Source organism: Streptomyces sp. NPDC055962 (genome assembly GCF_042270185.1).
Classification (GTDB): Bacteria; Actinomycetota; Actinomycetes; order Streptomycetales; family Streptomycetaceae; genus Streptomyces.
The window spans coordinates 784,032-880,930 of record NZ_JBHJYN010000001.1 but is presented as its reverse complement, the minus strand read 5'-3'; the positions used below and the strand labels follow the sequence as shown (position 1 = coordinate 880,930).

General features: G+C 71.6%; 91 protein-coding genes. 45 read left to right on the top strand and 46 right to left on the bottom strand.

Going from position 1 to position 96,899, the window contains the following annotated elements; translation table 11 throughout:
* Nucleotides 1-143: 143 nt before the first annotated feature.
* From ACFC51_RS03915 to ACFC51_RS03820, 20 genes are all read right to left on the bottom strand, one after another.
* Nucleotides 144-620 carry a flavin reductase family protein gene (locus tag ACFC51_RS03915; RefSeq protein ID WP_376378839.1) on the bottom strand — a complete coding sequence of 159 codons (477 nt, stop codon included), beginning with the start codon at nucleotides 618-620 and terminating at the stop codon, nucleotides 144-146.
* Between the two features lie 134 nt (nucleotides 621-754).
* A complete protein-coding gene (locus tag ACFC51_RS03910) occupies nucleotides 755-1,864 on the bottom strand; it encodes an LLM class flavin-dependent oxidoreductase (protein ID WP_376378836.1) in 1,110 nt (369 codons plus the stop codon).
* A gap of 64 nt (nucleotides 1,865-1,928) precedes the next feature.
* The gene (locus ACFC51_RS03905; RefSeq protein WP_376378833.1) at nucleotides 1,929-3,200 is read right to left on the bottom strand and encodes an ATP-grasp domain-containing protein; all 1,272 of its coding nucleotides are present in this window, start codon (nucleotides 3,198-3,200) and stop codon (nucleotides 1,929-1,931) included.
* Nucleotides 3,197-4,525, bottom strand: a complete 1,329-nt coding sequence (locus tag ACFC51_RS03900) for a PLP-dependent aminotransferase family protein (protein WP_376378830.1) — start codon at nucleotides 4,523-4,525, stop codon at nucleotides 3,197-3,199. The genes ACFC51_RS03905 and ACFC51_RS03900 overlap by 4 nt, the downstream gene beginning before the upstream one ends.
* Before the next feature lie 54 nt (nucleotides 4,526-4,579).
* Nucleotides 4,580-4,879, bottom strand: a complete 300-nt coding sequence (locus ACFC51_RS03895) for a YciI family protein (protein ID WP_376378827.1) — start codon at nucleotides 4,877-4,879, stop codon at nucleotides 4,580-4,582.
* Between the two features lie 44 nt (nucleotides 4,880-4,923).
* Nucleotides 4,924-5,679, bottom strand: coding sequence for an SDR family NAD(P)-dependent oxidoreductase (locus tag ACFC51_RS03890; RefSeq protein WP_376378823.1), 756 nt, complete (start codon nucleotides 5,677-5,679; stop codon nucleotides 4,924-4,926).
* 6 nt (nucleotides 5,680-5,685) lie between these two features.
* A complete protein-coding gene (locus ACFC51_RS03885; protein WP_376526898.1) occupies nucleotides 5,686-6,936 on the bottom strand; it encodes an MFS transporter in 1,251 nt (416 codons plus the stop codon).
* Entirely contained in the window at nucleotides 6,936-8,372 is a 1,437-nt protein-coding gene (locus ACFC51_RS03880) for a transposase (protein WP_376378817.1), read from the bottom strand. Before ACFC51_RS03880 ends, ACFC51_RS03885 begins: the two co-directional genes overlap by 1 nt.
* Before the next feature lie 161 nt (nucleotides 8,373-8,533).
* Entirely contained in the window at nucleotides 8,534-9,802 is a 1,269-nt protein-coding gene (locus ACFC51_RS03875) for a hypothetical protein (protein ID WP_376526896.1), read from the bottom strand.
* Nucleotides 9,803-9,837: 35 nt separating this feature from the next.
* On the bottom strand, nucleotides 9,838-10,725 hold the full coding sequence (locus ACFC51_RS03870) for an FAH family protein (protein ID WP_376378811.1): 888 nt from the start codon (nucleotides 10,723-10,725) through the stop codon (nucleotides 9,838-9,840).
* Nucleotides 10,726-10,914: 189 nt separating this feature from the next.
* Nucleotides 10,915-12,051: a mandelate racemase/muconate lactonizing enzyme family protein gene (locus ACFC51_RS03865; protein ID WP_376526894.1), complete on the bottom strand. Its 1,137-nt coding sequence runs from the start codon at nucleotides 12,049-12,051 to the stop codon at nucleotides 10,915-10,917.
* Nucleotides 12,041-12,922, bottom strand: a complete 882-nt coding sequence (locus ACFC51_RS03860; protein ID WP_376378806.1) for an alpha/beta hydrolase — start codon at nucleotides 12,920-12,922, stop codon at nucleotides 12,041-12,043. Before ACFC51_RS03860 ends, ACFC51_RS03865 begins: the two co-directional genes overlap by 11 nt.
* An 86-nt stretch (nucleotides 12,923-13,008) precedes the next feature.
* Nucleotides 13,009-14,691 (bottom strand): GH3 auxin-responsive promoter family protein, encoded by a 1,683-nt coding sequence (locus tag ACFC51_RS03855; protein ID WP_376378804.1) that lies wholly within the window; start codon nucleotides 14,689-14,691, stop codon nucleotides 13,009-13,011.
* A gap of 106 nt (nucleotides 14,692-14,797) precedes the next feature.
* A complete protein-coding gene (locus ACFC51_RS03850; RefSeq protein ID WP_376378801.1) occupies nucleotides 14,798-15,019 on the bottom strand; it encodes a MerR family transcriptional regulator in 222 nt (73 codons plus the stop codon).
* The gene (locus tag ACFC51_RS03845; RefSeq protein ID WP_376378798.1) at nucleotides 15,016-15,699 is read right to left on the bottom strand and encodes a hypothetical protein; all 684 of its coding nucleotides are present in this window, start codon (nucleotides 15,697-15,699) and stop codon (nucleotides 15,016-15,018) included. The genes ACFC51_RS03850 and ACFC51_RS03845 overlap by 4 nt, the downstream gene beginning before the upstream one ends.
* A gap of 298 nt (nucleotides 15,700-15,997) precedes the next feature.
* Complete coding sequence (locus ACFC51_RS03840) at nucleotides 15,998-16,795, bottom strand: carbon-nitrogen family hydrolase (protein WP_376526892.1); 798 nt, start codon at nucleotides 16,793-16,795, stop codon at nucleotides 15,998-16,000.
* A gap of 36 nt (nucleotides 16,796-16,831) precedes the next feature.
* Complete coding sequence (locus ACFC51_RS03835; RefSeq protein ID WP_376378792.1) at nucleotides 16,832-17,593, bottom strand: SDR family NAD(P)-dependent oxidoreductase; 762 nt, start codon at nucleotides 17,591-17,593, stop codon at nucleotides 16,832-16,834.
* Nucleotides 17,594-17,658: 65 nt separating this feature from the next.
* Nucleotides 17,659-18,282, bottom strand: a complete 624-nt coding sequence (locus tag ACFC51_RS03830) for a TetR family transcriptional regulator (protein WP_376378789.1) — start codon at nucleotides 18,280-18,282, stop codon at nucleotides 17,659-17,661.
* Nucleotides 18,283-18,581: 299 nt separating this feature from the next.
* Entirely contained in the window at nucleotides 18,582-19,538 is a 957-nt protein-coding gene (locus ACFC51_RS03825) for an NAD-dependent epimerase/dehydratase family protein (RefSeq protein WP_376526890.1), read from the bottom strand.
* Nucleotides 19,535-20,212 carry a ScbR family autoregulator-binding transcription factor gene (locus ACFC51_RS03820; protein WP_376378783.1) on the bottom strand — a complete coding sequence of 226 codons (678 nt, stop codon included), beginning with the start codon at nucleotides 20,210-20,212 and terminating at the stop codon, nucleotides 19,535-19,537. Before ACFC51_RS03820 ends, ACFC51_RS03825 begins: the two co-directional genes overlap by 4 nt.
* 200 nt (nucleotides 20,213-20,412) lie before the next feature.
* On the opposite strand from ACFC51_RS03820, the gene ACFC51_RS03815 reads away from it, so the two are divergent.
* Entirely contained in the window at nucleotides 20,413-21,294 is an 882-nt protein-coding gene (locus ACFC51_RS03815; protein WP_376378780.1) for a ScbA/BarX family gamma-butyrolactone biosynthesis protein, read from the top strand.
* Nucleotides 21,295-21,388: 94 nt separating this feature from the next.
* On the opposite strand, the gene ACFC51_RS03810 is transcribed toward ACFC51_RS03815, so the two are convergent.
* The gene (locus ACFC51_RS03810; RefSeq protein WP_376378777.1) at nucleotides 21,389-22,300 is read right to left on the bottom strand and encodes a LysR family transcriptional regulator; all 912 of its coding nucleotides are present in this window, start codon (nucleotides 22,298-22,300) and stop codon (nucleotides 21,389-21,391) included.
* Between the two features lie 148 nt (nucleotides 22,301-22,448).
* Here ACFC51_RS03810 and ACFC51_RS03805 point away from each other — a divergent pair, with 148 nt between their 5' ends.
* On the top strand, nucleotides 22,449-23,513 hold the full coding sequence (locus ACFC51_RS03805) for a DMT family transporter (protein ID WP_376526888.1): 1,065 nt from the start codon (nucleotides 22,449-22,451) through the stop codon (nucleotides 23,511-23,513).
* Nucleotides 23,510-24,268 (top strand): cyclase family protein, encoded by a 759-nt coding sequence (locus tag ACFC51_RS03800; RefSeq protein ID WP_376526886.1) that lies wholly within the window; start codon nucleotides 23,510-23,512, stop codon nucleotides 24,266-24,268. The genes ACFC51_RS03805 and ACFC51_RS03800 overlap by 4 nt, the downstream gene beginning before the upstream one ends.
* A 221-nt stretch (nucleotides 24,269-24,489) precedes the next feature.
* Here the strand turns inward: ACFC51_RS03800 and ACFC51_RS03795 are convergent, their stop codons facing one another.
* Nucleotides 24,490-25,026, bottom strand: a complete 537-nt coding sequence (locus tag ACFC51_RS03795) for a Uma2 family endonuclease (protein ID WP_376526884.1) — start codon at nucleotides 25,024-25,026, stop codon at nucleotides 24,490-24,492.
* 202 nt (nucleotides 25,027-25,228) lie between these two features.
* On the opposite strand from ACFC51_RS03795, the gene ACFC51_RS03790 reads away from it, so the two are divergent.
* Complete coding sequence (locus ACFC51_RS03790; RefSeq protein ID WP_376526882.1) at nucleotides 25,229-27,256, top strand: thioredoxin domain-containing protein; 2,028 nt, start codon at nucleotides 25,229-25,231, stop codon at nucleotides 27,254-27,256.
* Between the two features lie 57 nt (nucleotides 27,257-27,313).
* On the opposite strand, the gene ACFC51_RS03785 is transcribed toward ACFC51_RS03790, so the two are convergent.
* Nucleotides 27,314-27,994, bottom strand: a complete 681-nt coding sequence (locus tag ACFC51_RS03785) for a hemolysin III family protein (RefSeq protein WP_376380444.1) — start codon at nucleotides 27,992-27,994, stop codon at nucleotides 27,314-27,316.
* Between the two features lie 207 nt (nucleotides 27,995-28,201).
* On the opposite strand from ACFC51_RS03785, the gene ACFC51_RS03780 reads away from it, so the two are divergent.
* Nucleotides 28,202-30,028 (top strand): phosphoenolpyruvate carboxykinase (GTP), encoded by a 1,827-nt coding sequence (locus ACFC51_RS03780; RefSeq protein WP_376380441.1) that lies wholly within the window; start codon nucleotides 28,202-28,204, stop codon nucleotides 30,026-30,028.
* Nucleotides 30,029-30,358: 330 nt separating this feature from the next.
* Here the strand turns inward: ACFC51_RS03780 and ACFC51_RS03775 are convergent, their stop codons facing one another.
* The 3 genes from ACFC51_RS03775 to ACFC51_RS03765 form a co-directional block, all read right to left on the bottom strand.
* Nucleotides 30,359-30,757, bottom strand: a complete 399-nt coding sequence (locus ACFC51_RS03775) for a hypothetical protein (protein ID WP_376380438.1) — start codon at nucleotides 30,755-30,757, stop codon at nucleotides 30,359-30,361.
* A gap of 100 nt (nucleotides 30,758-30,857) precedes the next feature.
* Nucleotides 30,858-32,069 carry a pyridoxal phosphate-dependent aminotransferase gene (locus ACFC51_RS03770; RefSeq protein WP_376380435.1) on the bottom strand — a complete coding sequence of 404 codons (1,212 nt, stop codon included), beginning with the start codon at nucleotides 32,067-32,069 and terminating at the stop codon, nucleotides 30,858-30,860.
* Nucleotides 32,070-32,337: 268 nt separating this feature from the next.
* Complete coding sequence (locus ACFC51_RS03765; protein ID WP_376526880.1) at nucleotides 32,338-33,156, bottom strand: arylamine N-acetyltransferase; 819 nt, start codon at nucleotides 33,154-33,156, stop codon at nucleotides 32,338-32,340.
* 217 nt (nucleotides 33,157-33,373) lie between these two features.
* Here ACFC51_RS03765 and ACFC51_RS03760 point away from each other — a divergent pair, with 217 nt between their 5' ends.
* A complete protein-coding gene (locus tag ACFC51_RS03760; RefSeq protein WP_376380429.1) occupies nucleotides 33,374-34,249 on the top strand; it encodes a serine protease in 876 nt (291 codons plus the stop codon).
* A 9-nt stretch (nucleotides 34,250-34,258) separates the two neighbouring features.
* On the opposite strand, the gene ACFC51_RS03755 is transcribed toward ACFC51_RS03760, so the two are convergent.
* Both ACFC51_RS03755 and ACFC51_RS03750 read right to left on the bottom strand, forming a co-directional pair.
* A complete protein-coding gene (locus ACFC51_RS03755; protein ID WP_376380426.1) occupies nucleotides 34,259-35,881 on the bottom strand; it encodes an amidohydrolase family protein in 1,623 nt (540 codons plus the stop codon).
* A 39-nt stretch (nucleotides 35,882-35,920) separates the two neighbouring features.
* Complete coding sequence (locus ACFC51_RS03750) at nucleotides 35,921-37,222, bottom strand: alanine racemase (RefSeq protein WP_376380423.1); 1,302 nt, start codon at nucleotides 37,220-37,222, stop codon at nucleotides 35,921-35,923.
* 138 nt (nucleotides 37,223-37,360) lie between these two features.
* On the opposite strand from ACFC51_RS03750, the gene ACFC51_RS03745 reads away from it, so the two are divergent.
* The 4 genes from ACFC51_RS03745 (at nucleotide 37,361) to ACFC51_RS03730 (ending at nucleotide 41,248) form a co-directional block, all read left to right on the top strand.
* Nucleotides 37,361-38,416, top strand: coding sequence for a sugar kinase (locus ACFC51_RS03745; protein ID WP_376380420.1), 1,056 nt, complete (start codon nucleotides 37,361-37,363; stop codon nucleotides 38,414-38,416).
* Nucleotides 38,413-39,171, top strand: coding sequence for an IclR family transcriptional regulator (locus ACFC51_RS03740; RefSeq protein WP_329232308.1), 759 nt, complete (start codon nucleotides 38,413-38,415; stop codon nucleotides 39,169-39,171). Before ACFC51_RS03745 ends, ACFC51_RS03740 begins: the two co-directional genes overlap by 4 nt.
* Before the next feature lie 6 nt (nucleotides 39,172-39,177).
* Nucleotides 39,178-39,588, top strand: coding sequence for a RidA family protein (locus tag ACFC51_RS03735; protein ID WP_033297919.1), 411 nt, complete (start codon nucleotides 39,178-39,180; stop codon nucleotides 39,586-39,588).
* 187 nt (nucleotides 39,589-39,775) lie between these two features.
* Nucleotides 39,776-41,248 (top strand): GntP family permease, encoded by a 1,473-nt coding sequence (locus ACFC51_RS03730; protein ID WP_376380416.1) that lies wholly within the window; start codon nucleotides 39,776-39,778, stop codon nucleotides 41,246-41,248.
* A 138-nt stretch (nucleotides 41,249-41,386) separates the two neighbouring features.
* On the opposite strand, the gene ACFC51_RS03725 is transcribed toward ACFC51_RS03730, so the two are convergent.
* On the bottom strand, nucleotides 41,387-42,835 hold the full coding sequence (locus tag ACFC51_RS03725) for a protein kinase (RefSeq protein ID WP_376376016.1): 1,449 nt from the start codon (nucleotides 42,833-42,835) through the stop codon (nucleotides 41,387-41,389).
* A 177-nt stretch (nucleotides 42,836-43,012) separates the two neighbouring features.
* Here ACFC51_RS03725 and ACFC51_RS03720 point away from each other — a divergent pair, with 177 nt between their 5' ends.
* The gene (locus tag ACFC51_RS03720) at nucleotides 43,013-44,347 is read left to right on the top strand and encodes an Nramp family divalent metal transporter (RefSeq protein WP_376376014.1); all 1,335 of its coding nucleotides are present in this window, start codon (nucleotides 43,013-43,015) and stop codon (nucleotides 44,345-44,347) included.
* A gap of 202 nt (nucleotides 44,348-44,549) precedes the next feature.
* Here ACFC51_RS03720 and ACFC51_RS03715 read toward each other — a convergent pair whose 3' ends face one another.
* Nucleotides 44,550-46,280, bottom strand: coding sequence for a chitinase (locus ACFC51_RS03715; protein WP_376526878.1), 1,731 nt, complete (start codon nucleotides 46,278-46,280; stop codon nucleotides 44,550-44,552).
* Between the two features lie 559 nt (nucleotides 46,281-46,839).
* Here ACFC51_RS03715 and ACFC51_RS03710 point away from each other — a divergent pair.
* The 18 genes from ACFC51_RS03710 to ACFC51_RS03625 all read left to right on the top strand — a co-directional run bounded on the left by ACFC51_RS03710 (nucleotide 46,840) and on the right by ACFC51_RS03625 (nucleotide 62,714).
* Nucleotides 46,840-47,706 (top strand): hypothetical protein, encoded by an 867-nt coding sequence (locus ACFC51_RS03710; RefSeq protein WP_376376010.1) that lies wholly within the window; start codon nucleotides 46,840-46,842, stop codon nucleotides 47,704-47,706.
* An 83-nt stretch (nucleotides 47,707-47,789) separates the two neighbouring features.
* Nucleotides 47,790-48,494, top strand: a complete 705-nt coding sequence (gene cpaB, locus ACFC51_RS03705; RefSeq protein ID WP_376376008.1) for a Flp pilus assembly protein CpaB — start codon at nucleotides 47,790-47,792, stop codon at nucleotides 48,492-48,494.
* 7 nt (nucleotides 48,495-48,501) lie between these two features.
* Entirely contained in the window at nucleotides 48,502-49,746 is a 1,245-nt protein-coding gene (locus ACFC51_RS03700) for a CpaE family protein (RefSeq protein ID WP_376526877.1), read from the top strand.
* A gap of 52 nt (nucleotides 49,747-49,798) precedes the next feature.
* Nucleotides 49,799-50,227, top strand: a complete 429-nt coding sequence (locus ACFC51_RS03695; RefSeq protein WP_376376005.1) for a TadE family protein — start codon at nucleotides 49,799-49,801, stop codon at nucleotides 50,225-50,227.
* Nucleotides 50,228-50,230: 3 nt separating this feature from the next.
* Nucleotides 50,231-50,602 carry a TadE/TadG family type IV pilus assembly protein gene (locus ACFC51_RS03690; RefSeq protein WP_376376003.1) on the top strand — a complete coding sequence of 124 codons (372 nt, stop codon included), beginning with the start codon at nucleotides 50,231-50,233 and terminating at the stop codon, nucleotides 50,600-50,602.
* Between the two features lie 59 nt (nucleotides 50,603-50,661).
* Nucleotides 50,662-51,999: a CpaF family protein gene (locus ACFC51_RS03685; protein ID WP_376376001.1), complete on the top strand. Its 1,338-nt coding sequence runs from the start codon at nucleotides 50,662-50,664 to the stop codon at nucleotides 51,997-51,999.
* Nucleotides 52,000-52,009: 10 nt separating this feature from the next.
* Nucleotides 52,010-52,948, top strand: coding sequence for a type II secretion system F family protein (locus ACFC51_RS03680; protein WP_376526875.1), 939 nt, complete (start codon nucleotides 52,010-52,012; stop codon nucleotides 52,946-52,948).
* Nucleotides 52,949-52,961: 13 nt separating this feature from the next.
* Nucleotides 52,962-53,849, top strand: a complete 888-nt coding sequence (locus ACFC51_RS03675) for a DUF5936 domain-containing protein (protein ID WP_376526873.1) — start codon at nucleotides 52,962-52,964, stop codon at nucleotides 53,847-53,849.
* A 41-nt stretch (nucleotides 53,850-53,890) separates the two neighbouring features.
* Entirely contained in the window at nucleotides 53,891-55,249 is a 1,359-nt protein-coding gene (locus ACFC51_RS03670) for a sensor histidine kinase (protein WP_376526870.1), read from the top strand.
* 79 nt (nucleotides 55,250-55,328) lie between these two features.
* Complete coding sequence (locus ACFC51_RS03665; RefSeq protein WP_376526867.1) at nucleotides 55,329-56,411, top strand: response regulator; 1,083 nt, start codon at nucleotides 55,329-55,331, stop codon at nucleotides 56,409-56,411.
* A gap of 221 nt (nucleotides 56,412-56,632) precedes the next feature.
* A complete protein-coding gene (locus ACFC51_RS03660; RefSeq protein WP_376526864.1) occupies nucleotides 56,633-56,869 on the top strand; it encodes a hypothetical protein in 237 nt (78 codons plus the stop codon).
* Complete coding sequence (locus ACFC51_RS03655) at nucleotides 56,869-57,471, top strand: pilus assembly protein TadG-related protein (RefSeq protein WP_376526861.1); 603 nt, start codon at nucleotides 56,869-56,871, stop codon at nucleotides 57,469-57,471. Before ACFC51_RS03660 ends, ACFC51_RS03655 begins: the two co-directional genes overlap by 1 nt.
* Nucleotides 57,472-57,564: 93 nt before the next feature.
* The gene (locus ACFC51_RS03650; RefSeq protein ID WP_376526859.1) at nucleotides 57,565-58,119 is read left to right on the top strand and encodes a hypothetical protein; all 555 of its coding nucleotides are present in this window, start codon (nucleotides 57,565-57,567) and stop codon (nucleotides 58,117-58,119) included.
* A 68-nt stretch (nucleotides 58,120-58,187) separates the two neighbouring features.
* Nucleotides 58,188-58,766 carry an OmpA family protein gene (locus ACFC51_RS03645; RefSeq protein ID WP_376526856.1) on the top strand — a complete coding sequence of 193 codons (579 nt, stop codon included), beginning with the start codon at nucleotides 58,188-58,190 and terminating at the stop codon, nucleotides 58,764-58,766.
* Nucleotides 58,767-59,041: 275 nt separating this feature from the next.
* The gene (locus ACFC51_RS03640) at nucleotides 59,042-59,572 is read left to right on the top strand and encodes a hypothetical protein (protein ID WP_376526853.1); all 531 of its coding nucleotides are present in this window, start codon (nucleotides 59,042-59,044) and stop codon (nucleotides 59,570-59,572) included.
* 46 nt (nucleotides 59,573-59,618) lie between these two features.
* Nucleotides 59,619-61,415 (top strand): Tox-REase-5 domain-containing protein, encoded by a 1,797-nt coding sequence (locus tag ACFC51_RS03635; RefSeq protein WP_376526851.1) that lies wholly within the window; start codon nucleotides 59,619-59,621, stop codon nucleotides 61,413-61,415.
* Between the two features lie 31 nt (nucleotides 61,416-61,446).
* Nucleotides 61,447-62,166 (top strand): hypothetical protein, encoded by a 720-nt coding sequence (locus ACFC51_RS03630; RefSeq protein ID WP_376375985.1) that lies wholly within the window; start codon nucleotides 61,447-61,449, stop codon nucleotides 62,164-62,166.
* Nucleotides 62,163-62,714: a hypothetical protein gene (locus ACFC51_RS03625; RefSeq protein WP_376526848.1), complete on the top strand. Its 552-nt coding sequence runs from the start codon at nucleotides 62,163-62,165 to the stop codon at nucleotides 62,712-62,714. Before ACFC51_RS03630 ends, ACFC51_RS03625 begins: the two co-directional genes overlap by 4 nt.
* Nucleotides 62,715-62,745: 31 nt before the next feature.
* Here ACFC51_RS03625 and ACFC51_RS03620 read toward each other — a convergent pair whose 3' ends face one another.
* From ACFC51_RS03620 to ACFC51_RS03610, 3 genes are read right to left on the bottom strand one after another with little or no spacing between them, the layout of a single operon-like run.
* Nucleotides 62,746-63,195: a DUF3592 domain-containing protein gene (locus ACFC51_RS03620; RefSeq protein ID WP_376375981.1), complete on the bottom strand. Its 450-nt coding sequence runs from the start codon at nucleotides 63,193-63,195 to the stop codon at nucleotides 62,746-62,748.
* A 20-nt stretch (nucleotides 63,196-63,215) separates the two neighbouring features.
* On the bottom strand, nucleotides 63,216-63,797 hold the full coding sequence (locus ACFC51_RS03615; RefSeq protein WP_376527061.1) for a hypothetical protein: 582 nt from the start codon (nucleotides 63,795-63,797) through the stop codon (nucleotides 63,216-63,218).
* Nucleotides 63,798-63,817: 20 nt separating this feature from the next.
* Nucleotides 63,818-65,815 (bottom strand): hypothetical protein, encoded by a 1,998-nt coding sequence (locus ACFC51_RS03610; protein ID WP_376526845.1) that lies wholly within the window; start codon nucleotides 65,813-65,815, stop codon nucleotides 63,818-63,820.
* A 254-nt stretch (nucleotides 65,816-66,069) separates the two neighbouring features.
* On the opposite strand from ACFC51_RS03610, the gene ACFC51_RS03605 reads away from it, so the two are divergent.
* Nucleotides 66,070-66,564: a hypothetical protein gene (locus ACFC51_RS03605; RefSeq protein ID WP_376375977.1), complete on the top strand. Its 495-nt coding sequence runs from the start codon at nucleotides 66,070-66,072 to the stop codon at nucleotides 66,562-66,564.
* 162 nt (nucleotides 66,565-66,726) lie between these two features.
* Here ACFC51_RS03605 and ACFC51_RS03600 read toward each other — a convergent pair whose 3' ends face one another.
* A complete protein-coding gene (locus tag ACFC51_RS03600; protein ID WP_376526842.1) occupies nucleotides 66,727-67,980 on the bottom strand; it encodes a benzoate/H(+) symporter BenE family transporter in 1,254 nt (417 codons plus the stop codon).
* 275 nt (nucleotides 67,981-68,255) lie between these two features.
* Here ACFC51_RS03600 and ACFC51_RS03595 point away from each other — a divergent pair, with 275 nt between their 5' ends.
* The 6 genes from ACFC51_RS03595 (at nucleotide 68,256) to ACFC51_RS03570 (ending at nucleotide 73,349) form a co-directional block, all read left to right on the top strand.
* Nucleotides 68,256-69,668 carry a Hint domain-containing protein gene (locus ACFC51_RS03595; RefSeq protein ID WP_376526840.1) on the top strand — a complete coding sequence of 471 codons (1,413 nt, stop codon included), beginning with the start codon at nucleotides 68,256-68,258 and terminating at the stop codon, nucleotides 69,666-69,668.
* The gene (locus ACFC51_RS03590) at nucleotides 69,658-70,191 is read left to right on the top strand and encodes a hypothetical protein (RefSeq protein WP_376375971.1); all 534 of its coding nucleotides are present in this window, start codon (nucleotides 69,658-69,660) and stop codon (nucleotides 70,189-70,191) included. Before ACFC51_RS03595 ends, ACFC51_RS03590 begins: the two co-directional genes overlap by 11 nt.
* 23 nt (nucleotides 70,192-70,214) lie before the next feature.
* A complete protein-coding gene (locus ACFC51_RS03585; RefSeq protein WP_376375969.1) occupies nucleotides 70,215-70,706 on the top strand; it encodes a hypothetical protein in 492 nt (163 codons plus the stop codon).
* A gap of 132 nt (nucleotides 70,707-70,838) precedes the next feature.
* Nucleotides 70,839-71,282, top strand: a complete 444-nt coding sequence (locus ACFC51_RS03580) for a hypothetical protein (RefSeq protein ID WP_376375968.1) — start codon at nucleotides 70,839-70,841, stop codon at nucleotides 71,280-71,282.
* A gap of 31 nt (nucleotides 71,283-71,313) precedes the next feature.
* On the top strand, nucleotides 71,314-72,501 hold the full coding sequence (locus tag ACFC51_RS03575; protein ID WP_376526837.1) for a hypothetical protein: 1,188 nt from the start codon (nucleotides 71,314-71,316) through the stop codon (nucleotides 72,499-72,501).
* Nucleotides 72,502-72,584: 83 nt separating this feature from the next.
* The gene (locus ACFC51_RS03570; protein ID WP_376526834.1) at nucleotides 72,585-73,349 is read left to right on the top strand and encodes a hypothetical protein; all 765 of its coding nucleotides are present in this window, start codon (nucleotides 72,585-72,587) and stop codon (nucleotides 73,347-73,349) included.
* Here the strand turns inward: ACFC51_RS03570 and ACFC51_RS03565 are convergent.
* On the bottom strand, nucleotides 73,321-73,710 hold the full coding sequence (locus ACFC51_RS03565; RefSeq protein WP_376375963.1) for a DUF192 domain-containing protein: 390 nt from the start codon (nucleotides 73,708-73,710) through the stop codon (nucleotides 73,321-73,323). The genes ACFC51_RS03570 and ACFC51_RS03565 overlap by 29 nt on opposite strands.
* Before the next feature lie 105 nt (nucleotides 73,711-73,815).
* Here ACFC51_RS03565 and ACFC51_RS03560 point away from each other — a divergent pair, with 105 nt between their 5' ends.
* The 3 genes from ACFC51_RS03560 to ACFC51_RS03550 all read left to right on the top strand — a co-directional run bounded on the left by ACFC51_RS03560 (nucleotide 73,816) and on the right by ACFC51_RS03550 (nucleotide 76,053).
* Nucleotides 73,816-74,604 (top strand): prepilin peptidase, encoded by a 789-nt coding sequence (locus tag ACFC51_RS03560; protein ID WP_376375961.1) that lies wholly within the window; start codon nucleotides 73,816-73,818, stop codon nucleotides 74,602-74,604.
* Nucleotides 74,605-74,675: 71 nt separating this feature from the next.
* The gene (locus ACFC51_RS03555) at nucleotides 74,676-75,494 is read left to right on the top strand and encodes a class I SAM-dependent methyltransferase (RefSeq protein ID WP_376375959.1); all 819 of its coding nucleotides are present in this window, start codon (nucleotides 74,676-74,678) and stop codon (nucleotides 75,492-75,494) included.
* A gap of 103 nt (nucleotides 75,495-75,597) precedes the next feature.
* Nucleotides 75,598-76,053, top strand: coding sequence for a hypothetical protein (locus tag ACFC51_RS03550; protein ID WP_376375957.1), 456 nt, complete (start codon nucleotides 75,598-75,600; stop codon nucleotides 76,051-76,053).
* A 91-nt stretch (nucleotides 76,054-76,144) separates the two neighbouring features.
* Here the strand turns inward: ACFC51_RS03550 and ACFC51_RS03545 are convergent, their stop codons facing one another.
* Nucleotides 76,145-77,323: a winged helix DNA-binding domain-containing protein gene (locus ACFC51_RS03545; RefSeq protein WP_376526831.1), complete on the bottom strand. Its 1,179-nt coding sequence runs from the start codon at nucleotides 77,321-77,323 to the stop codon at nucleotides 76,145-76,147.
* A gap of 310 nt (nucleotides 77,324-77,633) precedes the next feature.
* A complete protein-coding gene (gene mgrA / locus ACFC51_RS03540) occupies nucleotides 77,634-78,671 on the bottom strand; it encodes an L-glyceraldehyde 3-phosphate reductase (protein ID WP_376375953.1) in 1,038 nt (345 codons plus the stop codon).
* Between the two features lie 200 nt (nucleotides 78,672-78,871).
* Here mgrA and ACFC51_RS03535 point away from each other — a divergent pair, with 200 nt between their 5' ends.
* The 4 genes from ACFC51_RS03535 (at nucleotide 78,872) to ACFC51_RS03520 (ending at nucleotide 83,947) form a co-directional block, all read left to right on the top strand.
* Nucleotides 78,872-79,633, top strand: coding sequence for an isoprenyl transferase (locus ACFC51_RS03535; protein WP_376376018.1), 762 nt, complete (start codon nucleotides 78,872-78,874; stop codon nucleotides 79,631-79,633).
* Nucleotides 79,634-79,957: 324 nt separating this feature from the next.
* Complete coding sequence (locus ACFC51_RS03530; protein WP_376375951.1) at nucleotides 79,958-81,280, top strand: PhoH family protein; 1,323 nt, start codon at nucleotides 79,958-79,960, stop codon at nucleotides 81,278-81,280.
* A 388-nt stretch (nucleotides 81,281-81,668) separates the two neighbouring features.
* Nucleotides 81,669-82,376 (top strand): lytic transglycosylase domain-containing protein, encoded by a 708-nt coding sequence (locus ACFC51_RS03525; RefSeq protein WP_376375949.1) that lies wholly within the window; start codon nucleotides 81,669-81,671, stop codon nucleotides 82,374-82,376.
* Between the two features lie 131 nt (nucleotides 82,377-82,507).
* Entirely contained in the window at nucleotides 82,508-83,947 is a 1,440-nt protein-coding gene (locus tag ACFC51_RS03520) for an AI-2E family transporter (protein ID WP_376375947.1), read from the top strand.
* Nucleotides 83,948-84,024: 77 nt separating this feature from the next.
* Here ACFC51_RS03520 and ACFC51_RS03515 read toward each other — a convergent pair whose 3' ends face one another.
* Nucleotides 84,025-84,561, bottom strand: a complete 537-nt coding sequence (locus ACFC51_RS03515) for an alkyl hydroperoxide reductase (protein WP_329232388.1) — start codon at nucleotides 84,559-84,561, stop codon at nucleotides 84,025-84,027.
* 11 nt (nucleotides 84,562-84,572) lie between these two features.
* Nucleotides 84,573-85,127: a peroxiredoxin gene (locus ACFC51_RS03510; RefSeq protein WP_014154322.1), complete on the bottom strand. Its 555-nt coding sequence runs from the start codon at nucleotides 85,125-85,127 to the stop codon at nucleotides 84,573-84,575.
* A 153-nt stretch (nucleotides 85,128-85,280) separates the two neighbouring features.
* On the opposite strand from ACFC51_RS03510, the gene ACFC51_RS03505 reads away from it, so the two are divergent.
* A complete protein-coding gene (locus tag ACFC51_RS03505) occupies nucleotides 85,281-86,219 on the top strand; it encodes a LysR substrate-binding domain-containing protein (protein WP_376375945.1) in 939 nt (312 codons plus the stop codon).
* A gap of 33 nt (nucleotides 86,220-86,252) precedes the next feature.
* Here ACFC51_RS03505 and ACFC51_RS03500 read toward each other — a convergent pair whose 3' ends face one another.
* The 5 genes from ACFC51_RS03500 to ACFC51_RS03480 all read right to left on the bottom strand — a co-directional run bounded on the left by ACFC51_RS03500 (nucleotide 86,253) and on the right by ACFC51_RS03480 (nucleotide 91,160).
* Nucleotides 86,253-88,589 carry an ABC transporter permease gene (locus ACFC51_RS03500; protein ID WP_376526828.1) on the bottom strand — a complete coding sequence of 779 codons (2,337 nt, stop codon included), beginning with the start codon at nucleotides 88,587-88,589 and terminating at the stop codon, nucleotides 86,253-86,255.
* Nucleotides 88,586-89,272: an ABC transporter ATP-binding protein gene (locus ACFC51_RS03495; RefSeq protein WP_376375941.1), complete on the bottom strand. Its 687-nt coding sequence runs from the start codon at nucleotides 89,270-89,272 to the stop codon at nucleotides 88,586-88,588. The genes ACFC51_RS03500 and ACFC51_RS03495 overlap by 4 nt, the downstream gene beginning before the upstream one ends.
* On the bottom strand, nucleotides 89,269-89,793 hold the full coding sequence (locus ACFC51_RS03490; RefSeq protein ID WP_376375939.1) for a PadR family transcriptional regulator: 525 nt from the start codon (nucleotides 89,791-89,793) through the stop codon (nucleotides 89,269-89,271). The genes ACFC51_RS03495 and ACFC51_RS03490 overlap by 4 nt, the downstream gene beginning before the upstream one ends.
* 111 nt (nucleotides 89,794-89,904) lie before the next feature.
* Nucleotides 89,905-90,192 carry a hypothetical protein gene (locus tag ACFC51_RS03485; RefSeq protein ID WP_376526825.1) on the bottom strand — a complete coding sequence of 96 codons (288 nt, stop codon included), beginning with the start codon at nucleotides 90,190-90,192 and terminating at the stop codon, nucleotides 89,905-89,907.
* Entirely contained in the window at nucleotides 90,189-91,160 is a 972-nt protein-coding gene (locus tag ACFC51_RS03480) for an SPFH domain-containing protein (RefSeq protein ID WP_376375935.1), read from the bottom strand. Before ACFC51_RS03480 ends, ACFC51_RS03485 begins: the two co-directional genes overlap by 4 nt.
* A gap of 221 nt (nucleotides 91,161-91,381) precedes the next feature.
* On the opposite strand from ACFC51_RS03480, the gene ACFC51_RS03475 reads away from it, so the two are divergent.
* The gene (locus ACFC51_RS03475; RefSeq protein WP_376375933.1) at nucleotides 91,382-93,613 is read left to right on the top strand and encodes a transglycosylase domain-containing protein; all 2,232 of its coding nucleotides are present in this window, start codon (nucleotides 91,382-91,384) and stop codon (nucleotides 93,611-93,613) included.
* A gap of 211 nt (nucleotides 93,614-93,824) precedes the next feature.
* On the opposite strand, the gene ACFC51_RS03470 is transcribed toward ACFC51_RS03475, so the two are convergent.
* Complete coding sequence (locus ACFC51_RS03470; RefSeq protein ID WP_376380741.1) at nucleotides 93,825-95,771, bottom strand: SpoIIE family protein phosphatase; 1,947 nt, start codon at nucleotides 95,769-95,771, stop codon at nucleotides 93,825-93,827.
* 387 nt (nucleotides 95,772-96,158) lie between these two features.
* Nucleotides 96,159-96,875, bottom strand: coding sequence for a DUF402 domain-containing protein (locus ACFC51_RS03465; RefSeq protein WP_376526823.1), 717 nt, complete (start codon nucleotides 96,873-96,875; stop codon nucleotides 96,159-96,161).
* Between the last annotated feature and the right edge of the window lie 24 nt (nucleotides 96,876-96,899).

Below are 96,899 nucleotides of genomic sequence, written 5' to 3'. Positions count from 1 at the left end.
GGGGGGGGGGGGGGGCGCGCGGGGGGGGGGGGGGGGGGGGTGTTCGGGGGGGGGGGGGCCGGGGCCGCGGGCGGGGGGGGGGGGGGGGGGGGGGGGGGGGCCCCCCGGGGGGGGGCCCCCCCCCACCCCCGGCCCGACCGGTGTCAGGCAGCGGCCAGTGCGGTGAAGCGGCCCGCGTGGAAGACCAGGGGGCCCGCCTGGTCCGTCAGGGAGCCGTCCAGGGCCTCGGCGATGACCAGTTCGTGGTCACCGGCCGGGTGGAGCGTGCTGATGCGGCAGTCAAGCCAGCCGAGACCGTCGGCGGGAATCGGGTGTCCGGCGCGGGTCGTCGACCACTCGCCGCCGGCGAACCGGTCGACGCCCTTGGCGCTGAACAGGCGGCACAGCTCCGCGTGCCGGTCGCCGAGGATCGTCACGGCGAAGGACCCGGCGCCGCGGATGGCCGGCCAGGTGGCGGAGGTGTCCGCGGCGCACAGGGCGACCAGCGGCGGGTCCAGGGAGACGGAGGTGAAGGAGTTGACCGCCATGCCCTTGGGGCCCTCGGCCGTGTCGGCGGTGACCAGGACCACTCCTGTGGTGAAGCGGCCGAGTATGTCGCGGAACGAGCGTTGCTCCAGCATGAGTTCTTTCCGATCGAAGAGGACGGCCGCCGGGCCGGCACGGCCCGGGCGTGGCGGACTGCTTCCGGGAACGCCTCCCGGAAACCCTCCTGGAACGCTTCCCGGAGGGTTTCCCGGAGCCGTGCGCGCGGGACCTACCGGTTGCGGGCGGCGATCGCGAAGTCGACGGCCTCCTGGGGGCGCTTCGCGGAACCCGTGATGCGGGGCGCGACATGACGGGCGAGCAGCTCCATGCTGCGGTTCGTCTTCTCCCACGAGCACCAGTCGGCGACGTAGACGAGCAGCGAGCCGAAGCCGCCGGTGATCTCGTGCAGCCGCTCGATCCCCGCGACCACGTCGTCCACCGAGCCGACGAGCGCGCCACCGGCCTCCACCCGGGCCTCCAAAGCCCTCTCGCGCGGCACGTCGGGGCTGAGCACCTCGCGGCCGGCCGCCTTCCCGAAGTACTCGAACAGCCAGCGGTCGTAGCCCTCGCGCACGTCCGCGTACGCCTCCTCGCGGGTCTCGGCCACGTGCACCGGCAGGGCGATGCGCCACTTGTCGCGGTCGAGGGTCTGCCCGTGCTCCTCGGCGGCCTCCGTGGCGTACTTCCACTGGTGGGCGAGGTTGATGTGCGCGGGGGCGCCCGGCGTCAGCAGGGCGAAGGGAAGCGCGAACGAGGTCATGCTCAGCCCGTACTGCCCGATCAGCCGCGGGCTGGACTGCGAGGTGCCGGAGGTGGCGACGGCGACCTCGATGCCCTGCGGACTGAACCGCGGCAGCTGGATCTTGGCGTCGCGCAGGTCGAACCAGTCCGTCTGCTGGGTGATCCGCTCATCGCCGTTGACGAGCTCCAGGACGGTCGGCAGGGCCTCCTCCAGACGGCGCCGCTGCACCGGCTGCTCCAGGCCGAACATCTTCGCGTCGAACGGCACGCCCGGGCCGACCCCCAGGATGTAGCGGCCCCGGGTGAGGTGGTCGAGGTGGACCGCCCGGCTGGCGACGTGGAAGGGGTGGTGCCCGGACAGGGGTACGACGCCGTGGGCCAGCTTGATCTGGCTGGTGCGCTGCGAGGCGGCGGCGATCATCGCCTCGGGCGCCCCGACGAGGCCCCAGCCCAGCGTGTGGTGCTCGCCGAACCACGCCTCGTCGAAGTTCAGGTCGTCGACGTACTCGACGAGGTCCAGGTTCCGGCGTATCGCCAGGTGCGGGTCCTGGCCGGTCTCGTGGACGGGGGAGAGGAAGATACCGATACGGCTGTGCACAGCGAGCCTCCGAAAAAGGGAAAGGTGTGGTGACGGGCGGTGGTGGGGGGTGGCCGGCGCAGGGTCAGACGACCCGGTACACCGCGTCCTTCAGCGAGCGGACCTTCTCGTAGTCGGCCGTCAGCGTCGCCTCGGCGGGCGCGGTGAGGAACACACGCATCGAACTGGTCAGCAGGTCGACCGTCGGCCTGATGCGGGAGCCGGGCGCGAACTTGACCGTCGCCAGGAAGACGCTCTCCCGGGCGCGGATCTCCTCCACGGCCGTCCCGTCGACGGACTCCACCACGCCGTCCAGCTCGGTCGGCGTGTTGTAGACGACGGCGGGCTGCCTGCGGGAGTAGGTCCTTCCGGCGTACCGTGCGCGGAACTCGTCGGGCCGCGTGTACGCCTGCGCGGTGAGCGCCGCCTGGTTGTGGCCGAGGCACACGTCGTGGAAGGGGGCGTTGAGGTTGCCGTTGAGGCGGGTGCCGATCTCGACCAGGACGGGGCCCTCGTCGGTGACGATGACCTCGGCGTGGGACGGTCCCCAGGCGATGCCGAGCGCGGCGAGCACCTCGTCGACGTACGAGGTGAGGCCGGCGACCACGGGGTTGTCGTGCGGGTCGGCGAGGAGATCGCGGTTGTAGATGTTCTTGCCGGACGGCAGCAGCGTCTTCTCGTACTCCCAGACGCCGCACACGTAGCGCTCGCCGTCGCAGCTGACGGTGTCGACGATGTACTCGGTGCCCTTGAGGTAGGACTGCACGAGGACCTCGGTGTTGGCGAGGCCGAACATGTTCGGGGCGTCGAGCACCGTCCGGGCCGCCGTGCGTACGGCGTCGGGACCGTCGCAGACGAAGACTCCGTCGGAGGCCGCCGAGCTGAGCGGCTTGACGACCACGGGGTACTGCCCCTGGCCCTCGGCCCAGGCCACCGCCGCGTCCGGGGCGTCGGTCTTGAACTGCTGTGCGCAGCGCACCCCCGCCCGGCGCAGCGCCTCGATCATCTCGTACTTGTCGCGGCGGGCCGGGGACAGCGCCGAGCCGTTGGAGGGGACCCCGACCGCTTCGCTCAGCCGGTCGGCGAGCGGCACCGACGACTCCTGGCCGGCGATCACGCAGACCGGGCCGAGGTCGTGCAACAGGCCGACGAGGGCGGACTCGTCCTCGCCCACGATGTTCCTCGTGTACGCGGAGAGGTCCGGCGGTGCCATCGCGGGGATGAGCTCGGGCGTGCTCTGGACGTGGACGACGTCCGTGCCGTGGGCCGCGAACGCGGCGGGGTAGAAGTTGCCGGCGGAGTAGCCGTCGACGATCACGGCGACGGGGCGGGATCCGGTGCTGGTGGTGCTGCTCATGAGTGGGCCTCCGACTCGGAGTCGATGAAGCGGGCCAGACGGGCGACGCCCTCACGGATCGCGGCGGGGGCCAGGTTGCTGAAGCCCAGGCGCAGGGCCCGTTCGCCGCTGCCGTCGAGGTGGAACATGGTCATCGGCGCCCAGCTCACCGCGTGGTCGCGTGCGGACCGTTCCATGGCGGCGAGGTCGGCCTCGAAGGGCACCTCGACGACCAGGAAGAAGCCGCCGCGCGGCCGGTTCCAGCGCACCCCGTGCTCGGCGTACCGCTCGGGCGGGAAGTGTGCGGCGAGGGCGTCGAGGGTGGCGGCGAGCCGCTCCTGGTAGACGGCGGCCAGGTCGCGGGTGACGGAACGCAGGTCGTGGCCGGCGTCCACGAGGATGCCGCCGATCGCCGCCTGGGAGAGCGAGGACGAACCGACCGTGAACATCGCCTTGGCCTTGGAGAGTTCCTGGGCGAGGGTGCGCCGGACGCCGTCCTCGCCGACGACCGTGCGGTCGCCGACCAGGTAGCCGAGGCGGGCTCCGGGGAACGCGGACTTGGCGAAGGAGCCGAGGTAGACGACGTCACCGCGGGTGTCCAGCGACTTCAGCGTCGGCAGCCGCTCCTCGTCGCTCGCGAACAGCCCGTACGGGTTGTCCTCCAGGATGGTGAACCCCTCCTCGGCGGCCAGTTCCAGCAGCCGGCGGCGGGCGTCGAGCGGGACGACCGTGCCCGAGGGGTTGGAGAAGTCGGGGACCAGGTACAGCGCGGCGGGACGCCTGCCCTCGGCGCGTACGGCGCGCACGGCGGCGGCCACTGCCTCCGGTTCGAGGCCGAGGGGCCCCTCCGTGATGCCCTTCACCGGGATGTCCAGCATGCGGGCGGCGCCCCGGATGCCGACGTACGCCGGGGAGACGGACAGCAGCACGTCGTCGGGCGAGCGGAACAGGCCACGCAGGGCGACGAGTGCCGCCTCCTGGAAGCCGTGCGTGATCATGATCGCCTCGGGGGTGACATCGATGTCCTCGTCCCGGGCGAGCATGAGGGCGACCTCCTCCTGGATGAACCCGTTGACGGGTCCGTACTGGAAGAGCAGCCGGGTGATGCGCTGTTCGGGCACCCCCTTCTCCCGCAGGTGCGCGATGTACCGGTCGATGTGGAGCGAGAGCTTCGACAGGTCGTGCGTACCGTCGTGGGGGGCGCCCGACGAGAAGGACAGGGCGTCGGGGAACCTCATCGCCGTCTCGCTGAGCAGGCGCATCGAGTCCATGTCCGGGTCGACGATGCCGGCGTGCAGCGCTTCCCGGCGCAGGGCGGTGTCTGGCTGAGCGGTCGTTACGGGCACGTCAGGTGGTCCTTTCGGGAACCTGTGCGGATCGGGGGTCGAAGGGCCTCTGGATCAGGCGGCTGACGGCTGGGGCGCGATCCCCGTGCCCTTCCCGGGCGCCCACCGGCGGACGCGGACGTCCCCGACGATGCCGCCGTCGACGTAGGGCTCGGCGTCCAGGATGTCCTGGAGGTGGTCGCGGTCCTCGGCCTCGTAGACGAGGAGACCGGCGTTGGCGTCCTGGAGCGGACCGGCCAGGAGCAGGACGCCCCGGTCGGTGAGGGAGCGCAGGTACTCGGTGTGGGCGCGGTGCAGGTGGTCCCGGCCCGCGCGGTCGACGGTGTACTCGAACTCGACGACGAACGTCGCCATGGGATGCCTCCTGGGCAGGTCGTGAAGTGGGGGGCGGGCGGGGCTCACATGTAGAGGCCGCCGTTGATGTCGATGACCGAACCGGTCGAGTAGCCGGCGCTCTCGGAGCAGAGGTGGAGCACGCTGCCGACCGCCTCCGCCACGGTGCCCATGCGCCCCATCGGCAGCCTGGAGAGCACGGCCTCCTTCTGCGCCGGGTCGCGCCGCTCCCAGGCACCGGCGACCCGCTCGGTCGCGATCGGGCCGTGGGCGACGACGTTGAGGACGACGCCGTCGGCCGCGAGCTCGTACGCCATCTGCTTGGTCATGCCGATCACGGCTGCCTTGGACGCGACGTACGCGGCGTTGTTGAAGTGGCTGTACGTACGGCCGCCCGCCGAGGCGAAGTTGACGATGCGGCCGTAGCCGTCGGCGGCCATGCGCGGGGCGCACACCTTGACCGCTATCCAGCTGCTGACCACGTTCTCCAGGAACGACTGGTCGAAGTGGGCCGGGGTCAGTTCGGCGTAGTTGATCACCCGGGTGTCGCCGCCGACGCCGTTGACGAGGATCGACGGGGCGAACCGGTCGACGATGTCGGTCAATTGGGCCTCCGCGGCGGGGATGTCGGTGATGTCACCGACGACCGCCTCGACCTTGGTGACCTGGGACAGCTCCTCGGCGAGCCGGCCCAGGGCCTCGGGGTCCCGGTCGAACAGGACGAGCGTGTGGCCTTCCTCGGCGAGCTGGCGGGAGACCTCCGTGAGGATGCCTCCGGCCGCGCCGATCAGCAGTGCGGTGCGGGGGGTGGGTGCGGACATGACTGGTCACCTGGTTTCCGGTGTGAGAGTGGTGGTGTCGGTGGGTGTGCGGGGGGCGGCTCCGGAGCCGGACCCGGCTGCGAAGCCCGTCAGCCGCGGCAGCAGCGCGAAGCCGAGGGCCACGGCGAGGCCGAGGGCGAGGACGGACATCCACAGAGCCCCGTAGCCACGGGCGTGGGCGAGTGCGAGCCCTGCGGGGCCGCCGATGACGAACGCGGCGTTCCAGGCGAAGAAGTACGAGCCCTGGTAGGTGCCGGCACGTCCGGCGGGGGCCCGGTCCGCGATGAAGGTCGCGGACATCGGGGCCCACAGGACCTCTCCGAGCGTCCACACGACGGTGGCGAGCGTGAAGGAGATCATGCTGTGGGCGAAGAAGTTGCCGCCGAAGCCGAGCGCCATGAACCCGGCGGCCAGGATCAGCGGGACGTGGGCCCGCATCCCGCCGACGAGGCGGGGCACGAGGGGCAGCAGCAGGATCGAGAGCACCGCGTTGACCGCGAGGACGAACCCGATGTTCCCGCTGGTCAGTCCGCTGCCCCGCATGTCCAGCGGAAGCGCGGAGTTGACCTGGAGATAGACGCAGGCCAGCAGGAAGGTCAGCAGGAGGAAGGCGACCAGGACGGGGGTGCGGAAGGGTTCGGCGATGTCACGCGCGGCCGACCTGAGGGCGGCCGGGACCCCTGCGGGCCGGTCGGAGTCCCGTACCGGCGGCGGATCGGCGGGTACCGCGAAGACCAGGGCCGCGTAGACCAGGCTGGACGCCGCCCAGACGACGAAGAGGGCGGTGGGGCTGACCTCGAGCAGGAACCCGGAGAGGACCGGACTCAGCGACATCCCGATGTTGAAGCCCACCAGGAAGAGGCTGTACGCCTTCGAGAACTGCTCCTTGGGGACGATCGAGGAGATCAGCCCGGCTCCGGCCGGCCGGTCGACCGACGAGAGGAACCCGGTGATCAGCGACAGCGCACACAGCACGGCCACGTGGTCGGCGACGGCGAACAGCAGGGCCATCGCGGCGGCGACCGGCTGGGCGGCGATGATGGTGCGGCGCGGCCCGATGAGATCGGCGACCGCCCCTCCCACCAGCCCGGACAGGACCACACCGGCTCCGAAGAGGCCGACGACGAGCGGGGTGGTGCCGGGGGCCACGAGCCCGTTGTCCTCCAGGTAGAGGACGAGGAAGGCGGGGGCGAGCGTCCCGAGCCGGCTGGCGGTCTGCCCGCACCACAGCAGCCAGAACGCTTTGGGGAGGTTCATCAGGAGCAGTCCGTTCGTGTCGGGGGCGTGAGGGTCCGCGACGGTGCCGCCGCGGACCGCGTCGGAGCCGACGGAGCCCGCGTCGACGTCTCCGGGGACGAACCCGCCGATCCCCGGGCCGAGCCCGCGGAACCGCGTGCGGGACCCGCTGCGGTCCGCGCCCCACGGGGCGGCCGTCCGGCCCGCGGTCCGTGTGCGGACCGGGCGGGGGAGGCCGGCGGTGCGGCGGAGCCGAGTGCGCCGTAGGCGAAGGCGGCGGAGACCAGGGTCATGTGGTGGTGCCAGCCGGGGTAGGACCGCCCCTCGAAGTCACGCAGGCCGAAGTCGTCGGCCAGCCGCTCCGTCGTGTCGGCGGCGCGTGCGGCCAGTCCGGCCGTCGCCCACACCTCGCGGGGCGGCCGTTCCACGAGGTCGGTGAGCCAGATCCGGCCGTCACCGGAACCGTCCGGTGCCCGCCCGCCGACGAGCCGGAGGGGGACGGGGACACCGGGGAGGCGTACCACCCCCGTCGCCCCTCCGGGCGCCCCGTCCGCCGCCGACGGGGGGCGCGGCGCCGGACGGGACGGGTGTGCCGCAAGGAGGTCCCGCGCGCGGACGGGCCCCGAGCCGCCCCGCGAGCCGGACGTGCCGGGGCCGGCGCGGTCCGGGAGGACGACGAGGCCACCGGGTACCGACACGACGAACCGGCGCCGCCTCGCGGCGAGTCCCGAGACCAGTGCGGTGGTGTCCGCGAAGCCGGCCAGGTCGGCGACGACGGGCAGACCGTCCGCCGCCGGATCCGTCGTGTTCCGGCCGGTCCCGTCGACCAGGTCGAGCACCTGGGCGTCGGCCGGTCCCCGGGTGCCGGGAGCACCGTCGGGGACGCGGGCCCTGTCGCGCAGTTCCCGGTCCTCGGACCACGGGCCGGGCAGGAGAAGCCGCCAGCCGACGGGGACGGTTGCGTCGTCGGTGGCGAGGAAAGCGCCGATGCCGACCTGGCAGTTGACGGTGCGTCCGCCCTGCGGGACGAAGCGCCGGTGCACTCCGCAGGAGCGGTCCCCCCGCTTCGGCAGCACCGCCGTGCCGATGACCAGGGCGCGGGGCCGGGAGCGCCGTACGACCCAGTCGGCCAGACGGCCGCGGACCGGCTCCCAGCTCCAGGGGCTGGCGTTGACGAACTGGTGCAGCGCCTGGGCCGCCGTGGCCGAGTCCGACACGGAGGCCGCGAGCCGCCGTACGGTCTTGCGGCCCGGAGTCACCAGCAGGCCGCGTGTGTGGACATGGGCCCACCTGCGCTGGTCCGCGCGGGGCAGGGCTTCGAAGACCTCCGCGACGAAGGCGTCGAACGCCGGGCGGTTCACCGCGGATCCCGTCCGGCTGCGCGGAGAGCGTACGGCGGTGATCGTGGCCGCCGCCACGGTGGAACCGGGAGCCGTCGTGGACAAGGTCCTCGCCATGGCGCCTTCCCTTCCTGTGGACTGGTCGCGTTCCGCGGGTCCGCCTGTCCGAAGCCCGCCCTAAAAAAATAGAGAACGACTTCTTTGTTTTCAAGGCCGGGAGGCAGCCCGGCTACGACTTCGAGGAGTACGCGCTTCCGCATGGCCGCCCACCTGCGGTTCTATGCGGGCAGGAGTGCGGGCCTCAGAAGCGCCGCCTCGGCGAGCTCCCGCTCCGCGACCGCCGGCCACCCCGTCCCGAGCCCCCGGGAGGTGAGTGCGAGGGTCAACGCGCCCTTGAACGACGACAGGTGGAGCGTGCCTCCGGGCTGCCCGGCGCCGGGGGCCGCGGCGGCCCGGAACCCCGTCATCCGCCCGGTGTGCGGGCCGAGCGCGGTGTCCACCGAACCGGCGTCGGTGACCCGCAGCTCCGGGATGCCCGTGCCCGCCGCCTCCCGCTCGACGGACCGGCGGATCACGGCGTGCGCCCGCCGGTCCGGACACCAGGCACGCGCCGCCGCACACAGCGCCGCCGCGTGCGCCCCGGCCCGGCTCACGGGATCGCCGCCCGCCCCGGAGCGCAGCGGCACCCTCACCGTCCCCGTCACGCACCCGGGTTCGGCGATCAGCGTCCGCTCCGCGTACCGCCGCCGCAGGGACACCGACGTCGCCACGGTGACCTCCTCGAAGCCGGTCTCCCGTGCGAGCGCGTCGGCCAGCACGGTCGAGAGGAACCCGCTCACCGTCAACTGCCGGGCCTCGCACCAGTCGCGCAGCCGGCGGCTCTCGTACGAGGTCAGCGCCAGGGTCACGGCGTCGCCCGCCCGCCCCGGTCCCGGCCCGTCGCGCAGCTCCCGGCGCCCGCCGCCGTACGGGCCGTGCCCCGCGTACGGGGTCGTGGTCCGCCGGACCCGCCGCGGCGACCCGGAAGGCATGCAGACGCCGCACGTACACGCGCCCCCGCCCTCGTAGGTGAGGGCGTCGGTGCCGGGCGGGAGCGCCTGCCCGCGGACCTGGCCGGCGTCGTGGCCGGGGGGCGCGAACAGGGCGTCCAGCAGGGGCCGTACGTAGCGAGCCGTGGAGTAGCCGTCGCAGATCGCGGGGTGGAGGGTCAGCCGGAAGCGGGTCGAACCCCCGCGGTCGTGCCCGGCCCGCAGCCGCCACAGCCGCCCGCCCTCGGCCAGCGTGTCCTCCCCCTCGTCCACGGCCGGGTACGCCTGGACGGGGCACGGCCCCGGCGCCCCGCGCCGGAACCGCAGCCCGTCGCCCCCGGTGTCCTCGATCCGCAGCGACAGGGGAGCGAGCCACCGGATCCACGGCTCCACGGCCCGCCCCACCTGCTCCAGCGGGACGACACCGTCCACGTCGAAGGAAGCGGTGAGCCGGCCGCTTCCGCCCAGGAGCGCGTGGGAGTAGGCGGACGCGGCCTCGGTGTCGCTGAGCCCGCGCACGTCCCTCCCGCGTTCACGCGCCCCCTCGCCCCTGCTCACGAGCGTCCGGACGCGCCGGCCGCGAGAGCCGGGGACGCGCAGCGCACGGTGTTGGACAGGGTGACGCCGTGGCTCGTGAAGTCCAGCGTGACGCGATCGCGGTCGGCCATGCGGAATCCGTCGTGGAAGCTGCTGCGGTCGGCGCCGATGTAGACGTAGTGGACGCGACCGGGGGCGAGCAGGGCGTCGTGGGAGAAGAGTTCGGACATGATGGCGTCGAGCCCGTAGTGCAGGGCCTTGACGCCGGTGGTGAACTCGCCCCGCCAGCAGGGATCGCCGTCCCGTTCGATCGTGACGTGCCCGGTGACGTGGCGCGGCGGTTCGTCCAGGAACAGCCAGGGTGCCACGGCCGCGTCGCACAGCTTGGCGTACGAGAGGTGTCCCCGGTGGCGGCGGAAGCGGCCGATGTCGGTGAGGTCGTTGCCGAAGGTGTGGCCGACGTACCGGGGCCGGTGGTCGTCGTCCGTGACGTACACCAGGACGATCTCCGCCTCCTCGGTCAGCGCGACCGCGCCGGCCGGTGCGCGCAGTTCCTCCCCGGAGGTCCTCAGCACGTCACCGAGCCCCTTGAGGAACCAGTTGGGCTGGGACGGGGTGTCCGCGTCCACCTTCACGTTGTGGGTCTGCATGAAGCCGCCGACCATGGCGTCCCCGAGGTGATCGGGCAGCAGGGGCGGACGGAAGGACACCGCGTCGCGTTCGCCCACGGGGACGGTCACCGTCCCGGAGGCGGCACGCAGGACGGCGACGTCCCCCCGCGCGAGCAGCAGCTTCCTCAGGTCGACACCGCCGAGCGGGGTGAGGAGCAGCGGCTCGTCGGCCTCGGGGAGGCCGAGGCCGAAGTAACGCTCGTTCCGGTAGGTGCATTCGAACAGTACGGTCATGTGAGTTCCCGCCTTTCGGGCATGGGTGTGCACGGATGGTGTGGGGGAGGGGAGAGGCGGAGCCACCTGCGGCGGGCGGCCCGCCCGGTGGTGCCGGACCGCGGAGAGTCCGGTACGCAGGCGGCTGTGTGCCGCGGAGAGTCCGGTACGCGGGCGGCTGTGTGCCGCGGGCCCGGTACGGAGGACCCGTCAGAAGTCGCGCACGGCCCAGCGCTCCGCGCTGCCGGCGAGGGCCATGCCCCATCCGGTGCCGCGCGCGGGCGACAGGGTGTTGGTGCCGCGGTCGACCGCGGGGGGCGGCGCGACGATCATCTCCGGGAAGAAGCGGTCGGACTGCCCGGCCTCGACGGTGAGCGCCCCGGGACGGCCGAAGGCCAGCGCACGGCCCGCGTTGATGAGCGGGCCCACCTCGGCGACCTGGACACCGAACTGGAAGCGGACCCCGTGCTCCCGGGCGTAGGCGGCGAGCCCGGCGGCCGGCAGCGGGCCGCCGTTCTTCGACACCCGGATGTTGAAGGCGTCGCAGGCCCCCGACTCGACCGCCGTACGGGCGTCCCGGGAGGTGCAGACCGACTCGTCCAGCATGATCCGGACCCCGCCGTCACGCCGGAGCACGCGCAGCGCCTCCCAGGAGCCCTTGGGCAGGGGCTCCTCCACGTAGTCGACGCCGGCGTCCGCCAGCCGGCGGGCATGGCCGACCGCGTTCGCGGGGGTCCAGCACATGTTGGCGTCGATCATGACCGGCACGTCGTCGGCGACCTTGTCGCGGATCGTGCGGACGGTACGGACGTCACGCCCGATGTCGTCCGAGGCCTTGATCTTCACGAAGTGGAACGGCCCGCGCGTCGCCAGGAACTCCTCGGCGTCCAGGCTCAGATCGAGCACCTGCGAGACGGCGAGCGAGTCCGGCTCCCGGGAGGTCCCGCCGGGCAGCAGCCTGCCCGCGCCCTCCCCGAGCCGGTGCCCCAGCCAGTCGAGCACCGCTGTCTCCAGCAGACAGAGCAGATTGTTGCCGCCGACGACGCCGAAGGTCCGCGCGAAACCGTCCCGGTGCAGCACGCCGAGCAGCTCCGCGGGGTCCCGGCCGGTCAGCTGCGCGAGGACCGGGCCGACGTCGGCCTGTTCGAGCGCGGCGCGCACCCCCGTGGTCGTCTCGCCCGTGACGTACGGCCGTGGCGCGCACTCCCCGATCCCGTCCACCCCGCCGGCCGAGAGCCTCAGGACCAGGCTGTCCGACGTACGGCGGCGGGCGGCGGGATGGTCGAACGGCGTCCGCATGGGCAGCTCGACGTGGTACAGCCGGGCCCTCCCCGGCTCAGGCGCCACGGTTCAGCCCCTGGAGCAGGGTGTACGTCGACGTCCAGTCGACCAGGTCGCCGCTGACGTCGGTGTAGAAGAGGTAGTGCTTGGCGGTCGGGAACTTCATGATCGCGCCACGCCCGGCCACCAGGTCCTGGAAGACGGAGTGCGCCGCGTCGAGGTCCACGATCGGGTCGGTCATCCCGGAGACGAAGGTCGCGGCCGGCACCTGCGGCCGTACCCGTCCCGGCGCGAGGTAACGCCGCTCCAGGTCGAGGAGCACCGCCCGCGACCTGCGCGTCAGCTGCCGCACGGCCAGGTCGTCGTGGTCGATGAAGTGCCGGTACTTGGCCTCGTCGGTGAAGTCGGCGGCCTCCAGCCCCGCGTCCCACGGCTCGGCGCTCGTGTCCGCAGCGAGGGCCGCCCGTGCCTCCGGGGTGAGGGTGGCGTGCATCCGGCCGAGCCAGGAGGAGCAGAACACGGCCGCGTCGTACGAGGTGGTGAACCCCTCGTGGCCCATCAGGGCCGCCATGAAGGAGCCGCCGAGGCAGTGCCCGAAGAGCGACAGGGGCACGTCGTCGCCGATCATCTCCCGTACGGTCGCGACGGCCCGCGCGTAGTCCCCGAGGACCGTGTCGGCGTCCGGGATCTCGCCCGGCGTCCCGGGGCTGATGCCGCTGCCGCGGCGGTCGAGGACGAAGAACGCGATGTCGTTGTCGGCGAACTGCGGCCCCACCTCCCACAGCCAGCCGGCGTGGCTCTGGAGTCCGTGGAAGTAGAAGACGGCTCCCTTGATCTGCTCCGGCCGCCACACGTGCATGGCGAGCCGGGCGTCGCCGCACGGCAGGTCGATGATTTCGCGGCGGGTGTTCTGCGGGGGCCTCAGGGTCTCGATCATGGTCGGTTCTCCTTGGTGGTGCATCGGGGTGCGAGGTGGGGTGCGAGGTGGTGCGACGGAGCGGTGGCCGGACGATCCGGCGTACGTCAGCCGGCGAGGACGGTGTCGACGAAGTCGATGTCCTTCTGGAACGGCGTGTACTTGTACTGGGTGGCGTTGCCCTTCTGCCGGCGCGACTCCACGTAGGTGGCGATCGCCCCCTGCGCGACGGTCCGGACCTGGAGGGCGGCGAGCCGTCCGCTGTCCCGCTTCGAGGCGTACTCGATGTTGATGACGGACAGCTCGCGATCGATCGCCGCGGACAGCTCGCCGTCCAGCTCCGCCCCCGGCGAGGGCACTTCGACGACGACCGTGTAGGACGGCAGCTCGTCCCAGCGCGGGCCGCACATGTACAGCCCGGTGTCGAGCCCGCAGGCCTCCAGCCCCTGGCGGATGGCCTGCGTGACCTGCCCCTCGGTGATCTTCTCGCCGGTGAAGGAGTGGAAGAGCCCGTCGCGATGGGTGAAGTGGACCCAGGGAGTGCCGTCCACGATCCGGTCGACGCGGTAGATGTCCCCGGTCCACAGCCGGTAGAGGCCGTTCCCCTGGGACATGATCAAGTGGTAGTCGCGGCCGGCCTCGACCTCGTCGTACAGCAGTGTCTCGACCGTCCCGCCCGCGTCCAGGAGCGAGCCCAGGGGGACGTCGGCGGGGACGAACTCGAAGTAGGCCTGACTGACGGCGAGCGGCTGGCTGTCCAGGGTGTCGTCCACGGGAATGGTGGTGACGCCCTCGGTCCCGCAGCTCATGAACGGCAGCTTGGCGACGCCCGGCAGCACGGCGTCCAGGCGCGGCCGGTACAGCTGTGCGGACGCCGACAGCCAGCAGCTGTACAGGGTCAGCGAGGGCCAGATGTCGACCAGGCTGAAGTCGTCCTTCTCCAGGGTCCGTTCGAGCCGCAGCGCGGTGTCCTCGTCGGGTTCCGTCCACGGCCTGCCCTGGAGGGTGCCCGCACGCACGTCGCGCACCAGCTCGTCGCCGTGCCGGGCGATCAGGTCGCGCAGCGAGACCAGGGTGCTCGGGTTGATCGCCGAGATGTAGTGCAGGTCCTTGCCGACAAGGTGCCGTATGCGGTGGTACATGCGACCGGCGTGGTCGGTGGGCGTGCCGGGGCCGAACCACGGGGACTCGTACCACGGCGGGTTCCAGTCGCGGCTGTTGATCTGCGGGTGCCGGTTGCTGATCGCCTGGTGCTCGACCCCGTGCACGAAGTCGTACACGTCCTCGCGGACGGTCTGGGTGTCGAGCGTCGCCCAGGGGTGCGCGAGGATCTCCGGGTGGTGCTCCAGGTAGGTGCCCCACATGGCCTTCATCGCGGGGATGCGGTACGTCAGCAGCCAGTGCAGCGTGTACGGGACGCGTTTGGGCGTGCCCGTCGTCCCGCTGGTCTTGAGCCAGCGCAGGACGGGGCTGCACGACAGGATCCCGCCCTTGGTGCGGGTCTCCCGGTCTATCTCCTGGGTGAAGTCGTTGTAGCGCATGACCGGGAGGACCGAACGGAAGGTGGCCGGGTCGGCGGCGACCGCGTCGTACCCCTGCTCCTTCCAGTGCAGTGAGCTGGTGCCGATGTCGATGAGGTCGTCGAGGACGCGGGCCTGGGCGGCTCCCGGGTCCTTCAGGTCGGCGAGCAGGCTCTCGCGTGCCCGGAAGCACTCGTCGACGAAGGGGTCACGCCGCGCCTGCCAGTGCTGCTGCCACTGCGATTCCTGCGATTCCTGCGGTGCTCGCATGTCTCTGTCTCCTCGGTACTGGTCCGACGGCCCGGATCCGGGCATGCGTCGGCGCCGCACGGCGGTGGCCGGGCGGTCGGGTGGATGGGGAGTGCGGCGCGGTCGGTCAGGCGCCGTGCGTGCGGGGAGAGGCGGCCGTCGTGCCGCCCTCCCCGGCCGCGAGCGCGGCCAGCTCGTTCAGGTCGTACAGGGCCTGGCGCTTGGTCCCGTACCGGGTGATCCTGCCGCGGCGGGCCCACTGGCGGATCGTGCCCTCGGGCACTCCGAGGGCGAGGGCCGCGAGGGAGGTGGGCACGCGTGTGCCGCGTGCCGTGCGCGCGCTGTTCATGCCGGCTCCTTCGCCTGATCCGTCCGGTGGCGGGTCATGAGGAGCCACTGGCGCGGTGTGAGGACGTGTCCCGCGCCGCACATCGGTCCGCGCAGCACCAGGTCGTCGCCGCCCCGCGCGGGAAGGGAGACCTCGGCGTCGCAGTCCGGCTCGACGCACCGGCCGAGCGGCACGAGCTCCGCCCGGGGCGGCGCCACCAGCGTGCGCAGGGCGGTGGCCACCTGCCCGATCTCGTCGGCCGCCGGACCGGCGGCGGGATGGGCGGCCAGGAAACCGGCGTGCCGGCCGAGGAAGGACGCCAGTGCGGGGACGGTCCTCTCCGGCGGCGCCCCGGCGGGCCCGGCCTCGTCGAGCACGAGACGGGCCCAGGAGGTCAGCCGTACGACCGCGTCGTGCCGGGCCTCCAGCGCCGCGTCGTTCACGGGCGGTGCGTCCGGGCGGTGGCCGGTGACCCGGGCCGGGCCCCCTCGGCGTGCGGGGAGGACGAGCTGCTGCTCGCTCTCGTGGTGGAGCGCGGGCAGCGCGGCCAGATCGGCCACCAGCGCGCGCGTGCAGGATCCGCAGAGCCGCGCACCGGGGGCGGCGCGCCTGCGCCGCAGGGCGTCGGAGCGGGCAGCGCGACGGCAACGGCTCGACGCGCACTGCTCCGGGAGGGACTGCGAGGGGGTCGGGTCGTCCATGGGCACGGGTCGCCTCACCTTCGGGAGAAAAGGACCGTGGCGGGGAAATAAAAAAGCGCCGCCTGATGGCGACGCGATGGCAGTGCGAAGGCTCCTCGAAGAGGGCAGACTGCCTCGCGAAAGAGTGTTACACGTCTGCCGGGTCGGCCGCAAGAGTTCCCGGCGGATCAATCGACTCCGTTGTCCCAGAGGGGAGTTGGCGGTGCGTACGGGCGCCGTCGGCCCGGGAGGGCACAGACGGCAGGTGCCGCCCGCCCCCGCGCCCGCGGGAGTGAGCGGCACCTGCCGTAGGGGCCCGTCAGCGGGGCGCCGGCACACCGAGGACCCGATCGCGCAGGGTGGGGAAATCCGCACGTGTCCGCGTGACGAGCGCCGGGTCGAGGTCGACGACGAGCGTCTCCTCCCCGGCCCCCGCCTCGGCGACGACCTCACCCCACGGGTCGACCACCACACTGTGGCCGGCCTGTTCCACCCCGGCGTGCGTGCCCGCCGTCCCGCAGGCGAGAACGTACGCCTGGGACTCGACGGCCCGGGCACGGGCCAGCAGGGACCAGTGGGCGCGGCGGGCGGCGGGCCAGCCGGCCGGGACGACGAACATCTCGGCACCGGCGTCCACCAGCGCCCGGAACTGCTCGGGGAACCGCAGGTCGTAGCAGGTGGCGAGTCCCGCCGTCGGCCCGCCTTCGCCCAGCGTGAGCGTGACGGTCTCCTCGCCCCTGGCCAGCAGGGCCGCCTCGCCCCGGTCGAAGCCGAAGCGGTGGATCTTCCGGTACGTCCGGTGCGGTGTCCCGTCGGGCGCGAATACCAGGGAGGTGTTGTACAGGGTGCCGTCCCGGCCGCGCTCGATGATCGAGCCGGCGTGCAGCCAGACCCGTGCCGAGGCCGCGGCCCGGCCCATGACCCGGGCCGTGGGCCCGTCCAGGGGCTCCGCGTGGTCGTGGAACGCGTCGAAGGAGAACGCGCCGACGGTCCAGAGTTCCGGAAGGACCACCAGGTCGGCGGTGTGCTGCTCGCGGACGAGATCCGCCGCGCGCGTCCGGCGCGCGGTGACGGTCTCGTCCGGTCGTACGGCGATCTGCAGGAGCGCGGCGCGCACGGTGTCTCCGTTCGTGGTCGGTCGGTGGGTGGGCGGTCAGCGCAGGTGGGAGGCGCCGTTGACGTCGAGCACGGCGCCGCTGCACCATTCCGCGGGCGCGCTGCTCAGCCAGGACACGGCAGCCGCGACGTCCGAGGGCGCCGCGATCCTGCCGAGCGGGCTCTGACTGCGCACCTGCTCCTCGGCCGGCCCGACGAGCATGGGCTCCGTGAGGTCGGTGCGGACGAACCCGGGGGCGACGGCGGTCACCGCGATGCCGAGCGGGCCCAGCGACTGGGCGAGCGACTGGGTCAGCGCGTGGAGCGCGGCCTTGGTCGCCCCGTAGGCGGGGGCGTCGGGCTCGCCCCGACTGGCGCCCCGCGAGCCGACGTTGACGATGCGCGCACCCTGCGGTCCCTGGACCCGGCGCTGGAGGTGCTCGACGAGGTGCCAGATCAGGTCGGCCGGTGCGATGAGGTTGACGTCGACGAGGCGTCGCCAGTCGGCCTGCCAGTCCTCGTAGGAGGTGGTCGCGACGGGCTGTTCGGCGTAGACGCCGGCGTTGTTGACGAGCACGTCCACCGCGCCCAGTTGTTCCACCGCGGACGCGATGATCTCGCGGGACGCGCCGGGTGTGCCGAGATCGCCGGTGACCAGGGCGTGGCCGGTGCCGGGCAGGGCGTCCAGCACGGCCTTCGCGGACGCGGAGCCGGCGCGGCAGTGCACGGCCACCCGGTGCCCGGTGGCGGCGAGTTCGGTGGCGACGGCGGCCCCGATCCCTCGGGAACCACCGGTGACGAGCGCGCAGCGTCGAGTCATGGGGAGAGCCTTTTCGTCGTAGGGGTGCGATTCCGTGCACAGCTGCACGGGAGGGGGGAATCGGATCAGGTCGGCGTGGGAGCGATGCCGGCCGGACAGTCCTCGCCGGGGAGCCGGAGGGGCTCCCCGGCCGGGTGCGGGGCGGGGGCGAGCACCAGGGACCACAGGCACTCCAGTTGAGCCCGGACCTCCGCGCCCGTGCGGCCCGCCCGCAGGGCCGCCTCGGCGCCCGCCGTCAGATAGACGGCCAGCAGCTCCAGGCGGTCGGGTTCGGGGCCGGGGCCGGGCCGCTCACGGGCCGGGGCCATCAGGTCCTGGAGGGCGGTCCGCCACAGGGTCGGCCAGAGGGAGGGGACCGCCTGCTCGTGGGTGAGCCTGGCCGTCGCCCGGACACTGGCCTCCTCGTCCAGCAGGGTGGCGAGGGTGAGGGTGAACTCGGCGACCGGCGGGACCGGGCAGGGGGAGATCCGTGCCAGCGCCTCCCGGGTGATGTCCTCGGCCTCGTGGAAGACCGCGCGGGCCAGTTCCGCCTTGGTGGGGAAGTGGAAGCTGAGCGCTCCCATCGTCATCCCGCAGGCCCGGTGCACGGCGGACAGCGAGGTCCCGGCGTACCCCTGCCGGTCGAACTCGACGGCTGCCGCGGCGATCAGGGCCTGTCGGGTGCGTTCCGCTCTCACCTGCTTCACCATGGGCTCGACCTCGGTATCCGTGACGGGAACTGAACCCCACGGGCCGACCGGACGGAGAGGTGCGCGCCGGGTGCCGGGGGTGGGGATCCTCCGTCGCACTCCCGCCCGCCCACGCTCCGGGCGGAGTCCGGGAGGGCACGGCCCCCAGTCCTGCGAACGTACCGCCCGAACCCCCCACCGACACCGCCCGTTCCCGACGCCGGAACGATTTCGCCAAGTCGGTTGTGTACGATCCGGCGTCCCGCGGGCGGTGCGCGACCGCCCGCGCGGGAGCGCGGCACCGGCCCGCGGGACCCGTCTCACAGGGCCGCGAGGTGCTCCCGGTACCAGGCCGCCGCCCCGGCCAGCCGGTCCAGCGGACCCGGGCCCGGCTCGCAGCCCGTGAGCCGCCAGATCTCCTCGCTCGCGTACCAGTGGTCGCGTGCCAGCAGCGTGAACTGCCTCTCGCTGATGCGGCCCGGGGTCTCCCGCAGGCGCGCCAGGCACGAGTCCCAGGACAGATCGCCGGACGCCCGGTCCAGCACGGCCAGGTCCGCGAGTCTCGTCATGAGGTCGTGGTTGCGCACCGGCACCGGATGGCCGGCGTGGTGGACCCCTGCGGGCAGGGCGTCCGGTGCCGCGGCCAGGGTGGTGAGGAGACGCGCCAGGTCGCCGACGTCGACGACCGAGGACCGTCCGCGCCCGCCGTCCCAGCGGGCCGGCACCCGCCGGAGCAGCTCGCCGAGTGCGGGCACGACCCAGCGGTCCCCGGCGCCGAGGACGAGACCGGGCCGGAGCACGACACCGCCCGCGTCGAGCACGATCCGCTCGGCGGCCAGCCGGGTCCGGCTGGCCGCCGACACGGGGGCGGGCGTGACCTCGTCGACGGAGATGCCCCGGTGCGGTCCGGGGCCGTACACCGCCGCCGTGGACAGCTGCACGATCCGGCCCACCCCGGCGCGCCGGGCCGCGTCGACGACCGCCCGGGTGCCGCCGACGTTCGTCCGCTCGCACTCCTCGGCGTCGCCCTCGACCCGGCAGGCGAGATGGACGAGGACGTCCGTGCCGCGCGCCGCCACGGTGAGCGAGCCGGGGTCCGACAGGTCCGCGCGGACCCGCTCCACCCCATCCGCCACCGGCCCGGCGGCGGGGTCCCCGCGGGTGACGGCGCGCACCTCGACGTCCCTGCCCTCGGCGCGCTCGTCCAGCAGCCGGCGGAGCACCGCCCGTCCGACGAATCCGGTCGAGCCGGTCAGCAGCACCCGGACGGGGCTCACCGCGCTCCGTCCCCGGGAGGTTCCGCCTCCGTACGCGTCGTGCTCTTCGCCGGCTTCGCCCCGGCGCCGTTCCGCGAGAACTCCAGTGTGGCGATCACCTCGGGCGGCGCCAGGGCGGGGAGCAGACATCGCAGCACGTTCTCTATGAGTGCGGGCAGGTCGGCCCGGTTGGTGGCGAGCCGCGACATGATCTGCGTACCGGTGTACGCGGCCACGATCACCTGGGGGTACGCGTACTCGTCGACGTCCGGGTACAGCTGGCCCAGTTCGCGTGCCTCGGTCAGATGGGCGCGGAACTGATCGCCCCACCAGTCGTAGACCGAGTAGTCGAGCAAATTCACCTCGCTCTGCTCGACGGCGAGCCGGACGCCCGCCCGGAAGAGGACGTTGGAGCGCATCTCCACGGACAGGTACTGGCAGACGTCGATCAGCTGCTGCAGGCCCTTCCCCTCGTCGGGCCACCGCAACTCGGCGGCCTGCTCGACGATGACCGCGCGGGCCAGATCTTCCTTCGACTTGAAGTGGAAGTACATGGCTCCGGTCGTGATGCCTGCCTTCTGCAGGATCGCGTTCAGACCCGCTCCGTGGTAGCCGACCTGGTCGAACATCTCCGCTGCCGCGCGGATGAGCGCGGCCCGAGTCCGCTCGGCGCGCTCCTGCCGTTGCCGTGCCATCGGCAGTCTCCCTAGTACCTGTAGACAAACAAAAAGAACGACCTCTATTTTATTCACGTCGGCGCTCCCGTGTCACTACGGGCGTCGTCGCTCCATCTGTGTGTGCCCAGTCGAGAGCCACCACATCAGGGAGACCAGCCATGCCCGTAAGCCTCGTTCAGCGCGCCGCCGAGAGCCGGTTTGAGATGGTTTCGGCTACTTTGACGCACAAGGTGAACCAGGACGAGATGCTGTTGCGCAGCTGGCGGCGTACGGCGCCCGACGCCTTCACCGTCACGGCTGCCTGGCCCTCCGCGCACCCGTTCTACACCGACCGCCATGGCCTGCACGACCCGCTTCTGCTGAGCGAAACGGTACGCCAGACGCTGCCCCTGCTGTCCCACGGCGCCTACCAGGTCCCCTTCGGGCACCAGCTGCTCTGGAAGGACTTCAGCTGGACGCTCGACCCGGAGGCCACGTTCGCCGACGGCGGCCCGGCCGAGCTGGAACTGCACATCACCTGCGACGAGGTGACGTACCGTCGCGACCGCGCGGCAGCGATATCGCTCAGAGCCGACGTGGAGCGCGGGGGGCGCCCGATGGCCACCGCCCGCTCGCGCTTCACCATCCAGGACCGCACGGTCTACAACCGGCTGCGCGGGGTCTACGCCGACGCCGGCGCGGCCACCGCGCGGGCCCTGCCGCTGTCACCTCCGGCAGGTCTCACGCCCTTCGGCCGCGACCGCTTCGAGGACGTGGTGCTGGCCGCCACGGACCGGCCCGACCGCTGGCAGCTGCGGGTCGACACGACCCACCCCGTCCTCTTCGACCACCTCGTCGACCACGCCCCGGGCATGCTCCTGCTGGAGGCCGCCCGCCAGGCCGCCCTGGCGGCGGCGCACCCGCGGCCGATGGTCGTCACCGGCATGGAGACCGAGTTCGTGAAGTACGCCGAGATGGACATCGCCTGCGACCTGGAGGCCGAGTGGACGGCGGACCCCGGCAGGGTCCGGATCAGCGCCCGGCAGAGCGGCAGGGAGATCTTCTCCAGCGTCGTGACCCTGGAGGCCCCGCCCGTCGTGCACTCCGCCCGTGCCGCCTGACGCGTGTCCCCGGCCCGCGGAGGCCGGTTGCCGCGCCGAGCCGCGACGTGCGTGCCGGTGGCTCCCGGCGCCGGCGCGCGCCCGGCGGCGGGTCTCAGTCCGTCCCGGGCGGGCCGGCGGTGACGGCCGCCTCCTGGAGGGCGTCCAGCAGGTCACGCAGGGCGGGCTGTTCGAGGGACACCTCGCGTGCGGCCGCCGAGATCACGCGGACGGGCTCGGGGTTGCGGACCGGGCGCACGACGACACCCGGGTGCCGGTTGCGCAGCCCCAGACCCGGCATCAGGCTCACGCCGAGTCCGGCGGCGACGAAACCCTGCGCGGTGGCGTAGTCCTCGCTCCGGATGACGAAGTCGGGGCTGAAACCGGCCGCCGCGCAGGACTCGGTCACCGCTTCCAGGCAGGGGCCGGGCGGTTCGCAGCCGACCCACTGCTCGCCGGAGAGGTCGTGCAGGTCGACGACGTCCTGGCCGGCGAGCGGATGGCCGAGCGGCAGCACGGCGGCGTACGGGTCGTCGAGGAGGTGGACGAGCTCGAAACCCTTGCCGATACGGCCCGACGCCTGGACGACCACGGCCACGTCGGCCCGGCCCCGCACCAGCTCCTGGAACGGGTCCTCCGGATCGGTGAGTTCGGCGTCGATGCGGATGCCGGGGTGTGCGGTGCGGAGCCCGGCCAGGGCGGGCGCCACCAGTGTGGAGCCGGCCGTGGCGAAGTAGCGGACCGATAGGCGCCCGGTGCGTCCGGCGCGTAGGTCGGCGAGTGCGGTCTCCGCCTGGGCGACCGCTGAACTGATCAGCGCGGCGTGCTCGGTCAGCAGCAGGCCCGCGGCCGTGGGCCGCACCCCGCGGCCCACCCGCTCCAGCAGCGCCGTGCCGGCCTGCTTCTCCAGTGCCGCCATCTGCTGGCTGACGGCGGACGGCGTGTAGCCGAGGTGCGCCGCGGCGGCGGTGACCGTACCGCTGGTGACCACCGCGCGCAGGACCTGCAGTCTCCTCACATCGAGCATGTAGCACAGCTTAACAGATCAGGTAGAACCATTTGCTTGTCATCACAGCTCGGCTGGGGCACCTTCGAAGAGCCGGGATGGACGGAACGCCCGACGGCGGCACCCCGGAAGCCTGCACGGACCGTGTGCCGAACCGAGTGGAGGAAGCATGACGAACGGCAGTACGCGGAGTCTCCGGGGCGGATTGCGGGTGGCCGTGCTCGCCCTGCTGTGGGGCTCGACCTTCCTCTGGATCGAGCTGGCCCTGCGGGGCCTCTCCCCGCTCCAGGTCACGTTCGCCCGCTGCGTCCTGGGCGCGCTCGTCCTCGTCGTCGCCTGCCGGGTGGCGGGCCACCGGCTGCCCCGGGGCATCGCCGCATGGCGGCACATCGTCGTCGCGGCCTTCTTCTGCAACGCCCTGCCGTTCGCCCTCTTCAGTCTGGGCCAGCAGAGCGTCGGCTCCGGTCTCGCGGGCGTCCTGAACGCCACGACCCCGCTCTGGTCGCTCGCCCTGGGGCTCGCCCTCGGCTCCGAACGCGGACTCCGCCCCGTGCGCCTGGCGGGCCTGCTGCTCGGCTTCGCCGGCACGATCCTCATCTTCGCCCCCTGGCGGACGGCCGGCGCCGCGAGCTGGGGCGCCCTCGCCATCATCGGCGCGGCCGCCAGCTACGCCGTCGCGTTCACCTACATGGGCCGCACCCTGGTCCGGAAGGGCACCCCCACCATCTCGCTCTCCGCCGCGCAGCTCGTCGCCGCGAGCGGCCTGACCGCGGTGGCGGTGCCGATCGGAGGCATGCAGTCCATCGACCCCGGTCCGACGGTGATCGTCGCCGCCGTAGTCCTCAGCGTCTTCTGCACCGCGATCACCTTCCACCTCACCTACCGGATCATCAACGACGAGGGCGCCACCAGCGCCGCCGTGGTCGGCTATCTCCTGCCCGTCGTCTCCGTACTGCTCGGAGCGGTCGTCCTGGGCGAGGAGATCGGCGTGCGGGTGGTGCTGGGGATGGCCGTCGTCCTCGTCGGCGTCGGACTGACGCGGCGGCAGGGCCCGGCGGCGGCCACCGGGGAGGGGACGGCGGGCGAACCGGCCGTCGACCCCTCGGCCGTCGACTCCCCGGCCGTCGGTGAAGCGGCCGCCGGTGGAGCGGCCGTCGGTGGAGCGGCCGCCGGGGGAGTGGCCGCCGACCGGCCGGACGCCGCCCTGCGCACCGACCTGGAGGACGTCCGATGACCACCGGCGAACCCCTGCCCGGGCTGTGGCAGGCCCACCGCGAGCTGACCGGGAAGGCCGTCTTCACGGACCTCACCCATGCCTTCCGGCCGGGGCAGCCGCATTGGGCGGGCTTCGGCGACGAGCGGCGCGAGAAGGTGTTCGACCTGGACCGGGGGGACGGATTCACCGTCGACCGCTACCACCTGGTGGGCCAGTGGGGCACCCATGTCGACCCGCCCGCCCACTTCGTGGCCGGGGCCCGGACGCTGGACCGGATCCCGGTCGAGGAGATGATCCTCCCGCTGGTGGTCCTCGACATCACCGCCCGGGTGGACGCCGACCCCGACGCCACCCCCACACCGGACGACGTGGAGTCCTGGGAGCGCCGCAACGGCCCCGTCCCGGCAGGCTCGTTCGTCGCCCTGCGCACCGGATGGAGCCGGCGATGGCCGGACGCGGCGGCGATGGCCAACGAGGACGAGGCGGGCGTCAGCCACCGGCCGGGCTGGTCGGCCGAGGTCCTGCGGTACCTGATCGAGGACGCGGGCGTGACGGCCATCGGCCACGAGCAGTCCGACACCGACCCGGGGCTCGCCGCCTCCGCGGGCGACCACGGACTGGAGGCGTACGTTCTGGGGCAGGGGCGGTGGCAGATCGAACTGCTGGCCCATCTGGACGGGCTCCCCGAGGCGGGCGCCCTGATCGTCGCCACCTGGCCCAAGCCGTACGGCGGTTCCGGCTTCCCGGCCCGGGTGTTCGCCGTGCACCGGTGATACGGCCCGACCTCCTCCTCCCTTCGGTGAGCCCGTCCCCCGACGCCGTCCCCCGGTGCGCGAGGATTGGGGCATGGCCAACCGACTTGCGCAGACCACGTCCCCGTACCTCCTGCAGCACGCCGGTGATCGGAGCCGTGACCACGACGGTCTCGGCAGCCGTGAGTAACGGCACCACCTGAGGCGAGAAGCGCCGATGCAGACGTGAGGTCTTTCGTCTCTCAGTTGGTTCCGAGGTCGACAGTGACGGGGAACGGAGCAGCGGTCTTGATCGTGCCGGTGAACATCTCGCCGTCCCTGTAAGCCTTGGTGGCGGGGTCGAGGACGTACGTGTAGACGATCGGGACCCCGGTGGCGGCCTGCTCGACCCGCCAGTAGAAGGGGATGCCGGACTTGGCGTACTGGTCGACCTTCACGATCCGGTCCGTGGTTTCCGAACCGGGCGACACGACCTCGACGACCAGGAGTACGTGCTCGGGGCGGGTGGGCGTGAGGTCGATGGTCTCCGCCCGGTAGACGATGACGTCAGGGCGGCGGTTGGTGAGGGGGACGTCCTGTAGACGGACGTCGCAGTCCGTGTCCGCGTTCCAGTCCGGGCCCGCGGCGGCGTCCAGGGCGTTGGCCAGGATGCGGGCCAGCCGGTTGTGGCGCTTGGAGGCGCTCGGGCTCGCGACGACCATCCCGTCCACGATCTCGATGCCGGCGCACTGCTCCTCGGACCAGGAGTCGTACTGCTCCGCGCTGATCTGTGCGTGCATTTACGCGGGCGTCACCATCTCGGCGGTCATGGTGTGCCTCCTTCGAGGAGCCTCAGCAGTCCCGGTGCTGCTCAGGCCAGCCTACTGTCCGCCGATGCCACGCCGCCCGGTACAGACAGCTCCCACCCGTCCCGCCTGTCCCTTCCCACCCCGCCCCGTGGCGCGCGGGTCTCGCTGAGGAGGGTGCGCGAGGATGGGGTGTATGGCCAACCGACTTGCGCAGACCACGTCCCCGTACCTCCTGCAGCACGCCGACAACCCGGTCGACTGGTGGCCGTGGTCGCCCGAGGCCTTCGAGGAGGCCCGGCGGCGCGGTGTCCCGGTGCTGCTCAGCGTCGGCTACGCCAGCTGCCACTGGTGCCATGTCATGGCCCACGAATCCTTCGAGGACGCGGCCACCGCCGACTACCTCAACGCGCACTTCGTGCCCGTGAAGGTCGACCGCGAGGAGCGGCCCGACGTCGACGCCGTGTACATGGAGGCCGTGCAGGCCGCGACCGGCCAGGGCGGCTGGCCGATGACCGTCTTCCTGACCCCGGAGGCCGAACCCTTCTACTTCGGTACGTACTTCCCGCCCGAGCCCCGCCACGGCATGCCCTCCTTCCCCCAGGTTCTCGAAGGGGTCGTGGCCGCCTGGTCCGACCGGCGCGAGGAGGTCGCCGAGGTGGCCGGGCGCATCGTCCGCGACCTGGCCGGCCGCTCCCTCACCGCCGCCGAGGGGGCCCTCCCGGGCGAGCCGGAGCTGGCGCAGGCCCTGCTGAGGCTGACCCGGGACTACGACGAGACGCACGGCGGCTTCGGCGGGGCGCCCAAGTTCCCGCCGTCCATGGTCATCGAGTTCCTGCTGCGCCACCACGCCCGTACGGGGGCCGAGGGCGCCCTGCAGATGGCCGCCGACAGCTGCGCGGCGATGGCGCACGGCGGGATCTACGACCAGCTCGGCGGCGGCTTCGCCCGCTACGCGGTGGACCGGGAGTGGGTGGTCCCGCACTTCGAGAAGATGCTCTACGACAACGCCCTGCTGTGCCGCGTCTACGCCCATCTGTGGCGGGCCACCGGATCGGACCTGGCGCGCCGGGTGGCCCTGGAGACGGCCGACTTCATGGTGCGCGAACTGCGCACCGCCGAGGGCGGCTTCGCCTCCGCGCTGGACGCCGACAGCGCGGACGCGCAGGGCCGGCACGTCGAGGGCGCGTTCTACGTCTGGACGCCCGCGCAGCTGCGCGAGGTGCTGGGCGAGGAGGACGCCGCCTTCGCCGCCGCGTACTTCGGGGTGACCGAGGAGGGCACCTTCGAGGAGGGTTCCTCCGTCCTGCGGCTCGTGGGAACCGGGGAGACGGGGCCCGCCGACGCCGGGCGCGTCGCCGATGTGCGGGCCCGGCTGCTGGCGGCGCGTGATCTGCGGGTGCGCCCGGAGCGCGACGACAAGATCGTTGCTGCCTGGAACGGGCTGGCGATCGCCGCCCTCGCCGAGACCGGTGCCTACTTCGACCGCCCGGATCTGGTCGAGCGGGCCACCGAGGCCGCCGACCTGCTGGTGCGGGTGCACATGGGTGACGTCGCCCGGCTCTGCCGCACATCGAAGGACGGCCGCGCGGGGGCCAACTCCGGGGTCCTGGAGGACTACGGCGACGTCGCCGAGGGCTTCCTCGCCCTCGCCTCCGTCACCGGTGAGGGCACCTGGCTGGAGTTCGCGGGCTTCCTGCTGGACATCGTGCTGGAGCACTTCTCGGGCGAGGGCGGCCAGCTGTTCGACACCGCCGACGACGCGGAGCAGCTGATCCGGCGCCCCCAGGACCCCACCGACAGCGCCACTCCGGCCGGCTGGACCGCCGCCGCGGGTGCGCTGCTCTCCTACGCGGCGCACACCGCCTCCGAACCGCACCGCACGGCGGCCGAGGGTGCCCTCGGGATCGTCGGGGCGCTCGGCCCGAAGGCGCCCCGGTTCACCGGGTGGGGGCTGGCGGTCGCCGAGGCGCTGCTGGACGGCCCGCGCGAGGTCGCGGTGGCCGGCCCGGTCGGCGGGGAGCTGCACCGTGCGGCGCTGCTGGGACGGGCCCCCGGGGCGGTCGTCGCGGTGGGTGAGGGACCGGACGCCGGCACCGAGTTCCCTCTGCTGGTGGACCGGCCGCTGGTGGGCGGTGAGCCGGCCGCGTACGTCTGCCGGCACTTCGTGTGCGACGCGCCGACCACGGACGCGGGGGAGCTGGCGGCGAAGCTGGGCGGCTGACGGCCGTACGGCGAAGGGCCCGGCCGGGGTGGCCGGGCCCTTCGCCGTACGGGTGGGTCACTGCTGGTAGGCGACCAGGGAGATGCCGACGTAGTGCACGATGAACGCCGCGAGCGTCAGCGAGTGGAAGACCTCGTGGAAGCCGAAGAGGCGCGGTGAGGGGTTCGGGCGCTTGATGCCGTAGATGACGCCCCCCGCGCTGTAGAGCAGGCCCCCGACGACGACCAGGACCAGTACCGCGATGCCTCCGGCGCGCATGAAGTCCGGCAGGAAGAACACCGCGGCCCAGCCCATGGCGATGTAGCACGGGGTGTAGAGCCAGCGCGGGGCGCCGACCCAGAAGACCCGGAAGGCTATACCGGCCGCTGCGGCGCCCCAGACCGCCCACATGAGCGGCCGGCCGGTGGCGTCGGGCAGCAGGAGGAGCGTCAGCGGGGTGTAGGTGCCCGCGATGATCAGGAAGATGTTCGCGTGGTCGAGCCGGCGCAGCACCGCCTCGCCGCGCGGGCCCCACGTACCGCGGTGGTAGACCGCGCTCACACCGAACAGCAGGCAGGCGCTCAGGATGTAGACGGCGCAGGCGACCCGCGCCCGCGTGCTGTCCGCCAGGGCGATCAGGGTGATGCCCGCGACGACCACCGCGGGGAACATCCCCGCGTGCAGCCAGCCGCGCATCCGTGGTTTGACCGGGACGGGGTCGGTGAGCTCGACGGGTCCGGACGCGGCGGCAGAAGTCATATCCGCATGCTACCTACGCTTCCGTAGGTAACGGATACGAGTGGCGATGCTCACGTGTGCGGCCCTCTGGACATATGGGCGGGATGGTCGGATGATCAAATGAGTGCGGTCGGCACCGGATGAGCGCCAGGGGAATTCGAAGGGGTCAGCATCCGGGTCGCAGCCCCCACGGGGCCTGACAACACACCCTCTTCACAAGGAGCGATCGTGGCGCGAGACATCGCGGCTCCCCTCACTGTTCCCACTCGGCACCAGGAGCTGGCCTCCTGGGTGGACGAGATCGCCGCCCTCACCCAGCCGGACCGCGTGGTCTGGTGCGACGGCTCCGAAGCCGAGTACGAGCGCCTGTGCGAGGAGCTCGTCGCCAAGGGCACCTTCACCGCGCTGGACCCGGTCAAGCGCCCCAACTCGTACTACGCCGCCTCCGACCCGAGCGATGTCGCGCGCGTCGAGACCCGGACGTTCATCTGCTCCGCGAAGGAGGAGGACGCCGGTCCGACGAACCACTGGAAGGACCCTGCCGAGATGCGGGAGATCTTCGTGGGGGAGAAGGGCGTCTTCCGCGGCTCGATGCGCGGCCGCACGATGTACGTCGTCCCGTTCTGCATGGGCCCCGTCGGTTCGCCGCTCTCCGCGATCGGCGTGGAGATCACCGACTCCGCGTACGTGGCCGTCTCGATGCGCACGATGACGCGCATGGGCCGGGCGGTCCTCGACGAGCTCGGTACCGACGGGTTCTTCGTCAAGGCCGTCCACACCCTCGGTGCTCCCCTGGCCGAGGGCGAGGCCGACGTGCCGTGGCCCTGCAACTCCACCAAGTACATCTCGCACTTCCCCGAGGACCGTGAGATCTGGTCCTACGGATCCGGCTACGGCGGCAACGCCCTGCTGGGCAAGAAGTGTTACGCGCTCCGCATCGCCTCGGTGATGGCACGCGACGAGGGCTGGCTCGCCGAGCACATGCTGATCCTGAAGCTCACGCCGCCGCGCGGGGAGTCGAGGTACGTCGCGGCCGCGTTCCCGAGCGCGTGCGGCAAGACCAACCTCGCCATGCTGGAGCCCACGATCCCCGGCTGGACCGTCGAGACCATCGGCGACGACATCGCCTGGATGCGGTTCGGTGAGGACGGCCGGCTGTACGCCATCAACCCGGAAGCGGGCTTCTTCGGTGTCGCGCCGGGCACCGGCGAGCACACCAACGCCAACGCCATGAAGACGATGTGGGGCAACTCCGTCTTCACCAACGTCGCGCTCACCGACGACGGCGACGTGTGGTGGGAGGGCATGACCGAGGAGGCGCCCGCGCACCTCACGGACTGGAAGGGCAACGACTGGACGCCCGAGTCCGCGACGCCCGCCGCGCACCCCAACGCCCGCTTCACCGTGCCGGCCGGTCAGTGCCCGACCATCGCGCCGGAGTGGGAGGACCCGAAGGGCGTGCCGATCTCGGCCATCCTGTTCGGCGGCCGCCGCGCCTCCGCCGTCCCGCTGGTCACCGAGTCCTTCACCTGGCAGCACGGTGTCTTCCTCGGGGCCAACGTCGCCTCCGAGAAGACCGCCGCCGCCGAGGGCAAGGTCGGCGAGCTGCGCCGCGACCCGTTCGCCATGCTGCCGTTCTGCGGCTACAACATGGGCGACTACATGAAGCACTGGGTCGAGGTCGGCGCCGACAAGGCCGACCAGTCCAAGCTCCCGAAGATCTACTACGTGAACTGGTTCCGCAAGAACGAGGCCGGCGAGTTCGTCTGGCCCGGCTTCGGCGAGAACAGCCGCGTCCTCAAGTGGATCGTCGAGAGGCTGGAGGGCACGGCCGAGGGCGTCGAGACGCCGATCGGCGTCCTGCCCGCCAAGGGCTCGATCGACGCCGAGGGCCTGGACCTCTCCGAGTCCGACCTCGACTTCCTGCTCACCGTGGACAAGGAGGTCTGGCGCGAGGAGGCGGCACTGATCCCCGAGCACCTCAACACCTTCGGCGACCACACGCCGAAGGAGCTGTGGGACGAGTACCGCGCGCTGGTCCAGCGCCTGGGCTGATCCCCTCACCCTCCCCGCGGCCGGGCCACTCCGACATCCGCCCTGACCTGTGGGGTCAGCGGCCCGCCGCGGCACGGCACCCGGAGCCCCCTCATGGTTCCGGGTGCCGCTCCTTTCCAGGAGAGCGCTTCCGGAGAGCCGCCGCCGCACGTCGGGGGAATGTCCATGCGTCGCCGACAAGGTGCGCACAGGACCGTCACATCCGGCGCGTGGCCCCGCCGGGGCCCGGCAGGAGCCCGGCCCCGGCCAGGGCCTGTGGCCGGCCGTGCGGAGGGTCCGCGGTGTGTGGCACCCGGTCCACGCGTCTTCGCGACCCGTGGACCGGGTGCGTCAGGGGGCGCCGACCAGCACGGTCGGCGCGGTGGGAGCGGCGAGAGCCGCGGTGTGCGTGTCCATGGCCTCGGCCGCGAGGATCGCCGCGGCGGTGTCCGCGCGGGACGCGGCGACGACCAGGGCCCGGCCCGCGAGGGCGTGGGCCCGGCGGTGCAGGGCGGCCGGGGACGCCTCGCTCCGCCCGGCGTGCCGGGCCGGCGGCGCGGCACGCAGCCGTGCCACCTGCTGGGCGATGCGGTCGCCCATGGCCTCCAGGCCCAGTTCGTCGGTGACGGCGAGGAGGGCCGCGAGATGCCCGGCGAGCTGGATGTCCAGCTCGTCCTCGCGGCTGCGGTGCGGGAAATCGGCGCCGTCGGCCGATGTGTGGACCGACTTGGTGCGGATCGGCTCGTACATGGGTGGCCTCCTGCTGTTGCTGTAAGGCCATCCTATCTTGGATTCAGTCTAAAGTTGTGACGGATCCGAAGATCTTGGTGCCGGCCGCACGGCGCGGGCCCTACGGCTGGCTGTATCCGTCCAGGAAGTTCCCGATGCGCGTCACCGCGTCGGTGAGGTCCTTGGCGGGCGGCAGGGTGACCACCCGGAAGTGATCGGGTTCCGGCCAGTTGAAGCCCGTGCCCTGCACCACCATGATCTTCTCGGCCCGCAGCAGGTCGAGGACCATCTGCCGGTCGTCCTTGATCTTGAAGACCTTGGGGTCGAGCCTCGGGAAGAGGTACAGCGCCCCCTTCGGCTTCACGCAGGTGACCCCGGGGATCTGTGTGAGCAGGTCGTACGCCACGTCCCGCTGCTCCAGGATCCGCCCGCCCGGCAGCACCAGATCGTTGATCGACTGACGGCCGCCGAGGGCGGTGGCCACCGCGTGCTGCGCCGGCATGTTGGCGCACAGGCGCATGTTGGCCAGGATCGTCAGGCCCTCGATGTACGACGAGGCGTGGGCCTTGGGGCCGCACACCGCCATCCAGCCGGAGCGGTATCCGGCGATCCGGTAGTTCTTGGAGAGCCCGTTGAAGGTGAGCACCATCAGATCCGGGGCGATGGCGGCGGTCGGGGTGTGCGTCGCGCCGTCGTAGAGGATCCGGTCGTAGATCTCGTCGGAGCAGACGACCAGGTTGTGGCGCCGGGCGATCTCCGTCAGCCCGCGCAGCATCTCGTCGTCGTAGACGGCGCCCGTCGGGTTGTTCGGGTTGATGATCACGATCGCCTTGGTGCGGTCGGTGATCTTCCGCTCGATGTCGGCGAGGTCGGGCATCCAGTCGGCCTGCTCGTCGCACCGGTAGTGCACGGCCGTGCCGCCGGCCAGCGAGACCGACGCCGTCCACAGCGGATAGTCCGGAGCGGGGACGAGCACCTCGTCGCCGTCGTCGAGCAGCGCCTGCATCGACATCTGGATCAGCTCGGAGACGCCGTTGCCCAGGTAGACGTCCTCGACGTCGAGGTCGATCCCCTTGGTCTGGTAGTGCTGCATCACCGCACGGCGGGCGGAGAGCAGGCCCTTCGCGTCGCCGTAGCCGTGCGCGCCCGAGAGGTTGCGCAGGATGTCCTCGAGGATCTCCGGCGGGCACTCGAACCCGAACGCCGCCGGGTTGCCCGTGTTGAGCTTGAGGATGCGATGACCTGCGGCTTCGAGCCGCATCGCCTCCTCGAGCACGGGGCCGCGGATTTCGTAACAGACGCCGGAGAGCTTCGTGGACTGGGTGACCTGCATGGCTGTGAGCTTACGACCGCGCCCCGCGCGGTGCGCCCGGTTCACGCGACGTCTGCTCCCTCCGGGGGTGCGCGGCGGCGCGCCGGGTCTTCCATCGGCATGCGGCCCCGGCCGCGCACCGTGGGAACGGCCGGTCGGGGCGCCGGTGAGGCTTGGAATGCGGGCGTCGGGTGCGGGGCCGGGTGAGATGCGCCACGCGGGGGTGCGGGGCGCGCCCGACCTGTACCCGCCCCGCTCGGACGCGGGAGCGGGGCGGGTGCCGGCCGGCTCAGCCGGGCAGGACCGTCCCCTCGGGCATGCGTACGCCGAAGTCCTCGGCGAGCACCCTCAGCACCTCGTCGGGGCCGCTCAGCTCGCGTTCCTCGACCGTGCCGTCGTCGGCGGTCTCCACGAGCGTCCGTCCGGACAGGGCGCGGTGCAGGCCCGGCAAAGTGCGCTGGGCGTAGACCGCCTGCCGGAACGGCGAGCGCGGATGCGTGGCGATGTGCCAGTTGATGACCTCGTAGTCCGGGGCCTCGAACGGCTCCAGGGTGAACTCGTACTGCGGTTCCCAGTACCCGCCCTTGTCCGTCTGGAGCTCCCACATCTCCAGAGGTCCGTCGTGCGGGGCGTGCACCAGCCGGTGGCGGCGCGGGGTGTCGAGCAGTTCGGTGTCCACCACCAGCGGGATCGGCTCCAGCAGCGCCCCGTGCGAACCGAAGCCGACATCGGCCAGCCAGGAGGCAGGCTCCCCCTCCACGTCCACCTGCATGAGCATGTGCGTCCGGGGCCGGACGTCACCGGGCGCGGCGCCCACCACCACCCGTGCGGTCAGCAGTGTCACCCGGAACCCCAGCCGGGTCAGGACGGCGGCCAGGAGGGTGTTGTGCTCGTAGCAGTACCCGCCGCGCTCGCTGCGGACGAGTTTCCTCTCCAGGTCCGGCAGCGCGAGGGAGGGGGCACTGCCGAGGAGGGGCTCCAGATTCTCGAACGGGATGCCCAGCATGTGGGCGCGGTGCACGGACCGCAGCACCTCCACGGTGGGACGGCGGTCCGCTTCTCCCGCCCGTCCGATGCGGGCGAAGTAGGCGTCGAGGTCGAGTGTCATGCCCCGACACTACGCAGACACCTCAGGGGTTTCCCACGTGCCCTGACGGCACAGAAGACGCGGGAAGGCGGCCCCCGCGCGCCCTGCCGCCGGTGCGTGTGGCGGCGCCGTCCCGCGGCTTGATTTCGCCCCTTGTTGGATCTCCTCCCGGTACGCAAGCATGCGCATGTCAAACCGGAAGAACTCCGGTCACTGGCGCATCTGGAGGGGACCCCACATGAACAAGCCTCTCGTCGGCGCACTTCTTTCCGTCCTGCTGCTCGGGGCGGGCGTCGCGCCCGCGGCAGCGTCCACGGGCCCGGAGACGGTCACGCGTACGGACACCGCCACCCGGCCGGACACGGCCGAGGTCCGCGCCAAGGCGGTCACGTTCGCCGGCACGGTCGCGCTCAGCAACTGCTCCGGATCGGTCGTCCGGGTGCCCACGGCGCAGCCCGGCGACCCCGCGCTCGTGCTGTCCAACGGCCACTGCCTGGAGACGGGCTTCCCGGGCCCGGGCGAGGTCGTGCTCAACAAGGCGTCGACCCGAAGCTTCACCCTGCTGAACGCCGCGGGCAGCGGTGTCGGCACCCTGCGCGCCTCCAAGATCGCGTACGGGACGATGACGGACACCGACGTCTCGCTGTACCAGCTCACGCGCACCTACGCCCAGATCGAGAGCACGTACGGCATCAAGGCCCTGGAGCTCTCCGCCGCGCACCCGGTGAAGGGCACCGCGATCACGGTCGCCTCCGGCTACTGGAAGCGCATGTACAGCTGTGCCGTCGACGGGTTCGCGTACCGCCTCAAGGAAGGTGCCTGGACCTGGAAGGACTCGGTCCGCTACACTTCGGCCTGCCAGACCATCGGCGGCACGTCCGGGTCCCCGGTGATCGACGACGCGACGGGCAAGGTCGTCGCCGTCAACAACACCGGGAACGAGGACGGGCAGCGGTGCACGGACAACAACCCGTGCGAGGTCGACGAGAACGGCACCGTCACCGTCCGCAAGGGCATCAACTACGCCCAGCAGACCTACGGCATCGTGCCGTGCGTCGGCACCGGCAGTCAGATCGACCTGAACCGCGCGGGCTGCGCACTGCCCAGGCCCTGACGGCGCCGCTCAGGCCGCCCGGCTCCCGCTGCCCCGTACCGCCCGGCCCGCCAGGGTGGAGGTGCGCCTGCCGTCCTCGATGACGAAGCGGCCGTCGATCAGGACGTGCGGGATGCCGACCGGCAGGGTGCGCGGCTCCTCGAAGGTCGATCCGGCCGCCACGGTGGCCGGATCGAAGAGGACCAGGTCCGCGCGGTAGCCCTCGCGGACGTACCCGCGGTCCGGCAGGCGCAGGCGGGCGGCCGGGCGGGACGTGAGGTGGGCGACGCACTCCTCCAGCGAGAGGATGCCCAGCTCACGCGCGTACCGGCCGAGGTACTGGGGGAACGTGCCGTAGGCGCGCGGATGCGGCTTGTCGCCCTGGAGGATGCCGTCGCTGCCGCCGGTGTGCACCCGGTGGCGCATGATCTGCCGCACGTTCTCCTCGTGGCCGACGTGCTGGAGGATCGTCGTGCCGAGCCGGTCCTCGACGAGCAGCCGGCGGGCCGTCACCCACGGCTCCTCGCCGCGCAGCCGGGCGGACTCCGCCACCGTACGGCCGACGTACGACGACAGCTCGGACGAGCCGACGCCGGAGATCTCGATCCTGTCCCACTCGATGGGGACGCCGTGGCAGCCGTCCGAGCCGACGACCTCGACGACGTGCCGCATCCGCTCGGACGTCTCCTCGTCGGCCAGCCGGTCCAGGACCGACTGGGGTCCGCCCTCGTTCGCCCAGCTGGGCAGCATCGCGACCAGGGTGGTGCAGCCGGGGGTGTACGGATAGGTGTCGAGGGAGATGTCGGCGCCCGCCGCGAGGGCGTCGTCGAGGAGGGCGAGGAGCTCGGGCGCCTTCCCCTTGTTCACCCCGAAGTTCATGGTGGCGTGCGCGAGATGGAGGGGGCAGCCCGCGTCGCGGGTGAGCTGCACCATCTCCTCGTAGGCGGCGAGCGCCCCCGCGCCGTACGAGCGGTGGTGCGGGCAGTAGTAGCCGCCGTGGGCGGCCACCACCCGGCAGAGCTCGGTGAGTTCGGCGTCCTTCGCGTACATCCCGGGGGTGTACGTCAGGCCCGAGGACATGCCGACCGCACCCTCGGCCATGCCCTGTGCGACGAGCTCCTTCATCCGCTCCAGCTCGGCGTGGGTGGCGGGGCGGTCGTCCCAGCCGACGGCGAGCATCCGGACCGTGCCCTGGGGGATGAGGTAGGCGGCGTTGACGGCGATGCCCTGACCGCCGAAGTTGCGGTCGAGGCGGTCCAGGTAGCCGCCGACGGTGCGCCAGTCGAAGTCGATGTCGCTGCCGTCGCCGTTCCAGCCCGCGATGGAGCTGCGGACCTCGGCGAGGGTGCGGTCGTCGGCGGGGGCGTACGACAGGCCGTCCTGGCCCAGGACCTCCAGGGTGACGCCCTGGGCGGCCTTCGCACTGTGGTCGGGGTCGCGCAGCAGGGCGAGGTCGCTGTGCGCGTGCATGTCGATGAAGCCCGGCGAGAGCGCGAGGCCGTCGGCCTCCACGGTGCGGGCGGCGGTGGGCCGGGGGCCCTCGCCCTCCCCGCGGATCTCCGTGATCCGGCCGTCCGTGATGCCTACGTCGGCCCGGTAGGAGGGGGCGCCGGTGCCGTCGACGACGCGGGCGTCGCGGATGACCAGGTCCATGGGATGTCGCCTTTCGGGGTGGGGAACGGTCCGCCGGGATCAGAAGAAGGTGCGGATGTAGTCGGTGACGGTGCCGTCCGCCTCCACCAGCGGGATCAGCTGCCACTTGTCGAAGGAGGTGCAGGGGTGTGAGAGGCCCATCCCGATCCAGTCGCCGACCTCCAGCTCTGCGCCCGCCTCCGTGCGCACCCAGCCGTGCTGGTCGGAGAGCCCGCTGACGGTGATGCCGGTGGCCGGCCGCACCGAACCGTCGCGCCCGGAGCGGACGACCTGCGCCTCGGGCAGGTCGAGGTCGTAGGCGGCGTCGCGCTTGCCGGCGTTGACGAAGGCCTGCTCGGGCGTGGGCCGCGAGACGACCTGCGCCCAGAGGCGGAAGGCGGGCTGCAGGGCGCCCTCCTCGGGGACCCGGTTGAAGGGGGTGAGGTGGCGGTAGTGGCCGTCGTCATGGCTGACGTACGCGCCGGAGCGCAGCAGTTTGCAGACGGGGCGGCTCAGGGCGGGGATCCCGGCGAAGACGTCGGCCACCGCGTCGAACCAGGCGCTGCCGCCGGCGCTGACCAGGATCTCCTCGCCGTCGGCGAGCGCGTCGAAGCGGCCGGCCGCGTCGAACGCGGCGGCCAGCGCGACGAGCCGGCGCAGCCACTCCCGGACCCGCTCGGGGGAGGCGTCCGGCACCTCGCCCTCGTAACCGGCGACGCCCACCAGGCGCAGGGCGGGCGCGGCGGCCACCGCGTCGGCGACGGCCGCGCAGTCGGCGTCCGTGCGGGCACCGGTGCGGGCGCCCGCTCCCGCCCCCAGTTCCACGACGACGTCGACGGGGCGCACCGCGCCCGCCGCGCGCAGGGCCTCGTCCATCAGCTCGACGCCGCGCACGGAGTCCACGTAACAGGCGAACGTGAAGTCGGGGTCGGCGTCCAGCTCGCCGGCCAGCCAGCGCAGCGCCACCGCGTCGACGAGTTCGTTGGCCAGGAAGATCCGGCGGATGCCGTGGGCGCGGTAGACCCGGGCCTGGTGGGGGACGGCGGCGGTGATGCCCCAGGCGCCGTGCTCCAGCTGGCGGGCGAAGAGCTGAGGGGCCATCGAGGTCTTGCCGTGCGGGGCGAAGGCGAGGCCGTGACGTTCGGCATACGTCTCCAGGAGCGCGAGGTTCGCCTCCAGCGACTCGGCGGACAGCGCCAGCACGGGTGTGGTGAAGCCTCCCGTGAAGAGGTTGCGGCGCTCGGCGGCCAGCGCGCCCACGGTGAGCCCTTCCGCGTCGGGCGGCAGTGCCTTGAAGCGGTGGTCGACCCGCTCGGCGGCGAGTGCCGTCACGGACTGCTCGGGGGACTGCTGGGCGGCCAAGGGATCCTCCTCGGGAACGTGAACGTTGCATTGTCTGCAACGGCCATTGCGCATATCGCTTAACGCTGTCTAACATCCTCGCCGATGCCGGGTCAATGGTGAGCACCGGCGCCCACGGCCGACCAAGAGGAGCCCAGAGTGTCCGGATCCGCAGCCAGGACAGCCACCGCGGACGTCGTCTGCCTCGGCGAGTCCATGGTGACGTTCCTGCCCTCGCAGCCGGGCCGCCTCGCCGACGTCCCCTCCTTCGGCCGGGGCATCGGTGGCGCCGAGTCCAACGTCGCCTGCGCGCTCGCCGCCGCCGGCCACCGGGCGAAATGGGTCGGCCGGGTCGGCGCCGACGGCTTCGGCGACCACCTCGTCGACACCATCGCCGGATACGGCGTGGACACCTCCGCCGTGCGCCGCGACCCCGACCGCCCCACCGGTATCTACTTCCGCACGGCGACGGACCGGGCCACCGACACCCATGAGGTGGCCTACTACCGCGCTGGATCCGCGGCCTCCGCGATGTCCCCGCGCAACGTCCCGTACGAGGACCTCCTCGCCGCCCGCGTCCTGCACCTGTCCGGGATCACGGCCGCGCTCTCCGCCGACTGCCTCGCGCTCCTCCACGACCTCACCGCACCCCGCGACGGCCGCCCGCTGATCTCCTTCGACGTCAACCACCGCCCCGGCCTCTGGCGTGACGGCGAGGAGGGCCCGGAGGTCCTGCTCGCCCTCGCCCGCCGCTGCGACCTCGTCTTCGTCGGGGACGACGAGGCGGAGGAGGCGTGGGGGCTCCACGGCGCCGACGCCGTACGCGCGGCCCTGCCCGAACCCGACGTCCTGGTCGTCAAGCGGGGTGCCGACGGCGTGACCGTCTTCTCGCGCACCGCGAGCGGCGGACCGGACACGGTCACCACCGTCCCCTCCCTCCGCGTCGACGTCGTCGCCGCGGTCGGCGCCGGTGACGCCTTCGCCGCCGGGTTCCTCTCCGCCACCCTGCGCGACCTGCCCGTACGCGACCGGGCCCGGCACGGGCACCTCATGGCCGCCGCCGTCCTCACCGTCCCCGGCGACCTCACCGGCCCCCCGCCCCGCGCGTACGCGGACCGGCTCGCCGCCCTGGACGACACGGCCTGGGGCACACTTCGTCTCGGCCCCGGGTGGACAGCCGCCGCCGGGGCGAACGAGGAGGTACGAGTCACATGAGCCAGACCGTCGACCGCGCGCTGAGCATCCTGCCGCTGCTCGCCCAGGGCCCCGCCGACCTCGGCCAGGTCGCCGAGCGGCTCGGAGTCCACAAGTCCACGGCCCTGCGCCTGCTCCGTACGCTCCACGAACACGGCCTGGTCTACCGCCAGGAGGACCAGCGCTACCGCCTCGGCGCCCGGCTCTTCGCCCTCGCCCAGGAGGCCGTCGAGAACCTCGACGTGCGCGAGATCGCCCACAGCCACCTCGTCGCGCTCAACGAGCAGTGCGGGCACACCGTCCACCTCGCGGTGTACGAGGAGAACGAGGTCCTCTACATCGACAAGGTCGAGAGCCGCTACCCCGTGCGGATGTACTCACGGATCGGCAAGCCCGTCGCGATCACCGTCGCCGCGGTCGCCAAGCTGCTCCTCGCCGACCTCACCGAGCCCGAGCGGCGCGCGATCGCCGAACGGCTCGACTACCCCATGTACACGTCCCGTTCGCTCCCGAACGCCGGCGCCTTCCTCAAGGAACTCGCCGTCGTACGCGAACAGGGCTGGGCCACCGACCTCGGCGGCCACGAGGAGTCCATCAACTGCGTCGGCGCCCCCATCCGGGGCGCGGACGGGCGCGTCGTCGCCGCCATGTCGGTGTCCGCGCCGAACGTGGTCGTCACGGCCGAGGAACTCCTCACCCTGCTCCCGCTGGTGCGCCGCACCGCGGACACCATCAGCCGGGAGTACTCCGGCACCACCCCCACCAAGAAAGCCTGAACCGCCATGACCGAGAAGACCGCCCTCACCCCCAGCACCCACACCGCCCCGCCGGCCAAGTTCTCGCACGGCGTGAAGAAGGGGAACATCCTCCAGGTCGCCGGTCAGGTCGGCTTCCTGCCCGCCGTCGAGGGACAGGCGCCCACCCCGGCCGGGCCGACGCTGCGCGAGCAGACCCTCCAGACCTTCGCCAACGTCAAGGCGATCCTGGAGGAGGGCGGCGCGAGCTGGGACGACGTGATGATGATGCGCGTCTACCTCACGGACGTCGACCACTTCGCCGAGATGAACGCCATCTACAACGAGTACTTCGAGGAGCAGGGCCTCAAGGCCCCCGCCTCCGCACGTACGACGGTGTACGTCGGCCTGCCCAAGGGGCTGCTCATCGAGATCGACGCCCTGGCGGTCCTCGGCTGACCACCGGCCCGGACGCCCCGGTGCCGCGCCGACCATCCGGTCCGCGGCCCGGACCGCGGTTCCCCCGAGCCGCTCGCAGTACTCGCACCACGGCACGGTGCCCCGTCCCCCGTTCTCGCACAGGGGCGCCGTGCCGCGCTCCCCCCTGCCCCGAAGGACCCCCTGTCACCACCGGAGTTGACCGCTCATGCTGCTCGCCGCCGCCCCCGCACCCGAGGCGCCACCCCACACCGGTGGACTGCTCCTCCTGATCGGCGGAACGCCCGGTCTGCTGACCGTCGCCGCCCTCGGGATCGCGCTCCTGCTCTTCCTGATCATCAAGGTCAGGCTGCAGCCGTTCGTCGCGCTGCTCGCCGTGTCCATAGCCGTCGGCCTGGGTGCCGGACTCTCCGTCACCGAACTCTTCGGCACGGTCCAGAAGTCCGCCGCGGTGTCCGTCATCGAATCCGGCATGGGCGGCATCCTCGGGCACGTCGCGATCATCATCGGCCTGGGCACGATGCTCGGCGCGATCCTGGAGGTGTCCGGCGGGGCGGAGGTCCTGAGCGCCCGCCTGCTGAACCTCTTCGGTGAGAAGCGCGCCCCGCTCGCCATGGGCCTCACCGGCCTCATCTTCGGCATCCCGGTCTTCTTCGACGTCGGCATCTTCGTCCTCGCGCCGATCGTCTACGCCGCCGCCAAGCGCTCCGGCAAGTCGATCATCCTGTACGCGATGCCGCTGCTGGCCGGCCTCTCCATGACCCACGCGTTCCTCCCGCCGCACCCCGGACCGGTCGCCGCCGCGGGCCTCTTCAACGTCTCCCTCGGCTGGGTCATCCTGATGGGCGCCGTCGTCGGCATCCCGTCCGTCCTCGCCGCCTGGGGCTACGCCGCCTGGATCGGCAAGCGCGTCTTCGTCGACGTCCCGCAGGACATGGTCGAGGCCGCCGAGGAGTCCAAGGCCGCGGTCGTCGCCGAACAGCGCGCCGCCGGTGTCACCCCGCACGAGGAGCCCGTCTCCCTGGGCACCGTGCTGGCGATCATCGGCACCCCGCTGATCCTCATCCTCGCCGCGACGTTCTCCTCCATCGCGCTGGACCCGTCGACCCTGCGCTCCGTCGTCGAGTTCTTCGGCAACCCGTTCGTCGCGCTGACGATCGCGCTGTTCCTCGCCTACTACCTGCTGGGCATCCGGCGCGGCTGGTCCCGCAAGTCCCTCGAATCGGTCTCCACCGCCTCGCTGAAGCCCGTCGGCAACATCCTGCTGGTCGTCGGCGCCGGCGGCATCTTCGGAGCCGTGCTCAAGGGGAGCGGCATCGCCGACGCCCTCGCCGACACCTTCAACGACGTCGGCCTGCCCGTCATCCTGCTCGCCTGGCTGATCTCCGTCGTCCTGCGCGTCGCCCAGGGCTCCGCGACGGTCGCGATCGTCACCACCGCCGGCATCGTCGTCCCGCTCGTCGAGGGCCAGGACATGTCGCAGGCCCACCTCGCGCTGATCATCATGGCGATCTCCGCGGGCTCCATCTTCGCCTCGCACGTCAACGACGGCGGGTTCTGGATGGTGTCGAAGTACTTCGGCATCTCCGAGCGCGACACCCTGAAGACCTGGACGGTCCTGGAGACGGTCCTCTCGGTCGCGGGCTTCGTCGTCGCGGCGGCGCTGAGCCTGGTGATCTAGCCCCGCCTCCCGGTCCGGACGGAAACCCCGTACGCGTCGCAACCACCGCAGGCACGGCTCCCCGGAGCCGTGCCTGCGGTGGTTGCGACGGCCGTGCAGCCGCCCCGACGCGGCCGGAGCCCCCCCGGCCCGGCCCGGCTACCTGATCAGCCAGACCGCCAACGCGACGACCGCCAGCACCACCAGCCAGGTCACGACGGAGGACTTCTTCCTGACCGGCCCGGGCGCGGGGGGCCGGGGCGGAACGGGGCCGGACGACGGGCGGGGCGTCCTGGGCGGCACCCCCGCGGGAGCTGAGGCGGCGGGCGTCCGTGAGGCACGCCGGCGGGCGCTGGCCTCGGCGGCTCTCAGCCGGGCGGCCTCCTTCTCCGCACGCTCCCGCTGCTCCTGCCCGGCGCGTTCGCGCTCCTTCTGCTCCGCCTCCTGCTGCGCCCTCTTGCGCTCCTTCCGCTGCTGCTTCGTCCGCTCCTCCTCGCGCCGACGCTCGCGTGCGCGCCGGGCCTTCTCCTGCTGGTCCTGTTCGCGTGCAGCCCGTGCGGCCTGTTCGGCCCGCTCCCGCTCGGCCTGCTCGCGCTGCTCCGGGAGCACCAGGGTCGGCCCGGGCGGCGGGACGACTCCCGTGGGCTGATCGATCCTGACCGCCCCGGGGTCCGGAGCGCCGACACCGATGCCGGCCCCGCGCGCCAGGTCCCGTCCGTGACGCTCGTACGCGCCGATCAGATCCGTCCAGCGCGGCGGCAGCCAGCGGCCGCCGCCCTGCGACACCGGGAGCCCGGCCAGCGACTGCCGGAAGCGTGCCAGCATCTCGGCCGGGACGGGGCGCTCGGCGGGATCGGCCGCCAGGCAGGGGCGGATCAGGTTTGTCAGTTCCTTCGGCAGGCCGTCGAGGTCGAGCTGACCCCGCTGGACCTGGGCGAGCAGGCCGAGCGTGTCACTGTCGGCCCGGTACGGGGGCCTGCCGAGCGCCAGGTGGAAGAGGGTCGCCCCGAGCGAGTACACGTCCGACGCCTCGGTCGACGGCTCCCCGCGCGCCTGTTCCGGCGAGGTGAAGGCGATCGTCCCCAGGGTGAGGCTCGTCCGGGTGAGGTCGTTCGCGTGCGAGATGCCGAAGTCGATCACCCGGGGACCCGGCAGCGGCAGCAGGATGTTCTGCGGCTTGAGGTCCCGGTGGATGATGCCCTCGCGGTGGAGGGTGACCAGCGCCTCCGCCGTGCCCGCGGCGAGCCACTGCACGGCCGAGGCGGGCAGCACACCGGCCGTGCGCACCAGTTCGGAGAGCGACGGCGCGGCGATGTAGTCGATCGCCATCCACGGCCGTTCCGCCTGCGGCGCGGCCTCGCGGACCCGCGCGGTGAACGTGCTGTCGACGCGCTGGGCGAGCCCCACCTCCCGGGTGAAGCGCCGCCGCTCGACGTCGCTGACGACCCCCTCGGCGAGCAGCGTCTTCACCGCCACGAGCTGCCCCCCGGCGTCCCTGGCGAGATAGATCCGCCCCATGCCGCCGGACGCCAGCCTGCCGAGCAGCTCGTACCTGCCGAGCGTCGCCGGATCCCCGCTTCCCAGCGGATCAACTTGCGCGCCTGTCATGCCACTTCCCCCGTCCAGCCCCTACCGTCCAGCGGGCCAAGCGTCCCACGGGTCGTGGGGGTTCGCACCACAGTCCGCTGTCACGGAACATCCACAGCTGTCTGCGCCACGAGGGGGCATGACGGGGGTACGCCGCGCCCTCTTGTGCGAACGGGCACGATGCGCTTCGTTGATCGAATGGCGGAGACAAGCGAGACCATGGAAACCGGGGAGCCAGGCTCCCCGCCGCGTAGGTCCAGCTGGCGCTACATCGGACCCGGCATCGTCGTCGCGGCGACCGGGGTGGGAGCCGGAGACCTGGTCGCGACGCTCATCGCGGGAAGCAAATTCGGCTACACCCTCATGTGGGCGGCCGTCATCGGCTGCCTCGTCAAGATCTCCCTCGCGGAGGCCGTCGGCCGCTGGCATCTCGCGACGGGCCGCACCCTCTTCGACGGCTGGCGCAGCCTCGGCGGGTGGACCACGGGCTACTTCGCGGTGTACGTCGTCATCTGGGGCTTCGTGTACGGCGCGACGGCCATGTCCTCCAGCGCCCTGCCCATCGTGGCCCTGTTCCCGGACGGACCGGGGCTGAAGGCGTGGGCGATCATCACCGGGCTCGTCGGCCTGGTCTTCGTCTGGTTCAACCAGTACGCCGTCTTCGAGAAGGTCATGACGGTCCTGATCGGCATCATGTTCGTCGTCGTGGTGTACGTCGCGATCCGTGTCGGACCCGACGTCGGCGCCTCCTTCGCGGGGCTGGCCCCCGTGCTCCCTGACGGTTCGCTGGTCTACACGCTCGGGCTGATCGGCGGAGTCGGCGGCACCATCACGATGGCGGCGTACGGATACTGGGTGAACGCCAAGGGGTGGTCCAACTCGTCCTGGATGAAGGTGATGCGGATCGACAACCGGGTCGCCTACATCACCACGGGAATCTTCGTCGTGGCGATGCTCGTCGTCGGCGCGGAACTGCTGCACTCCTCCCAGATCGCCCTGACGAAGGGCGACCGGGGGCTGATCGACCTCGGTCAGATCCTGGAGGACCGCTTCGGGGCGGGCACGGCCAAGCTGTTCCTGGTCGGCTTCTTCGCGACGTCGTTCTCGTCCCTCATCGGCGTGTGGCACGGCGTGAGCCTGATGTTCGCCGATTTCGTGGAACGGATACGGGCCGGCCGCGCCACGGGGAGCACGGGGACGGCGATCGCGGAGCCAGGGATCGCGGGGACGGCCGGCCGCGAGACCGTCGGCCGTCAGGAGCGGTCCGTGCCCTTCCGCGCGTATCTGCTCTGGCTGACCTTCCCGCCCATGACGCTGCTCTGGCTGGACGAGCCCTTCGGGCTGGTCATCGGCTACGGAGTGCTCGGCGCCTTCTTCATGCCGTTCCTGGCCCTGACCCTGATCTGGCTCCTCAACTCGGAGCGCACCCCACGGGAATGGCGCAACGGCCTGCTCAGCAACGGGATGCTGGGTGCGGCGGGACTGCTCTTCGTCGTGCTGTGCGTCCAGCAGGTGCGCGACCTGCCCTGGTGACGGACCCGCACACGGTGGTACGGACGCAGCAGCGCCGCCGGGGGAGCGGCGGCGCTGCTGGATCGGTGGCCCGACGGGATCGCGGTGCCGGTGGTCACGGCCTCCCGTGGACGGGCGGTGGCGGCGGTCCGGGCGGACCGTGCCGGCCCCGGTCAGGGGAGGCCGTGCGGCCCCCGGTCAGGGGAGGCCGTGCGGCCCCCGGTTACGGGAGACCGTGGACGTGCGGGCCGACCGCGTTGGACCAGGCGTTGCCCGCCGTGGCGTCCCAGTTCGTGGACCAGGTCATCGCGCCCCGCAGGTCCGGGTAGGTCCTGGAGGGCTTGAACGAACCGCAGCTCGTGCCCTTGGCCAGGCAGTCCAGGGCCGCGTTCACGACGGACGGGGCGACGTAGCCGCTGCCCGCGCCACGGGTGGAGGCGGGAACACCGAGACCGACCTGGGACGGGGCGAGGCCGCCCTCCAGCTGGATGCAGGCGAGGGCGGTGAGGAAGTCCACCGACCCCTGGGAGTAGACCTTGCCGTCGCAGCCGAGCATCGAACCGCTGTTGTAGTACTGCATGTTGACGACGGTCAGGATGTCCTTGATGTTCAGAGCCGTCTTGAAGTACTCACCGGAGGTCGACTGCATGTCGATGGTCTGCGGCGCCATCGTGATGACGAGGCCGGAGCCTGCCTTCGACGACAGGGAGCGCAGCGCCTTCGTCATGTAGGTGGAGTTGAGGCCGTTCTCCAGGTCGATGTCGACGCCGTTGAAGCCGTACTCCTGGATGAGGGCGTACACCGAGTCGGCGAAGGCGTTCGCGGAGGCGTCGCTGTTGACCGCGACGGATCCCTTCTCACCGCCGACCGAGATGATCACGTTCTTCCCGGCGGCCTGCTTGGCCTTGATGTCGGCCTTGAACTGGGCGACGGTGTAGCCGTTCAGGCCGGCCGAGTCGAGGTTGAAGGTGACGGCGCCCGGCGTGGCCGTGGCGTCCGCGAAGGAGACGGCGATGATGTCGTAGTTCGCGGGGACGTCGCTGAGCTTCTGGACGGTGGCGCCGTTGTTGAAGTTCTGCCAGTAGCCGGTCACCGCGTGCTTGGGCACCGAGGTCGAAGGGCCGCCCGGCTCGGTGGCCTTCGCCGTACGGCCGGTCACCGTGGCGGACTTGGCCGACTCACCGGCGGCGTTGGTGGCGCTGACGGAGAACTGGTACGAGGTGTCCGCGGCCAGCCCGGTCACGGTCGCCGAGGTGCCGCTGGAGGTGGTCGCCTTCGTACCGTTGCGGTACACGGTGTACCCGGTGGCGCCGGAGACGGCGTTCCAGTTCAGGGCCAGCGACGAGCTGGTCGCCGTACCCACGGTCAGCCCGGCGGGGGCTGCGGGGACGGAGGGCTCCGGGTCGGTGCCGCCGCCGCCGTCGGGGCCGGACACCTGGACGTCGTCCGCGTAGTAGGCGGCCTGGCCGTACCACCCGTGGGTGTAGACGGTCACCGAGGTGGTGGAGGGGCCGGTGGTGAAGGACGTCTTCAGCTGGGTCCAGCTGCTGGAGCCGGGCGACCAGGTGGAGACATCCGTCGTGCCGGTGCCGCTCGCGCCGATGTAGGCGTAACCGCCCTGCACCCAGGAGCTGAGCGCGTAGGTGGAGTTCGGCTTCACGGCCACGGTCTGCGTGCACTTGGCGTTGTCCTGCCCGGCCGGGGTGGCCTTGAGCGCGGAGGTGCCGCCGTGCACGGGGGAGGAGACGGTGGCGCCGCTGCCCCCGGAACAGGTCCAGTTGGCGAGCCCGGACTCGAATCCGGCGTTCTTGGCGACGTTGACGTCCGCCGCCTGGGCGGTGCCGACGAGCCCGGTGACGGCCAGCGCCCCGGTCGCGACGACCGCGACGGCCCCGCCGAGGAGCGGACGGACCCGGCGTCTTCTGTGTCTGCTGCTGCCTGCGGAGCGTTCCACGTGCTGCCTCCGGTGGGGGAGTTGGGGGTGCTGGCGGAAACGGTGGCCACCGTTGGCCGATAAACTGGTCCAGACCAATCAAGTTGTCAAGACCTCTGGTGGTCCCGATGTGGGCAGCGGGGCAGGTCGGCGGGTGGACGGGGCGTGCGCCCACCCCCGGGTGACCCCGCGCGAGCCCGCGTCCGTGCACTCGTGCGGGTGATGCGGCCGGCTCGTCCGGATCGTGACGGAGTGGATATCCCGGAGGGCCCGGGAAAGCAGGTGAAATGCGTTCTGACGTGGGCGGATGAATTCCCTCGGATTCCAAACCCCCGGCCCCGAAGTAACTCTGCGCAGTGGTACAGGAGTTAACCAATCTGCTTTTCGTCCGATTTCGTACGGAGGCGTTGCGAACGCCTGTGCCGCACGTCTTCGTACTGGGTTCCGATATCTGTTCTCTGCCTGGTATGACGTGGCTAAAGTGCTGGGGAAGAAGCACGGAGCAGGAGCGATTGCGGCCGGAGTCATCCATGACGACGGCCGGAGCCGAACGGGGAAGAGCGTGCCGACCGCAATAGCAGTGACCAGTGCTGATCTCGTGCTACCGCCGACGGATCAGCAGACACCCACAGCGGCGCTGCTGCAGGAACCCGGAGCCCAGCCCCTCGATCTCGCCATCGGGGACATGCACCTGCTCCTGGAGCAGCACGGCCATGTGGTCGCGGTCTACCCGGCGAGCATCAGCCCCGCCCACGAACGCCGGCTGCACGCCATCCGCTCCGTCCTGGAGAGCGACCGCATCGCCCTGCTCAAGGTCGACCTGCCGCCCCTGGGCGTGGCCGTGCTGGTGCGCCAGCTGCGCCAGCTGTCCGTCTGTGACTTCAGCCCGGGGGTGGTGGCCTCGGCAGCACGGCTCCTTGCCCACTACATCCACGCCGGGGCCCTGCTGAACTCCGTGGCCCGGCTGGACCGGGTCCCCGTCAGCCTCAAGACGCACGCCAGGTCCTGGGTCCCCGGCTCGCAGTTCGCCGTGGTCGCCGGGCCCAGCCCCCAGCTCATCCGGATCGGACCGACGGCCGAACCCCCGACCGGACCGCCCTTCGCCACACAGCTGCTGATCGCCAAGGGACAGCTCGCCTCCGAATGGGTCCAGCAGACCCTCGCCCCCGCCTGGAACGTACAGGCAGTTCAGGAGTGCGCGCTGCCCACCGGATCACCGCGCTGGTGGGGCACGGGGAAGCTGGTGGAATTCGCGTCCTTCCTCCCGGACATCTCCGTGATCTACCAGCTCGTTTCCTCGGTGCGGCGGGAAAACTGCCACTGGTGCGGAATGGAGCTCATCGGCGACCGCTGCGGGTTCTGTTCCTCCCCGCTGGCACCGTCGGAGAACCGAATGCACTCCCCGGGTGTCCTGAACCATGGAACGCCCGGGCCGCCCAGCTCCTAGCCCCCCACGGCACTCCGCAGACACCGCGCATCCCTCTCTGTCCGCTGCACCACGCATCCGAATCGAACGAGGTTGTCCGGCCCATGAACTCCCGCCAGCGCCGCGGCGTGATACTCCTGCTCCTGTCGGTCCTGTGCGCCTTCGGCGCCTTCGCCGGGGTGCTCTCGGTGATCAGCGACGTCAACTCGAAGGTCGGACCCGAGGTCGACGCCTACCGGCTCAAGACCAACGTGGCGCCCTACACGGACCTGTCCGTCGGCCAGTTCGAGAAGGTCTCCATGCCCAAACGCTGGCTGTCGGACAACGCCGTCACGGACATCGGCGAGATCGACGGAAAGATCGCCGTGACGCAGCTGCAGAAGGGTTCCCTGATGCAGTCCGACATGATGGTCAAGAGTCCGGAACTGCGCCCGGGCGAGCAGGAGATCGCCATCATGATCGACGCGGCGACCGGCGTGGCGGGCAAGATCCACCCCGACGACAAGGTCAACATCTACGCCACCTTCGCGGGCGAACGGGACGGTGACGTGTCCCAGTCCAAGGTCATCGTCTCCAACGCGAAGGTGCTGGACGTCGGCGAGCTGACCGCGCTCGAACCGAACGGGGACGACAGGAACCAGGCGTCCGAGGTCGTGCCGATCACCTTCGCCCTCAACACCCTCGACACCCAGCGCGTCGCGTACGCGGAGTCCTTCGCCGAACACGTGCGCCTCGCGCTGATCGCGCCCGGCAGCGACGGCACGATCCGCCCGGGCGACCGTACCTACACGCTCGACAAGGACAAGTGAGGATCGGATGACCGCAAGGATCCTCCCTGCCGTCGGTGACGCCGACGCGGCCAGGTCCGTGACCACCCTGCTCAGCCAGCTCCCGGACGCGGAGCCGGCCGCTCCGGCCGGTGACTCGACGCAGCTCATCGACACGCTCGCCCGCCTCGCCGGGGAGTCCATCGAGGAGCTGCCCGAGGTGGTGCTGGTCCATGAGCGGATCGGCCCGGTGCCTGCCCTGGAGCTGATCCGGGAGGTCTCCCTCCGCTTCCCCGCCGTGGGGGTCGTGCTGATCACCGCCGACGCGAGCCAGGGGCTCTTCGCCGCGGCGATGGACGCCGGAGCCCGCGGCCTGGTCACCCTTCCGCTGAGCTACGAGGAACTCGCCAACCGGGTCCAGGCGGCCGCCCAGTGGTCCACCGGTGTGCGGCGCCACCTCGGTTCGGGCGGTGACGTGTTCACCGGCCCGGGCGGCACCGTCGTCACCGTCACGGGAGCCAAGGGCGGTGTCGGCGCCACCGTCACGGCGGTACAGCTGGCTCTCGCGGCACAGGCCTCGGGGTACACGGCGGCGCTCGTCGACCTGGACCTCCAGACCGGTGACATCGCCTCGTACCTCGACGTACAGTTCCGGCGCTCCATCGTCGACCTCGCGGCCATCACCGACATATCCCCGCGTGTTCTGGCCGACGCCGTCTTCTCGCACTCCACGGGCATGGTCCTGCTGCTGGCGCCCGGCGAGGGCGAGCGTGGCGAGGAGGTCAGCGACCGCTCCGCCCGCCAGATCGTCAGTGCCCTGCGCTCCCGCTACGAGATCGTCGTCATCGACTGCGGGAGCCAGATGAACGGGGCGAACGCGGCCGCGATCGAGATGGCCGACACCGCCGTACTGGTCACGACACCGGACGTCGTCGCCGTGCGGGGGGCCAAGCGCATCGTACGGATGTGGGACCGGCTCCAGATCCGCAAGGCCGAGGAGACGGTCACGCTCGTCAACCGCTTCAACCGCAACACCGAGATCCAGCCGCCGCTGATCCAGCGCATCACCGGAACCCGGATGGCGGCCACGGCGGTCCCCGCGAACTTCAAGGAGCTCCAGGGAGCGGTCGATTCGGGGCGGATGCACGAACTCGACGCCAAGAGCGTCGTCAAGCAGGCACTCTGGAGCCTCGCCGGCGAGCTCGGGCTCGTGAAGGCCTCCGAGAAGAACGAGAAGGGCGGCGGGAAGTACCGCGACGACCGGGGCGCCCTCGGGCGCGCACGCCGCAAGTGAGACAGCACGGCTCAGGACGGTGGCACGACCGACAGAGGGGGCATGTTGACCGATGACCATCATGCGGAGAGCGGGTAGGGGAATACCCGGGTGGCGACGCGCGGACACGGGCGGGCGACGAGCCCGTGACCGTGGCCAGACCGCGATCGAGCTCGTCGGAGTCACGCCGCTGATCATCCTGGTGGCCGTCGCGCTCTGGCAGTGCGCGCTGATCGGTTACACCTACAGCCTCGCCGGCAACGCCGCGGACGAGGGAGCGCGCGCGGGCACCGGTGCTCCCTTCCTCCGCGGGGCCGCCTGCGAGCGGGCGGCCGAAGAGGACCTTCCGGACGCCTGGGCGCAGGGCGCCGACATCAGCTGCCGCTCGGAGACCGGCATGTACCGGGCCGTGGTCTCCCTGAAAGTGCCCGTGATGGTCCCCGGCGTACTGGACTTCCCGATGACCGTCGAGGGCGACGCCGCCGCGGTCGAGGAGGGCTGAGCGATGGGCGTGGAACAGGGCAGGAGGCGCACCGACCGTGGTCAGGTCGCCATCGAGTACATGGGGTTCATCCCGCTGCTGCTCATCGTCGGGCTGTTCGCCGTCCAGCTGGGTGTCGCCGCCTACACGGTGAGCCAAGCGGGCACGGGTGCGCGGGCTGCCGCCCGCATGGCGAGCTTCGAACGGCCGGACCTTCCCCCGCCGGCGGCGGGCCGGGCGGCGATGAGCGACTGGCTGGCCGACGATTCGGCCTTCACCCCCAGCTGGGGCGGGGACGACGTGACGTACACCGCGCGGGTGAGGATCCCGTCGGTCGTCCCCGGCATCGACGACTGGGGCTGGGCGGAGCGGAGCTCGACGATGCCCCGCGACTGACCGACCGATCCAGCACCGGCGAGTCCGACGGCCGGGCCATCAGACCGAGGAGAGACTGCATGAGCCTGCGGGCACGCATCACCGCCCCCGAGGAGCGCGGCGGGGGACGGGAGGACGGCCACATGGTCGCCACCTACCGCGCCAAGCTCCTCGAGGAGATCGACCTCGCGGAGATGTCCTCGCTGGCGGCCGCGGACCGCCGGGCCCGGCTGGAGCGCGTCCTCGGACACATCATCAGCCGCGAGGGTCCGGTCCTCTCCACCGTCGAACGCTCCCAGCTCATCCGGCGGGTGGTGGACGAGGCGCTCGGCCTCGGCATCCTGGAGCCCCTGCTCGAAGACGCCTCCATCACCGAGATCATGGTGAACGGCCCGGACCAGATCTTCGTCGAGCGCAGCGGGAGGGTCGAGCAGCTGCCCATGCGCTTCGGCTCGCACGAGCAGCTGATGCAGACCATCGAGCGCATCGTGTCGACCGTCAACCGCCGGGTCGACGAATCGAACCCCATGGTGGACGCCCGCCTGCCCAGCGGCGAGCGCGTCAACGTCATCATCCCGCCGCTGTCGCTGACCGGTGCGACCCTCACGATCCGTCGCTTCCCACGCTCCTTCACCCTGCCGGAGATGATCTCCTTCGGGTCGCTCGACGAGCAGATGCTGATCCTGCTCTCGGGGCTCGTGCAGGCCAAGCTCAACATCATCGTCTCGGGCGCCACCGGCACCGGTAAGACGACCCTGCTCAACGCGCTCTCCGGACTGATCCCCAACCATGAGCGCATCGTCACCATCGAGGACTCCGCGGAACTCCAGCTCCAGCAGAACCACGTGATCCGCCTCGAGTCCCGCCCCGCCAACGTGGAGGGCAAGGGACAGATCACCATCCGCGACCTCGTCCGCAACTCCCTGCGCATGCGCCCCGACCGCATCGTCGTGGGTGAGGTCCGAGGCGGGGAGTCCCTCGACATGCTCCAGGCGATGTCGACCGGTCACGACGGCTCACTGGCGACCGTCCACGCCAACAGCGCCGAGGACGCCCTCATGCGTCTGCAGACCCTGGCCTCGATGTCCGAGATCAAGATCCCCTTCGAGGCGCTGCACGACCAGATCAACAGCGCGGTGGACGTGATCGTCCAGCTCACCCGGCACGCGGACGGCGCCAGGAAGATCACCGAGATCGCCGTGCTCGACTCCCACGGCCGCGACAACTACCGCATCGTCTCCGTCGCCCGGTTCAACGCGCAGCCGATGTCCGCCGACGGCCGGATCCACGGCCGGTTCCAGTACCTCCCGCTCCCTCGCAGGACCGCCGAGCGTCTCTACATGGCCAGCCAGCCCATCCCGCAGGCCTTCGGGGTCGCCTCGTCCGAAGAACAACTCGCCACCCGAGAGGCCAAGTAGGTATCGCGCCATGAACAATCTCCCCCTGATCACGGTCGGCGTGACGCTGCTGTTCGGTGTGCTCGGCGTCGTGGGCCTCCACACCTACGCCGCCGGACGGGCGGACCGCGAGGCCCTGGTCGACCGGCTCTCACACACCGGCCAGATCACGGACGGCGGCCGCCCCCGGCGGTTCCGCGGAGTCGACCGACGACTGCGCGCGACCCGGCTGGGCCGCAGGATCGAGCTGAAGCTGGCGGCTACGGGGCTCGGGCTCACACCTGGTGAATTCTTCGTCTACGCGCTCGTGGCGGTTGCGGGAGTGTGGTTGATCGCGTCGTCACTCCTTGCCTCCTTCTTCGGCCCGGTCGCCGCACTCATCGCCCTGTGGGGCGCGAACACCTTCCTCAACTGGCAGCGGGCCAAGCGGACCGAGCGCTTCATCAACCAGCTCCCCGAACTCTCGCGCATCCTCGCCAACGCCACCCAGGCGGGCCTCGCCCTGCGCACCGCCATCTCCATGGCGGCAGAGGAGATGGATGACCCGGCGGGCGAGGAGTTGGCCCGCGTCGCTCGCCGCCTGGCCGTCGGGGAACCGCTGGACGACGCACTCAGCGAGCTGACCGACCGGCTGCCCTCCCGGGAGCTCGTCGTTCTGGTCACGACGCTGGTTCTCTCCAACCGGGCGGGCGGCACGGTCGTCAGCTCGCTGCGCAACCTCACTCAGACCTTGGAAGAACGCAAGGAGACCCGGCGCGAGGTCAAGACCCAGCTGTCCCAGGTGACGGTCACGGCCTACGCCGTCCCGATCTTCGGCCTGGGAGCGATGCTCCTGATGAACTCGGTCATGCCGGGGGCGCTCGACCGTATGACCGGCGCTCTGATCGGCCAAGTAGCCGTGGTCGTCTCATTGATCCTGTACACCATCGGGTTCGTCGTGATCCGGCGACTGTCACGCATCGACGTCTGAGAGGCGACCTGACATGGACCTGATTCTTGCCGCTGTTGTCGGTCTGGCCGTTTATGGGGCTATCCACGGCATCCGCATGTACCGGGCGGAGGCAAAGCTGCCGGGGGACCTGGCGGTGGCTCTCGAGGTCGGTGCCAGCCGGACGACTGTTGTCGGCTCCGGGGTCGACCGCCTGGGAATGCGCTGGGCCCCAATGGTTCTCCGCATGATGGGCCCCAAGGCCGTCAGTAAGAAGCGCCGTCAGATCGACCTGGCGGGCAACCCCGGTGGTCTCACCATCGACCGCTACGCGGCGCGTCGAGCGGTCTACGGGGTGCTGGGACTGGTGGCGGCACTCCTGATGCTCGCTCGCGGACAGGTCTTGGTCGCCCTGTTCATGGCTGCCTTCGGCATGTTCTGGGTCGAGGCAGGCATCTGGTCCGCGGTCCGGGTGCGTCGCGACCACATCGACCGCACGTTGCCCGACTTCCTCGACGTGCTGGCAGTCGTGGTCTCGGCGGGCCTCGGATTCCGCCAGGCCCTCGGTCGGGTGGCCGACAGGTACGAGGGTCCCTGGGCCGACGAGCTCCGCATCACCTTGCGGCAGATGGACATGGGCGTCAGCCGGCGGGAGGCGTTCGAGCAGCTTCGTAAGCGCAACGACTCGGAGCAGGTCGCGATGTTCGTGACCACGCTCCAGCAAGGCGAGGAACTCGGTGCCCCCATTGTCGAGACGCTCATCCAGATCGCCAACGACATGCGCCGGACCGATGCTCAGAACGCCCGCCGTAAGGCGTCCAAGGCAGTACCCAAGGCGACCTTCGCGGTGACCTCGTTCCTGCTGCCAGGGACGCTGATCCTTCTGGTCGTCGGTTTCGTCTACGGCGCCAACGTCGACTTCAGTTTCCTGGGCGGTGGCTGACGACATGGCCCGGACCATCGAGGACGGGAGGTAGACGACTCATGGCGAGCCAGGTCAAGCTGCTCACCGCGCGGCTGAGAGCGGAAGTGGGCACGGCGGCCCAGGTTGCCGCGCGCCCCCGTCCAGCACTCGCCATCCAGGTCAACGCTCTGCAGGCGATGTGCCGCCAGGTCTTCGGATTTCGGCTGGCCATGATCGCCATAGCGACTCCGTTCGCCATGGCGGGAACGGCTTCGGGCTTCGCGACCTGGCTGGTCGCCACGGCGATCGTCGTCACGTTCATGGGCTCGTACGTCCTCTTCCGGGACTGGGAGCGTTTCGGACCCCTGCTCCTGCGCCACCCCTGGCTCCTCGCGGTCGACGCGCTCTTCGGTTCCTTGCTGTTGATCACCGCCACACCCGAGTCCACGCTCGCCTACGTCACCGTGTGCACCCCCCTCCTGGCCGGCCTTACTTCTGGCTGGCGAGGGGCTGCGGTTTTCGCGGCCTTCCAATCGGTGATCATTTTCGGCGTCTACGGCACCAGCGACGATCTGGAAGCCGGTGGTGCGGCCTCAATGCTGCTGCCGGGCTTCTGCGTCGTCGCCGGAGCTGCCGGAGTCACGCTCCGGAACCTGCTCCTGCGTTTCGGCTCCGCGAGTCAGGCGCTCACCGAGACCAAGGCACGGCTGGCCGTGAGCGAAGCCGTCGAAGGTGAGCGCACGCGTCTCGCCAGGGAGATGCACGACTCGGTGGCCAAGACCCTGCACGGTTTGGCGCTGGCAGCCGACGGGCTGGCCCGGTCCGCCGACCGCATGGACCCGGTCACCGTGAAGCACCAGGCGGAACTGGTGGCCCGGTCCGCCCGGCGAGCTGCCGCCGAGTCCCGCGAACTGCTCTCGGACCTCCGTCGAGAATCAGGCTTGGACGGCGGTGTGGACGTCATCGCCGAGCTCGCTGCTCGTGTGGACGACTTCAACAGAAGGCACACCGTGTCCGCGGTGTTCCGGTTGCTCAACGACACGCCTGTGCCGCCCGTCCCTCAGGTGGTCGCACGGCAACTGCTGACCATCGCCTCGGAGGCGATGGAGAACGCTCATCGTCACGCACACCCCACCTATGTCGTCGTCCTGGCTGGAATCAAAGGAGATGTCCTGCGCGTCACCGTGTACGACGACGGACAGGGCCTGCCCGCCGGGACGACCCTCGACAGTCTGAGGCGCGGTGGTCACTTCGGTCTCCTCGGCATGGTCGAACGCGCGGCGTCGATCGGTGCGCGTATCCGCATCGGCAAGGGCAAGGCGGCCCAGGGGACCGAGGTTCGCCTGGAGCTGCCCATGGCTGCTCTGGCACCGGCTCCAGAACCTGTGCCCGGGTACATGGCCGGGCACGGCGGAGCATTCATGCCTCAGTTGAAGTGACCGCCCGCCCTTCGGCCCGCACACAGATCCACTCTCCGCTCCACCTCCGTCCCCCAAACCCCTGAGAGGAGGTCGCAGAATGCCGGACGACATCTCGCGCGCACCGGGACACAGCTGGGCAGCACAAACCCATGCCTCCCAGCACAGCTCCTCGCACGCGGCCCCGCCGAGTTCGGAACAGAGGCACACCGGGTTCCGCGTTCCCCAGCGATCCGCGGCAGCTGAGGAACTTCCCGCATTCCCGACCGGCCCGGGCGCACCTGTGCCGACTCGCTTGAGAGTCGTCGTTGCGGACGACAATCCGGTCGTCCGCGCAGGACTCGGCGTGCTGCTGTCCGGCCGGGCCGACATCGAAGTGGTAGCCGAGGCGGCAGACGGTCGGCAGGCCTACGAAGAGGCCGTCCGTCATAGGCCCGACGTCGTTCTGCTCGATGTCCGCATGCCCGGGGTGGACGGCATCTCCGCTTTGCCGCACCTGGTGCAGGTTGCACCCGTGATGATGTTGACCTACAGCCGGGAGAGTGAGGTCGTGCACGAGGCGCTCCGTCTCGGGGCAGGTGGCTACCTCGTCCACGGGGAGTTCACGGCTGACCAGCTGGTGCAGGCCGTCAGGGACACCAGGGAAGGCCGCGCGCATTTCACGGCTACAGCGGCCGATGCGCTCCTCGCCCATATGCGGCAGGGCCCTGGTCTGCCGGCGCAGGCCCTTCCCGAAGGCCTGGGTGCCGCGCTGACGTCGGGCCCCCCGTACGCGGGGGTGGGTCAGGAAGGCTCGCCCCCGACTGTCGCGGCCGTCGGAACGCAGCAACACACTCCGCACCTGGACCCGGCGCACACGGGGGAGCGACCCGCGGAGAACGCGCAGGGTCTTTCGCAACTGCAACCTGTTATGGCACAGTCATCGAGTCGGCAAAATTTTTCCAACAAGGCTCAGTACCAGCTGAGTTCACGGGAGGCGGAAGTCATGGAGCTGATCTCTTCGGGGATGAGCAACCAGCAGATCGCCGCGACCTGTTTCATCAGCGAGAAGACAGTCAAGAACCACATCAACCGCATCTTCACCAAGCTGCACAGCAGCAGCAGGAGCGAGGCGATCGCCCGCTGGCTCGGCACCGCGCCGGGCGCGGGGCCTGGAACCGGGGGGACAGGCAGTCATGGGTGAACGGGGCAGGGGCAGATGGGCCGGCCGTGTAGGGCCCCGGGCCCAACTCGGGCTTTGGGCCCGCGATTGGGCCCACGGGCCCTCCGGCGCGCAGGGTGTGCCGACGTACGTTTCTCTCGTCGAAAGCGGCACCGGCCAGGAGGAAGCCGGTAACGCGGAAGGCACCACAGAGACGTACGCGTCGGCCGTCCCACGGTCGGCCGATACCGGAGGGGTACACCATGTCGAACACCGTGCTGAAGAGCGCAGTTCAGACCCAGCTGGCCGTGCGGGGCTGGAGGAACACCGTCGTGACCCGGATGGCGGGCCGCGAGCGTTCGCAGGGGCAGACGGCCTTCGAGTACCTCGGCATCATCCTCGTGGTCATCGCGATCATCGGTGGCATCGTGGGCCTGGGTATCGGTACGTCGATCACGAAGCGGATCGGCGACCTGGTGGACCAGATCAAGGCTGGCTAATGGCCGGAGGATTTCGCGGAGACCGAGGGCAGGCCTTCCCCATCTACGTCGTGATGGTGGTAGGCCTGCTCTTCGTCGCGTTCGCGTTCTTCGCGGTCGGGCAGGCCGCGGCCACGCGCAACGGGGCGCAGGGTGCCGCGGACGCTGCGGCTCTCGCGGCCGCCCAGGATGCCCGGGACGGGATGGGCCCTGAGTTCCTCGCAGCACTGCGTACACCAGAGGGCCTGGAACGGTTCCTTCGGGAGCATCGGTTCCATGACGAGTGCGGGTCGGCGGACCGTCTCGCCGCTGCGAACAAGGCGGACCGTCGCGGCTGGTGCTCGTGGGACTACGGCTATCTGCAGGACGCGGTCACGGTGAAGGTCGAGAGCCGTAACACCGTCGGAGGATCGGTGATCCCCGGCACGGAGAACGATCACGCCACCGCCGATGCCACCGCGGTGATCGAGTTCCGGTGCAGCCCCAAGCCCAACGACATAGTCGGCGCCCTGGTCACCCTGAGCTGCGACAGCCGGAGTGGTTTCGGCATCGACCTGGCGGACCCCGAACCATGGTCGGTTCTGGTCAAGACGCTCTTTGCTGTGCACCTGATCGACCGTTGACCGCGAATCACGAGTGAGAAAGCAGAATCCATGAGCATCCGGCGTGCTACAGAGCCTCGAAGGGCGGTGGCGGCTGCCTCCATGGTGGTTGTCATGACCCTCTCCGTCATCGCCTGCGGTGGCGAAGACGGGGGTGATGGCGGTGCGGAGAACAAGGCGACGAGCTCCTCGTCCGCCACGGCGAAGCCCACGGACGACAGTGCGGGCGGCAAGGAGGACACCGCCGCAGGGGACAATGTGGACCCGAATGTCAAGCTTGCAGAGATCAAGGGCGAGAAGGGAATGCTCTTGGTCATCAATGAGGTGAAGCGTGATGCCGGGGGCTTCGTGACTGTCCAGGGCACGATGACCAACGAAGGTGATGAACCGGTGAATCCGGCCTCTTGGGCCGGCACCGAGAGCATCATCGTAAGGAAGAACCTGAACTCGGTCGGTGGCGCAACGCTTGTGGACAAAGCGGGCAAGAAGCGCTACTACATTCTTCGGGACACGGACGGACGTTGCCTCTGCACGACGGGAATCACTGGCGTCCAGCCGGGTAAATCGCTCCCAGTCTTCATGCAGTTTCCGGCGCCACCGAACACCACCACCGAAGTGGACCTGAGCCTTCCTACGTTTGCGACCGCTTCCCTGAAGATCTCTGGGTGATGGTTCATATGACACTCACCCGTATGCGGCCACGGGCGGTAGGCGTAGCCATTGCGGCAGCAATGCTGATGACAGGCACGATGATCGGCGCGGGGCCGGCCTTTGCCGACGACGACCCAAGCGTGCCGCCCGGTACCGAAGCGAGCGCCGAGCCGCCGGTCCAGGTCGACGGCAACGATACGGATCTCCAGATGCCTGAGGGCGGAACACTTGCCCCCGCCAGGGTCCTAGACATCATCCAGGTGGTGGAGGACCTGGGCGGCGAGGAGCGTCGGGAGGACAGCAACGCGGACATCAAGTTCGCGCTCCAGGCCGAAGTCCTCTTCGGCAAGGACAGCGCCAAGCTGGGCCCGGAGGCGAATTCGCGCATTGCCGCCATCGCCGACGAGATCAAGAAGCAGAACGCCACCAAGGTGCGGGTGTTCGGCTTCACCGACGACCTCGGCTCCGCCGCCCACGGCGATGTGCTCTCGAAGCAGCGTGCCGAAGCGGTCAACGGTGTGCTGTCCAAGCAGTTGCCTCCGACGGTCACCTTCGAGATCCGTGGATACGGCGAGGAGTACCCCATCTCCGACAACAGCACGGAGGAGGGCCGGAAGAAGAACCGTCGCGTGGAGGTCTCCTTCCAGCGCAGCGGTAGCTCCTGAGCCTCGTCCGTACCTCGGGGCCGGCACCGGTTGGTGTCGGCCCCGACGCATGCGTGAGCAAGGCCGTCGTGGAGCGGTGACACCCGTATTTGGGTCCTGAGGCCCATGCCGGTGAGGGGTGCTCCGTGGTCGGATGAGTGGTATGGGTGAAATCCCATACGCGGCCGACTGGTTGGGGGATCAGGGTGTCCGGCACAGGGGGATTCGCAGCTGTCGGTGGCTCCGGTTGGACAGCGGGGCCTGCGGGGCGGACGTCGCTGCCGAGGCCCCTGTGCGTGGTGCTGGTCCTCGTCCGGGCGTTGTTCGGGCTCACGGTGGCCGGAGGCGTCAGCGGTCTGCTGCTGGCGGCGTCGGCCGACGGTGTCGACGGGGAGCTGCTCGGGCTCCTCCTGTACGCCGCCCTGCCCGGTGCTGCGGGCTTCACCCTGTCGATGCACGTCCGCACGGGCGATGTCTGGATCTGGCGCGGGCTGCTCGGCGTCCACGTGTGGTTCCTCCTCGGGGCCTGCGCGACCCTGAGCGGCGGGCAGACCGGGCGTGGACTGACCCAGCTCGTGATTCCGCTGGTCACCCTGGTCCTTCTGCTCCGCCGCAGTTCCCGCGACTGGTTCGATCTTCGGCCTGAACAGCGTGTCCCGCACCGGCCGTTCAGCCTGTCCCGGATGATCACCTGGCGCCGTGACGGTGGGCAGACCGCGCTTGAGTACCTGGGCCTGATCCTCGTGGTCGTGGCCCTCATCGGCGGGTTGGTGGCCACCGGCATCGGGCAGCCGGCTGACCGGTGGGATCCGGAGTGCGCTCTGTGAGCTGACCGGCAGTTCGTGCCCAGCACCCGCCCCTGCCCCCGGAGACGTGGTCGCGGGCGACGGCGACGGCGACGAGGGCGGTACCGCGGACGGCGGAGTGGACGGCAGCAGTACGGTCACCGGCGGATCCAGCACGGGTGGCTCGGACACCGGCGGTTCGGACACCGGCGGTGCCGATACGGGCGGCTCCACCACGGGCGGCACCGACGGTTCCACCACAGGCGGCACCACCGGGGACACCTCCGCCGGAGGCACCGAGGGCACCACGACCGGCAGCACCGAAGGCACGACCGGCACCACCGGAGGCGGCCCAGGCGGCCCAGGCGGTCCCGGCGGCCAAGGCGAGACGGGCGGGACGAGCGGCCCAGGTGGCCCCGGCGGGACCACGAGAGGCAGCACCGGCGGTACGGAGGCCGATCCTGCGAGCAGCGTGCAGGAGGAGACCGACGAGGAGAAGAACGACGCCGCCGACGACGAGCCCGGCTGGGAGGACGACGAAGCCGCCGGAGACGAGGGCACGGAGGACGAGGAGGACTGCTTCTCCGGATTCGGGGCGTTCTTCTCCTGCGCCGGCGACAAGGTCGAGCAGGTCGGCCAGGGCCTCTTCGTCGACGGGATCTGGGGCGACGTCACCGGGATCTGGGACACGGTCACGGACCTCCCCGGCACCTGGGACGGCATCAAGGACTACGGCAGCTCGCTCGGCGACGCCTGGTCCGAGGGCACGAAGGACGCCGGTGAGAAGTGGAGCAAGGGCGACTACTGGGACGCCCTGACCGACTGGGGCGGCTCCTCCGTCGACACCGGGCTGACCGTCCTCGACGACATGTTCATCGGTGACGAGGTCAAGGACCAGTGGAACAACGGTCAGAAGACCCGTGCCGGCACCACCGTCGTGTGGAACATCGGTTCCCTCTTCATCCCCGGGTACGGCGAGGCCAAGATCGGCCAGAAGCTGGGCAAGCTCGGGAAACTCGGCAAGCTGGGCAAGCTGGGCGAGGCCGCGCAGAAGGCGGGCAAGGCCGCCGAGCGGGCGCGCAAGGCCGCGGGCAAGGGCGACGTCGACGGCGCGAGGAAGGCCGCCGACGAGGCCCAGGAGCACGCCGACGACGCTGCTGACGAACTCGCCGGGAAGGGCTGCCTGATCAGCTCGGGGCCGCTCGGAGGCGGCCTGCCGCAGCCTTCGTACGCCGGAGGGGTGAACGCGGCAGCGGGTGCCCCGGTCGCGTACCGCGTCAACGGCGTCCCGGTGCTCTTCGCGGCGGAGAAGGACTGCGACGGGGTCAGCCAGGAGGAGGTCGATGCCGCCGAGCAGGCGCAGAAGGACGCGGACGCGGCCAAGGCCGCGGCGAAGGAGGCCAGTCGCAAGCAGGTCGCGAAGTGGGCGAAGCCGTCCTGGTACGAGGGTCTGAAGAACCCCCGCAAGGGGTCGAAGGACCTCGGGGCGGGCCAGTGGAAGTCCAAGAGGTCGGTGGCCTACTGGCCCGGCACGGAACGCTGGATGCGCTACCAGGAACAGGTCTCCGGGGTGAAGCGGGGCAAGGAGTACGCCGTCAAGGACCCCGTCACCGGCCGGGACGTCGACTTCGACGGCTGGGACTCCGCCTCCCGGACGTTCAAGGAGGCTAAGTTCGGATACGGCAAGAAGGTCCGGCCCGACGGCACGCTCGAACCGGCCCAGGCGGCGAAGTTCGTCGAGCAGGCCCAGCGGCAGGTGCGTGCCGCCGGCGGCAAGCCGGTGGAATGGAACTTCTCCAATCCGAAGGTCGCCGAAGCGGCGCAGAAGGCGTTCGACGACGCCGACGTGGACGTGATCGTGAAGCACACTGCGGTGGAGAAGTAGCGCAGCGGACGCACGAGGCGGAGAGAGGCATATGTCCGGCGAACTGGTAGTGAAGGTGTCCTGGGGGCCCCGGCCCGAGTCGTCCCGGGAGCTGGCCGCGCGCTGGCTGGGGACGCTGGACCGGCTGTCGGAGCTCTCCGCGCCCGCGCCGGTCGACTGGCGGTGGGACACGGAGAGCGGGAAAGGGGATCCCGTCCCCACCGGCACCGGGGAGTTCGCCACGGTCGTCGAGGCCGGGGGTCCCGAGGAGGACGCCGACATCCTCGGCCGGCAGGCGGCCGTCGTGGGCACCTGGCCCGACGGAGGCTATGCGTATCTCAGGGCCAAGGGGGGCGGCAGCGACGCGTACACACCGTTCACGGCCACCCTCCAGCTCTTCCCGGAGGCCGGAGCGCCGGCGGGGACCGCTCCGCCGCTGTCCGGCCTGCTGCCCGAGGTCCTGACCGTCCTGGCCGAATCGTGGGAGGCCGACACCGGTCTGACGTACGACCGTCCGCTGTTCAACGCCGTCAGGGCCGCCTTCGGTCTCCGTAACTCGCAGCCCCGCTGCGGCTGGGCGACCTATCTCTCCGCCAACCGTGCCGCACTCGTGCCCGAGGATCTGCCCGGGGCCAGGCACCCGGCGGCCGGCGGAGGGCTGGTCCTGGATTCGGGGCGTTCCACCGAGGCGGTCGAGGCCGCCCAGCGGGTGCTCGCGGAGGCCGGTGCGCTGGAACCCCTGCCCGTCGCCGCGCCCCGGCCCGCCTGGTGAGCGGGGCGCTCGAGCTCGGAGCGAGGGTCCGCGAGGACATCGCCGCGGTCGAGGCGCTGCGATCAGGTTCCTGCGCGCCGCCTTGGGCGTGCTGCGCCGATCCCGGACGCTCGGCCCACGGGGAGGACTTCGCGATCGTCGCGCTCCGGGTCGGCGAGGAGCTCCACGACGCCGCAGGAGAGGCCGGAACAGGTGCGGGCGGTGACGACGTGGCCCGACCGGGCGCCGCGCACGAGGAGTTCGAGACCGAGCGCTGGGGCGTGGTCCTCGCGCTGGACGCGCGCTGGGGGGCTCACCGCACCCTTTCGACGGTCCCGTACGAGGAGCGCGAGGCGGCGGGCGCCGTCGTACCACCCTTCTTCGCGGAGCTCATCGAACTCGGCTACTCCGGTGACCTGCAGATCTGGGGCGAGGGCGGGCGGTCGGCCGGAATCGGCGTCGGGCAGATGGACAAGGAGGAGCCGGTCGTCCTCTTCGCCGTGGTCCTGGGGCCGGCCTGTGCCGCCGGCCGGCCCGTGCGCCCGGACCGCCCCGGCAGGGGCACGTGAACCGGCGCCCCCGCCGCCACGGCCCGGCTCCTCAGAGCCAGCCCCGCTCCGCCGCGAACCCGGCCAGCAGCCCCAGCGAGAACAGCCCCAGCACACCCGCGAACACCGCCGGCATCAGTATCGGCCCCCAGGCTCCCGGCCCCGCGACGGTGGCCAGCCGCTCCGGTGCCGCCGGGTCGTAGGAGATCCGCACCGGCGCCCCGACCTCGAAGCCGAACGGGCCCGGGGCGTGGTCGGTGAACTCCACCTCGCGGCCGTCCGGGGTGCGGAAGGCGAAGACGTACTCGGTGCGGTACCGGTTCTCGGTGTCCGCGCCCCGGTCCACCACACGGCGGGCCGAGCACCGGCCCTCGGCCCGCTCGCCGCGCCGCACCAGCCGCAGCACCCGCACGAGCCGGAGGCCCGAGCGGACCGCGAACGCGCCGAGGAACAGGCCGAACAGCAGCAGGAAGGTGGCCGTGCCACCGGGCAGTACGTCCATGAACGAAGCTCCGCTACGGGTTACTTGACGGTGACGGACCCGACGAACGCATCGAGGTCCGCCGGACTCAGCGCGCCCTTCACCGCATTGATCCGGATGGCGAACGGTACGTCCTTCGAGTCGATCCCGGCCACCACCACCCCCGTCATCCGCGTCCCCTTCGCCGGGGTCGACTCCTCGCCCGTCGAGGTGAACTCGTAGTCGATCCGGCGCGCTTCCCGGGCGCTCTCCTCTCCCGCGAGGCGCACGTCCCGGGTGCCCTTGCGGGTCGCCCCGAGGCCGATCCCGGCGCCCGCCGCCGCGGCGGCCTCGCCGGCGTCGTCGACCCCCGTGGCGAAGTCGAGCTGGACGGAGACCATGCCGGTGCGCAGCCCGTTCTCCTCCTTCAGTGCCACCGCCGCGTTGGCGTCGCTCCGCTCGGCGGCCGGCTGGGGGGCGTAGCCGTCGTCCTCGGGATAGCCGACGGAGACACTCCTGGTGTCGAGCGTGCCCCAGCCGTCCGGGACCGTGGCGGCGTCCGTGCCGCCGCAGCCGGTGAGCAGGGTCAGGCCGAGGGAGGCGGCCAGGGCCGTGCCGAGCGCCGTGGACTTCGTCAACGTGATCCCCTCTTCGTCGCGCGTGTTCACCGCGCGCAGTAGCTGTACGGGAGGTACGTGCGCTTGTCGCCCTGCGGAGCTCCGAGGAACTGCGCGTCCGTCAGTGTCTCCTTCTTGTGCTCGTCGGAGAGGGAGAATCCGAGGCTCATGCCCAGGGAGACCTCGAAGCCGAACTCCTGGGCGTCCGTCTCCCCGTGGTACTGCATCGTGCTGGACAGGCCGTCCTGGAACATCAGCTGCTCGAAGGGGTCGGTGCCGGCGGGCTTCTTCTGCAGCGAATGGTCGCCGAACATGTACTCGAAGGGCGCGGTGTTGTTGCCCGATCCGTCGAGCCACTCCTCGGCGAGGGCGCGCTTGGCCTCGGTGTCCTTGTCGGTCTCCTTGCCGAAGACGATCGAGTTCGTCTGCACCTCGATGCCGGTGTCCCCGGAGGAGTCCGTCACGCTGCCCTTGCCGCCCCGCTTGTCCTTGTCCTTCTGGCCGTTGTCGCCACCGGCCTCGCCCTTGTCCGACGTCGAGGTCTTCTCCACCGTCTTCGTCATGTCGATCCGGACGATCTTCCCGGTCTTCTGGTCGCGGGTGACGGTGATGGCCCCGGTGTGGGTGTCCTTGGCCCCGGCGGTGCCGCCCAGCGGGCCGGCGGTGCCCCCCACCTTGCCCTCGATCTCGAGCTTGGCGGTGTAGGTGTACGACTCGTTGCCGTTGACGTCGTCCTTGGTGATCGTCACGTCCGGCGAGAACTTGGCCTTGCCGCCCAGCTTCGCGCTCAGTTTCGTCTCGTCGGCCGGCTTGAGGGAGAGACCGCCGTCGGCGTACACGTTGAGGCCGATGGTCGAGTAGGAGATCTTCTTGTCACCGATCTTCTTCTCGATGTCCTCCTTCTTCTCCGCCCACTTCATCCCGGAGTACCAGCCGCCGCCGTAGCCGCCGCTGTGCTTCATCGAGGTCTCCCACATCTTCATCTCCTCGATGTCGTCCCGCATCTTCTGGGCGTCGGCCTCGCTCTTGAAGACCCAGGTGTCACCATTGGTGATCTTGATGCCTCCGCCGATGTCGACGTCCGCCTTGCCCAGGCTGCCGAGCTTGACCCCCGGCGTGCTGGCGTTGACACCGGCGGAAGCGGCGTCGGTGAACGTCATGTAGACGAGCTTGTCGTTCTCGTCGACCTTCCCGTCCTCGTTCACATCGGTGTTGGCCTGGGCGACCTTCTGCTGGAAGCCGTACTCCTCGCCCCACTCGAACCAGCCGATCTTGACCTTGCCGCCCGCCGTGTCGGAGACGTTGGATATCTGGCACAGCTTGGGTTCGTAGTCGGCGTCCGTCTTGGGCTGCGCGGTCCCGTCGCCCCCCGTCGTGCAGCCTCCGCCGTCCCCCGCGAGGGAGGAGATGGCGCAGCGGATCCGGTCGCCGATGCGGCCTCCGACCCCGGCCATGGCGAGCGCGCCGACCAGCGCGACGACCAGGACGACGACTCCGAGGTACTCCATGGCGGTGGCGCCCTGGTCCCGCCAGTCGTACGAGCGTGTGTACGCCGACGAGGACGCCGGACCCGTGTCGCCGTCCTCCATGAGCCGGTCCACGGCCAGCCCCACGGCGCCGCCCGTGACCATCGCGACCGCCGGCATCAGGATGCCCTCGGTGCCGACGACGTCCCACGCCACGGCATAGCCGTACGCGAGCCCGGCGACGGGGACGGCGAGCGTGCCCAGGAGGTACAGGGAGCGCGACGCCCGGTGCCGGTCGGGAAGGGTGCGGGCCGAGGCGAGGACCGTCAGCACGGTCACCAGGACGGCGGGCAGGTGCAGCAGGCCCAGTCGCCAGCCGAACGATTCGAGCCGCTCGTCGGTGGCCAGCGTCTCGACCAGCGCCCGCGTCACCAGGAACCCGGTGATGACGTAGACGAGGGCCCCGGCCGCCCAGCCGCGGGTCAGGGGGAGGAACCAGCCGCTCCCGCCCGCGTCACCGGCGGCGCCCGGCGGTACGTGGCCCGGGATCCTGCCTCCCCAGTCGCTGCCACCGCTCACGGTTCACCCTCTCTCCGACACCTGCACCGCTCTCCGTGGGACGTGAGCGTACGGACGGAACAGGCGTGTGACCTGGGCCCTCGGTCCCAAATGCGGGCCCAACCAGGGCCTTTGGGGGTGGCCGGCACACGGGCGTGCCGCCGGCGGAGGGTGTGGCGACACCGCGATCCCGGGGGGAGATGCCGCGCAGCGTCCGTGCGGCTGGGCCCCCGGGCCCAAGACGTCCGGTGGGCGGGGTCGTTAGCGTCGGTCGCATGATCTCTGTGATCGACCTCGCCGACGGCGGGGATCTGCCCTCGCCTCCCCCGACGGCCGAGCCGGACCCCCTGCGGGAGCCGGACGCCCTTGCCGAGGCGCAGCTGCTGGACTGCCGTGCCAGTCCGCTGACGTCGACGATCGCCCTGCTCTTCGAGCTGCGCCCCGCTCCGCGGTTCGACGAGGGGACCACCGCGCTCCTGGTCGTGGGCGGCCTGCGGTCCTGCCGGTGGAGCGCGGGTACGGCGCCCGTGCCTCCCGCTGCGATGACGGTCGTGTCCGGTGTGCCCGGGCGGCTCGACGAGCTCGTCCGCGCGGAGTTCTCGTTCCTTCCCGACGCACGGCTCGAAGTCGTCGGAGAGCGGGCGTGGTTCTACGTCCTGGAGGTCGAGGACGCCGGCGACGCACCGCGCACCCCCGCGCCGGAGGTACGGGGAGACCTGCCTCCGTGGGGGTCCCCGTGCACCGTCCTCCGGGCGTCCGGGTCGGGCTGAACGGCCGGGCGGCAAGGCGCGACCGACCGCCTCCGGTGTGCGGCGCCGTTCGCCCGCCGGACCGTTCCCGGTGTGCGGCGCTGTTTCCCTGCCCGACTGCCTCCGGTGTGCGGCGCTGTTTCCCTGCCGGACCGTCTCCGGTGTGGGCCCCGTTCCCCCGCCCTACTCCTTCGGCGCGCGCCGGCAGCCGTTGAGCACGAGGTGCGCGGCGACCCCGGACACCAGCCCCCAGAATGCCGAGCCGATGCCGAACAGGGTGACGCCGGAGGCCGTGGCCAGGAAGGTGATCAGGGCGGCCTCCCGGTCCTTCTCCTCCCGTACGGCGCCCGCCAGACCGCCGGACAGCGCGCCGAACAGGGCGACGCCGCCGATGGACGCGACCAGCTCCTCCGGCAGCCCCGCGAAGAACGCCACCAGGGTCGAACCGAGGGCGCCCACCGCCAGGTAGAAGACACCGCAGGCGACCCCGGCGACATACCGGCGGCGCGGATCGCGGTGTGCCTCGGGGCCCGTGCAGATCGCGGCGGTGATGGCCGCCAGGTTCACCGCGTGGGAACCGAACGGGGCGAGGACCGCCGACACCAGACCGGTGGAGCCGACCAGGAGCCGGTCGTCCGGCCGGTAGCCCGACGCGGTGAGCACACCGATCCCGGGGGCGTTCTGGGAGGCGAGGGTCGCCAGGGTGAGGGGCACGGCGATGCCGATCAGCGAGGCCACCGAGAAGGCGGGAGCCGTGAACACCGGGTGGGCCAGGCCGACATGGTCCAGGCGGACATGCAGTTCCTCGCTCGCCGCGCTGCACGCCAGACCGGCCGTGAGCGCCAGCAGGACGGCGTACCGGGGGAGCCACCGCTTGCCGAGCAGATAAGCCAGGAGCACGGAACCCGCGATGAGCGGGGTGTGCTCCAGCGAGGTGAACACGTCCGCGCAGAAGGAGAAGAGGACGCCCGCCAGCATGGCGGAGACCACGGCCCCCGGCACGAGCCGCATCAGCCGCCCGAACACCCCGGTCACCCCGATCAGGGCGATCACCAGGCCGGACACCACGAAGGAGCCGATCACCTCGTCGTACGCGTACGAGCCGATGCTGGTGACCAGGAGTGCGGCGCCCGGGGTGGACCAGGCGGTGACGACCGGCATCCGGGTGCGCAGGCTGAGGGCGATGCAGGTCAGGCCGCTGCCGAGGGAGATCGCCCAGATCCAGGACCCGGTCCGCCCGGCGTCCAGGTGCGCCGCGCGGGCGGCGGCCAGCACGATCGCCAGCGGACCCGAGTAGGAGACGACCACCACGACGACGCCGGCGAGCACGGCGGACAGGGAGAGGTCGCGGAGCAGCCGGGGCCGGGGTTCCGGACCGCCGGGCGGGGGCCGCTCCGCACGTTCCTCCGCCGTCGGTACCGATGAACCGGCCGTCATCCGCTGTCGCCTTCCTCCCGCTCCGCGCCGGCCGTACGGGTCGTACAACCGCCCGAAACCCTCGCACGGCCTGCCGTGCCCCCTCCGCCGGGTCCGGCACCCGAGACGGCCCGGCGGCACGGGCTTTTGGGTGCGGAGGGGGTCAGGTTGGGTCCTCGGGCCCAAGACCGCCCGGACGCAGGGTGGTTAGCGTCGCGGGTATGACTGGTCCGGGGGAAGCGCGTCGTCGGTTGCGTCGTTGGTCGCGGAAGCGGGTGCCGCGGACAGGCGTGCGCATGGTCGGGCTGCGGCGCGGTCAGCGGGGTCAGGGCGCGATCGAGTACGTCGGTCTGGTCATGGTGGTCGTGGCGATCATCGGCGCCCTGGTGGCGACCGGGATCGGCGCCGAGCTGACGGAGAAGATCGGCGCGCAGGTCTGCCGGATCGGCGGCGGCGGTGACTGCGGTGACGGGGGCGGGAACCCCACGGCCCAGGGGCCGCCGGGTGACGGTGAGCCGGTCGCGGACGACGGAACACCCAGGTCGCAGACCCAGATCGACTACGACGCCGCGCTGAAGGACCTCCAGGACGCGCAGGCTGCGGCGAAGACCAGCTCGGACAAGGCGGTCGAGGCGGCCAAGGAGCTGGCCAAGATCCTGGCGGAGGAGCTGGGGATCACCGACGCGCTGGACTGCATCACCAAGGGCGACATGGGCGCCTGCACGGAGACGTTGATCAATGTGCTTCTGAGTCTGATCGGGGGTGCGGTAGGCAAGCTCGCGGCGAAGTACGGGGCGCCGTGGAAGTGGAAGAAGGCCGCCAAGCTGATCAAGGCGTTGAAGAAACACGGCGGGGACCTCTACGACGGGCTGAAGGGCCTGGTCAAGAACCGTAAGAAGGTCAAGGACGCCGAGAAGAAGCTCGCCGACGCGAAGAAGAAGCTCGACGCCGAGAAGAAGGACCCCCCGAAGAAGGACCCGAAGGAGGACGAGCCGAAGCCCAAGGAGAGCTGCCCCACCCACAGCTTCCTGCCCGGTACGCCGGTGCTGCTGGCCGACGGCAGCGAGGTCCCGATCGAATCGGTCAGGGTCGGCGACCTGGTGCGGGCGACGGATCCTCGAAGCGGTGCGAGCAGCGCCCGGAGAGTCACGGACACGATCACCACCTTTGACGACAAGCACTTCACCACCCTCCGGATCCGGGAGCCCGACGGCAGCTCCTCCCTGATCACGGCGACCGACGCACACCCCTTCTGGATCACGGGCGAGGAGCGGTGGGCCGAGGCGGGCGACATCGTTGCGGGCGGCACGCTGCGGACCGATCTGGGGCGGGACGTCCCGGTCATGTCCGTCACGCGCTACGTCAGGACGCAGACCACCCACGACCTGACGGTCTCCGGTCCGCACACGTACTACGTCGTCGCCGGTGACTCGCCGGTCCTCGTACACAATGTGGACTACCCGGGCGTGGGGACCATCGTCAACGAAGGTGGTGTGACGATCCAGATCTACTCCAACGACCACGCGCCGGCCCATGCGCACGTGAAGGGGCCGGGCAAGTTCGAGACGCGCATCGGACAGAACGGGAAGCCCTTGAAGGGCGATCCGGAACTTCCGCCCAAGCAGCGGGATATCGTCAACCGGAACATCACCAAGATCCGGAAGAACATCCAGGTATCGATGGAACGGCACAAGAACAATGGCTGCTGAGCCCGAGCACGATCTGCCGGCCCGTCTGTCCGCGCTGGACGCGGCGGTGACCGGGGATACGGAACCCCCGGTCAAGGCCTCCTGGGAGGACGGCCATGTCCGGTGGGAGCTCTACCGCCGGGCCGCGGAGCAGCCCGCGGCACACGCGCTCCTCCTGGATGCCGTACGGGCGGAGACCGACGGGCCTCTCGCATCGGCCGTCGTGGTCCTGATGCTGGAGAGGGTGCCCGTCGCGGAGCACGGCAGCTGGACCGCCGCCCTGGATCCCGAGGTCCGGGACTTCGCCGAACGGCGCTCGGGGGAGCTGGCGGTGCTCGACTCCTTGGACCGGCGTGCTGCCGGCTACGACGCCGCAGAGGTCGGGTCCTGGTCGGACTGGCTGCAGCTCCGGGTGGCGCAGAGCCGTGCGGAGAGCCACCGGCCTGCCCTGGACCTGCTGGCAGGGCACGGCAGGACGAAGAGGATCCGCCGCACCGCGACCGAGTCGCTGGCGGAGATCGGGAAGGCCGGCCCACGGGCCTGAGGCAGTGCTGAGGAGGGTCGCCGATGGCCGCGTACACGTTCCTGACCGTGCACCGGCTCCCGGTGGCCGCCATGGTGGTCGCCCTGGCCGAGCTGGTCGGGGTGACGGCGGCCGAGGTGGACATCGCCGACGAGTCCGGCCGGCACCGTGACTGGGCGGCCGCGGTCCTGTGCGACCGCATGAGCCTCGCCGGTGACCTGGCTCTCGCCTGGGACGTCCATGTGTCACCCCGCGTCGGGCCCGCGCCGCCGCCCGAGGCCGAAGCGGCCCTGCGGCTCGCGGCCCGGCTCGGTACGACCGTGCTCCATCCGGCGGACGGGGTGCGTCCCTCGGCCTACTGGGCGGCCACTCCGGACGGCTTCAGGACACGAGCCCGGGTTCTGGACGGCGGTGGGGGCGGGGGCATGGACGTGGACGGCCGGCCGGTCTTCACCGTCGACGCCGTCGAGAAGGCCGTCGCCCAGCTGCCTCGGGCTCGGGTGGAGCGCATCGTCGAAGCCCGGCAGGACGGCTGAGGCCCCCTCTTGGGCCCCTGGGCCCAAGACGGGACGCCGCCATGGCCTTAGCGTCTGCGCAGCAGGTGATCGACGCCCGTCCCGGCGCACCCCCACGGCGCCGGGCCGGGCCGCAACCGGAAGGTGACGGGCGTGCCCACGGCAGAGCAGCTGACCCTGACCGACGAGGAGTCCCGTCTCCTCCAGCAAGGGCTGATGGAATGGTGCGGCCCCGCCCGCTGCACCGAGGAGTTCGCCGTGGCCATGGGCTTCGACAGCGCCCGGGACCTGAGCCTGCGCGGGATGTCGATCCGCGGCGCCCTGGCGCAGAAGGAGGCCCTGGACCCCATGGACTGGGCGCGGGCGCTGCTCGCGACCGAGCTGGCCTTCGCCAGCGAGGTGGTCGGCTCGGGGTACGAGTGGTCCACCACGACGGGCTGGTCCGACGACACCACCCTGCGCGTGCTGCGCTCGGCCCAGCTGAAGCTGATCCGTACCGTCGCCCCGCTGGTCGGCCGGGGTCTCGGCACCCGGCACACGCACCACGCCGAGGTGCTGCGGGCGGGAGGAGCGCCGCCGCCCGGCCCGGTTTGGTGAGCTCCGCGGCATCGGGCCCATAATCGGCCGCATGCCCGATCAGCAGACGCGCCTCCGCCCGGCGGCGCCCGGACCCCGCAGCACACGGCACCGCGCCGCCGCCCTGCTCACCGCCGCCGCACCCGCCCTGGCCGCCTACGCGGCGGTCAGGGCCGTCGGCCTCCTGGCCCTCGCGGTGTGGGCGCCGGCCGCCGGGAAGGACGCCCTGCACCTGCTGGGCGGGCGCTGGGACTCCGTCTGGTACCAGGGGATCGCCGTACACGGATACGGCCGGACCGTCACCCTCCCCGACGGCGGGCTCCACCCCGACCTTGCGTTCTTCCCGCTCCTGCCGGCCCTGGAGCGCGGCATCGCCGCGGTCACGCCGTTCACCGTGCAGGGCGCCGGGATCGCCGTCGCCTGGCTGGCGGGGCTCGTCGCGGCCTGGGGGATCTTCGCCGTCGGGGCACGGCTGCGCGGCAGGCGGACAGGGGTCGTGCTGGCCGCGCTCTGGGGCGCGTACCCGACGGCGTTCGTGCAGTCGATGGCGTACACCGAGACCCTGTTCACCGCGCTCGCCGCCTGGTCGCTGTACGCGGTGCTCAAGGACCGCTGGATCACCGCGGCCGCGCTGTGCGTCCTGGCCGGGCTGACCCGCCCCTCGGCCGCCGCGCTCATCGCGGCGCTCGCGGTCACCGCCGCCGCCGTCCTCGTACGGGAGTGGCGGGCCGGCGCCCGGCGGGACCTGCTGCGCCGGAACGCGCGCATGCTGCTGGGGGTCTGCCTCGCGCCGCTGGGGTGGCTGGCGTACGTGGTGTTCGTGGCTGTGCGGGAGGGCGGCGCCTTCGCGTACTTCGAGGTCCAGGCCCAGTGGGGCAACAGCATCGACGGCGGCCGGGCCCTCGCCGCCTTCATCGCCGGGCTGCCGCTCCCCGCCGCACTCGGGCTCTGCGCCGCGCTGGGCCTCCTGGGGTGGCTGGTGTTCCTGTGCGTACGGCAGCGGCAGCCGCTGCCCGTGCTGGTGTACGGCATCGCCGTCGTCGTCGTCTCCCTGATCGGCTCCGGCTACTTCGGTTCCCGGCCGCGCCTGATGATGCCCGCGTTCCCCCTGCTCCTGCCCCCGGCCGTCGCACTGGCGGGGCTGCGCACGTCGGCGCGCGCGGGCGCCGTCGTCGCCGCCCTCGCCCTGGCGTCCGCCGTCTACGGCGCGTGGACGCTGCTGGGACCGGGGCCGCCCTGACTTGGGCCCACGGACCCACGCGCCGGGCGTTCCCCGGTTGTTAGCGTGCTGACCCGGTGCACGGCGGTCAGGAGCGGTGAGCGATGAAGGTACGGAGCACTGTCGTGGCGGCGGGCGCGCTCGCCCTCTGCCTGGCGGCCGCCGGCTGCGGGCCGGACGGCAGCGAGGGCAAGGGCCCGGAGAAGACGGCCGCCGCCTCACGGACACCGGCCGCCGGCCCCACGGACGCCGTCGACGCCGGGACTCCCGTCCCCGCGCCGTCCGGCAGCGGCAGAACCCTGACCGAGGCGCAGCTCGCCGGGGTGGTCCTGAGGACGGGCGAGGTGAAGGGATACGAGATCGCCCCCCTGGAGGGGACCGACGAACGCGGCACCGAGGAGCCCGAGGACGAGGCATGCCGGCCGATCACCGCGATCATCAACGGCTCGCCCGAACCCGCCCCCGCCGCCACCGTCTTCCGCACGGCGACGGACACGACGGAGGAGGGCCGCGACGACCAGACCGTCGTCACCGAGATCCTCACCTCGCACCCGGAGGGTGGAGCCGAGGAACTGCTGCGCTCCGTCCGTGACGCCGTGCGGGCCTGCGCCGAGGGGTTCCGCACGACGAGCGACGACGGCCCGTCCACCTACACCGGGGTCCAGGCGCTGCCGGCCGCGAAGGCCGGCCAGGAGTCCTTCGCCTACCGGGTGACGGGCAGCCTGGAGGGCGCCGAGGTGCCGCTCGTCTTCCACCTCGTGCGCACGGGACCGACGGTCGTCACCTTCTACGCGGCCAACTTCCTGACGGCGAAGGCCCCGGAGATCCCGGCCGCGCTCGTCACGGCACAGGCGGCGAAACTTCCGTGACCGGTACGGAGACCCGCACCCGTGTCCCGGGCCGCAGGCCCCACCGCTCCATCGCCCCGGCCTCCGCCTCCACCACGTGCCGGGCGCGGAGCCTGGGCAGCCCGAGCCGTCCGGGCTTCATCGTGCGCACCGCCAGGACACCGAACTTCCGGTCCAGATAGGCCACATCGATCGCGAACCGCATCCGGAAGGTGTGCACGCTCCCGCACGGGGTGATCAGCAGGGCGCCGTCGACGCCGTCCACGCCGAGCAGTCCCCGCGCCCTCGCACGGTACGAGGCCGCTATGCGCAGCGGCACCTCCCGCACCTCTGCCTCGGACCCGACCGTCAGTGTTCCGCTGCCGTTGCGCCATTTCCCCATGGGCACCGACCGTAGACCCCCGGACCGCCGTGTGGGTCCGGAACGGCCCGCAGTGGGCCCCAGGGCCCAAGACCCGGCCGTACGGGCCGGATTAGGGTCGGATCCGTGGAAGCCACCCTGCTCGCGGTCGCCGTGCTCTGGGGCGTGACCGCCGGACTGCTGCTCCCGCGGGCCGCCTACCGCTTCTCCGTCGAACCGGAGGATCCCTGGCGGGACGCGTGCCCCGCCGGGCACGCGCTCACCGGGCCCGCCCGGGGCTGGCTCGGCTCGACCAGATGCGCGTCGTGCGCCGTGGCCGTCCCCTCGCTCCCGGGAGGCGCTGCCCCGCAGCCCCCGCAGCCGTCCCGGGACCGCTACGCGCCCGCCGTCGTCGCCCCGGTGGTCACGGTGCTCGCCTGCGCCGCCCTGGCCGCCGCCACCGGCCCCCGGCCCGAGGCCGTCGTCTGGCTGCTGCTGGCCCCCGTCGCGGTCCTTCTCGCCGTCATCGACCGCCGCGTGCACCGCCTCCCCGACACGCTGACGCTGCCCCTGGCCGGCGCCGCGGCCGTGCTCCTGGGGGGTGCGGCCCTGCTCCCCGAGCACGGTGGGTCCTGGATCTCCGCCCTGCTCGGCGGAGCCGCGCTCGGCGGTTTCTACTTCCTTCTCTTCCTGATCAACCCGAACGGCATGGGCTTCGGTGACGTGAAGCTCGCCCTCGCGCTCGGCACGGGGCTCGGCTGGTACGGCTGGGGGGTGCTCTTCGCGGGGGGTTTCGCCGGGTTCCTGTTCGGCGCGCTCTACGGGGCCGCACTGGTGCTGGCACGGCGCGCCGGACGCAGGACGGGTATCCCGTTCGGCCCGTTCATGATCGCGGGAGCGCTCCTCGGCCTGCTGTTCGGGGGCCTCGCCGCTTGATCACCACCCGGCGCACGGACGTGCGGAATATCCGGTCGCGCCGGTCCGCGGCGGGCTGTCACCCTTGGCCCATGACCGGATCACCGACGCCCTCCGTCCCCTCCGCTTCCGACGCGCGCTTCGACGCCCTCGTCGCGGAGGCCGACGCCGCTCCCGTCGACGGCTGGGACTTCTCGTGGTTCGAGGGGCGGGCGACCGAGGAACGTCCGTCGTGGGGATACGCGCACGCCATGGCTGGCCGGCTGGCGCGGGCGCGGGCCGCGCTCGACATCCAGACCGGGGGAGGGGAGGTGCTCGCCTCCGCGCCCGTGCTGCCGCCGCTCACCGTGGCCACCGAGTCGTGGCCGCCGAACGTCGCCCGCGCCACCGCCCTGCTCCACCCGCGCGGCGCCGTCGTCGTCGCGGACTCCGACGAGCCGCCGCTGCCCTTCGCGGACGGCGCCTTCGACCTGGTCGTCAGCCGGCATCCGGTGACGACCTGGTGGGCGGAGATCGCCCGCGTCCTGGCCCCCGGGGGCACGTACTTCTCCCAGCAGGTCGGCCGGGAGAGCGTGTTCGAGCTCGTCGAGTACTTCCTCGGCCCGCGCTCCCCCGAGGAGCGGGGTGCCCGGGACCCGCGGCGTGCGCGGGAGGACGCCGAGGCGGCCGGGCTGGAGGTGACGGATCTGCGCGCCGAGCGGCTCCGCGTCGAGTTCCTCGACATCGGCGCCGTCGTCCACTTCCTGCGCAAGGTGATCTGGATGGTGCCCGGATTCACCGTCGACGCCTATCTGCCCCAACTACGCGCGCTGCACCGCCGGATCGAGCAGGAGGGGCCGTTCGTCGCGCACAGCGCCCGCTTCCTCATCGAGGCGCGCAAGCCGGCGGAGACGTCAACAGGCGTGCGCTGAGGGCGTCTTCGCGCACGGTCGACGCAACGGCAGTACCTGCCCCTCCGTCCTACCCATGAGTAGTGCGACCCTGGTGGTTGAGCGCACAACGAAGGAGCAGGTCATGTCGGTGGGAAGGGAATTGCCGGGCGAGCAGATCGGTGCGCGTGCCGGCCGGCCGCGCCACGGGAGGGCCGACTGGCTCACGGGTGCGCGCATCGCCTCCGTCCAGGGCCTGTTCTACCGTCCCGAGGGCCGCGCCGGGGAGCCCGAAGCCGTCGAATTCGTGCTGGAGGGAGGCCAGTCGGTCCTTCTGACCTGCGCCTCCGACCGCAGCCTGAGCATCACCTCCGGCGCCTGGCCCGTCCTTCCCGACTGGTGCGTGCCCGCCGGGCAGTGGCAGTTCGAGGAGCTGAGCCGGCTGCCCCCGCCCCCGTACGGCGGCGCCTGGACCGTCACCGGCACACAGGAGCGCCGCGACGGGCACGGCGAGGTGCGCGAGGCGGTGTTCCGGTGCGAGAACGGCGACTTCGTCGTCCTCGGCGGCGACACGGTGGCCATCCGCTTCGTGCCCCGCTGAGCCCGCCCGGCCGTGCCCTTCCGTGTCGCGCCGAGCCCCGCCCGACAGCCCCGCCCGGACGTGCCCTTTCGTGCCCCCGCCCGGACGTGCCCTACGCGTGCGCGCCCACCGTCACCTCGCCCACCGTCAGCTCAGGGGTCCCCTCCAGCACCCGCCCCAGCTGTTCCACCTGTGCCTCCAGTGCCCGTGTGCGACCGGCGTCCAGCGGGCTCAGCGGTTCCACGGTCACCGCGATGCGCTTCCCGGAGCGCCGCTGGTGCCAGACCCCGGCGACCGTGCCGTCCACCAGCAGCACCGGGAAGTTGCCCGCCTGGCCGCCGGCCAGCGCCCGCTCGCGGGCGGCACCGGGGAAGAGCCGCTCGCGGGGCCGGGAGGCGATGGTGAAGGCGTCGAAGTAGGGGAGCAGGCGCACACCGCGCGGAGCCGCCGACGGGAAGCGGGTGTCGCCCGCCACCACCCAGGCGCCCCCGCAGCCCTCCAGCGTCACCTCCTCGATCGCGCCGGCCCCCGCCAAGTCCTCGAAGAGCTGCCCGGCCCAGCCGCGGGGCGCCGCCAGCCACTGGGCGAAGTGGACGGGTGTGGCGGGACCGTAGGCCCGCAGATACCGCTTCACCAGCTCGGCCGACGCCTCCGGACCGGGCATCGGGACGGTCCCCGGGTTGGTGTACGTCGCCTTCCGGCCCCGGTTCGGCGCGTAGCACAGCGCGCCCCGGTGGCCGGCCAGGTGCAGCACCTGGCGCCAGCGGGGCCACATCCCCTGGAAGGCGGGCATCACGAGGTCGCCGGCCCAGGAGCCGGTGCGGCCGACCACCTCGTCGGAGAGCTCGTCGATCGTGAGCTCCGCCCCGGTCAGCGCCCCGGCCACCGCGGCCACCACCGCCTCGACCTGGTCCGGTGTCATCCGGGCGTCCTTGGTGAACGGGCTGCTGCCCGCAGGTACGGCCGACAGGGCCCCGGTCCACATCGGCAGGTCATCGGCCGCCAGCAGGTGCACGGTGCCGCGCGGCCCGAAGGTCTTCACGAGCGTCCGGTCCGTCCACAGCGCCGCGCGCACCTCCGCGCGCGTCACCCCCGGCGCGCGGAGCCCGACCGAGAGCTCGGCGGCGGACAGCACCTGGGCATGGGCCCCCAGCATCGCGGAGACGGCTGCGGGGACCCCCGGAGCCGCGTGGCCGGCCGATGAGGGGCTGTCGGAGAGGGACTGCCGGTCGAGGCGCCGGGCGTTGGCCCGGGACCAGGTCACCGTCGTGCTGCGCGCTCGTGTCGTCATGGGCCGAATGTAGGACGCCTACAGGACAGGAACGGTCCTGTAGGCGTTCCGACGGGCCGGGCGCAGGCGTGCGCAGAGGGTCCCGCAGCGCAGTCCGCCGCATTCGGAGAGTGATTATTCGGTGGCGTGGCACGCAGCATCACTTACGAAGGGTTATGGTGGAAACCCCCCCCTCGGGCCGGTCCGTAACCCCCCCCACGGACCGGCCCGTTTTTTGTGCCCGGAGTGTGTTCCGGGTGTGCGGGCCGTGTGCGGAGCCGGTGGTGACCCCTGGCGGCGCACGGCGGTCCGCCCTCGCGAAGGCCCTGCGTCAGCCCCGGTTGGCCCAGATGTTGGTGCTCGCGGTGTCCACGGCGAAGGTGTCGATCTCCTTCAGCTCGGCGGCGGTCAGCGGCGGCGCGGCGAGCGCGGCCACGTTCTCCTCCAGCTGCCGCACGCTCGACGCGCCGATCAGGGCCGAGGTCATGCGGCTGTCCCTCAGGACCCAGTTGAGCGCCAGCTGGGCGAGCGACTGGCCGCGGCCCCGGGCGATGCCGTTCAGCCCGCGCAGTCGGCGCACCATCTCCTCGGACAGCAGGCCCGGGTCGAGGGACTTGCCCTGGCTGGCGCGCGAACCCTCGGGGATGCCCTCGAGGTACTTCCCGGTGAGCAGCCCCTGGGCGAGCGGCGCGAAGGAGATGCAGCCCATGCCGGCCGTCTCCAGGGTGTCGAGGAGGCCGTCGGACTCCACCCAGCGGTTGACCATCGAGTAGGACGGCTGGTGGATCAGCGCCGGCACGCCCATCTCCCGCAGGATCCGGGCCGCCTCCGCGGTCTGCGCCGCGTTGTAGGAGGACACACCGGCGTACAGCGCCTTGCCCTGGCTCACCGCGGAGGCGAGCGCCCCCATCGTCTCCTCCAGCGGGGTGGCCGGGTCGAAACGGTGCGAGTAGAAGATGTCGACGTGGTCGAGCCCCATGCGCTTCAGCGACGCGTCGAGCGAGGAGAGCAGGTACTTGCGGGACCCCCACTCGCCGTAGGGGCCGGGGTGCATCAGATAGCCGGCCTTGGTGGAGATGACGAGCTCGTCCCGGTACGGAGCGAAGTCCTGGCGGAAGAGCTTGCCGAAGTTCAGCTCGGCGGAGCCGGGCGGCGGGCCGTAGTTGTTGGCCAGGTCGAAGTGGGTCACCCCCAGATCGAAGGCGCGGCGCAGGATCGCCCGCTGGGAGCCCAGGGCGCGGTCGTCGCCGAAGTTGTGCCAGAGGCCGAGCGAGACGGCGGGGAGCTTGAGCCCGCTGCGGCCGGTGCGGCGGTACTCCATGGAGTCGTAGCGTGCGGTATCGGCGAGGTAGGAGAGGGAATCAGTCACGTTTCACTCCTTATCACGGAGTTGTGACAGGCCGGGTTGGGCCCCTGTGACCCGTCCGCAGTAATGTGGCCGCTTCGGGACATGCCGATCCGCGGCGCGAGAGCGCGGACCGCGCGGCGATCCCCCGGGGGGCGGCCCCGGACCCCCGGCGAGGGGGAGGGCGGGCCCAGGGCCCGTACGGAACCGAGAGGGTGAACTCAGTGAACTTGCGCGACCTGGTGTACGGGCTCTACGCACGCCGGGTGGGAGGCCGCCTGGATCACGACCAGGTGCCCAAGCACATCGGAGTCATCCTCGACGGGAACCGGCGCTGGGCGAAGGCGTCCGGCGGCTCGGCCGTGCAGGGGCACCAGGCGGGCGCGGACAAGATCTCCGAGCTCCTCGGCTGGTGCAGCGAGACCGATGTCGAGGTCGTCACCCTCTGGCTGCTGTCCACGGACAACTTCGACCGGCCCGAGGCGGAGCTCATCCCGCTGCTCGGCATCATCGAGAACACCGTGCGCCAGCTGGCGTCCGACGGGCGGTGGCGCGTCCACCACGTCGGCACGCTCGACCTGCTGCCCGCGCGGACCCAGACGGTCCTCAAGGAGGCGGAGGAGGCCACGGCGGGAATCGACGGGATAATCGTCAACGTCGCCGTCGGCTACGGCGGCCGTCAGGAGATCGCGGACGCCGTGCGGTCCCTGCTGCTGGAGCACTCCTCCAAGGGCACCACCTTCGAGGAGCTGGCCGAGGTCGTCTCCACGGACCTCATCTCCGAGCACCTCTACACCCGCGGACAGCCCGACCCGGACCTGGTGATCCGTACGAGCGGGGAGCAGCGGCTGTCGGGCTTCATGCTCTGGCAGAGCGCCCATTCGGAGTACTACTTCTGCGAGGTCTTCTGGCCGGCCTTCCGCAAGGTCGACTTCCTGCGTGCCCTGCGTGACTACGCGGCACGCCACCGGCGCTACGGGGCCTGACGGCACGCGGTCACGGGAGGCGGGGCGGGGCGGCGGGACACACCTTCTCGCAGGCCGGGGCATGGCTTCGCGTGTTCGAGGGAATACAGCTCTCAGGTCGACGTCCGGTCAGCAACCAGGCGGACGTCGCAGCCAAGTGAGCGGCACCCAGCCCGCTCGCCCGGGAGGCCCTTTGCACACGAAGGACCGCACACCGTGCGGCCGACGCGGAGGGCCGGCGTTCGGCCCGCGCACGGGGTCCGAACCCGGTCCGTCCTCTCCCTTCGGGAAGTTCCGCGACGCCCGTCGCACTCCCCGACCTCGTCCGAGGGGGTACGTCCTTCCGTGGTGACCAGCACTAAGCGCCGCATGCCCGACAGGCGCACCTATGTTCTCGACACCAGCGTCCTGCTGGCCGACCCCAACGCCATGGCCCGCTTCGACGAGCACGAAGTCGTGCTGCCGATCGTCGTGGTCACGGAGCTGGAGGCCAAAAGGCACCACCCCGAGCTGGGCTACTTCGCGAGGCAGGCCCTGCGCCTGCTGGACGACTTCCGTGTCCGGTACGGCCGGCTGGACGCCCCGATCCCGCTCGGTGACCTGGGCGGGTCGCTCCGTGTCGAACTCAACCATTCCGACCCCGGCGTCCTGCCCGCCGGCTACCGGTTGGGGGACAACGACTCACGGATCCTCGCGGTCGCGCGCAATCTGCAGGCCGAGGGGTACGACGTCACCGTCGTCTCCAAGGACCTGCCGCTCCGGATCAAGGCGTCCTCGGTCGGCCTCCTCGCCGAGGAGTACCGCGCCGAACTCGCGATCACCGACTCCGGCTGGACCGGGATGTCGGAGCTCTCCCTCGCGGCCGAACAGGTCGATCTGCTGTTCAGCGAGGAGAGCCTCTACGTCCCCGAGGCCGCGGACCTCCCGGTGCACACCGGGCTGGTCCTCCAGTCGGAGCGCGGCAAGGCGCTGGGCAGGGTCACGGCCGAGGGCAACGTCCGTCTCGTACGCGGCGACCGGGAGGCCTTCGGGATCCACGGCCGCAGCGCCGAGCAGCGCATCGCGCTCGACCTGCTCCTCGACCCGGACATCGGCATCGTGTCGATGGGCGGCAGGGCGGGCACCGGCAAGTCCGCCCTGGCGCTCTGCGCGGGTCTGGACGCCGTGCTGGAGCGCAGGCAGCACAAGAAGGTGATGGTCTTCCGGCCGCTGTACGCGGTCGGCGGGCAGGAGCTCGGCTATCTCCCCGGCAGCGAGTCCGAGAAGATGAGCCCCTGGGCGCAGGCCGTCTTCGACACGCTGTCGGCGGTCGCGGGGCGCGAGGTCATCGAAGAGGTCTTGGGACGCGGGATGCTGGAGATCCTGCCGCTGACCCACATCCGCGGGCGGTCGCTCCACGACGCGTTCGTCATCGTGGACGAGGCCCAGTCCCTCGAGCGGAACGTCCTGCTGACCGTGTTGTCCCGGATCGGGGCGAATTCCAGGGTGGTGCTCACCCACGACGTGGCGCAGCGGGACAACCTCAGGGTCGGCCGGTACGACGGAGTCGTCGCCGTGGTCGAGAAACTGAAGGGGCATCCGCTCTTCGCGCACGTCACGCTCACCCGTTCCGAGCGCTCGCCGATCGCCGCGCTGGTGACCGAAATGCTGGAGGACGGCCACATCTGACCAGGAACACCCCATAGATGCCGCCCGGCGAGCCAAGGAGCTTAGCCGGGCGGCATTGTGCTGCGCCGTCATTTCCGAAAAAGTTGTGCGCCAAACGGGGTGTGAGCTTTCACACGCAACACAGAATTGCAACGCACCGTGTCCTTCCGGCAGAGTCTTGCTTCCGTCAGGCCCCGCATACGGCACTTGGGCACCTCCAGAGGTGCCACGCACCACACAACTCAACAGAAGCCGTCCGTATGCCGCCCGCGAGTACCACGCGGCGCTTCCGCAGGGAAGTGCCCACCGGGCCCGTGCCTCCCGTGACCCAAGCAGTAGGGAGGCCAGTGTCAAGGGCACGATTGCGCTCGCGAGGTCACCTAAGCGGGCGACGCTGGAAGGACACCGTGTGAGCCGGATCTCGGTCCGGGGGTTCGCCGTGGCATCTGCCACCGCGGTCACCACCGTAGGCGCCGTCGTAGGCGTTGCGTCGGGCAGCACTCCCGCTGTCGACGACAACAACTTCGAGGCGGCCGCAGCCGACACCACGCTGCTCGCAGACATCCCCGCGGGCCAGCAGGCCCAGGTGCAGACCGCTTCGCTGACGCAGCAGGCCGACGCCCAGGCGTCCGCGGCCGACGCGGCGGCCAAGAAGTCCGCCGAGGAGACGGCCCGCATCCAGGCCGCCAAGGACGCCAAGTCGAAGAAGCAGGCGGCCGAGGACAAGCTGGAGGCGGAGCGCGAGGCCAAGGAGAAGGAGGCCGAGCGCGCGAGCCGGTCCTCCGTCCGCGACGCCTCGTCCTTCTCGGCGAAGGGCTCCTACAGCGTCGCCGAGGTCCAGGCCATGGCCCGTCAGATGATGCCGGCCGACCAGTTCCAGTGCTTCAGCAACATCGTGGACCGCGAGTCGGGCTGGAACTACCAGGCGTCCAACCCGTCCTCCGGGGCCTACGGCATCATGCAGGCCCTGCCGGGCTCCAAGATGGCGTCCGCGGGCGCGGACTGGCAGACCAACCCGGCCACCCAGATCAAGTGGGGCCTCAGCTACATGAACAGCGACCGCTACGGCAGTCCGTGTGCGGCCTGGTCGTTCTGGCAGGCCAACCACTGGTACTAGACCCCGCGAGGTCACGCGCTCGACTCCGAGATGCCCCGCACCGTCCTACGGTGCGGGGCATCTCGCGTGTACGGTCGATCCGGACAGCTCCGGGGGGCGTGCAAGGGGCGGACGGGGGAAAAGGGAAAACCATGTCGAAACTTCCGGGTTGGCTCGGCCGGCTGGGCGCAGAACTCACCGAGATCGGGGCGCGCCTGGAGGAACGCCGCGCCGAGGACGAGCGTCGTGCCGAGGCCGACGCCACCAGTGGTTCCTCGTCCACTCTCTCCACCGTCGCCGCCGAGCAGGTGCCGCGGCCGCCCGCGTACGCCCCCTCCGTCGCCGCCAAGCCCGAACCCGTGGCGGCGATCCCCTGGGGGATGCGCGTCGCGGCGGAGGCCGGCTGGCGGCTGCTGGTGCTGGCGGGCACGCTCTGGGTGCTGATGCGGATCATCAGCGCCGTGCAGCTGGTCGTCCTCGCGTTCGTCGCGGCGCTGCTGGTGACCGCGATGCTCCAGCCGACCGTCGTACGGCTGAGGCGGGTCGGGCTGCCGCGCGGTCTGGCGACCGCGGTGACCGCGGTGCTCGGCTTCGTCGTCATGGGTCTGGTCGGCTGGTTCGTCGTCTGGCAGGTGATGGACAACCTGGACACGCTGTCCGACCGGGTGCGGGACGGGATCGACGAGCTGAAGCGCTGGCTCCTGGACAGCCCCTTCCACGTCACCGAGTCGCAGATCAACGACATCGCGAAGAACCTCAGCGACACGATCGGCACCAACACCGAGGAGATCACCTCGGCCGGGCTCCAGGGCGTCACCGTGATGGTGGAGTTCCTCACCGGGCTGCTGCTGGCGATGTTCTCGACGCTCTTCCTGCTCTACGACGGCAAGCGCATCTGGCAGTGGGTGCTCAAGCTGGTGCCCTCGCAGGCCCGGCCGGGTGTCGCGGGCGCCGGACCGCGCGCCTGGCGCACCCTGACCGCCTACGTCCGGGGCACGGTGATCGTGGCCCTGATCGACGCGATCTTCATCGGGCTCGGGATCTACTTCCTCGACGTGCCGATGGCGGTCCCGCTCGCGGTCTTCATCTTCCTCTTCGCCTTCATCCCGCTGGTCGGCGCCGTGGTCTCCGGCGCCCTCGCGGTGGTCGTCGCGCTCGTCACCCAGGGCGTGTTCACCGCCCTGATGGTGCTGATCGTGGTGCTCGCGGTGCAGCAGATCGAGGGCCACATCCTGCAGCCCTTCATCCTGGGCCGTGCCGTGCGCGTCCACCCGCTGGCCGTGGTGCTCTCGGTCGCGGCGGGCGGCATGGTCGCCGGCATCGGCGGTGCGGTCGTCGCCGTGCCCCTGGTCGCGGTGACCAACACGGTGGTCGGCTATCTGCGTTCGTTCACACCCGACGCGGCCGCGCTGCACGGGCCCGGTCCCCACGGGGCCACCGCGCTCTCCTTCGCTCCGACGGAGCCGCCCGTCCCCGCGGCGGGGACAACGGCGGGGACCACGGCGGGGGCCGCGGACGGCCCCGCTCCCGCCCCCACGGACGAGGACGGCGGCTCCGACGGGCCCGGTCTGCCGGACGAGCGGAAGAGGTAGCGGGGGCGGGAACGGAAGAAGGGCCCCGTCGACGGTCGGTCGTCGACGGGGCCCTTCTCGTACAAAGGTACTGCGGGTCACTGCTCGGCGAGCACGGCCTCGGCTTCGAGGGTCACGCCGACCGCCTGGATCACCGAAGCGATCTTGACGGCTTCCTGGATCGTCTCACGGTCGACGCCTGCCTTGCGCAGCACCTGCTCGTGGGAGTCCAGGCACTGGCCGCAGCCGTTGATCGCGGAGACGGCGAGCGACCACAGCTCGAAGTCGACCTTCTCCACGCCCGGCTTGCCGATGACGTTCATCCGCAGGCCCGCACGGAGGTTCCCGTACTCGGGGTCCGACAGCAGGTGCCGCGTGCGGTAGAAGACGTTGTTCATCGCCATGATCGCCGCGGCCGACTTCGCCGCGGTGTACGCCTCGGCGGAGAGGTTGGCCTTGGCCTCGGGCTCCAGCTCGCGCAGCACCTTCGGCGAGCGCGAGGCGATCGCGCAGGCCAGGACGGTGCCCCACAGCTGCTGCTGGGGGAGCTCGCTGTTGCCGATGACCGAACCGAGGTTCAGCTTCAGGTCCTTGGCGAAGTCCGGTATGGCGGACTTCAGTTCATCGAGTGCCATGTCGTATCAGCTCACTCGCCCGAGAGGAGCGCGACCGGGTCGAGGGTGTTCTCGCCCTTGGTCCAGTTGCAGGGGCACAGCTCGTCGGTCTGCAGGGCGTCGAGGACCCGCAGGACCTCCTTGGGGTTACGGCCCACGGAGCCGGCGGTCACCATCGTGAACTGGATCTCGTTGTTCTGGTCGACGATGAAGACGGCGCGCTGGGCGAAGCCGTCCTCGCCCTCGATGCCGAGGTCACGCATGAGCTCGTGCTTCGAGTCGGCCAGCATCGGGAAGGGCAGGTCGGTCAGGTCCGGGTGGTCCTTGCGCCAGGCGTGGTGCACGAACTCGGAGTCGCCGGAGAAGCCGAGGACCTGCGCGTCACGGTCGGCGAACTCGTCGTTCAGCTTGCCGAAGGCGGCGATCTCGGTGGGGCACACGAAGGTGAAGTCCTTCGGCCACGCGAAGACGATCTTCCACTGGCCCTCGTAGGTCTTGTGGTTGATCTGCTCGAACTCCTTGCCGCTCTCCAGCGACACGCAAGCGGTCAGGTCGAACTCGGGGAACTTGTCACCGACAGTGAGCACGCGCACTCCTTGCTGCGTAGGAAATCCCCTTTTGAGGGCGTTCCTGGGGGTTGGACGAGTCCCACTTTGGCACAGAGTGCATTGATCACGGAAATAGCTACACTCGGTCGGGATGATCGGAGGTGCCTATCAGTGGCGTATGTAAATCAGGCTATGAGGGGCAAGCAGCCCAGCCTCTCGCAGCTGCGCGCCTTCGCGGCCGTGGCGGAACATCTGCACTTCCGGGATGCAGCGGCAGCAATCGGGATGAGTCAGCCGGCACTCTCCGGAGCCGTGTCCGCGCTGGAGGTGGCACTGGGTGTCCAGCTCATCGAGCGTACGACGCGCAAGGTGCTGCTCTCGCCCGCGGGGGAGCGCCTCGCGGTGCGGAGCCGTGCGGTGCTGGAGGCGCTGGGCGAGCTGATGGAGGAGGCCGAGGCGGTGCGCGCCCCGTTCACCGGAGTGCTCAGGCTCGGCGTGATCCCGACGGTCGCGCCGTATCTGCTGCCGGCCGTCCTCAGGCTCGTCCATGAGCACTATCCGGACCTGGACCTCCAGGTCCACGAGGAGCAGACCTCCTCCCTGCTGGACGGCCTCGCCTCGGGCCGGCTGGACCTGCTGCTGCTCGCCGTGCCGCTCGGGGTGCCCGGCGTCACGGAACTGCCGCTGTTCGACGAGGACTTCGTACTGGTCATGGAGAAGGAGCACCGTCTCGCCGGGACGGCCGGACTGCCGCGCGAGACGCTGCGCGACCTGCCGCTGCTGCTGCTCGACGAGGGGCACTGCCTGCGCGACCAGGCCCTGGACATCTGCCGGGAGGCGGGCCGCACCCAGGGGGCGCCGGTGACGACGACCGCGGCGGGGCTCTCCACCCTGGTGCAGCTCGTCGCGGGCGGCCTCGGGGTGACGCTGCTGCCCCGTACGGCGGTGACGGTGGAGACCGGGCGCAACGAGGCGCTGTCCACCGGGTACTTCACCGACCCGGCGCCCTCGCGGCGGGTCGCGCTGGCGGTGCGGACGGGTTCGGCGCGGCACGAGGAGTTCGAGGAACTGGCGACCGCGCTGCGCGGCGCGCTGGGAGCGCTGCCGGTGCGGGTGTACGCGGAGGGGTGAGCCGCACGGCGGCCGGGCCCACCCCTCCCGCCGTCACTCCGTGCGCAGCCCGTCCGGGCGCATCATGCGCCACAGCAGGGGCAGCGAGAGCAGGGTCACGGCCACGACGAGCGCCCCGCCTCCGCCCGCCAGCGGCAGGAACACCCACCACCGCGTCACCGTCTTGGCCAGCATCCAGGTCATGACCGCGCCGAGCGCGACGCCGCCCGCCACCGCGACCAGGAGACTGATCACCACGGGGACGGCCGTCTGCCAGAGCACCGACCAGCCGAGCGTGACGCGCCTGGTGCCGAAGGCGACCAGGACCGACAGCAGCCGCCTGCGCTCACGGAGCTGCTCCAGCTGGGAGACCAGCATCGACGCGGCGATCAGCAGCAGTGTCACCAGCGCGCCGAACCGCAGCCCCGTCTGCACACTGGCGTACTGGCGGTCGCGCGTCATCGACGTCAGGGCGGCGACCCGCATGCCCGGGTCGATCCTGGCGGCGGTGTTCCGCACGTGCTCGGCGACGTCCTCGACGTCGTCGTCGACCTTGATCTGCGCGATGGTCTGGGCGTCCGGCAGGGTGCGCGGGTCGACGGCTCCGACCGTCGCCATGATGCCCCAGTGCTCCTCCCCGAGCGGGTCGCGCGCGGCGGTGACGGTCCGGGCGTCCGCCGGCAGGGTCCAGAGCTGCCTCTTGCCCCCCGGCGGCAGCTCGGCACCGGAGTCGAGCTCGACCTCCTTGCCCTTGCGCGCCGTCTGGTCCACCCAGTCGCTCATCTCCTTGTCACCCCTGGGGTGGACGACGAAGACGTCGCCGTCCGCGCAGGAACCGATCTCGGCCAGCTCCTTGAGCGTCGGGCAGTCGCCGATGCTGAGGGAGGTCGTCGGGGTGACCTGGTCCTCCTTGTACGTCCCGGGCTTCGTCACGTACGTCTCGACCGTGCCGATGACGGCCTCGACGCCCTTCGTGGACCGGAACTCCTCGATGGTCCGGGTGGCGGCGTCGCCGCTGACCTTCTCGGAGAAGGTGTGGAACTGGGCGCGTGACGGGTCCTGCCCCGTGAGGTGCGTGAACTCGTCGCCCATGGCGGCGAACAGCATCTGCAGGGCCACGGCCCCCGCCACGGCGACGGCGATCCCGCTGACCGCGCGGGAGGCCGTGCCGCTGTCCACCTGGAGCCGGCGGACGGCGAGCTGCCAGGACACCGGGCCCCGGCGCAGCGGGCGTACGCACGCCTCGACCAGCCAGGGCAGCAGCAGGGCGAGCCCGACGAGGACGAGGACGGCGCCGGCGGCGATGGGGTACGGGTCGACGAAGTCGCCCTCACCCACTCTGCCGGTCACACCCAGGACGGCCAGCCCCAGCGCCGGCACCAGCAGACGCCACCACAGGCGGCGCCGGCGGCGGCCCGTGCCGCGTACGACCCCCAGCGGTTCGACGACCACCGCGCGCATGGCGACCAGGGTGACCAGTACGGCGCACAGCGGCACCGCGACGGCGACCAGTGCTGCCATCCACGGTGCGGGCGTCAGATCGGAGGGGAAGACGCTGTAGTTCCACACCTCGACGTGGCCGCTGAGCCTGCGGCCCAGCAGGAAGAAGGCCACGCCCGCGAGCAGACCGAGCAGTGAGCCGAACAGGGCTTCGCCCGCCGCGATCCTGCGGGTCGACCGGATGTCCGTACCGACGAGGCGGAGGGCGGCGAGCCGGCGGTCGCGGCGGTCGCCCCCGAACCGTACGGCTGTCGCGATGAAGATGGCGACGGGTGCCAGCAGCACGACGCAGACCATCACGACCAGGACGACGAGGGCGGGCGGGAGCGGCTCGTCCTTGACGCGGTCCCCGTAACCGTCGACCCGATGGCCGCCGGCGGCCGGGGTCAGGGTGTCGCTGCCGACGTAGAAGTACAGCTCCCCCGGGGAGAGCAGGCCCGCGTCGCCGATCGTCGCGGTGACCGGGTACGGGAGGCGCTCCCGCAGGAGGCTGCCCTCGGGCGAGGCCAGCAGCTCCTTCAGGGCGGGGGAGGCCACCATCTCGCCGGGGCCGGGGAGCGCCTCGAGCCCGGGCGGGGTCACCGGGTGCGCGCCCTCCGGACGCATGAGGAAGCCGCCGACCACCTGGCCCCTGTACTCGGTCTCCGCGCTGATCCGCAGCACGGTGGTGTCGGACCTCGCGGCCTTGTCCTCGTAGGAGGCGGCGCTCTCCTGGCGTGCGAGGTCGCGGTGGGCGCGTTCCGCCAGGAGGTGGGGGACGGAGGAGGCGATCAGCAGGAGCGCCACGCCGAGGCCCACCCCGACGGCGGTGAGCGCGGTCCGCGCCCAGCCCTCGCGGCCGCCCGAAACGGCGAAGCGTATGCCGAGGCCGAGATCGCGCAGCCAGGTCATACGGCGTACTCCAGATCACGGCAGCGGCCGTCGCGGACGACGACCTCGCGGTCCGAGTACGCGGCCACACGCGCCTCGTGCGTCACGAGCACGACGGCAGTGCCGGCCGTCCGGGCGGACTCCGTGAGGAGTTCCATGACCCGCTCTCCGTTCAGCGAGTCGAGCGCGCCGGTCGGCTCGTCCGCGAAGACCACCTTGGGGGAGGCGACCAGGGCACGGGCGACGGCGACGCGCTGGCCCTGTCCGCCGGAGACCTCGCCGGGGCGCTGGGCGGCCAGGTCCTCGACCTCGAGGCGGGCCATCCACTCGCGTGCGGTGCCCTCGGCCGCCTTGCGCCGGACACCGGCGAGCCGCAGTGGCAGGGCGACGTTCTCCACGCAGGTCAGCTCGGGGACGAGCTGGCCGAACTGGAAGACGAAGCCGAAGTCGCCGCGGCGCAGGGCGCTGCGCTCGGCGTCGGACATCGTGGACAGCTCGCGTCCGGCGTAGGTGACGGTGCCGGAGTCGGGTGTGACGATCCCGGCGAGACAGTGCAGCAGGGTCGACTTGCCGGACCCGGAGGGCCCCATGACGGCGACGACCTCGCCGGGGTGCACGGAGAAGGAGGCACCGTCGAGGGCGGGCGTCGGGCCGTAGGCCTTGTGCAGGCCGTGGGCCGTGAGGAGGGAGCCGGCGGGGGTCACGGGGCGATCACCTCGGCGAGCCGGCCGAGCCGTGCGGCGGTCAGTTCCAGCCAGCGGAGGTCGGCTTCCAGGTGGAAGAGTGCGTGGTCGCAGATCAGCTGGTCGGCGAGGTCGCCCTTGCGCTTGCGGTCGGTGAGGATGCGCATCAGGCGCAGGTGCTCGGAGCGCTGGGCGTCCAGCAGGTCGGCGGCGTCGCGGCCGGTGAGCAGCGCGAGGACGACCTTCGTGTAGAGGGTCGACTGGAGGTACGGCTCGGGCTTCTCGGGCTGCGCGAGCCAGGCGGCGACATCGGTGATGCCGGCGTCGGTGATCGCGTACCGCTTGCGCTCGGGTCCGCCGTCCGTCTCGACCCCGTCGACCTCGACGAGCCCGTTCTTCAGGAGGCGGGACATGGTCGCGTAGACCTGCCCGTAGTGCAGGGGGCGATCGTGACCGAACTTCTCGTCGAAGGCGCGCTTGAGGTCGTAGCCGTGACGCGGGCCGGACTCCAGGAGTCCGAGGAGGGTGTGACCGATTGACATGAGCCGCACTCTACATGGTGTGTATACCTCGCATGTATATGCCCCCACCAGGTCCTGGACGACGGTGGTGACCCCGGCGTCCGGGGCCCGGTGGGGGCGTGGGCGTGGGGCTCAGTCCGCGGTGCCGTCCGGCTCCTCCAGCTCGACCGGCCCGGGCGCCGGAGCCTTCGGCGGCCTGCCCCGGCGGGGGATCGGGCCCGCGCCGCCCGGCAGCCGGCCCGCCTCGGCCAGCGCCCGCCGCAGCAGGAACTCGATCTGCGCGTTCGCGCTGCGCAGTTCGTCCGATGCCCACCGGGCCAGTGCGTCGTGCACCGCGGGGTCCAGCCGCAGCAGCATCTGCTTGCGGGCGGAGCCGCGCCGGGGCGCCCGGTCCGGAGGCGGGGCGGCGTCGTCGGTCACTGGTAGAGCGTGCCCGTGTTCAGGACCGGCTGCGCCGCACGGTCGCCGCACAGGACCACCATCAGGTTGCTGACCATGGCCGCCTTGCGCTCGGAGTCGAGCTCGACGATGTCCTGCTCCGCGATCCGGGTCAGCGCCATCTCGACCATGCCCACCGCGCCCTCCACGATCTGCTGACGGGCCGCGACGACCGCCCCCGCCTGCTGCCGCTGGAGCATCGCCGAGGCGATCTCGGGAGCGTAGGCGAGATGGCTGAAGCGGGACTCGATGATGCGCACGCCGGCCGCCTGCACCCGTGCGGTGAGCTCCACCGCGAGCTTCTCGGTGATCTCCTCGGCGTTGCCCCGCAGCGACAGGCCGCCCTCCTCGTGGGCGTCGTACGGGTACTCGATGGCGATGTGGCGCACGGCCGCCTCCGTCTGGGTGGCGACGAACTCCAGGAAGTCGTCGACCTCGAAGAGCGCCTGCGCCGTGTCCTCGACCTTCCAGACGACGATCGCGGCCAGCTCGATCGGGTTGCCGTAGGCGTCGTTGACCTTCAGGACGGCCGTCTCGTGGTTGCGGACGCGGGTGGAGATCTTGCGGCTGGAGGTCAGGGGGTTGATCCAGCGCAGGCCGTCCGCACGGATCGTCCCGACGTAACGGCCGAACAGCTGGATGACCCGGGCCTCGCCCGGAGCGACCATCTTCACACCGCTCATGCAGAAGAAGGAGGCGACGGCCAGGAGCAGTCCGAGGACGAAGAGCGGGATACCGGCGCCGTTGTGCCCGTTGGAGCCGAGGACGCCTCCGACGATGCAGAGCGCCACCCCGAGGAACACCCCGAGAACGGTCAGCAGGAGCCCCAGGCCGCCGGGGATGGAGTGGGCGGTCATCTCCCTGACCTGCGGGGCGGGCATCTCGGGTGCGTCCGGAGTCAGGTCGGCGCCGGGGCCTGTGGTGCCGGGAAGGTCGTGCGGTGCGGACATGGGTCCCCCGTTCTCTGCGGCATGGCGCCGCGCTATCAATGTGATTTCACATTAACGCGTTTCGCAACCTTGTGCATCCCTCGCGAGTCGGTTCCTTCAGGACCGGGTGCTGATTCTCACGTCCGGAAAAGACCGGATCGCCTGCCTTTTGTCCAGGCTTTCGGTGTTAGCTGGCAGGTCTGACCGGAGCGGTACGAGCAGAAGACAGGAGCACCACAGCGATGGGTCGAGCGGATGAGCGACGAGCCCAGGGGCGGGGAGCGCGCCAGGCCGCCGAGGGCGGGCGAATACGCCGGCTCTTCACCTGGCGCAAGGTCCTGGGCACCTTCTTCGGGCTCTGCCTGCTGGTGATGGGCGCCTTCGCGGTGCTCTACGTCTACGTCGACGTGCCCGAGGCCAACGCCCAGGCCGAGAAGCAGAGCAACGTCTACAAGTACAGCGACGGCACACTCCTGGCCCGCAGCAACTCCGAGGTCAACCGGGAGATAGTCGACCTCGCCGTCGTCCCGAAGAGCGTCCAGCACGCCTTCGTCGCCGCCGAGAACAAGTCCTTCTACCGGGACCAGGGCGTCGACCTGAAGGGCACCGCGCGCGGCCTGCTCAACACGCTCTCCGGCAAGGGCAAGCAGGGTGGTTCCACGATCACGCAGCAGTACGTGAAGAACTACTACCTCACCCAGGACCAGACGGTCAGCCGCAAGCTCAAGGAGCTGGTGATCTCGCTCAAGGTCGACCAGCGGATGAAGAAGGACGACATCCTCGCCGGGTACCTGAACACGGTGTACTACGGGCGCGGCGCGAGCGGCATCCAGGCGGCGGCCCAGGCCTACTACGGCATCGACGCCAAGGATCTCAGCACCTCCCAGGGCGCCTACCTGGCCTCGCTCCTCCAGGCTCCCAGCCAGTACGACTGGGCCTACGCCACTCCGACCGGCAAGAAGCTGGTCAAGGAGCGCTGGGCCTACACGCTGAACAACATGGTCGACGAGGGCTGGCTCGACCGGGCCGAGCGGGACACGATGAAGTTCCCGGTCCCGAAGGCGCCCAAGGCGGCCCCCGGCATGGAGGGCCAGACCGGCTACCTCGTCGAGGCCGCGAACGACGAGATGAAGCGGCAGGGCATCACCGACGAGATGCTCGACGCCGGCGGCTGGACGGTCACCCTCAACATCGACCGGAAGCGGCAGAAGCAGCTCGAGAAGTCGGTCGGCCGGCAGCTGGAGAACCAGCTCGACCGGGACACGAACAAGATCGACGCCACCGTGCAGGCCGGCGCCACCTCGGTGGACCCGAAGACCGGGAAGGTCGTCGCGCTGTACGGCGGTGTCGGCGCCACCGAGCACTGGTACAACAACGCCACCCGCCAGGACTACCAGCCGGCCTCCACCTTCAAGCCGCTGGTGCTCGCCTCCGCGCTGGAGAACGGGTCGAAGACCCAGGACGGCGATCTGATCGGCCTGAACACGGTCTACGACGGCACCAGCAAGCGCCCCGTGGTCGGCAGCAGCGTCCCCTTCGCCCCGCAGAACGAGGACGACATCAGCTACGACAGCCCGACCGTCCAGCGGGCGATGGACAAGTCGATCAACTCCGTCTTCGCGCAGATGGTCGTCGACGCCGACCCGAGCGCCGTGAAGAAGACGGCGCTCGCCCTGGGCGTGCCGGACAAGAACTTCCCCGAGACGCCCGCGATGACCCTGGGCACCATGAACGCCTCCACGTGGGACATGGCCGGGGTCTACGCCACCCTCGACAACCACGGCAAGAAGGTCACCCCGACCATCGTGAAGTCCGCCGCCAACCGTGACCGCACCATGGAGCCGGTCGACGGCGTGGGCGGCCAGGTGATCAGCAGGGCGTCCGCCGACACCGTGACGAAGGCGCTGACCGAGGTCGTCGACATCGGCTCCGGCCACGAGGCCGACACCTCCGCCTACGACGCCGCGGGCAAGACGGGCACGTCGGAGAACAACAAGGCGGCCTGGTTCACCGGCTACACCCCCGAGCTCTCGACCGCCGTGGCCCTGTTCGGCGAGTCCACCAAGGAGGGCGGCGGCCAGGTCAGCCTCACCGGCACGGCCAACTCCGGCCGGGCCAACGGCGGCGGATTCCCCGCGAAGATCTGGGCCGACTACACCCTGGGCGCGCTCGGGGGCGGCTCGGACGCCACCTTCGACCTGGAGGGCGTCGAGCGGGGCGAGACACCCGTGACCGAGACCCCCTCGGCCACCCCGTCCGAGACGGAGAAGCCCTCCGAGACGCCGTCCGAAGAGCCGGAGGAGCCCTCCGAGTCGCCGAGCGAGACGCCCGGCGAGGAGTCGCCGCCGGTGGAGACGCCGAGCGAGACGCCGTCCCAGACGCCGAGCGGCACACCGGGCGAGACCAAGGACCCCGACGACGGGGACCAGCCGCCGGGCGAGCGGCCGGGCGCCGAGGGTCTGCTCGGGCAGTGACGACGTACGAGGGGCGGGTGCCGGCCGGCACCCGCCCCTCCCACGTGTCCGGCGTCGGCCGCCGTTGTCGGCGACGCGGTCGCCGATGCCCTCGTCCACGGTGCGCCCGTACTGCGGCGCACGCTCCGGCACCGGCTTGCCCACGCCGTCCAGCACCGCCGGAGACGAGGAGTACGGCACCGGGGAAACCCGCGGGGACAGGACGATCCCCTTAGGGGGTCGCCATCTCGAACCAGACCACCTTGCCGGTGGAGAGCCGGGTCGCCCCCCACCGCCTGGCCAGCCGGTTGACCAGGAAGAGGCCCCGGCCGCCCTCGTCCGTCTCCCGGGCACGCCGTTGCCGGGGCAGCTGCGGGGAGTCGTCGCCGACCTCGCAGCGCAGGATGTCCGTGCGCAGCAGCCGCAGCGTCACCGGCCGCTCGGCGTAGCGCACGGCGTTGGTCACCACCTCGCTGACCAGCAGCTCCACCTCGTCCGAGAGGTCGTCCAGGCCCCACCGGCTCAGGGCCCTGCGGGCCAGCCTGCGGGCACGCCCCGGAGCTGCGTCCTCCGGTTCGAGGAACCAGTACGCGACGTCGCTCGGGGCGATCCCGTCGAAGCGGGCGGCCAGCAGGGCGATGTCGTCGTCCCGGTCGCCGGGCCCGAGCATGTCCAGCACGTCGTCGCAGAGGGCTTCCAGCGGCGGCGAATGGTCCGGCCCCGTCAGCTGGGCGGTGGCGGCCAGCCGCTCCCGCAGGATCTCGATGCCCGTCCAGACGTCCCGCATCCGGGACTCCACCAGGCCGTCCGTGTACAGCAGCAGCGTGGCACCGGCCGGCGCGTCCAGCTCGACGGCCTCGAAGTCGACCCCGCCGACCCCGATCGGCGCACCCGGCGGCACCCGGAGCACCTCGGCCCGGCCGCCCAGATGGAGCAGCACGGGCGGCGGGTGACCCGCGTTGGCGATGGTGATGCGGTGCGCGACGGGGTCGTACACCGCGTACAGGCAGGTAGCCATGCGGTCGCTGCCGAGCCGCTGCGCCTGCTCGTCCAGATGGTGCAGGACCTCCTGCGGAGGCAGGTCGAGGCCCGCGAGGGTCTGTGCGGTCGTACGCAGCTGGCCCATGATCGCGGCCGACGTCATGGAGTGCCCCATCACGTCACCGACGACCAGGGCGACCCTGCTGCCGGGCAGCGGGATCGCGTCGTACCAGTCGCCGCCCACCCGGGCGGTCTCCGCCGCCGGGAGGTAGCGCGAGGCCAGGCGCACGCCGGTGGGCTGGGGAAGCGAGTCGGGCAGCATCGTGCGCTGGAGCTCGTCCGCGATGTACGCCTCGCGTCCGTACAGCACGGCCTTGTCGATGCCCAGCGCGGTGTGCGTGGCCAGCTGCGCCGCGACGAGGAGGTCGTTGGCCTCGAAGGGCGGGCGGTCCGTGCCGCGCAGGAAGACGGCGGCGCCGATCACCCGGCGCCGGCCGCGCAGAGGGGCCAGAATCGCGCGGTGCCCGGTCGGGACCGTCCGGCCCGCCCCGAGCAGCTCGGGCAGGGCCACGCGGGCGGCGGCCGAGTCGCCGAACACGGGGCGCACCCCGCGCAGCACCTCGGCGAGGGCGCCACCCGCCTGGACCTCGCACAGGTCGGCTGCGGGCAGCAACCCGGCCTGCGGGTCGGTGACGGGCAGCCGCAGCCGCTCGCCCTCCGGACCGCTCTCGCTCTCCTCGTCGGCCAGCCGCAGCCTGTCGGTGCGCCGCAACCGCAGGACGAAGGGGTTGACCGGCCGCTCGTCACCCACCGGGAGCGGGTCGCGGAGGTAGACCAGTATGGCGTCGGAGAACGTGGGCACGCTCGCCCGGCACAGACCCAGCACGATCTCGTCCAGGTCTATGCCCCGGGCGATCCGGCGGGTCGCGGCGCCGACGAAACGCAGACGGTCCCCCTCGCGGCGGGAGACCGTCTGGGTGTCGGCGACGGGCGCGGCGCCCTCCGTGCCGGGCAGCGGGCCCGGTACGGCGTTCGGGACCGGGCCCTTCGCCGCGTTCGGCACCGCGGGGGAGGGGCCGGGGATCGCGGCGGTGGCAGCGGCACCCGGCGGGGCCTCCTGCTGCCGGGGCCGGGCGCGTTCCTGCGGCCGGGCAGCGAGGGGCTGCCGGCCTTCGTGGGAGGTGGGATGCTCCGTCACGCGTGGGATTCCGTCCGTCCGGGCCGGTTGTATGAGGCAGGCGCAGTCACCTCGGGGCCTTGCGCCACTGTGCCCCGGCAAGAGCGGTGAGAACAACGGCTGTCACCGGATGTCCTCGGGAAAGGGGCCGAAACCGTACGGCCGCACAGGGGGCCGGTCCGGGGTCTCCCGGTGGCCGGACAGCGGACTGCGAGCACGTCTCCACCCCCTCGTAGTGGTTCATGCGACCGCACGTCCACCGGCTCCGTAAACCGTGGAACTCGTGCGGACGAGCGGTGACTGGTGGTCAGGCCCTTGGCCGGTCGCGCCGGTTGTGGCGCATCGGTCCGGCGGAGCGGTTCATGGAGGGCGATCCTACGTTTGCCCCCCTGGGGTGCATCAAGGGTCTCACGACGGCGTGGGGGCGGGGGTGCGGTCCCAGTCATCGGGCAGCGGCGGGACCTGCCAGTGGGGGTCGGGCCGCCAGTGTTCCCAGCCGTCGCTGAAGGGTGCGCCCCAGCGCTGGATCACCTCGACGGCGGCCAGCCCGGCCTCGCGCACCCGGCGGGCGGTGGCCTCGTCCATCAGACCGACCCGCTGGGCCTGGGCGAACTCGTCCTCGTCGAGCCATTCCCACGTGCGGTCGGGGCGCACGGAGATGTCGAGGAAGTGGTCCTGCGAATCGACCCCGCCCGACCAGCGTGAGCGGGGCTCCTCGAGGTTGACGTACCAGTTGCGGAAGAGCCAGCCCCGGTCCCAGAACAGCCAGACCGACCAGGGATCGCCCGGCCGGGCCAGCTTCAGCACCCCCGAGCCGAACCACCGCGAACGCACCGTCGTGCGCGGGCGGGTGTAGCGGGTGGCGAGGGGCTCGGCGTGCACCTGGGTGCCGTCGGCGAGGACCGGTCTCACGCACTCGGTCCCCGACGCCATCCACACGGCCAGCAGTTCGTCGGTGTCCTGGACGACGGTGACCGGCCGGCAGATGTGGAACGTGCCGTCGCCGTCACCCGGCCTCTCGTTGGCCCGGTAGCGCCAGAGAATCCGGTCCCCCGGCGCCCAGCGCACCCCGTCCCCCGCACCCGCCCCGGTGCCTGCTCCCGTACCCGCGTCCGTCGCTGTCATGAAGAGATCTTAGTGAGACGTGCG

What these genes read in the sequence shown, in the direction of transcription:
- ACFC51_RS03785 (WP_376380444.1), bottom strand. Translation starts at nt 27,994, where the DNA reads ATGACTTCTGCCGCCGCGTCCGGACCCGTCGAGCTCACCGACCCCGTC.
- ACFC51_RS03480 (WP_376375935.1), bottom strand. Translation starts at nt 91,160, where the DNA reads ATGTCCGCACCGCACGACCTTCCCGGCACCACAGGCCCCGGCGCCGAC.
- ACFC51_RS03860 (WP_376378806.1), bottom strand. Translation starts at nt 12,922, where the DNA reads ATGATCGAGACCCTGAGGCCCCCGCAGAACACCCGCCGCGAAATCATC.
- ACFC51_RS03550 (WP_376375957.1), top strand. Translation starts at nt 75,598, where the DNA reads ATGTCGGTGGGAAGGGAATTGCCGGGCGAGCAGATCGGTGCGCGTGCC.
- ACFC51_RS03600 (WP_376526842.1), bottom strand. Translation starts at nt 67,980, where the DNA reads ATGACGGCCGGTTCATCGGTACCGACGGCGGAGGAACGTGCGGAGCGG.
- ACFC51_RS03735 (WP_033297919.1), top strand. Translation starts at nt 39,178, where the DNA reads ATGACCGAGAAGACCGCCCTCACCCCCAGCACCCACACCGCCCCGCCG.
- ACFC51_RS03585 (WP_376375969.1), top strand. Translation starts at nt 70,215, where the DNA reads ATGGCCGCGTACACGTTCCTGACCGTGCACCGGCTCCCGGTGGCCGCC.
- ACFC51_RS03680 (WP_376526875.1), top strand. Translation starts at nt 52,010, where the DNA reads ATGAACAATCTCCCCCTGATCACGGTCGGCGTGACGCTGCTGTTCGGT.
- cpaB (WP_376376008.1), top strand. Translation starts at nt 47,790, where the DNA reads ATGAACTCCCGCCAGCGCCGCGGCGTGATACTCCTGCTCCTGTCGGTC.
- ACFC51_RS03845 (WP_376378798.1), bottom strand. Translation starts at nt 15,699, where the DNA reads ATGGACGACCCGACCCCCTCGCAGTCCCTCCCGGAGCAGTGCGCGTCG.
- ACFC51_RS03570 (WP_376526834.1), top strand. Translation starts at nt 72,585, where the DNA reads ATGAAGGTACGGAGCACTGTCGTGGCGGCGGGCGCGCTCGCCCTCTGC.
- ACFC51_RS03885 (WP_376526898.1), bottom strand. Translation starts at nt 6,936, where the DNA reads ATGAACCTCCCCAAAGCGTTCTGGCTGCTGTGGTGCGGGCAGACCGCC.
- ACFC51_RS03855 (WP_376378804.1), bottom strand. Translation starts at nt 14,691, where the DNA reads ATGCGAGCACCGCAGGAATCGCAGGAATCGCAGTGGCAGCAGCACTGG.
- ACFC51_RS03505 (WP_376375945.1), top strand. Translation starts at nt 85,281, where the DNA reads ATGAGGGGCAAGCAGCCCAGCCTCTCGCAGCTGCGCGCCTTCGCGGCC.
- ACFC51_RS03665 (WP_376526867.1), top strand. Translation starts at nt 55,329, where the DNA reads ATGCCGGACGACATCTCGCGCGCACCGGGACACAGCTGGGCAGCACAA.
- ACFC51_RS03695 (WP_376376005.1), top strand. Translation starts at nt 49,799, where the DNA reads ATGACCATCATGCGGAGAGCGGGTAGGGGAATACCCGGGTGGCGACGC.
- ACFC51_RS03690 (WP_376376003.1), top strand. Translation starts at nt 50,231, where the DNA reads ATGGGCGTGGAACAGGGCAGGAGGCGCACCGACCGTGGTCAGGTCGCC.
- ACFC51_RS03730 (WP_376380416.1), top strand. Translation starts at nt 39,776, where the DNA reads ATGCTGCTCGCCGCCGCCCCCGCACCCGAGGCGCCACCCCACACCGGT.
- ACFC51_RS03770 (WP_376380435.1), bottom strand. Translation starts at nt 32,069, where the DNA reads ATGCAGGTCACCCAGTCCACGAAGCTCTCCGGCGTCTGTTACGAAATC.
- ACFC51_RS03850 (WP_376378801.1), bottom strand. Translation starts at nt 15,019, where the DNA reads ATGAACAGCGCGCGCACGGCACGCGGCACACGCGTGCCCACCTCCCTC.
- ACFC51_RS03905 (WP_376378833.1), bottom strand. Translation starts at nt 3,200, where the DNA reads ATGAGCAGCACCACCAGCACCGGATCCCGCCCCGTCGCCGTGATCGTC.
- ACFC51_RS03575 (WP_376526837.1), top strand. Translation starts at nt 71,314, where the DNA reads ATGCCCGATCAGCAGACGCGCCTCCGCCCGGCGGCGCCCGGACCCCGC.
- ACFC51_RS03790 (WP_376526882.1), top strand. Translation starts at nt 25,229, where the DNA reads ATGGCCAACCGACTTGCGCAGACCACGTCCCCGTACCTCCTGCAGCAC.
- ACFC51_RS03645 (WP_376526856.1), top strand. Translation starts at nt 58,188, where the DNA reads ATGACAGGCACGATGATCGGCGCGGGGCCGGCCTTTGCCGACGACGAC.
- ACFC51_RS03545 (WP_376526831.1), bottom strand. Translation starts at nt 77,323, where the DNA reads ATGACGACACGAGCGCGCAGCACGACGGTGACCTGGTCCCGGGCCAAC.
- ACFC51_RS03890 (WP_376378823.1), bottom strand. Translation starts at nt 5,679, where the DNA reads ATGTCCGCACCCACCCCCCGCACCGCACTGCTGATCGGCGCGGCCGGA.
- ACFC51_RS03565 (WP_376375963.1), bottom strand. Translation starts at nt 73,710, where the DNA reads ATGGGGAAATGGCGCAACGGCAGCGGAACACTGACGGTCGGGTCCGAG.
- ACFC51_RS03670 (WP_376526870.1), top strand. Translation starts at nt 53,891, where the DNA reads ATGGCGAGCCAGGTCAAGCTGCTCACCGCGCGGCTGAGAGCGGAAGTG.
- ACFC51_RS03650 (WP_376526859.1), top strand. Translation starts at nt 57,565, where the DNA reads ATGACCCTCTCCGTCATCGCCTGCGGTGGCGAAGACGGGGGTGATGGC.
- ACFC51_RS03520 (WP_376375947.1), top strand. Translation starts at nt 82,508, where the DNA reads ATGTCGAAACTTCCGGGTTGGCTCGGCCGGCTGGGCGCAGAACTCACC.
- ACFC51_RS03660 (WP_376526864.1), top strand. Translation starts at nt 56,633, where the DNA reads ATGTCGAACACCGTGCTGAAGAGCGCAGTTCAGACCCAGCTGGCCGTG.
- ACFC51_RS03795 (WP_376526884.1), bottom strand. Translation starts at nt 25,026, where the DNA reads ATGCACGCACAGATCAGCGCGGAGCAGTACGACTCCTGGTCCGAGGAG.
- ACFC51_RS03475 (WP_376375933.1), top strand. Translation starts at nt 91,382, where the DNA reads ATGGGTCGAGCGGATGAGCGACGAGCCCAGGGGCGGGGAGCGCGCCAG.
- ACFC51_RS03830 (WP_376378789.1), bottom strand. Translation starts at nt 18,282, where the DNA reads ATGGTGAAGCAGGTGAGAGCGGAACGCACCCGACAGGCCCTGATCGCC.
- ACFC51_RS03820 (WP_376378783.1), bottom strand. Translation starts at nt 20,212, where the DNA reads ATGGCACGGCAACGGCAGGAGCGCGCCGAGCGGACTCGGGCCGCGCTC.
- ACFC51_RS03465 (WP_376526823.1), bottom strand. Translation starts at nt 96,875, where the DNA reads ATGACAGCGACGGACGCGGGTACGGGAGCAGGCACCGGGGCGGGTGCG.
- ACFC51_RS03605 (WP_376375977.1), top strand. Translation starts at nt 66,070, where the DNA reads ATGATCTCTGTGATCGACCTCGCCGACGGCGGGGATCTGCCCTCGCCT.
- ACFC51_RS03800 (WP_376526886.1), top strand. Translation starts at nt 23,510, where the DNA reads ATGACCACCGGCGAACCCCTGCCCGGGCTGTGGCAGGCCCACCGCGAG.
- ACFC51_RS03725 (WP_376376016.1), bottom strand. Translation starts at nt 42,835, where the DNA reads ATGACAGGCGCGCAAGTTGATCCGCTGGGAAGCGGGGATCCGGCGACG.
- ACFC51_RS03915 (WP_376378839.1), bottom strand. Translation starts at nt 620, where the DNA reads ATGCTGGAGCAACGCTCGTTCCGCGACATACTCGGCCGCTTCACCACA.
- ACFC51_RS03490 (WP_376375939.1), bottom strand. Translation starts at nt 89,793, where the DNA reads ATGTCAATCGGTCACACCCTCCTCGGACTCCTGGAGTCCGGCCCGCGT.
- ACFC51_RS03805 (WP_376526888.1), top strand. Translation starts at nt 22,449, where the DNA reads ATGACGAACGGCAGTACGCGGAGTCTCCGGGGCGGATTGCGGGTGGCC.
- ACFC51_RS03590 (WP_376375971.1), top strand. Translation starts at nt 69,658, where the DNA reads ATGGCTGCTGAGCCCGAGCACGATCTGCCGGCCCGTCTGTCCGCGCTG.
- ACFC51_RS03685 (WP_376376001.1), top strand. Translation starts at nt 50,662, where the DNA reads ATGAGCCTGCGGGCACGCATCACCGCCCCCGAGGAGCGCGGCGGGGGA.
- ACFC51_RS03630 (WP_376375985.1), top strand. Translation starts at nt 61,447, where the DNA reads ATGTCCGGCGAACTGGTAGTGAAGGTGTCCTGGGGGCCCCGGCCCGAG.
- ACFC51_RS03870 (WP_376378811.1), bottom strand. Translation starts at nt 10,725, where the DNA reads ATGACCGTACTGTTCGAATGCACCTACCGGAACGAGCGTTACTTCGGC.
- ACFC51_RS03500 (WP_376526828.1), bottom strand. Translation starts at nt 88,589, where the DNA reads ATGACCTGGCTGCGCGATCTCGGCCTCGGCATACGCTTCGCCGTTTCG.
- ACFC51_RS03740 (WP_329232308.1), top strand. Translation starts at nt 38,413, where the DNA reads ATGAGCCAGACCGTCGACCGCGCGCTGAGCATCCTGCCGCTGCTCGCC.
- ACFC51_RS03880 (WP_376378817.1), bottom strand. Translation starts at nt 8,372, where the DNA reads ATGGCGAGGACCTTGTCCACGACGGCTCCCGGTTCCACCGTGGCGGCG.
- ACFC51_RS03595 (WP_376526840.1), top strand. Translation starts at nt 68,256, where the DNA reads ATGGTCGGGCTGCGGCGCGGTCAGCGGGGTCAGGGCGCGATCGAGTAC.
- ACFC51_RS03810 (WP_376378777.1), bottom strand. Translation starts at nt 22,300, where the DNA reads ATGCTCGATGTGAGGAGACTGCAGGTCCTGCGCGCGGTGGTCACCAGC.
- ACFC51_RS03700 (WP_376526877.1), top strand. Translation starts at nt 48,502, where the DNA reads ATGACCGCAAGGATCCTCCCTGCCGTCGGTGACGCCGACGCGGCCAGG.
- ACFC51_RS03655 (WP_376526861.1), top strand. Translation starts at nt 56,869, where the DNA reads ATGGCCGGAGGATTTCGCGGAGACCGAGGGCAGGCCTTCCCCATCTAC.
- ACFC51_RS03895 (WP_376378827.1), bottom strand. Translation starts at nt 4,879, where the DNA reads ATGGCGACGTTCGTCGTCGAGTTCGAGTACACCGTCGACCGCGCGGGC.
- ACFC51_RS03775 (WP_376380438.1), bottom strand. Translation starts at nt 30,757, where the DNA reads ATGTACGAGCCGATCCGCACCAAGTCGGTCCACACATCGGCCGACGGC.
- ACFC51_RS03515 (WP_329232388.1), bottom strand. Translation starts at nt 84,561, where the DNA reads ATGGCACTCGATGAACTGAAGTCCGCCATACCGGACTTCGCCAAGGAC.
- ACFC51_RS03835 (WP_376378792.1), bottom strand. Translation starts at nt 17,593, where the DNA reads ATGACTCGACGCTGCGCGCTCGTCACCGGTGGTTCCCGAGGGATCGGG.
- ACFC51_RS03675 (WP_376526873.1), top strand. Translation starts at nt 52,962, where the DNA reads ATGGACCTGATTCTTGCCGCTGTTGTCGGTCTGGCCGTTTATGGGGCT.
- ACFC51_RS03720 (WP_376376014.1), top strand. Translation starts at nt 43,013, where the DNA reads ATGGCGGAGACAAGCGAGACCATGGAAACCGGGGAGCCAGGCTCCCCG.
- ACFC51_RS03755 (WP_376380426.1), bottom strand. Translation starts at nt 35,881, where the DNA reads ATGGACCTGGTCATCCGCGACGCCCGCGTCGTCGACGGCACCGGCGCC.
- ACFC51_RS03555 (WP_376375959.1), top strand. Translation starts at nt 74,676, where the DNA reads ATGACCGGATCACCGACGCCCTCCGTCCCCTCCGCTTCCGACGCGCGC.
- ACFC51_RS03760 (WP_376380429.1), top strand. Translation starts at nt 33,374, where the DNA reads ATGAACAAGCCTCTCGTCGGCGCACTTCTTTCCGTCCTGCTGCTCGGG.
- ACFC51_RS03620 (WP_376375981.1), bottom strand. Translation starts at nt 63,195, where the DNA reads ATGGACGTACTGCCCGGTGGCACGGCCACCTTCCTGCTGCTGTTCGGC.
- ACFC51_RS03765 (WP_376526880.1), bottom strand. Translation starts at nt 33,156, where the DNA reads ATGACACTCGACCTCGACGCCTACTTCGCCCGCATCGGACGGGCGGGA.